Annotated in this window: 100 protein-coding genes, 2 tRNA genes and 5 pseudogenes (2 of these 107 only partly in view); 45 read left to right on the forward strand and 62 right to left on the reverse strand. The window is 73.0% G+C overall.

Going from position 1 to position 113,901, the window contains the following annotated elements; genetic code table 11:
* A protein-coding gene (locus IE94_RS0108415) for a DEAD/DEAH box helicase (RefSeq protein WP_030180509.1) crosses the window boundary here: on the forward strand, positions 1–1,172 show its 3' portion. The gene continues 409 nt to the left of window position 1, outside the view; 1,172 of the gene's 1,581 nt are visible here — the last part of the coding sequence; the start codon falls outside the window, past its left edge; its stop codon occupies positions 1,170–1,172.
* Positions 1,173–1,327: 155 nt separating this feature from the next.
* Complete coding sequence (locus IE94_RS0108425) at positions 1,328–1,657, forward strand: SCO5918 family protein (RefSeq protein ID WP_030180512.1); 330 nt, start codon at positions 1,328–1,330, stop codon at positions 1,655–1,657.
* 3 nt (positions 1,658–1,660) lie between these two features.
* Here the strand turns inward: IE94_RS0108425 and IE94_RS0108430 are convergent, their stop codons facing one another.
* From IE94_RS0108430 to IE94_RS0108465, 8 genes and pseudogenes are all read right to left on the reverse strand, one after another.
* Complete coding sequence (locus IE94_RS0108430; protein ID WP_030180515.1) at positions 1,661–2,014, reverse strand: DUF952 domain-containing protein; 354 nt, start codon at positions 2,012–2,014, stop codon at positions 1,661–1,663.
* Positions 2,011–2,562, reverse strand: coding sequence for a hypothetical protein (locus tag IE94_RS0108435; RefSeq protein WP_030180516.1), 552 nt, complete (start codon positions 2,560–2,562; stop codon positions 2,011–2,013). Before IE94_RS0108435 ends, IE94_RS0108430 begins: the two co-directional genes overlap by 4 nt.
* Entirely contained in the window at positions 2,546–3,037 is a 492-nt protein-coding gene (locus IE94_RS0108440; protein WP_030180518.1) for an RNA polymerase sigma factor, read from the reverse strand. Before IE94_RS0108440 ends, IE94_RS0108435 begins: the two co-directional genes overlap by 17 nt.
* Before the next feature lie 67 nt (positions 3,038–3,104).
* Positions 3,105–3,740 carry a class F sortase gene (locus IE94_RS0108445; RefSeq protein ID WP_030180521.1) on the reverse strand — a complete coding sequence of 212 codons (636 nt, stop codon included), beginning with the start codon at positions 3,738–3,740 and terminating at the stop codon, positions 3,105–3,107.
* Positions 3,737–4,114: an LPXTG cell wall anchor domain-containing protein gene (locus IE94_RS39035; protein ID WP_030180523.1), complete on the reverse strand. Its 378-nt coding sequence runs from the start codon at positions 4,112–4,114 to the stop codon at positions 3,737–3,739. Before IE94_RS39035 ends, IE94_RS0108445 begins: the two co-directional genes overlap by 4 nt.
* A gap of 248 nt (positions 4,115–4,362) precedes the next feature.
* Positions 4,363–4,566, reverse strand: a complete 204-nt coding sequence (locus IE94_RS0108455; RefSeq protein WP_030180525.1) for a cold-shock protein — start codon at positions 4,564–4,566, stop codon at positions 4,363–4,365.
* A gap of 257 nt (positions 4,567–4,823) precedes the next feature.
* Positions 4,824–5,468 (reverse strand): hypothetical protein, encoded by a 645-nt coding sequence (locus tag IE94_RS0108460; RefSeq protein WP_245235200.1) that lies wholly within the window; start codon positions 5,466–5,468, stop codon positions 4,824–4,826.
* Between the two features lie 166 nt (positions 5,469–5,634).
* Positions 5,635–6,156 (reverse strand): annotated as a pseudogene (locus IE94_RS0108465) (sensor histidine kinase); the annotation flags it as partial.
* Here IE94_RS0108465 and IE94_RS0108470 point away from each other — a divergent pair.
* Positions 6,150–6,758: pseudogene (locus IE94_RS0108470) on the forward strand (FtsX-like permease family protein); the annotation flags it as partial. The pseudogenes IE94_RS0108465 and IE94_RS0108470 sit on opposite strands and share 7 nt — an antisense overlap.
* Positions 6,759–7,288: 530 nt before the next feature.
* Here the strand turns inward: IE94_RS0108470 and IE94_RS0108475 are convergent.
* From IE94_RS0108475 to IE94_RS0108500, 6 genes and pseudogenes are all read right to left on the reverse strand, one after another.
* The gene (locus IE94_RS0108475; RefSeq protein WP_030180531.1) at positions 7,289–9,820 is read right to left on the reverse strand and encodes an ABC transporter permease; all 2,532 of its coding nucleotides are present in this window, start codon (positions 9,818–9,820) and stop codon (positions 7,289–7,291) included.
* A pseudogene (locus IE94_RS35305) lies at positions 9,817–10,686 on the reverse strand (ABC transporter ATP-binding protein). Before IE94_RS35305 ends, IE94_RS0108475 begins: the two are co-directional and overlap by 4 nt.
* A 154-nt stretch (positions 10,687–10,840) precedes the next feature.
* Positions 10,841–11,518 (reverse strand): response regulator, encoded by a 678-nt coding sequence (locus tag IE94_RS0108485; protein ID WP_030180532.1) that lies wholly within the window; start codon positions 11,516–11,518, stop codon positions 10,841–10,843.
* Positions 11,515–12,813 (reverse strand): sensor histidine kinase, encoded by a 1,299-nt coding sequence (locus IE94_RS0108490; protein ID WP_030180534.1) that lies wholly within the window; start codon positions 12,811–12,813, stop codon positions 11,515–11,517. Before IE94_RS0108490 ends, IE94_RS0108485 begins: the two co-directional genes overlap by 4 nt.
* Positions 12,814–12,989: 176 nt before the next feature.
* The gene (locus IE94_RS0108495) at positions 12,990–14,015 is read right to left on the reverse strand and encodes a hemolysin family protein (RefSeq protein WP_030180536.1); all 1,026 of its coding nucleotides are present in this window, start codon (positions 14,013–14,015) and stop codon (positions 12,990–12,992) included.
* Positions 14,012–15,463 carry a hemolysin family protein gene (locus IE94_RS0108500; RefSeq protein WP_030180538.1) on the reverse strand — a complete coding sequence of 484 codons (1,452 nt, stop codon included), beginning with the start codon at positions 15,461–15,463 and terminating at the stop codon, positions 14,012–14,014. Before IE94_RS0108500 ends, IE94_RS0108495 begins: the two co-directional genes overlap by 4 nt.
* 270 nt (positions 15,464–15,733) lie before the next feature.
* On the opposite strand from IE94_RS0108500, the gene IE94_RS0108505 reads away from it, so the two are divergent.
* The 3 genes from IE94_RS0108505 (at position 15,734) to IE94_RS0108515 (ending at position 17,615) form a co-directional block, all read left to right on the forward strand.
* A complete protein-coding gene (locus IE94_RS0108505) occupies positions 15,734–16,729 on the forward strand; it encodes a sporulation protein (RefSeq protein ID WP_030180540.1) in 996 nt (331 codons plus the stop codon).
* A 108-nt stretch (positions 16,730–16,837) separates the two neighbouring features.
* On the forward strand, positions 16,838–17,293 hold the full coding sequence (locus IE94_RS0108510) for a tellurite resistance TerB family protein (protein WP_030180542.1): 456 nt from the start codon (positions 16,838–16,840) through the stop codon (positions 17,291–17,293).
* A 103-nt stretch (positions 17,294–17,396) separates the two neighbouring features.
* The gene (locus IE94_RS0108515; protein ID WP_030180545.1) at positions 17,397–17,615 is read left to right on the forward strand and encodes a Sec-independent protein translocase subunit TatA/TatB; all 219 of its coding nucleotides are present in this window, start codon (positions 17,397–17,399) and stop codon (positions 17,613–17,615) included.
* A gap of 145 nt (positions 17,616–17,760) precedes the next feature.
* On the opposite strand, the gene IE94_RS0108520 is transcribed toward IE94_RS0108515, so the two are convergent.
* Together IE94_RS0108520 and IE94_RS0108525 are read right to left on the reverse strand one after the other, a co-directional pair.
* Positions 17,761–19,431 (reverse strand): penicillin-binding transpeptidase domain-containing protein, encoded by a 1,671-nt coding sequence (locus IE94_RS0108520; RefSeq protein ID WP_030180547.1) that lies wholly within the window; start codon positions 19,429–19,431, stop codon positions 17,761–17,763.
* A 20-nt stretch (positions 19,432–19,451) separates the two neighbouring features.
* Complete coding sequence (locus tag IE94_RS0108525) at positions 19,452–20,444, reverse strand: CE1 family esterase (protein WP_051777382.1); 993 nt, start codon at positions 20,442–20,444, stop codon at positions 19,452–19,454.
* Positions 20,445–20,703: 259 nt separating this feature from the next.
* On the opposite strand from IE94_RS0108525, the gene IE94_RS0108530 reads away from it, so the two are divergent.
* Complete coding sequence (locus tag IE94_RS0108530; RefSeq protein WP_245235201.1) at positions 20,704–21,636, forward strand: LysR family transcriptional regulator; 933 nt, start codon at positions 20,704–20,706, stop codon at positions 21,634–21,636.
* A gap of 142 nt (positions 21,637–21,778) precedes the next feature.
* Positions 21,779–22,657 carry a serine hydrolase gene (locus IE94_RS0108535; protein ID WP_030180555.1) on the forward strand — a complete coding sequence of 293 codons (879 nt, stop codon included), beginning with the start codon at positions 21,779–21,781 and terminating at the stop codon, positions 22,655–22,657.
* 25 nt (positions 22,658–22,682) lie between these two features.
* Here the strand turns inward: IE94_RS0108535 and IE94_RS35310 are convergent, their stop codons facing one another.
* Positions 22,683–24,527: a right-handed parallel beta-helix repeat-containing protein gene (locus IE94_RS35310; RefSeq protein WP_037922173.1), complete on the reverse strand. Its 1,845-nt coding sequence runs from the start codon at positions 24,525–24,527 to the stop codon at positions 22,683–22,685.
* 89 nt (positions 24,528–24,616) lie between these two features.
* On the opposite strand from IE94_RS35310, the gene IE94_RS0108545 reads away from it, so the two are divergent.
* From IE94_RS0108545 to IE94_RS0108560, 4 genes are all read left to right on the forward strand, one after another.
* The gene (locus IE94_RS0108545; protein ID WP_030180560.1) at positions 24,617–24,988 is read left to right on the forward strand and encodes a DUF6479 family protein; all 372 of its coding nucleotides are present in this window, start codon (positions 24,617–24,619) and stop codon (positions 24,986–24,988) included.
* A gap of 4 nt (positions 24,989–24,992) precedes the next feature.
* Complete coding sequence (locus tag IE94_RS0108550) at positions 24,993–26,120, forward strand: M24 family metallopeptidase (protein ID WP_030180563.1); 1,128 nt, start codon at positions 24,993–24,995, stop codon at positions 26,118–26,120.
* A 528-nt stretch (positions 26,121–26,648) separates the two neighbouring features.
* Positions 26,649–27,629 carry a nucleoside hydrolase gene (locus IE94_RS0108555; RefSeq protein ID WP_030180566.1) on the forward strand — a complete coding sequence of 327 codons (981 nt, stop codon included), beginning with the start codon at positions 26,649–26,651 and terminating at the stop codon, positions 27,627–27,629.
* 111 nt (positions 27,630–27,740) lie between these two features.
* Entirely contained in the window at positions 27,741–29,411 is a 1,671-nt protein-coding gene (locus tag IE94_RS0108560; RefSeq protein WP_030180569.1) for a glycoside hydrolase family 13 protein, read from the forward strand.
* Between the two features lie 272 nt (positions 29,412–29,683).
* Here IE94_RS0108560 and IE94_RS0108565 read toward each other — a convergent pair whose 3' ends face one another.
* Positions 29,684–31,033, reverse strand: a complete 1,350-nt coding sequence (locus IE94_RS0108565) for a helix-turn-helix domain-containing protein (protein ID WP_030180572.1) — start codon at positions 31,031–31,033, stop codon at positions 29,684–29,686.
* 112 nt (positions 31,034–31,145) lie between these two features.
* On the opposite strand from IE94_RS0108565, the gene IE94_RS39040 reads away from it, so the two are divergent.
* Positions 31,146–31,322, forward strand: coding sequence for a hypothetical protein (locus tag IE94_RS39040; protein WP_037922175.1), 177 nt, complete (start codon positions 31,146–31,148; stop codon positions 31,320–31,322).
* 191 nt (positions 31,323–31,513) lie between these two features.
* Here IE94_RS39040 and IE94_RS0108575 read toward each other — a convergent pair whose 3' ends face one another.
* The gene (locus IE94_RS0108575) at positions 31,514–32,593 is read right to left on the reverse strand and encodes a hypothetical protein (RefSeq protein WP_030180575.1); all 1,080 of its coding nucleotides are present in this window, start codon (positions 32,591–32,593) and stop codon (positions 31,514–31,516) included.
* Positions 32,594–32,657: 64 nt separating this feature from the next.
* The gene (locus IE94_RS0108580) at positions 32,658–33,926 is read right to left on the reverse strand and encodes a PP2C family protein-serine/threonine phosphatase (protein WP_078606431.1); all 1,269 of its coding nucleotides are present in this window, start codon (positions 33,924–33,926) and stop codon (positions 32,658–32,660) included.
* Between the two features lie 77 nt (positions 33,927–34,003).
* On the opposite strand from IE94_RS0108580, the gene IE94_RS0108585 reads away from it, so the two are divergent.
* Positions 34,004–34,507 carry a hypothetical protein gene (locus IE94_RS0108585; protein ID WP_030180585.1) on the forward strand — a complete coding sequence of 168 codons (504 nt, stop codon included), beginning with the start codon at positions 34,004–34,006 and terminating at the stop codon, positions 34,505–34,507.
* A gap of 72 nt (positions 34,508–34,579) precedes the next feature.
* Complete coding sequence (locus tag IE94_RS0108590; RefSeq protein ID WP_037922179.1) at positions 34,580–35,500, forward strand: hypothetical protein; 921 nt, start codon at positions 34,580–34,582, stop codon at positions 35,498–35,500.
* Between the two features lie 48 nt (positions 35,501–35,548).
* Here the strand turns inward: IE94_RS0108590 and IE94_RS0108595 are convergent, their stop codons facing one another.
* Positions 35,549–37,627, reverse strand: coding sequence for a PhoX family protein (locus IE94_RS0108595; RefSeq protein WP_030180589.1), 2,079 nt, complete (start codon positions 37,625–37,627; stop codon positions 35,549–35,551).
* Positions 37,628–37,890: 263 nt separating this feature from the next.
* Here IE94_RS0108595 and IE94_RS0108600 point away from each other — a divergent pair, with 263 nt between their 5' ends.
* From IE94_RS0108600 to IE94_RS0108610, 3 genes are all read left to right on the forward strand, one after another.
* Positions 37,891–39,717 (forward strand): VWA domain-containing protein, encoded by a 1,827-nt coding sequence (locus IE94_RS0108600; RefSeq protein WP_030180592.1) that lies wholly within the window; start codon positions 37,891–37,893, stop codon positions 39,715–39,717.
* A gap of 115 nt (positions 39,718–39,832) precedes the next feature.
* The gene (gene metG / locus IE94_RS0108605; protein ID WP_030180595.1) at positions 39,833–41,449 is read left to right on the forward strand and encodes a methionine--tRNA ligase; all 1,617 of its coding nucleotides are present in this window, start codon (positions 39,833–39,835) and stop codon (positions 41,447–41,449) included.
* A gap of 102 nt (positions 41,450–41,551) precedes the next feature.
* A complete protein-coding gene (locus IE94_RS0108610; protein ID WP_030180598.1) occupies positions 41,552–41,917 on the forward strand; it encodes a PH domain-containing protein in 366 nt (121 codons plus the stop codon).
* Positions 41,918–41,932: 15 nt separating this feature from the next.
* Here the strand turns inward: IE94_RS0108610 and IE94_RS0108615 are convergent, their stop codons facing one another.
* Both IE94_RS0108615 and IE94_RS0108620 read right to left on the reverse strand, forming a co-directional pair.
* The gene (locus IE94_RS0108615; RefSeq protein WP_030180600.1) at positions 41,933–42,145 is read right to left on the reverse strand and encodes a DUF397 domain-containing protein; all 213 of its coding nucleotides are present in this window, start codon (positions 42,143–42,145) and stop codon (positions 41,933–41,935) included.
* Positions 42,142–43,017 (reverse strand): helix-turn-helix domain-containing protein, encoded by an 876-nt coding sequence (locus tag IE94_RS0108620; RefSeq protein ID WP_030180602.1) that lies wholly within the window; start codon positions 43,015–43,017, stop codon positions 42,142–42,144. The genes IE94_RS0108615 and IE94_RS0108620 overlap by 4 nt, the downstream gene beginning before the upstream one ends.
* 399 nt (positions 43,018–43,416) lie before the next feature.
* Here IE94_RS0108620 and IE94_RS40915 point away from each other — a divergent pair.
* Positions 43,417–43,745: pseudogene (locus tag IE94_RS40915) on the forward strand (helix-turn-helix domain-containing protein); the annotation flags it as partial.
* Between the two features lie 77 nt (positions 43,746–43,822).
* On the forward strand, positions 43,823–44,434 hold the full coding sequence (locus tag IE94_RS0108625; RefSeq protein ID WP_030180605.1) for a Uma2 family endonuclease: 612 nt from the start codon (positions 43,823–43,825) through the stop codon (positions 44,432–44,434).
* Positions 44,435–44,500: 66 nt separating this feature from the next.
* Here IE94_RS0108625 and aspS read toward each other — a convergent pair whose 3' ends face one another.
* A complete protein-coding gene (gene aspS, locus IE94_RS0108630) occupies positions 44,501–46,264 on the reverse strand; it encodes an aspartate--tRNA ligase (RefSeq protein WP_030180606.1) in 1,764 nt (587 codons plus the stop codon).
* Positions 46,265–46,437: 173 nt separating this feature from the next.
* On the opposite strand from aspS, the gene IE94_RS0108635 reads away from it, so the two are divergent.
* A complete protein-coding gene (locus IE94_RS0108635) occupies positions 46,438–48,615 on the forward strand; it encodes an ATP-binding SpoIIE family protein phosphatase (protein ID WP_030180608.1) in 2,178 nt (725 codons plus the stop codon).
* On the opposite strand, the gene IE94_RS0108640 is transcribed toward IE94_RS0108635, so the two are convergent.
* The 3 genes from IE94_RS0108640 to IE94_RS0108650 form a co-directional block, all read right to left on the reverse strand.
* The gene (locus IE94_RS0108640; RefSeq protein ID WP_030180610.1) at positions 48,534–49,631 is read right to left on the reverse strand and encodes an AI-2E family transporter; all 1,098 of its coding nucleotides are present in this window, start codon (positions 49,629–49,631) and stop codon (positions 48,534–48,536) included. The genes IE94_RS0108635 and IE94_RS0108640 overlap by 82 nt on opposite strands.
* 65 nt (positions 49,632–49,696) lie before the next feature.
* Positions 49,697–50,674, reverse strand: a complete 978-nt coding sequence (locus IE94_RS0108645; protein ID WP_030180612.1) for a pirin family protein — start codon at positions 50,672–50,674, stop codon at positions 49,697–49,699.
* A 115-nt stretch (positions 50,675–50,789) separates the two neighbouring features.
* Complete coding sequence (locus IE94_RS0108650; protein ID WP_030180614.1) at positions 50,790–51,257, reverse strand: SseB family protein; 468 nt, start codon at positions 51,255–51,257, stop codon at positions 50,790–50,792.
* 149 nt (positions 51,258–51,406) lie between these two features.
* Between IE94_RS0108650 and IE94_RS0108655 the strand changes: the two genes are divergently transcribed.
* The 4 genes from IE94_RS0108655 (at position 51,407) to IE94_RS0108670 (ending at position 55,570) form a co-directional block, all read left to right on the forward strand.
* Positions 51,407–53,233, forward strand: coding sequence for an acyl-CoA dehydrogenase (locus tag IE94_RS0108655; RefSeq protein WP_030180619.1), 1,827 nt, complete (start codon positions 51,407–51,409; stop codon positions 53,231–53,233).
* A gap of 98 nt (positions 53,234–53,331) precedes the next feature.
* A complete protein-coding gene (locus tag IE94_RS0108660; RefSeq protein ID WP_030180621.1) occupies positions 53,332–54,630 on the forward strand; it encodes a M18 family aminopeptidase in 1,299 nt (432 codons plus the stop codon).
* A gap of 114 nt (positions 54,631–54,744) precedes the next feature.
* On the forward strand, positions 54,745–54,993 hold the full coding sequence (locus IE94_RS0108665; protein ID WP_030180623.1) for a DUF6458 family protein: 249 nt from the start codon (positions 54,745–54,747) through the stop codon (positions 54,991–54,993).
* A gap of 82 nt (positions 54,994–55,075) precedes the next feature.
* Positions 55,076–55,570 (forward strand): LURP-one-related/scramblase family protein, encoded by a 495-nt coding sequence (locus IE94_RS0108670; RefSeq protein ID WP_030180626.1) that lies wholly within the window; start codon positions 55,076–55,078, stop codon positions 55,568–55,570.
* Between the two features lie 22 nt (positions 55,571–55,592).
* On the opposite strand, the gene IE94_RS0108675 is transcribed toward IE94_RS0108670, so the two are convergent.
* Both IE94_RS0108675 and IE94_RS0108680 read right to left on the reverse strand, forming a co-directional pair.
* Positions 55,593–56,051: a DUF2867 domain-containing protein gene (locus IE94_RS0108675; RefSeq protein WP_030180628.1), complete on the reverse strand. Its 459-nt coding sequence runs from the start codon at positions 56,049–56,051 to the stop codon at positions 55,593–55,595.
* Between the two features lie 113 nt (positions 56,052–56,164).
* Entirely contained in the window at positions 56,165–56,959 is a 795-nt protein-coding gene (locus IE94_RS0108680; RefSeq protein ID WP_030180631.1) for a carbon-nitrogen family hydrolase, read from the reverse strand.
* 181 nt (positions 56,960–57,140) lie between these two features.
* Between IE94_RS0108680 and IE94_RS0108685 the strand changes: the two genes are divergently transcribed.
* Positions 57,141–57,965, forward strand: coding sequence for a maleylpyruvate isomerase family mycothiol-dependent enzyme (locus IE94_RS0108685; protein WP_030180633.1), 825 nt, complete (start codon positions 57,141–57,143; stop codon positions 57,963–57,965).
* Positions 57,966–58,083: 118 nt separating this feature from the next.
* Here the strand turns inward: IE94_RS0108685 and IE94_RS0108690 are convergent, their stop codons facing one another.
* The gene (locus IE94_RS0108690) at positions 58,084–59,394 is read right to left on the reverse strand and encodes an MFS transporter (RefSeq protein WP_030180634.1); all 1,311 of its coding nucleotides are present in this window, start codon (positions 59,392–59,394) and stop codon (positions 58,084–58,086) included.
* Entirely contained in the window at positions 59,391–60,041 is a 651-nt protein-coding gene (locus IE94_RS0108695) for a GntR family transcriptional regulator (RefSeq protein WP_030180636.1), read from the reverse strand. The genes IE94_RS0108690 and IE94_RS0108695 overlap by 4 nt, the downstream gene beginning before the upstream one ends.
* 210 nt (positions 60,042–60,251) lie before the next feature.
* Between IE94_RS0108695 and IE94_RS0108700 the strand changes: the two genes are divergently transcribed.
* Together IE94_RS0108700 and IE94_RS35320 are read left to right on the forward strand one after the other, a co-directional pair.
* On the forward strand, positions 60,252–61,184 hold the full coding sequence (locus IE94_RS0108700) for a D-alanyl-D-alanine carboxypeptidase family protein (protein ID WP_030180638.1): 933 nt from the start codon (positions 60,252–60,254) through the stop codon (positions 61,182–61,184).
* A 262-nt stretch (positions 61,185–61,446) separates the two neighbouring features.
* Positions 61,447–62,421, forward strand: a pseudogene (locus IE94_RS35320) (BRO-N domain-containing protein); the annotation flags it as partial.
* An 81-nt stretch (positions 62,422–62,502) separates the two neighbouring features.
* Here IE94_RS35320 and IE94_RS0108710 read toward each other — a convergent pair.
* The 3 genes from IE94_RS0108710 to pdhA (IE94_RS0108720) are packed head-to-tail and all read right to left on the reverse strand — an operon-like array spanning position 62,503 to position 66,258.
* On the reverse strand, positions 62,503–63,948 hold the full coding sequence (locus tag IE94_RS0108710) for a dihydrolipoamide acetyltransferase family protein (protein ID WP_030180640.1): 1,446 nt from the start codon (positions 63,946–63,948) through the stop codon (positions 62,503–62,505).
* 11 nt (positions 63,949–63,959) lie between these two features.
* Positions 63,960–64,940 carry an alpha-ketoacid dehydrogenase subunit beta gene (locus IE94_RS0108715; protein ID WP_037922182.1) on the reverse strand — a complete coding sequence of 327 codons (981 nt, stop codon included), beginning with the start codon at positions 64,938–64,940 and terminating at the stop codon, positions 63,960–63,962.
* Between the two features lies 1 nt (position 64,941).
* Positions 64,942–66,258, reverse strand: a complete 1,317-nt coding sequence (gene pdhA / locus IE94_RS0108720; RefSeq protein WP_030180642.1) for a pyruvate dehydrogenase (acetyl-transferring) E1 component subunit alpha — start codon at positions 66,256–66,258, stop codon at positions 64,942–64,944.
* Between the two features lie 323 nt (positions 66,259–66,581).
* On the opposite strand from pdhA (IE94_RS0108720), the gene IE94_RS0108725 reads away from it, so the two are divergent.
* Positions 66,582–67,238 (forward strand): response regulator, encoded by a 657-nt coding sequence (locus IE94_RS0108725; protein ID WP_030180643.1) that lies wholly within the window; start codon positions 66,582–66,584, stop codon positions 67,236–67,238.
* Positions 67,239–67,344: 106 nt separating this feature from the next.
* A complete protein-coding gene (locus IE94_RS0108730) occupies positions 67,345–67,752 on the forward strand; it encodes a hypothetical protein (protein WP_030180644.1) in 408 nt (135 codons plus the stop codon).
* A gap of 15 nt (positions 67,753–67,767) precedes the next feature.
* Here IE94_RS0108730 and IE94_RS0108735 read toward each other — a convergent pair whose 3' ends face one another.
* Complete coding sequence (locus tag IE94_RS0108735; RefSeq protein WP_030180645.1) at positions 67,768–69,378, reverse strand: protein kinase domain-containing protein; 1,611 nt, start codon at positions 69,376–69,378, stop codon at positions 67,768–67,770.
* Positions 69,379–69,724: 346 nt separating this feature from the next.
* Here IE94_RS0108735 and IE94_RS0108740 point away from each other — a divergent pair, with 346 nt between their 5' ends.
* Complete coding sequence (locus IE94_RS0108740) at positions 69,725–71,395, forward strand: protein kinase domain-containing protein (protein WP_030180646.1); 1,671 nt, start codon at positions 69,725–69,727, stop codon at positions 71,393–71,395.
* A gap of 86 nt (positions 71,396–71,481) precedes the next feature.
* Here the strand turns inward: IE94_RS0108740 and IE94_RS0108745 are convergent, their stop codons facing one another.
* Positions 71,482–72,021, reverse strand: coding sequence for a bacterial proteasome activator family protein (locus tag IE94_RS0108745; protein WP_030180647.1), 540 nt, complete (start codon positions 72,019–72,021; stop codon positions 71,482–71,484).
* 172 nt (positions 72,022–72,193) lie between these two features.
* On the opposite strand from IE94_RS0108745, the gene IE94_RS40920 reads away from it, so the two are divergent.
* A complete protein-coding gene (locus tag IE94_RS40920; protein ID WP_245235203.1) occupies positions 72,194–72,916 on the forward strand; it encodes a hypothetical protein in 723 nt (240 codons plus the stop codon).
* A 49-nt stretch (positions 72,917–72,965) separates the two neighbouring features.
* On the opposite strand, the gene IE94_RS0108755 is transcribed toward IE94_RS40920, so the two are convergent.
* The 7 genes from IE94_RS0108755 to pdhA (IE94_RS0108785) all read right to left on the reverse strand — a co-directional run bounded on the left by IE94_RS0108755 (position 72,966) and on the right by pdhA (IE94_RS0108785) (position 81,496).
* Positions 72,966–73,946: an NAD(P)H-quinone oxidoreductase gene (locus IE94_RS0108755; protein ID WP_030180651.1), complete on the reverse strand. Its 981-nt coding sequence runs from the start codon at positions 73,944–73,946 to the stop codon at positions 72,966–72,968.
* A gap of 249 nt (positions 73,947–74,195) precedes the next feature.
* The gene (locus tag IE94_RS0108760) at positions 74,196–75,293 is read right to left on the reverse strand and encodes a potassium channel family protein (protein ID WP_030180654.1); all 1,098 of its coding nucleotides are present in this window, start codon (positions 75,291–75,293) and stop codon (positions 74,196–74,198) included.
* Positions 75,290–76,666 carry a molybdopterin molybdotransferase MoeA gene (locus tag IE94_RS0108765; protein ID WP_030180657.1) on the reverse strand — a complete coding sequence of 459 codons (1,377 nt, stop codon included), beginning with the start codon at positions 76,664–76,666 and terminating at the stop codon, positions 75,290–75,292. The genes IE94_RS0108760 and IE94_RS0108765 overlap by 4 nt, the downstream gene beginning before the upstream one ends.
* On the reverse strand, positions 76,666–77,652 hold the full coding sequence (locus IE94_RS0108770; RefSeq protein WP_030180660.1) for an NTP transferase domain-containing protein: 987 nt from the start codon (positions 77,650–77,652) through the stop codon (positions 76,666–76,668). The genes IE94_RS0108765 and IE94_RS0108770 overlap by 1 nt, the downstream gene beginning before the upstream one ends.
* 102 nt (positions 77,653–77,754) lie before the next feature.
* Positions 77,755–79,311, reverse strand: coding sequence for a dihydrolipoamide acetyltransferase family protein (locus tag IE94_RS0108775; RefSeq protein ID WP_030180663.1), 1,557 nt, complete (start codon positions 79,309–79,311; stop codon positions 77,755–77,757).
* Complete coding sequence (locus IE94_RS0108780; RefSeq protein WP_030180664.1) at positions 79,311–80,315, reverse strand: alpha-ketoacid dehydrogenase subunit beta; 1,005 nt, start codon at positions 80,313–80,315, stop codon at positions 79,311–79,313. Before IE94_RS0108780 ends, IE94_RS0108775 begins: the two co-directional genes overlap by 1 nt.
* Positions 80,312–81,496: a pyruvate dehydrogenase (acetyl-transferring) E1 component subunit alpha gene (gene pdhA / locus IE94_RS0108785; RefSeq protein ID WP_051777371.1), complete on the reverse strand. Its 1,185-nt coding sequence runs from the start codon at positions 81,494–81,496 to the stop codon at positions 80,312–80,314. The genes IE94_RS0108780 and pdhA (IE94_RS0108785) overlap by 4 nt, the downstream gene beginning before the upstream one ends.
* A gap of 189 nt (positions 81,497–81,685) precedes the next feature.
* On the opposite strand from pdhA (IE94_RS0108785), the gene IE94_RS0108790 reads away from it, so the two are divergent.
* Entirely contained in the window at positions 81,686–82,186 is a 501-nt protein-coding gene (locus tag IE94_RS0108790; protein ID WP_030180670.1) for an Lrp/AsnC family transcriptional regulator, read from the forward strand.
* Between the two features lie 16 nt (positions 82,187–82,202).
* Here the strand turns inward: IE94_RS0108790 and IE94_RS0108795 are convergent, their stop codons facing one another.
* Positions 82,203–82,814, reverse strand: a complete 612-nt coding sequence (locus tag IE94_RS0108795) for a TetR/AcrR family transcriptional regulator (RefSeq protein ID WP_030180672.1) — start codon at positions 82,812–82,814, stop codon at positions 82,203–82,205.
* On the reverse strand, positions 82,811–84,325 hold the full coding sequence (locus IE94_RS0108800; RefSeq protein WP_030180675.1) for a 3-hydroxyacyl-CoA dehydrogenase: 1,515 nt from the start codon (positions 84,323–84,325) through the stop codon (positions 82,811–82,813). Before IE94_RS0108800 ends, IE94_RS0108795 begins: the two co-directional genes overlap by 4 nt.
* Positions 84,326–84,473: 148 nt before the next feature.
* On the opposite strand from IE94_RS0108800, the gene paaN reads away from it, so the two are divergent.
* Positions 84,474–86,165 (forward strand): phenylacetic acid degradation protein PaaN, encoded by a 1,692-nt coding sequence (gene paaN, locus IE94_RS0108805; RefSeq protein WP_030180676.1) that lies wholly within the window; start codon positions 84,474–84,476, stop codon positions 86,163–86,165.
* A 10-nt stretch (positions 86,166–86,175) separates the two neighbouring features.
* Here paaN and IE94_RS0108810 read toward each other — a convergent pair whose 3' ends face one another.
* From IE94_RS0108810 to IE94_RS0108835, 6 genes are all read right to left on the reverse strand, one after another.
* The gene (locus IE94_RS0108810; RefSeq protein ID WP_030180678.1) at positions 86,176–86,964 is read right to left on the reverse strand and encodes a TrmH family RNA methyltransferase; all 789 of its coding nucleotides are present in this window, start codon (positions 86,962–86,964) and stop codon (positions 86,176–86,178) included.
* On the reverse strand, positions 86,961–88,256 hold the full coding sequence (locus IE94_RS0108815; protein WP_030180680.1) for an HTTM domain-containing protein: 1,296 nt from the start codon (positions 88,254–88,256) through the stop codon (positions 86,961–86,963). The genes IE94_RS0108810 and IE94_RS0108815 overlap by 4 nt, the downstream gene beginning before the upstream one ends.
* On the reverse strand, positions 88,253–89,284 hold the full coding sequence (locus tag IE94_RS0108820) for a DUF5819 family protein (RefSeq protein ID WP_030180682.1): 1,032 nt from the start codon (positions 89,282–89,284) through the stop codon (positions 88,253–88,255). Before IE94_RS0108820 ends, IE94_RS0108815 begins: the two co-directional genes overlap by 4 nt.
* A 176-nt stretch (positions 89,285–89,460) precedes the next feature.
* Positions 89,461–89,790, reverse strand: a complete 330-nt coding sequence (locus IE94_RS0108825; RefSeq protein ID WP_030180685.1) for a rhodanese-like domain-containing protein — start codon at positions 89,788–89,790, stop codon at positions 89,461–89,463.
* Positions 89,791–89,842: 52 nt separating this feature from the next.
* Positions 89,843–90,658, reverse strand: coding sequence for a hypothetical protein (locus tag IE94_RS0108830; protein WP_030180688.1), 816 nt, complete (start codon positions 90,656–90,658; stop codon positions 89,843–89,845).
* Between the two features lie 69 nt (positions 90,659–90,727).
* Entirely contained in the window at positions 90,728–92,191 is a 1,464-nt protein-coding gene (locus tag IE94_RS0108835) for a DUF2252 domain-containing protein (protein ID WP_425337958.1), read from the reverse strand.
* A 434-nt stretch (positions 92,192–92,625) separates the two neighbouring features.
* Here IE94_RS0108835 and IE94_RS0108845 point away from each other — a divergent pair, with 434 nt between their 5' ends.
* Entirely contained in the window at positions 92,626–93,522 is an 897-nt protein-coding gene (locus tag IE94_RS0108845) for a dioxygenase family protein (RefSeq protein ID WP_030180693.1), read from the forward strand.
* Positions 93,523–93,606: 84 nt separating this feature from the next.
* Here IE94_RS0108845 and IE94_RS0108850 read toward each other — a convergent pair.
* A tRNA-Leu gene (locus IE94_RS0108850) sits at positions 93,607–93,693 on the reverse strand.
* Between the two features lie 540 nt (positions 93,694–94,233).
* On the opposite strand from IE94_RS0108850, the gene fhaA reads away from it, so the two are divergent.
* The 6 genes from fhaA to pknB all read left to right on the forward strand — a co-directional run bounded on the left by fhaA (position 94,234) and on the right by pknB (position 102,451).
* Positions 94,234–95,097: an antibiotic biosynthesis regulator FhaA gene (gene fhaA, locus IE94_RS0108855; RefSeq protein WP_030180696.1), complete on the forward strand. Its 864-nt coding sequence runs from the start codon at positions 94,234–94,236 to the stop codon at positions 95,095–95,097.
* A gap of 10 nt (positions 95,098–95,107) precedes the next feature.
* Positions 95,108–95,626 carry an antibiotic biosynthesis regulator FhaB gene (gene fhaB, locus IE94_RS0108860; RefSeq protein ID WP_003975090.1) on the forward strand — a complete coding sequence of 173 codons (519 nt, stop codon included), beginning with the start codon at positions 95,108–95,110 and terminating at the stop codon, positions 95,624–95,626.
* 141 nt (positions 95,627–95,767) lie between these two features.
* Positions 95,768–97,315 (forward strand): Stp1/IreP family PP2C-type Ser/Thr phosphatase, encoded by a 1,548-nt coding sequence (locus IE94_RS0108865; RefSeq protein WP_030180700.1) that lies wholly within the window; start codon positions 95,768–95,770, stop codon positions 97,313–97,315.
* Positions 97,316–97,342: 27 nt separating this feature from the next.
* The gene (locus tag IE94_RS0108870) at positions 97,343–98,779 is read left to right on the forward strand and encodes an FtsW/RodA/SpoVE family cell cycle protein (RefSeq protein WP_030180703.1); all 1,437 of its coding nucleotides are present in this window, start codon (positions 97,343–97,345) and stop codon (positions 98,777–98,779) included.
* On the forward strand, positions 98,776–100,248 hold the full coding sequence (locus IE94_RS0108875; RefSeq protein ID WP_030180706.1) for a peptidoglycan D,D-transpeptidase FtsI family protein: 1,473 nt from the start codon (positions 98,776–98,778) through the stop codon (positions 100,246–100,248). The genes IE94_RS0108870 and IE94_RS0108875 overlap by 4 nt, the downstream gene beginning before the upstream one ends.
* A 190-nt stretch (positions 100,249–100,438) precedes the next feature.
* On the forward strand, positions 100,439–102,451 hold the full coding sequence (gene pknB / locus IE94_RS0108880) for a Stk1 family PASTA domain-containing Ser/Thr kinase (protein ID WP_030180708.1): 2,013 nt from the start codon (positions 100,439–100,441) through the stop codon (positions 102,449–102,451).
* Positions 102,452–102,553: 102 nt separating this feature from the next.
* Here the strand turns inward: pknB and IE94_RS0108885 are convergent, their stop codons facing one another.
* The 5 genes from IE94_RS0108885 to IE94_RS0108905 are packed head-to-tail and all read right to left on the reverse strand — an operon-like array spanning position 102,554 to position 106,035.
* A complete protein-coding gene (locus tag IE94_RS0108885; protein WP_030180710.1) occupies positions 102,554–103,327 on the reverse strand; it encodes a class E sortase in 774 nt (257 codons plus the stop codon).
* A gap of 13 nt (positions 103,328–103,340) precedes the next feature.
* Complete coding sequence (locus IE94_RS0108890) at positions 103,341–104,381, reverse strand: class E sortase (protein WP_030180713.1); 1,041 nt, start codon at positions 104,379–104,381, stop codon at positions 103,341–103,343.
* A complete protein-coding gene (locus IE94_RS0108895; RefSeq protein ID WP_030180715.1) occupies positions 104,378–105,016 on the reverse strand; it encodes an aminodeoxychorismate/anthranilate synthase component II in 639 nt (212 codons plus the stop codon). Before IE94_RS0108895 ends, IE94_RS0108890 begins: the two co-directional genes overlap by 4 nt.
* Positions 105,013–105,210 carry a hypothetical protein gene (locus IE94_RS0108900; protein ID WP_174256084.1) on the reverse strand — a complete coding sequence of 66 codons (198 nt, stop codon included), beginning with the start codon at positions 105,208–105,210 and terminating at the stop codon, positions 105,013–105,015. The genes IE94_RS0108895 and IE94_RS0108900 overlap by 4 nt, the downstream gene beginning before the upstream one ends.
* A gap of 45 nt (positions 105,211–105,255) precedes the next feature.
* Entirely contained in the window at positions 105,256–106,035 is a 780-nt protein-coding gene (locus IE94_RS0108905; RefSeq protein ID WP_030180721.1) for a DUF881 domain-containing protein, read from the reverse strand.
* 152 nt (positions 106,036–106,187) lie between these two features.
* Here IE94_RS0108905 and crgA point away from each other — a divergent pair, with 152 nt between their 5' ends.
* Positions 106,188–106,442 carry a cell division protein CrgA gene (gene crgA / locus IE94_RS0108910; RefSeq protein WP_030180724.1) on the forward strand — a complete coding sequence of 85 codons (255 nt, stop codon included), beginning with the start codon at positions 106,188–106,190 and terminating at the stop codon, positions 106,440–106,442.
* A 269-nt stretch (positions 106,443–106,711) separates the two neighbouring features.
* Here the strand turns inward: crgA and IE94_RS0108915 are convergent, their stop codons facing one another.
* The gene (locus IE94_RS0108915; protein ID WP_030180726.1) at positions 106,712–107,602 is read right to left on the reverse strand and encodes a rhomboid family intramembrane serine protease; all 891 of its coding nucleotides are present in this window, start codon (positions 107,600–107,602) and stop codon (positions 106,712–106,714) included.
* A 103-nt stretch (positions 107,603–107,705) separates the two neighbouring features.
* Positions 107,706–108,239 carry a peptidylprolyl isomerase gene (locus IE94_RS0108920; RefSeq protein WP_030180730.1) on the reverse strand — a complete coding sequence of 178 codons (534 nt, stop codon included), beginning with the start codon at positions 108,237–108,239 and terminating at the stop codon, positions 107,706–107,708.
* 320 nt (positions 108,240–108,559) lie between these two features.
* Between IE94_RS0108920 and IE94_RS0108925 the strand changes: the two genes are divergently transcribed.
* Entirely contained in the window at positions 108,560–109,261 is a 702-nt protein-coding gene (locus IE94_RS0108925) for a DUF5324 family protein (protein WP_030180733.1), read from the forward strand.
* Between the two features lie 118 nt (positions 109,262–109,379).
* Here IE94_RS0108925 and IE94_RS0108930 read toward each other — a convergent pair whose 3' ends face one another.
* Together IE94_RS0108930 and IE94_RS0108935 are read right to left on the reverse strand one after the other, a co-directional pair.
* Entirely contained in the window at positions 109,380–110,156 is a 777-nt protein-coding gene (locus IE94_RS0108930) for an isoprenyl transferase (RefSeq protein ID WP_030180735.1), read from the reverse strand.
* A gap of 409 nt (positions 110,157–110,565) precedes the next feature.
* Positions 110,566–110,638: transfer RNA gene (locus IE94_RS0108935), tRNA-Ala, on the reverse strand.
* A 180-nt stretch (positions 110,639–110,818) separates the two neighbouring features.
* Between IE94_RS0108935 and IE94_RS0108940 the strand changes: the two genes are divergently transcribed.
* Complete coding sequence (locus IE94_RS0108940) at positions 110,819–111,367, forward strand: helix-turn-helix domain-containing protein (RefSeq protein ID WP_030180738.1); 549 nt, start codon at positions 110,819–110,821, stop codon at positions 111,365–111,367.
* A gap of 86 nt (positions 111,368–111,453) precedes the next feature.
* A complete protein-coding gene (locus IE94_RS0108945; RefSeq protein ID WP_030180741.1) occupies positions 111,454–113,202 on the forward strand; it encodes a serine/threonine-protein kinase in 1,749 nt (582 codons plus the stop codon).
* A gap of 1 nt (position 113,203) precedes the next feature.
* On the opposite strand, the gene IE94_RS0108950 is transcribed toward IE94_RS0108945, so the two are convergent.
* On the reverse strand, positions 113,204–113,901 hold the 3' portion of the coding sequence (locus IE94_RS0108950) for a hypothetical protein (protein ID WP_078606434.1). 661 nt of this gene lie beyond the right edge of the window; the window shows 698 of its 1,359 coding nt (coding positions 662–1,359); its start codon lies off the right edge, out of view; the stop codon is at positions 113,204–113,206.

Consider the following 113,901-nt stretch of genomic DNA (forward strand, 5'->3'; position numbering starts at 1 on the left):
AGCTGGCCCAGCAGGTCACCGACGCGCTCGCCCCGTACGCCCGCGCCGTGGGCCTCAGGTCGGCCACCGTGGTCGGCGGCATGTCCATCGGCCGGCAGGCCGGGGCGCTGCGTTCCGGCGCGGAGGTCGTCGTCGCGACACCCGGACGGCTCAAGGACCTCATCGACCGCGGCGACTGCGCCCTCGGCGACGTCACGATCACGGTGCTGGACGAGGCCGATCAGATGACCGACATGGGCTTCATGCCGCAGGTCACCGCGCTGCTCGACCAGGTGCGGCCGGACGGGCAGCGGATGCTGTTCTCGGCCACCCTCGACCGCAACGTCGACCGGCTGGTGCGCGGCTACCTGACGGACCCGGTGGTCCACTCCGTCGACCCGTCGGCCGGTGCCGTCACCACGATGGAGCACCACGTGCTGCACGTGCACGACGAGGACAAGCAGCGCGCGACCGTCGAGATCGCGGCGCGCGACGGCCGGGTCATCATGTTCCTGGACACCAAGCACCGGGTGGACCGGCTGGTGAAGCAGCTGCTGAAGAGCGGGGTGCGCGCCGCCGGACTGCACGGCGGCAAGTCCCAGCCGCAGCGCACCCGGACCCTCGCCCAGTTCAAGGACGGGCAGGTGACGGCGCTGGTGGCGACCAACGTCGCGGCCCGCGGCATCCACGTCGACAACCTCGACCTGGTCGTCAACGTGGACCCGCCCGGCGACCACAAGGACTACCTGCACCGGGGCGGCCGTACGGCCCGCGCCGGCGAGTCCGGCAGCGTCGTCACCCTGGTGACGCCGGACCAGCGGCGCGAGATGACCCGGCTGATGTCCTTGGCCGGCATCACCCCGCAGGTCACCCCGGTCCGCTCGGGCGAGGCGGAACTGGCCCGCATCACCGGTGCGCAGGCCCCTTCCGGTGTCCCCGTCGTCATCGCCGCACCGGTCGTGGAGCGCCCCCGGCGCGCCGCCTCCGGCGCGGGTTCCTCCTCCCGCGGTCGTCGCGGCCGTTCCTCGCAGGGGCGCGGTGGTGGCGGACAGGGTGCCGGCAGCCAGCCCAACCGCAGCGGCGGCACGCAGCCCCGCAGCGGTCAGGGGCGGTCCGCCGGTGAGGCCCCGCGCCGCAGGCCGCGCCGCCAGTCCGCGGGCGGCTCGACCGGTTCGACCGGCTCGGCGGCCTAGGACCGCCGGGGCGCCCTCGGGGCGCCCCGGGCCCGCACGGAACACCCGCACCTGGAACACCCGCACCTGGAACGTCTGGACCATCTGGAACCCTGGGACTCCCCGCCCCGGGACCGCACGGACCCATCCGCCCCATCCCCGCTTGTGGAGGCATCATGCGCTGTGTCATCGCCCGGTACCCGTTCGACCTCACCAAGGGCGGGGTGCTGGACTCCATGAAGGGCATCACGCCCGAAGCCGTCACCGGTGAGTCGGTCACGATCGGCCGTCGCCGCTACCCCGTCAAGCAGGTGGGCGAGGTCGTCACCCGGCAGGACCGGCGCGACTTCAGCGGCGCCGAGGTGACCCGCGCCATGGCCCGCCTCGGCTTCACCTGCCACCCCGCCCCCGGTGCCGAACCCGCGCCGGCCGCGCCCGCTCCCACGCCGGTCGAGGCGGCGTCCGCGCTGCTCGGCGGCGCCACCGTCCTCCCCCAGGAGCACTGAGGCTCAGGACAGTCCCGTGGCCCGGCCCCCGTCGTCCCAGCGGACCTCCAGCACGCGCTGGACGGCCGCGCGGTCGAGGGGGCCGTACACGTGCGGGAAGAGCGTGCCCTCGGGGACACCCGGTGGCGGCGCGGGTTCGGCGGCCTCCCACCGGCAGCTCGCGGTGAGCCGGTCCTCGTCGACCAGCAGCGCCACCAGCGGCCGGGGCGCGCCGCGGTAGAAGGCGTTGACGACGGCGAGCGCGGTCTCCTCGTCGGGCGCGCAGTGGACGAACCCGTCCTCCGCGAGGGAGACGGGCGCGTAGGGCCGGTCCGGGTCGGCGTCCCACTCGGCGAGCGGCACCAGGTGATAGATCATCGCCCCGTTGTAGCAGCCGTGCGGTCCGCGGCGCCCGTGCCGTACCGCTCTCGGGGGTCGGGCGCCGAGGGGGTGGGGGCCACTGTGCGGGGGGCCCTCGACGGTGCCTGCCGCACGGACGGGTCGCGCGGCTCGACCGGCGGCTCGGAGGTCGAGGGCGTGGCGGCGCTCGTGGTGCGCTCCTGCGTCGGCCGTGCGGGACCGGGGCGCCGCGTGGAGTCGTTCGGCGGGGCCGGGCTCGGCGAGGCCTCCGGCGTGGGGACGGCCGGGGCCGGGGCCATGGGTGGCACGGGCCGCGTGGGCGGGGCGGGGGCCGCCCAGTGCAGCGGCAGCGCGATCAGGGCGGCGGCGGCAGCGGTCGCCGCGGCACCGGCGGCGGCGCGCAGCAGACGCCGCCGGGACGCCGCCCGGCGGATCTCCTCGTAGCGGCCCGGCGGCGGGCCCAGGAATTCGGTGCCGGGACGCAGGACGACCAGCAGCGGATCGTCGCGGTCGCCGTCGCGGTCGGACCCGGGCTCGTCCATCTCGTCCTCAAGGCGTGTGGTCAAGGCTTCTCCTCAGATGGACGCGGAGCAGTTCGCGGGCCGCGTGCAGGTCGGCCTTGACGGTTCCCTCCTTGCGTCCGGTCAGCACGGACACCTCCCGGATCGGCATGTCGGCGTAGTAGTGGAGCAGGATCGGCACCCTCAGTCTCTCCGGCAGCGACTGTACGAGCAGCCGCACCGAGGGGTCGGTCTGTTCGGGGTGCGGGCGCACGGCGACCTCCGCGGTGACCCGGCGCACCGCCCGGCGCTCGCGCTCCAGCTTGCGCCAGTGGTCGCGGACGAGGTTGGCGGCGGTGACGTAGAGGAACCCGCGGGGCTCCTCCACGGACGTCCAGCGGGCCCAGAGCCGGGTGAACGCCTCGGAGGCGATCTCGTGGGCCGTCCCGTCGTCGTCGACGAGCCGGCGGCACCAGCCGGCGAGGCGCGGATACAGGGCGGCGAACAGCTCGGACGCCGCCCTGTCACGGGACCGTTTCAACGCTCTCCATGGTCGTGAGGGTATGCGGTGCGCACCAGGGCCTGCCCCGGGGCCGGTCTGGCAGGCCCTAGGCGCCCTTGGTGGCGCTCAGTTCGGCGAAGACGACGACGTTGTCCCGGTACTCCGTGCCGTCGCGCGGACCGCCGCAGGTGATGAGCCGCAGCTCCGGTCCCGCCACGTCCCCGTAGACGTCGTCCGTGGGGAAGTCGGCCTTCTCGACCGTGCGTACGGAGGTGACCGTGAACTCCGCGGCCGTGCCGTTCCGCAGCCGGGTCTCGATCCGGTCGCCGCGGTGCAGCCGCGCGAGGTGCCGGAAGACGCCGTCGCCGTACCGGCCCACCGTGACGTGGCCGAGGAGGACCGACGGCCCCGCCTGGCCCGGGGTCGGCGAGTGCCGGTACCAGCCGGCGCGGTCGTCGTCCGTGACGGGCGGGACCTCCACCGTGCCGTCCGCGGCCAGCCCGAGGTCCATCACCGGGGTGTCGACCCCGATGGCGGGGATCCGCAGTCCCACCGGCACCGAACGCGCCAGGGGGCGCACGGACTTCGCCGGGGCCTGCTCGGGCGGTGCCGCCGTGGCCGTGGCCGTCGCGGGCGCCGCGCGGCCGGGGGCGGCGTCGCCGTCCCCCTGGCCGCCGCCGCAGCCCACGAGCAGTACGGCCAGCGCGGCGGTCGCGAGGGCCCGGCCGGGGCGCGGGATCATGCGCCGGTCGCCGCCGTCCGTCGACGGCGCACGACGAGGAGGACCGCGCCGCCCGCGAGGAGCACACCGGCACCCGCGCCGATCAGGCCCTCGTCGGTGCCCGTGGCGTCGGACGGCGTCGCCACTCCGGTGTCGGCCGCGCCCCTGGGCACGACGGAGACCTGGCCGTCGGCGGGTGCCCGGGTCGGCCGCTCGGCCGGGACGCTGACGGAGGGCTCGGGGGTCGCCTCGGTCCGTCCGGTGTCCCGGCTCGGGGCGCTCTCGGCGGGCGCGGCGGGGGCCGGGGTGCGGCCGCCGTCGGCGAACGCGGGCGCGGTACCCGCCAGGACGGCGGTGCAGGCCAGGGCCACTGCGGTGAGGATGGTTCGGCGCATCGGATCGCTCTCTCTCGTCGTCGGCATGTCCACGCGTGGGCGCGTCGGCACGCCGCGTGGGGGTGTTGCGGATCGGACGGAGAGACGAGGCGGGGGCGGAGCGGGTTGTAAAGGGCTGGCAAAGTCGGCTTCGGCGGCCACCAGGACGACGGGGACGGGGCGGACCGCAGACGCGCCGAGACGCGCCGAGACGCGCCGAGGGCCCGCACCGTCCGGTGCGGGCCCTCGATACGTGTACTGCGCGCGGGTTACGCGGGAACGATGTTCTCCGCCTGCGGGCCCTTCTGGCCCTGCGTGACGTCGAAGTTCACCCGCTGGCCCTCCTGGAGCTCACGGAAGCCCTGCGCGTTGATGTTCGAGTAGTGGGCGAAGACGTCGGCGCCGCCGCCGTCCTGCGCGATGAAACCGAAGCCCTTTTCGGCGTTGAACCACTTCACGATACCGGAAGCCATGCTTTTTTCTCCTAGGCAGTGCTGAAGGCCCACACTGTGCGGACCCTCCCATCGCCGCGATGATCACCTGCCCGGAAACCCGGTAACACAAATGGCAACCACAACTGCAACTGATGTCCAGCCTAGCACGCAATACTTCGACGGCACGGTAAGAAATCACCCGCAAAGATCTGCCCTTTTTCCCGTCGGACAATTATTCCCGCGCCCGGCGAATAATTGTTTCAGCGGGACGAGATTTCCGTTCACCGCGGTGTCGCTCAGCGTCCGAGGACCAGGACGCCGTACCGGCCGAGCACGGAGGACTGGAGGGTCTCGCCCTCGGCGTAGCGCCAGCCCCAGGAGCGCAGCGCCTGCACGGTCCCGCCGTCGGTGCGGTCCACCAGCGTGATGCCGAGGGCGGCGTCGTGCTCGGCGAGCAGCCGGGCCTGCATGCGCCGGGCGAGGTTCCAGGAACGGTCCTGGTGCTGTCTGCGCACACGGGCCGGGACGACGATCCCGCAGACCAGGAAGAGCCTGCCGGACGCGGCGACGGGCAGCACGGTCCTGGGCAGGTACGGCTCCAATCCCCGCACACCGCGCGGGTCGCCGCCGGGCACGGGATAGCCGTAGGCGCAGCCGGTCAGCACGGTGGTCTCCGCTATCAGCAGGCAGAAGCCCGGACGCCGTACGTCGGCGCCCAGTCGGCGCAGGAAGGCACCGCGCGCCGCGTTCCACGCGCGGGGGCCGCCGCCGGAGGTCTGCGCGTACAGGTCGCCCAACTCGGCCAGCCGGTCCTCTATCTGACACTGGGTCAGCGGCCGCAGCCGCTCACCGGCCAACGGCGAGGAACCGCGCACCGGCCCCGGGCGCCGCGGGTCCGGCCGGGGGGTTCCGGCGGACCGCTCGTGAGGTTCCGTGGTCACCGGCCGCACCGGCACGTGCACCGTCATGAGGCGAGTCCCGCCCCGGGCTCGGGCGAACCGGCCCGGTGTCGTCGATCGCCGGGAGCGGCACCGGTGTCGGGGCCGGTGCACGGCAGGCCCCCGGTTTCTCCACCGTAACTCCGGGCCCCTCCCGCGTCCCGGTGAGTCAGCGGCCGCAGGGCAGGTCGACCTCCAGGGTGGTGGGGCCGCCGGGCGGGCTGGTCAGTCGGAGGGTGCCGTCCAGCGCCGCGACCCGGCGGCGGATGCCGGTCAGGCCCGAGCCGCCATCCTCGTCGGCGCCGCCCCGGCCGTCGTCCTCGACCAGCAGGCGCAGCCGGCCCCCGCGGGCCCGGACCGTGACCGAGGACCGTGCGGCACCGCTGTGCTTCGCGACGTTCGTGAGCGCCTCGGCCGCCACGAAGTACGCCGTCGCCTCGACCGACGCCGCGCACCGCTCGGGTACGTCGGCCTCGACACGGCACGGCACCCCGCAGTCCGCCGCCAGTCCCGACAGCGCGCCCGCCAGGCCCCGGTCGGCCAGGACCGGCGGCAGGATGCCCCGCGCCACCGAACGCAGCTCCGCCAGCGCCTGCTCCGCGGCGGACTGCGCCCGTTCCAGCAGCTCGTCCGCCCCGGCCGGGTCACGCGCCGCCATCCGCCGGGCCGCGCCCAGCAGCACCGTCACCCGCCGTGTACGAGCGGGGGCTGGGCTTCGGCCCGGTCGTCCTCTCCCGCGAACTGGCCGCCGGGCACACCACGACCGGCCTCGACCGGCGGGCCCTGGTCCGCACCGACGGCACGCGGGAGGCGGGGCGGGCGCTCGCCGCGCTGGCCGCCGACCGTCCCGGCCTCGCGGTCGCGAGCACCGCCCCGGACGCCACCGGCGCGGACACCCCGCCCGAGGTGTGGATCAACCTGGCGGTGGTCGTGGTGCTGCTCGGGTACCTGCTGCTGAGCATCGCCAACAAGCTGGTCGCCGCCACCGCCCAGCGCCGGACGGAGATCGCCGCGCTGCGTCTGGTCGGCACGACCCCGCGGCAGATCCGCGCGATGATGCGCCGCGAGGCCGCGGTGATCGCCGCCGCGGCCCTCGTCTCCGGCCTCCTGCTGTCCGCCGTCCCCCTGGCCCTCCTCGGCCAGGGTTTCCTCGGCCGCCCCTGGCCGGCGGGGCCCGCCTGGCTCCTCCCGGCGGTGGCCGCGACGGTGGTGCTGACGTCGTACCTCACCATCGAACTCCCCACCCGCCACGCCCTGCGCACCCCTCCGGCCGACGCGCTGCGAACGCCCTGACGCCGACACGGGGGCCGCCGCCCACCCCGCCGACACGGGGGCCGCCGCCCACCCCGCCGGCCGAGGGCTGCGACCGGCGGTTCGGCGACCGGACGCCCTCGCGACGGGCGGTCCCTCCAGGCCGGACAGACACCCTGTACGACCTGGGCGCTACGGCGGGGCCGGACGCCCTTCACCCCCCGGATGCGACGGCCGGACCGGACGCCCTCCACGACCGGGGCGCTACGGACCGGCCCCGCGACGGGCGCGGGAACACAGCCGGACACGCTCCACGACCCCCGCGCCCCTCCCGGCCCCGCCGACGGCAGGGTCGGAGCCCCACCTCACCGGCCGAAACCGGCGAGCCTTCGCGGTCGGCAGGCCCGTCGGCCCGACTCCTGCACGGCCCGCGCACCACGGCCGCGCGGGGGCCCCGCGGCGGGGCGGGGGGCACAGCCGGACACGCCCCACGACCCGGCGGTTCGGGGACCGGGCCCCCGGCGGCCCGGGAGGTCGGCGGGCGGGCCGGGTGGGGCTGGGCCGGGTGGGGCTCACCCGTGCCGGGTACGGAGGGCCGTACGGGCCGGGAGGGTGACCGCGGCGAGGGTGAGGGCCGCCGCGGTGGTGGCGAAGGCGGCGTGGAGCAGCGGGGGCACGTGCGGGAACTCGCCGGTCAGGCCCCGCATCATCGGGGTCAGCGTGATGACGGCGATGGCGGTGCCCAGGGCCACGCCCGCCGCCGACACCAGCAGGCTCTCCCAGCCCAGCATGCGCAGCACCTGGCGCCGGGTGGAGCCGACGAGGCGGAGCGTGTGCAGTTCGCGGCGGCGGTCCAGGACCGTCATCACCAGGGTGTTGGCCGCGGCGACGGCGGCGAAGCCGCCCAGCACGGCGGCCATCGTGTAGTTCGCCCAGGCGCCGAACTCGCGGTCCACGTTCTGCGCGAGCGCGTACCCGGAGGCGTCCGTGACCTCGCCGAGCACGGTGAGCGGTGCCGCCTCGCCGCCGCTGACCAGCAGCGTGTCGGCGAAGGCCGACGTGACGTGCCCGTCCAGGGACGCGCGGTCCATGGTCACCGCCGGCAGGCCCAGGCCACGGCCGTAGACCGCGACGACCTCGGGGGCGGCCTTCGTGCCGTCGGGGAGGTGGAGCGGCAGCTTGTCGCCGAGCCCGGTGTCCGTGGCGGTGGCGAGGGTCTTGTCGATGGCGATCCGGCCCGGGCCCAGGCGCTCCAGGCCGCCCTCGCGCACGTCCAGGTCCTGGACCTCGGCGAGCTGCGCACCGGGACCCGAGACGCCCTGCGTCGCCGTCCCCTGCAACGAGGTCTCGCCGCCGCCGCGTACGGGCACCAGCACCTGCGTGTCCAGCAGGCTCACGGCCGCGTCGACGCCGGGCAGACGGGCGGCCCGGTCGGCGGCGTCGGCGGGCAGGCCCGCCGGGGCGGTGACGACGTGGTCCGCCGTGACCCCCGCACGGAGCTGCTCCGAGGCGACGTGGCTCTCGCTGGTGTGCATGAAGACCAGCGTCGACGCGAAGGCCATCGCCAGCACGATCGGAGTGATCGCGGAGGCCAGTCGGCGGGCGTTGGTGCGCGAGTTGGCCGCGGCCAGCGACGCGGAGGCACCGCCGCCGCGCAGCAGCAGCCCGAAGAGCGCCGCGCACAGCCGCGCCAGGAGCGGCCCGAGCAGGGCGACGGCCAGCATGAAGAGCATGACGACACCCAGGGAGGCGTTGGCCGCGTCGGACCCGGCGGCGGAGGCCGCCACCCCGGCCAGCACCGAACCGCCGCCGACCGCGGCCAGCCCGAGGACCGTACGGACGACGCCCGGCCGCAGCCGCTCCACCGAGGCCTCGGCGAGCGCCTGCCCCGGCCTGATCCTCGCGGGCCTGCGCCCGGCCGCCCAGCCGGCACCGAGCGCCGTGAGCAGCCCCACCCCGACGGCGGCCAGCAGCGGGAACCCCGACACGTGCACCTCGACCGCCTCCGGGACGGCCCCGCGGTCCCGCATCTGACCGAACCACCAGTGCGCGAGCCCGATGCCCGGCAGGCAGCCGAGCAGCCCGGCGAGCGGGGCGACGAGCAGCGCCTCGGCGGCCACCGCGCGGCGGATCTGGCGCGGGGTGGCGCCGACGGCGCGCAGCAGCGCGAACTCGCGGGTGCGCTGACCGACGGAGAGCGCGACCGTACCGGTCGCGGTGAAGACCGCGACCAGGGTGGCGATCCCGCCGAAGGAACCGCCGACCGCGAAGAGCGTCTCCTTGGCGTACGCCAGCCCGTGGTCCTCGACCTCGCCGCGGTCGTCACCGGTGAGCACCTGCGCGCCCGTGCCCGCGAGGGCCTTTCCGACGGCGTCGGCGAGGGCGTCCGGGTCGACGCCGTCCTCGGCCACGACGGCGACGGCGTCGGCCTTGCCGGGATGCCCGGCCAGCACGGACGCCTCGGCGTCGGCGAACCAGGCCGTGCCCCCGGCACCGCCCGTCCCCTCGCCCGCGGCCTCACCCGCGAGGTCCCCCGCACCGGCTTCGGCCAGCCCGGACACCCGGAAGCCGGCGGGCCCGTCGGCCGTCTCCAGGGCGACGGTGTCGCCGACGCCGACCCGCGCGGTGCGGGCCGCGTCCGCGTCGAGGACCACCTCGCCCGGGTGCGGCGCGGCGCCCTTGGACAGCGCGGTGCCGGTGAAGGCGTGCGAGCCCCAGCCGTGGCCGGTGAGCCCACCGGCGGCGGAGGTGCCCCCGTGCACCGGGAAGGTGAGGTCCGGTACGGAGGTCGCCGCGCCCGGCACCTCGGCGGCCTTCGCCGCCAGCCCCGCGTCCACGCGGGCGGTGTCCGGCAGCGGGTACGCGGTCTCCTCGGGACCGTCGACGGTGTCGGCGACGACACGCGCCGACTGGTCGGCCGCCGCGACGACCTGCGCGTCGGCGTACCGCTCCGCCGGCACCGAGGCACGGATGCCGGTCTCCAGCAGGACGCCGCAGGCCGCGACGATCAGCGCCGACATCATCAGCGCGACGAAGGTGCCCGCGAACGAGGCGGGCTTGAAGCCCACGGCGGCGCGGGCGAGGCCGTTGGGCTTAAAGCTCATGCCGTCACCCCCGTACCGACCCCGGCCCCGACCCCGACCCCGGCCGTCGCCCGCGTTCGGCCGGTGAGCGCGGTCATCCGTGCCGCGATCTCCTCCGCCGAACCCCGTTCGAGGTGGTCGGCGAAGGACCCGTCGGCGAGGAACAGCACACGGTCGGCCCAGGCGGCCGCGGCCGGGTCGTGGGTGACCATGACGACGGTGGCGCCGAGGGTGTCCACCGCGTGCCTCAGCAGCCCGAGGACCTCGGCGGCGGTACCGGTGTCGAGGGCGCCGGTGGGCTCGTCGGCGAAGATCACGTCGGGGGTGGTGACCAGGGCGCGGGCGACGGCCACGCGCTGCTGCTGGCCGCCGGACAGCTCGCCGGGCCGGCGCCGCGCCTTGTCGGCGAGCCCGACCTGCGCGAGCACCGCCGCCGCCCGGCCGCGGTCCTGACGCTGCCCGGCCAGGCGCAGGGGCAGCAGGACGTTCTGTTCCACGGTCAGCGACGGCAGCAGGTTGAACGCCTGGAAGACGAAGCCGAGGCGGCTGCGGCGCAGCTCGGTCAGCTCGTTCTCCTTCATGCCGGTGATCTCCGTGCCGCCGAGGCGCACCGACCCCGCCGACGGCCGGTCGAGCCCGGCGGCGCACTGGAGGAAGGTCGACTTGCCGGACCCGGACGGGCCCATGACGGCGGTGAAGGTGCCACGGGGGAGGCCGAGATCGACGCCCGCGAGCGCGTGCACCGTGCCCGCGCCGCGGCCGTACTACCGCCGGACCCCGCGCAGTTCGACGGCGAGCCCCGGCGTGGCGGCCGGGGCCCGCGGACGGTCGTCCGCCAGTCCCGGCCGGTGCTCGGCCTTCTGCCGCTTGCCCTTGCGTAGCCTCATGGTCCCGTCTCCCTCATCCGTCTCGCCCCGTCCATCAGGTGCGTCTGTGTGACGGAGGGAAGAGTGCGGGGACGGTTCGGCGCCGGGCGTCATACCCGGGAGCCAATGTCGGACTGATACCGCGGTAGGGGTGGTGGGAGGCGTGGAGGCGGGACTACTCCCCCGGCGCCACCAGCCCCGACTCGTAGGCGAAGACCACCGCCTGGGCGCGGTCGCGCAGGTCGAGCTTGGTCAGGACGCGGCTGACGTGCGTCTTCACCGTCTGCTCGGCCAGTACCAGGGTCTGGGCGATCTCCGCGTTGGAGTGCCCTCGGGCGACCAGGGTGAGGACTTCGGTCTCGCGTTCCGTCAGGCCCTTGAGGCGCAGCGCGGGCTTGCCCCGGGACGTAGGGGGGCGCTGCTTGGCGAAGTCGGCGATGAGGCGGCGCGTGACGGAGGGGGCGAGCAGGGCGTCGCCGGAGGCCACCACGCGGACCGCCGCGATGAGGTCGGCCGGCGGCGCGTCCTTCAGCAGGAAGCCGCTGGCGCCCGCGCGCAGCGCCTCGTACACGTAGTCGTCGACGTCGAACGTGGTGAGCATCAGCACCCTCGGCCGGTGGGTGACCCCCGGCGGCGGCGACAGCAGACGGCGCGCGGCCTCCAGCCCGTCCATCTCCGGCATCCGCACGTCCATCAGGACCACGTCCGGATGCGTACGGCGGCTCAGCTCGACGCCCTGGGCGCCGTCGGGGGCCTCGCCCACCACGTCGATGTCGCTCTGGGCGGCCAGCAGCGCGGCGAAGCCCGCCCGCACCATGGCCTGGTCGTCGACGATGATGACGCGCGTCGTCACGTGAAATCCTCTTCCGTCAGGGGGAGTTGTGCGGCGACCCGGAAGCCGCCGTCCGGCAGCGGGCCCGCGTCGAGGGTGCCGCCGACGAGCCGCACCCGCTCGCGCAGGCCGACCAGGCCGTGCCCGGTGCCGCCCACTTCGAGCGGCCCGGCGGTCGGCTCGGGCGGCGGGTCGTTGACCACCAGGACGGTGAGCCGCTCCCCGCCCCGGCCGTCGTCGGGCTGCTCCCCGCCCCGGCCGTCGTCGGGCTGCTCCCCGCCCTGCCCGTCGTCGGGCCGCGCCACCGACAGCGACACGTGCGTCGCGGCACCCGGCGCGTGCCGTACGACGTTCGCGAGGGCCTCCTGCACGATCCGGTACGCCGACAGGCCCACCGCCTCGGGCACCTCGGCCTCGCAGGGAGTGAACTCCACCGGCCCGCCCGTGCGCGCCGTCGCCTCCACCAGCTGCCCGATCTGCGCGAGGCCCGGCTGGGGCACCAGTTCGCCGTGCGACTCCTCGTTGCGCAGCACGCCGAGGAGGCGTCGCATCTCGCCGAGCGACTCCCGCGCGGTCGCCGCGATGGAGGTGAACTCCCGCCGCACGTCCGGCGGCAGCGTGTCGTCGAGGCGGTACTCCGCGGTGTCCGCCTGCACCGTGATGACGGACATGTGGTGCGCCACCACGTCGTGCAACTCGCGCGCGATGCGGGCGCGTTCCTCCAGCAGCGTCCGCCGACCCCGCTCGGCCTCGCTGATGGTCTCCTGCTCGGCCAGCCTGCGCCGCACCTCGGACCGCTCGCGCAGCACACCGCCCAGCAGGAGCGCGACGCCGCCGAGGATGGTGAGCAGCAGCTCCTTGGCGCCGGAGCCGTGCGGGGCGACGAATCCCAGACCGACGTTCGCCCCCGCCGTCGCCAGCCACACCAGCACCAGCGTCCGGGGCCGCTCGCGCAGGCCGAGGGCGAGGCAGAGGGCGACGTACCCGACGAGTTCCATGGGCGGGAACGGCCACAGCAGCCGCTCCTGGAAGTCGACGGAGAGCAGGGCGAGGGCCCCGGCCACATCCCCGGCGAAGACCACGCACCAGGCATGCAGCGGCCGTACGACGGCGAGCAGCAGCGGCGCGGCCTGCGCGACCGCCAGCGCGCTCGCGACACCGCCGTTCAGGCCGTAGTCGGCGGTGAGGACCACGATGGTGGTGGGCAGCAGGACGACGCACAGCACGAACGCCACGGCCCACGGCAGCAGCCGCACCCACCGCCGCGAGGCCCCCGCGAGCAGCGCACGAGGGCGCTCCTCCTCCACTGAGGTCATGGCCACCACCCTAGGTGCCGGGCGAAGCCACGCCGTCACCCTGGAGAGCCAAGCCGGAGTGCTACCCCGGTAGGGGGTCGGCCCGCCCCGAGCGGTCCCTCAGCCTCTGGCCGCCGTGCCTGGAAGGGGCGGACGGGGTGCGCGGCCGGCCGGAGGGTCCGGGCGGCCGCGCGGTGCTACGACGCCACCGGGGTCGTCGGGCCCACGAGTTCCGTCAGGACGTCCTCCATCGTCACGAAGCCCAGGACCGAGCCCGTCTCGCCGGTGACGGCGGCCAGGTGGCTGTCCTCGGCGCGCAGGGCGGTGAGGGTGTCGTCCAGGGGGGTGTCGATGCGGACGCGGGTGACGCGGTGCAGGGCCGTGCGCGGGAAGGGGCTCTCGCGGTCGGTCAGGCCCAGGGTGTCCTTGATGTGCAGGTAGCCGAGGACGGTGCCGCCGGGGCCGGTGACCGGGAAGCGGGAGTAGCCCGCGTCGGCGGCCATGCGTTCCAGCTCGGCCGGGGTGACCGTGTGCGGGACCGTGCGCATCTTCTGCACCGGGACCAGGATCTCGCCGACCGGGCGGGTGCCCAGCTCCAGCGCGTCGCGCAGGCGCTCGCCGTCGGCCGGGGTGAGCAGTCCGGCCTCGCTGGCGTCGACCACCATGCGGGCCAGCTGGTCGTCGGTGAAGACGGCCTCCACCTCGTCCTTCGGCTCCACCCGCAGCAGCTTGAGGAGCGTGTTGGCGAAGGCGTTGATGCCGAAGACGACCGGCTTCAGGGCCCGGGTGAGGGCCACCAGCGGCGGGCCGAGGATCAGCGCGGTGCTCGCCGGGGCGGCCAGCGCGATGTTCTTCGGGATCATCTCGCCGATCAGCATGTGGAGGTACGTCGCCAGGGTCAGGGCGATCGCGAAGGCGACCGGGTGGACCAGCGCGTGCGGCATGTGGACCGCCTCGAACACCGGCTCCATCAGGTGCGCGATGGCCGGTTCCGCGACCGCGCCGAGCACCAGGGAGGAGACGGTGATGCCGAGCTGGGCCGTGGCCAGCATCTGGGAGATGTGCTGGAGGCCCCACAGGGTCATCCGGGCGCGCTTGTCGCCCGCCTTCGCGCGCGGCTCGATCTGGCTGCGGCGCACCGAGATCATGGCGAACTCGGCACCCACGAAGAAGGCGTTGGTCAGCAGCGTCAGCGCGCCGACGAAGAGCTGTACGACGGTCATCGGGCCAGCTCCCGCTCAGGGTGGGCCGACCGCTCACGCACCGACCGCTCACGCGCCGACCGCTCACGCGCCGACCGCTCACGCGCCGACCGCTCACGCGCCGACTGCTCGCGCGGCGCCGCTTCGTGCGCCGGGGCGTCGGCGTCCGGCGCGGGGGCCGTGACCCGGAGGCGGTCGGCACGGTGGTGGTCGACGTCGAGGACGTCGATGCGCCAGCCGTCCAGGGCGACCACGTCGCCCTTGGCGGGGATGCGTGCCAGGTGGGTGGCGACCAGGCCGGCCAGGGTCTCGTAGGGACCCTCCGGCGCGGTCAGGCCGATGCGCTCCAGGTGGTCCAGGCGCAGCGACCCGTCGGCCTCCCAGGCCGCGCGGCCGTCCGGGTCGGCAGGGGCGGGCAGCAGGTCCGGTACCTCGACCGGGTCGTGCTCGTCGCGCACCTCGCCGACGACCTCCTCGACGATGTCCTCGACCGTCGCCACGCCCGCCGTACCGCCGTACTCGTCGATGACGACGGCCATGGTGCGGCCGGCGCGCATGCGCTCCAGGAGGCGGTCTGCGGGCAGGCTGTCCGGCACCAGGAGGGGCGCGGCGGCCAGCTCGGTGACGAGGGTGGCCCGGCGCCTGTCCGGCTCCAGGGCCAGCACGTCGCGGATGTGGACCGTGCCGATGACCTCGTCCAGGCTGTCCCGGTAGACCGGGAAGCGGGACAGGCCGGTGGCGTGCGAGAGGTTCGCGGCGTCGGCGGCGGTGGCGTGGGCCTCCAGGGCCTTGACGTCCACGCGCGGGGTCATGACGTTCTCCGCGGTCAGCTCGCTCAGGTGGAGCGTACGGACGAAGAGCTCGGCCGAGTCGGCCTCCAGGGCGCCCTCCGCGGCCGAGTGCTGGGCGAGGGCGACCAGCTCCTCGGCGCTGCGGGCGGAGGCGAGCTCCTCGGCCGGTTCCAGGCCGAAGCGGCGCACGACTCGGTTCGCCGTGTTGTTCAGGTGCCGGATGAAGGGGCCGAAGGCGGTGGTGAAGCCGCGCTGCGGGCCCGCGACGACCTTCGCGACGGCCAGCGGGCGGGAGATCGCCCAGTTCTTGGGGACCAGCTCGCCGACGACCATCAGGACGACGGTGGACAGCACCACGCCGAGCAGGGTCGCCACCGTGGAGGCGGCGCCGCCCAGACCGATCGCCGTCAGCGGGCCGCGCAGCAGCACCGCGATCGACGGCTCGGCCAGCATGCCGATGACCAGCGAGGTCACCGTGATGCCGAGCTGGGCGCCGGACAGCTGGAGGGTCAGCGAGCGTACGGCCTTCAGGGCGCCGTCGGCGCCGCGCTCACCGGACTCGGCGGCACGCTCCAGGTCGGAGCGCTCGACGGTGGTGAGGGAGAACTCGGCCGCGACGAAGACGGCGCAGGCCAGGGTGAGGAGGAGGGCCAGCAGGAGCAGCAGGACCTCGGTCACCGTGCCACCCCGCTTCCCTCACGCACATACGGGGGCACTGGCGGGCCGGCCGTGGCACGGCCGGTACTGGGAGGCTCCATTACGGAACGGGACTCCTTAACGGGGTCGGTGGACGCCGGTACCAGCCGGGCGCCCGAGGGTTCCCCCTCATGGTAAAGGACGAGCAAAGAGAGCGGGAGTCCAGAGACCCTATGCTTCTACTCGCCTGTAGAGAACGGCCGGACGGCTCCGGTTGTTCCCCGGACGAAAGCGAAGGAGTGAACCGCCTCGATGGTGTTCAAGCGGCTGCTCGGTTCCCTCGGCGTGGGCGGACCCACGGTGGACACGGTCCTCGACCCGGGCGCCGCCCGGCCGGGGGGCACGCTGTCGGGCCGGGTCCGCCTCGTCGGCGGCGCCGCCGACCACGACGTCGAGCAGGTCGCGCTGGAACTGGCTGCCCGCGTGGAGACCGAGACCGAGCACCGGAAGACCGCCCCGGAGGGAGACGGCGAGGGCGTCGTCGTCTTCGACCGGCACACCGTCGGCGGGTCCTTCCGGCTCGCGGCGGGCGAGGAGACGAGCATCCCCTTCGCGGTGACGCTGCCCTGGGAGACCCCGGTGACCGAGCTGCACGGGCGGCCCCTGGGGATCGCGCTCGGCGTGCGCACCGAGCTGGCGGTCGCCGGCGCCCGGGACCGGGGCGGCCTGGACCCGCTCGCCGTGGCGCCGCTCCCGGCCCAGGAAGCCGTCCTGGAGGCCCTCGACGGGCTGGGCTTCGGCTTCCGCTCCGCCGACCTGGAGTACGGCCGCATCGGCGGCACCGGGCAGCAGCTGCCCTTCCGCCAGGAGATCGAGCTGACCCCGCCCTCGCGCTACGCCCACCAGGCCAACGAGATCGAGCTGACCTTCCTGGCCGTGCCCGGCGCCCTCGAAGTGGTGCTGGAGGCGGACAAGCGCGGCGGCCCGTTCTGCGACGACGGGCACGACGCGCTCAGCCGCTTCACCGTCCCGCACGAGGGCCCCGCCGGACCGCGGGACTGGACCGCCCTCGTCGACGGCTGGATCCAGGAGCTGCTCGAGCACCGCGCGTCGTACGGCTCCCACGCGGTGTACGGACACGACTCCGGGTACGCCGGTCACGGGCCGGGGGCGTCCCACGGCGGGCCCGGGGCCGGTGCCGCCCTCGCGGCCGGCGCGGCGGGGATCGCCGGGGGGCTGGTGGCGGCCGAGGTCGTCGACGCGGTGGGGGACTTCTTCGGGGGAGACTCCGAGGACGAGGAAGGCTGATAACTTCTACAGTGCTGTAGAGGGTTCGGGCCGCTCCGCTCCCGGTTCGGCCCCGGACCACCCCCGATCACCCTTTTCCGGCCGACCGGCACGGAGTACGGAGTTCTCATGGCCCTGTGGGACCGCTTCAAGGAGTCCGCGTCGCAGATGCAGACGCAGCTCGTGGCGAAGAAGAACGACCTCAAGAGCGGCGCCTTCCGCGACGCGAGCATGGCGATGTGCGCGCTGGTCGCCGCGGCCGACGGCAGCGTCGACCCCTCGGAGCGGCAGCGGGTCGCCCAGCTGATCTCGACCAACGAGGTGCTGCAGAACTTCCCCGCCGACGACCTGCGCCGCCGCTTCGAGAGCAACCTGGACAAGCTGACCGCCGACTTCGCCTTCGGCAAGGTGAGCATCCTCCAGGAGATCGCCAAGGCGAAGAAGAAGCCCGCCGAGGCACGGGCCGTGATCCAGATCGGCATCGTGATCGGCGGCGCCGACGGGGACTTCGACAAGGACGAGCGCGCCGTGGTCCGCGAGGCGTGCTACGCCCTCGACCTGCCCCCGCACGAGTTCGACCTCTGAGCACTCCCGAGCCCCGCGGGCACCGGGCCCGCCGGCCTTGCCGTAGATTCCGGGTGCGGGCCCGTGCCGCGGGCCCGCACCGTACGACCACCAGGGGAGCGCCGTGTTCGGACTCAGCGAGCTCGCGATCATTCTCATCGTCGTCGCGGCCGTCATCGCCGCCAAGAAGCTCCCCGAGCTGACCCGCTCGGCGGGCAAGTCGGCCCGCATCCTCAAGGCCGAGGCCCGCGCCGCGAGGGACGCGGACGAACCGGGTACGCCGCGCGTCATCCAGGGGGAGACGGTCAAGCGCGAGGACCCCGGAACCGGCCCCCGGGACTGAGCCCGGCGGCAACGGACACGGTCGCGTCGCCGTCCTGTCCGGGACAGCCCGGGACCGCCCGGGACCGCCCGGGACCGCCCGGGACCGCCCGGGACCGCCCGGGACCGCCCGGGGCCGCCCGGGGCCGCCCGGGACCAGGACGGGATCAAAACGGGTCCTCCGGTACGGCCGACAGCAGGCTGTGCACGACGGGGCCCGCCGAACCGCCGCCGGTGACGCCCTCCTCGACGACGACGGCGACGGCGACGTTGCCCCGGTGGGCGACGAGCCAGCCGTTGTTGTCCTGGTCGTCGGAGACCTCGGCGGTGCCGGTCTTGGCCCCGATCTCCCCCGGCAGGTCGGCCAGGACGTGCGCGGTGCCGTCGGTGACGGTGGCCCGCATCAGCCCGCGCAGCTGGGTGACGACCTCGTCGGGGAGCGGCTCGGTGCGGGTCCCGTTCTCGTTGCCCGCGGTGACGGACGGCTGGTGGAACCGGCCGGACACCGCGGTGGCCGTCACCGACGCCATGATCAGGGGGTTGGCCTGGACGCGGCCCTGCCCGATCATCGACGCGGCCTTCTCCGTCTCGTCCTTGGGCACCGGCACCGAGCCGTCGTACGTCGGGATGCCGACGTGCCACTCCTGGCCGACCCCGAAGTAGGTGCGCGCGACCTTCCCCAGCTCCCCGTCGTCGAGCTTGCCCCGCAGCCCGATGAAGGCGGTGTTGCAGGACTCGGTGAAGTCCTTGCGGAAGGTGGCTCCGGGGTGCTCGGAGGTCTCCACGTTGTGGAACTCCTTGCCCACGGTCAGGTACTTGGGGCAGTCCACGACGTCGTCGGGCGCGACCGCGTCCTTGAGCAGCAGGGCACTGCTGGTGACGATCTTCCAGGTGGAGCCGGGCGCGTAGGTGCCGGAGGCGGCGCGGTTGAAGCCGGAGGAGGGCGAGTTGGCGAGGGCGAGGACCTCGCCGTTGTCGACGCGCAGGGCGACCAGGGAGGCGTTCTTGCCGTCGGCCCGGCCGAGGGCCCGCTCGGCGGCGGACTGCCAGTCGGCGTCCAGGGTGGTGCGCACGGGCCGGTCCGCGGTGGCCGGGTCGGGCTTCTTGCCAAAGGACGCCTCGGTGCGCACGGTCTCGCCGCTGGCCCGGTCGACCAGCTCGACCGCGCCGCGCGGACCGCCGCCGCCCGCGTCGCCGGCCAGCCGCCCCAGGAGCGGGGCCAGGGACGGGTAGGCGTCGCCCACGAGGGAGACCCCCTGGCGGTCGGTGACCTTCGTCGGGGCGGTCTCCTCGCGTTGAAGGCGGAACTTCTCCGTCTCGCTCAGCCGCGGGTGCACCAGCGACAGCCGCCAGTCCACCTTCCAGCCGCCGTCGCCCTGCTCGCGCAGCGGCAGCCGCGACGCGTACGTCCAGGTGCCCAGGCCGCTGACCGGCATCCGGGCGGTGAAGGGGACGCCGAGGGTGCCGTCCTCTTCCTCCTTCACGCCGTCCTCCGCCGCCGTCAGCTTCGGTTTCTCGATGTCGAGCCCCGCGGTGAAGCTCTGCAGCACCTCCCGCGCCTTGGCGGGATCGGTGGTGCGTCCGGCGGCGTCCGGCAGCCGACCGGCGGCCCAGTCGGCGAGGAACGCGCGCGCCTGCCTCATCGCGGCGGGGTCGGGCCCGTCGTCGCCGCGCGCGAAGGGGCCGAACCCGGCGGCGTACGAGCCGCCCGCGGCGATCGCGAGGACGACGCCCACGGCGGCCACGGCCCGGACACCCTTGCGGGGCCCGCGGCGGCGGGGAGCGGGGGCGGGCGGAGAGGTGGAGTAGGGGGAGGCGGGGTGGGGAGCGTGGGGCATGGGAGGTCCTTGTCGGTCGGTCAGCGGCCGGGGCCGGTGAGGAAGTCGAGGATCGTGTCGGTGGCGTCGAGGGCCTTGCTGACGGGGCCGAACCCCTCGGGCGGCGCGACGGTCGAGCCCGGCCAGGTGTGACCGGCGTCGTCGACGACGAGGAGTTGCACGGTGCCGCCGGGCCGCCGCTCGCCGCCGGGCGCACCGCCCTTGAGCCGCCACACCGTCCGGTCGTAGCCCTTCTCCTCCCGAGTGACCGGCGCGCCCGCGCCCCCGGCCGCCGCGAAGGCGGCCGCGCTGTCCCGGGCGGACCGGGTCGGCAGGATCGGCTCCCCGGGGTCCGGCGGCGGGGAGGGCAGGCCCGCGAGTGGCCGTACGGGGTCGTCGGCGCCGTAGACGACCACGACCGGGACCGGCCCCGTGGGCTGCACCGCGGCCGCCCCCGTGGGAAGTTGGCCGGACACCGAGGCCGCGCCCGCCAGCAGGGTGGGACGCTCGGCGGCCATGCGCAGGGCCATCGAGCCGCCGTTGGAGAACCCGGCGACGTAGACCTGGTCGGGGTCGGCCCGTTCAGTGCGGACCAGGTGCTCGATCAGCGCCTCGGTGAACCGGACGTCCAGGTCCGGGTCCGGGCGCTGCTTCGTCGCCCGGGTGCCCGCGCCCCAGCCGTGGCCGAGGCCCTCGGGAAAGGCGACGAGCATGCCGCGCGCGGTGGCCGCCCGCTCCAACCGGGTCTTGGCACGCAGTTCGGCGGCGTCGGCGCCCCGGCCGTGGAAGGCGATGAGGAGGGGCCTCGGGGCGTCGTCGGTGGCGGCGGAGGCGGGGGCGGGCCGGTGCAGGAGGTACTGGCGGATGTCCCCGTCCACCCGGAGCCGCGCGGAGACCTCCGGCGCCGGGGTGCCCGTACCGCCGGCGGACGGGCCGCTCGCCGCCGGCCCCGCGGTCGGACGGCCGGAGTCGGCGCCGGCGTGCGGACCGGTGGCGCAACCGGCCAGGGGGAGGACGAGGGCGAGGGCGAGCACGCCGGGCCACCGGAGGGCGCGGCGCGCGAGGCGACGGTCACCGCCGGGGTCACTGTCACGGCCGCGGTCACTGTCACAGTCACGGTCACGGCCGCGGTCACTGTCACGGCCGGGGTCACGGTCACGGTCACGGAAGGAACGCATGGCCCGAGGAGAGCAACCGCTCCGAGTCCCTGTCCAAGACCGATATGAATGTCGGATCGATCAATCACCAATATGATTACTGGTCGTGGACCTGGTGCGGCACCTGGAGTGCTTCGTGGCTGTTGCAGAAGAGTCACACTTCGGGCGTGCCGCCGCCCGGCTCGGCATGGCCCAGCCGCCCCTGTCGCAGCGCATCCAACGGCTGGAGAAGGAGCTGGGCGTCCGGCTCTTCGAGCGCTCCAGCCGCCACGTGACGATCACCGAGGCGGGCACGCTGCTGCTCGCCGAGGCCCGTGAGCTGCTGGCCCGCGCCGAGGCGCTGCGGACCGCCGCGCGCCGCATCCGGGACGGCGAGAGCGGCCTGCTGCGCGCCGCCCTGTCCCCCGACATCTCCGGCGAGACGGTCGCCGCCCTGCTGGCCGACTTCCGCCACCGGCACGCGGGGCTGGAACTGGAGCTGCACGAGCTGACCACCGCCCAGCAGCTCGCCGGGTTCGCCGCCCACGAACTGGACGTCGGCCTCATCCACCACCCCTGCGACGTCACGGGACTGGAGCTGGGCCCGGTGCTCCGCCGCGACCTCGGCGTCCTGCTGCCGCGCGGCGCGCCCCAGACGCGGCTGGACGAGGTGCCGCTCGCCGCCCTCACCGGCTACGACCTGGTCCTCTTCCCGCGCGCCGACGCCCCCGCCGTCTACGACGACCTGCTCACCGCCTGCGCCCGGGGCGGCTACACGCCCGCCGCGGTACGGCACGGCCAGGGGGCCAGCTTCGTCCGCGGCCTGGTCCTGTCGTCCGGGGCCGTCGCGCTCGGCCCCCGCGACACCCGGCTCGTGGCCCCCGGCGACCAGGACCTGGTCTGGCGTCCGCTGGCCGGGGCGCCGCCCGCCTGGCGGCACTCCGCGGCCTGGCCCAAGGGGCGCGGCGACGCCGCCGTCGGCGCCTTCGCGGACGCGGCCACCCACGCGCTGCGCACCACGGCGGGCGCCCACTCCGAGACGCCCGCCCGGCCCCTGCACCTGCGCCCGGCATCGGAGTACTGGCTATGACCGGCCCCACCACCCCCCGCCACCGCCCGGCACCGGACGGCGCCCTCCGGACGACCTCCACGCGCGCCGGAGCGCGCGCCGGAGCTCGCGACGCGGCGGACGCCCGGCCCACGGGTTCCCACTCGGCACCGGAGGCCCGGTCATGACCGAGAACGCCACCGCCGCACGGCTGGACGCGGCCTTCGCCGAGGCCGGGGTGACCGGGTGGCTGCACGCCGTGGACATCGACTCGGGGGCGCAGGTCGGGGCCGGGGCGGACCAGCCGGTCTGCACGGCCAGCGTCCACAAGGTGTGCGTACTGGTGGCGCTGCACGAACTGGCGGCGGCCGGGGAGCTTGAACTCACCGAGCAGGTCGAGTGCCCGCCCACCGGACGCACCCCGGGGCCCACCGGGCTCGCGGCCATGCTCGACCCGGCCCGGCTGTCGCTGCGCGACGCCGCCTACCTGATGATGTCCGTCAGCGACAACACCGCCGCCGACCTGCTGCTGCGCCGGGTCGGCCTGGACGCCGTCAACCGCGCCACGGCCCGGCTCGGCCTCACCCGGACGCGCGCGGTGTACGGCTTCGGCGAGATGCTGGGCACCATGCGCGAGGACGCCGGGCCCGACGGTGCCCGGGCGCTGACCGACCCGCACGTCATCACCCGGCTGCGCGCCCTGGACCCGGCCCGCACCAACCGCAGCACCCCCCGCGACATGACCCGCCTGCTCGGCGCCCTGTGGCGGGACGAGACCTGCCCGCCCGAGTACGGTGCCGCGATGCGCCGGATCATGGGTCTCCAGGTGTGGCCGCACCGCCTGGCCTCGGGCTTCCCCTTCGACGACGTGCACGTGGCCGGCAAGACCGGCAGCCTGCCGACCCTGCGCAACGAGGTCGGCGTCGTCGAATACCCCGACGGGGGCCGCTACGCCGTGGCCGTCTTCACGCGCACCGCCCACACGGCGGCCGTGCTCCCGGCGGCGGACGCGGTGATCGGCACCGCGGCCCGGATCGCGGTGGAGGCCCTGCGCGCACCCTGACGGCCGGGGCCCGCGTCATCCCGCGTCATCCCGCGTTGTCGCGCCAGCGCCCGCCGCTGGGCGCCGAGTCGAAACGGGTCGACGCCGAGCCGTTGCCGCTGAAGTCGTTACCGGAGACCCGGCCGCCCGTCCAGGTGGCCTCGGGCGCGATCCACACGGCGTGGACCTGGGTGCGGGGGTGCCCGTCGTCCCGGACGCGGTTGCCGTGCACGTACGGGTGGGTCACGGCCGCGGCGGCGGTGAGACCGGCGCGCGGGGCCGGGGAGTCCGGGAGGCGGTAGGCGGTGCCGGGCGCGGGGGTGCCGTCGGGCCAGGCGGTGTCCGTGCCGGGGCGCACGGGGGCGAGGGTGAGGCGGGTGGCGGTGTTGTCGGTGACCACGGCGGTGACCGGGACGGTGGCCTGGACGGCGACCGGGACGGTGGCCTCGGCGGTGACCGGGGCGGTGGCCTGGACGGTGACCTCGGCGGTGGTTCCGGTCGTGGCGTCGGTCGTGGCGACGGTCGTGGCGTCGGTCGGGGCCTCTGTCCCCTCCGGGCCGCCGCCGACCGTCAGTTCCTTGCCGCGGTGGCCGCCCGGGAGCCAGTCGGCCCGCTCGTCGGTCAGCGAGAGCGGCCCGCAGCGCACGCCCTCCCCGCCCCCTCGCGTCGGTGGCGCGGCCCGGCGGCCGTTGCCGCGGATCCGGTTGCCGAAGATCGCGGGCTCGTGCAGCGGGGCGTCGAGGCGGATGCCGTCCAGCGCGTTGTCGTGGATGTCGTTCGACTCCAGGACGATGTCCGTGGCGGGCTCCTGGTCGCCGCCGGTCAGGTTGTGCTGCCAGTAGCCGTACCGCCCGTTGTTGCTCACCCGGTTGCCGTGGAAGCCGTACGGCCCCGGGGTGTTGCCCAGTGCGATCCCGTCCCCCGCGTTGCCGTCGATCACGCACCCGGTGACGAGGCCGCCGCGCCCGCCGACGCTCGTCGTGCCCTGCGCCGACACGTCGAACCCGGCGACGTGGTTGCCGAGCATCGTGCAGCCGGTGACCAGGAGGCCGTCGGCGCCCCAGTCGGAGATGCCGTAGCGGTTGTCCTCGGTGTGGCAGGCGGTGACGCGGATGCCGCGCGGCGGGACCCACTCCTCCTGCTGGAGTTCGAGGAAGATGCCGTTGGTGCCGTTGCCGCGCGCGGTGCAGCCGGTCACCGCCAGCCGTTCGACCGGCCCCCACCCGCCGACCCCGATCCCGATGCCCGCGCCGCCCATCTTCCCGCCGGGGTCCTGGCGCCCGCACCGCTCGGTCAGCACCCCCTCCACCACCGTGTCCTGGAGGAAGTCGCACCCGAAGCCGGTGGCGGCGGTGTCGTGGATGTACAGGTCGCTGAAGCGCCCGCGCAGCACGTACTGGAGCCCCAGCCCCTTGGCCAGTACCTCGTACTCCTCGGTCACCACCCCCCGTCCGTCGATCTCGAAGTGGGCGAAGGTGACGTCCGCGATGTGGTGGTCCCGCCCCGCGCCGTGCTGCGCGGTGGTGAACCAGGCCAGGGGCACCGGCCGGGCGGGGGCGCCCGGGTTGGCGAGGGCGAAGCACGTGGCGCCGCGTCCGGCACCGACCAGCGAGACGCCGCTGCGCCAGAGGACCGGCTCGTCGCGGATCACGTACCGCCCGGCCGGCACGCGGACCGTGCGCGGCCGGCCGTCCTCGGCGGTGGCGTCGCCCAGCGCGTCCACCAGCCTCTGCAGGGCCGGCCGGTCGTCGGCGGTGCCGTCCCCGACCAGGCCGTACTCATGCGCGTGGGCCGTCAACGGCGCGCTCATGGGCTGCTCCTTCCACCGGTGACGCGGAAGGGACGGCGGCCCGAGGCGGGCACCGCCCCGTGCCGCCCGGGTACCAGCCACCGGCCCTTCCCAACCGCGCGTTCGATCAGTCGAACAAATGTGGGGACATATCAGGCGCTTTATCCCATTTGGGGGTGCATAATCAGAACATGAGTACGGGAACGTATGTAGTGCTGGCCGCGCCTTCGGGCGGGCTCAAGGTGACGGTGGTCTTCATCATCGGGCTGGTGATCGCCGGCGGGTTGATCTGGGCCGTACGCACGGGCATGCGGGTCATGGACCGGGAGCCCGACCGCCCCCGCGCCGACGAACAGCCGCACCTCCCGGCCACCGGGGCCGTCCGCGAGGAGCGGGAGATGCGCGAACCCGACGAGATCCCGCTGAACAACGACGGGAGCCCGCGGCTCATGCCCTACGAACTGCACCACTCGGGCAGCCGCCGCGGCGACGACCAGAAGCGGCGCCGCTGGCTGCCGGGGTCGAGCGGAGCCTTCGGCAGCGGTGGGCCGGGACACGTCTGAGACCGTGGACGACGCCGTCGCCGGTGCCTTCACGGACGAGGTCTACGCGGCCCGCATGGACCGCACCGCGTACGCGGCCGCCACCCTCGGGCTCGCCGGTGTGCTGGTCACCCCCGGGGCCGACCTGGTGTGGCTGTGCGGCTACCGGCCCACCGCCCCAGCCGAACGCCTCACCCTCCTCGTCCTGACCGCCACCTCCCAGCCCAGGCTGCTGGTGCCCGCGGTCGACCGCCCCACCGCCGAGGCGGCCCCCGGCGCGGGCGCGATACGGGTGTCCGACTGGTGGGAGGGCCAGGACGCCTACGCCGCCGCGGCCGGGCTGCTGCGCCCGCACGGACGGTACGCCGTCTCCGACGCGACCTGGGCGCTGCACCTGCTCTGCCTCCAGGCGTCCCTGCCGCTGGCCACCTACCAGCCGCTGTCCGTCGTGCTGCCGATGCGGCGCGCGGTGAAGGACGAGCACGAGGTGGCCCGGTTGACGGCCGCCGCGGCGGCGGCGGACGCCGCCTATGAGGAGGTCCTCGGGCTGCGCTTCGGCGGGCGCAGCGAGCGCGAGGTGGCCGCCGACCTGACCGGGCTGCTGCGCGCGCACGGCCGCAGCCGGGTCGACTTCACGGTCGTCGGCGCCGGACCGCACGCCGCCGACCCGCACCACCGGCCCGGGGACCGGGTCATCGGCGACGGCGACATGGTCGTCCTGGACTTCGGCGGCCTGCGGGACGGCTACGGCTTCGACATCGCCCGCACCGTCCACGTCGGGGCGCCGACGGACGAGGAGCGCCGGGTCCACGAGACCGTCCGGGCGGCCCAGCGGGCGGCCTTCGCGGCGGTGCGGCCCGGGGTGTCCTGCCAGGACGTCGACCGGGCGGCCCGCGCGGTGATCGAGGAGGCCGGTCACGCCGGGCACGTCGCGCCCCGCACCGGCCACGGCGTCGGCGTGACCACCCACGAGCCGCCCTATCTGGGCGAGGGCGAGGAACAGCCCCTCGAACCGGGGATGTGCTTCTCCATCGAGCCCGGCATCCACCTCCCGGACCGCTTCGGCGTCCGCATCGAGGACGTCGTGACCTGCACGGAGGACGGGGGCCGACGCCTCAACACCACCTCGCACGAGCTGGCGATCGTGCACTGAGCGCACCATCCCCGGCCCCCGGCCCCCTGGCCCTGCGTTCCGCGCCCCGCACACCCGGGGCCACCACACTCACTGGCCCCGCACCGGGTGCCCCGCACGCCGGACCCGCGCTCCGCACCCCGCACCCCGCGCCCCGCACCCTCATGCTCTGCAACCCCGGACCCCGCGCACCGCGCAACCCCGCACCGCCCCTCCGCCATCCCCTTCGCGCGCCATCCCTTTCGCGCAAGCGCTCCCACCGACCTCGGTCGCGACGCCGGACTGTCCCGGCGCGCTGACCGCCGACCGCTGACCGCCGACCGCCGACCGGAAGGCCGAGGTCCCGGCGCGGGCGCCCCGCGCTTCGGCGCGCTGGGCTCGGCCACCGGACGCGAAAGCCCCGCCGAAGACGCACGCCCCCGGGCACGCCCCGGCGCGCCGCGCCCGACGCCGTGGGCGTACGCGCCCGGCGCCGGGGCGTGGGGATTCGAGCGCCCCCGCGTAGGGTCACCGCGTCGGCGTCCCCGCGAAGGACAAGGAGCCCCCGCCGTGAGCACCGCACCCGAGCAGCAGCAGCCCATTCCGGTGATCATCGACTGCGACACCGGCATCGACGACGCCCTGGCCCTGCTGCTGGCGGTCCGCCACCCGCGGCTGGACCTGCGCGCGGTCACCTGCGTGGCCGGGAACACCGATGTGGCCGGGGTCGTACGGAACACGCTGACCGTGCTGGAACGGGCCGGGGCCCCGCACGTCCCCGTCGCCCGGGGTGCCGAGCGGCCGCTGATCGAGGGCGTGCGCACCGCGCGGCACGTGCACGGGGCCGACGGCATGGGCGACCTCGGGCTGCCCGCGCCCACCCGCACCCCCGCCGACGTGGACGCGGTGACACTGCTGCGCCGGGAGATCCTCGCCTCCCCGCGCCCGGTCACCCTGATCCCCACCGCGCCGCTGACCAACATCGCGCTGCTGCTGCGCACCCACCCCGAGGTCACCCGCAACATCGAGCGGATCGTGTTCATGGGCGGCGCGGTGGCCACCGGGAACGCGACGCCGGTCGCCGAGTTCAACGTGTGGCACGACCCGGAGGCCGCCGCGATCCTGCTCACCGCGGGGGTGCCGATCACGATGTACGGGCTGGACGTGTTCGAGCGGGTGATCGTGCCGGGACCGGACGTCCGGCGGCTGCGCGCGAGCGCCGAGCCCGGCACCCGGCTCGCCGGGGAACTGCTCGCCCACCGCGGCCCGGCCACCGACGCCACCGACCCCGGCGGTGGGCTGGGCGACGCGGGCGCGGTCTGCGCGGTGATCGACCCGGCGGGCCTGACCACGCACCGGCTGCCCGTCGAGGTGTCGCTGGCCCCCGGCCCGTCCCGCGGCCAGACCCTCGTCGACCGCCGGCTGCGCGTCGGCGAGTCCGAACTGCACGACGGCATGCGCCAACAGCCCCTCGTCGACGTGGCCCTGGACGTGGACGTGGCCCGGTACGTGGAGCTGTACCTGGGCACGGTCGAGCGCACGGAAGCGTAGTCACCGGCGCGTCGCGGGCGCAGGCGTTCGCTTTTCGGGTGATCTGGACAGACGTACCAGATCAGTTCGTGTCGCCCGCACGTACCGACTCGGCATCTCGAAGGAGGCCGCGTGACCGTACGCAGCACCGCCAGCACCCCCGATCTGTCGTCCAAGGACCCCGACTGGTGGCGGCAGGCCGTCATCTACCAGGTCTACCCCCGCAGTTTCGCCGACGCCGACGGCGACGGGCTCGGGGACCTGCGCGGCGTCACCCAGCGGCTGACCCACCTGGCCGCCCTGGGCGTCGACGCCCTGTGGCTCAGCCCCTTCTACCCCTCCGAACTCGCCGACGGCGGCTACGACGTCGACGACTACCGCGACGTCGACCCGCGCCTGGGCACGCTGGACGACTTCGACGCGATGGCCGCGGAGGCCCACCGGCTGGGCCTGAAGGTGATCGTCGACCTGGTTCCCAACCACACCTCGCACCGCCACGCCTGGTTCCGGGAGGCGCTGGAGGCCGGTCCCGGTTCCGCCGCCCGCGACCGCTACGTCTTCCGGGACGGCCGCGGCGCGCACGGCGAACTCCCGCCCACCGACTGGCAGTCCGTCTTCGGCGGCAGCGCCTGGCAGCGGGTGCCCGACGGACAGTGGTACCTGCACCTCTTCGCACCCCAGCAGCCCGACCTGAACTGGGAGAACGAACAGGTCCGCGCCGACTTCCGCACCACGCTGAGGTTCTGGTGCGACCGGGGCGTCGACGGCTTCCGCGTCGACGTCGCGCACGCGCTGGTCAAGGACCTCACCGAGCCGCTGCGCGACCTCGGCTCCCCCGAGCTGAGCGGCGAGGCGGCCCTGACCCGATTCGCGCCGGGCACCCACCCCTTCTACGACCGCGACGAGGTCCACGAGGTCTACCGCGACTGGCGCAAGATCCTCGACGCCTACACCCCGCCCCGCACGGCCGTCGCCGAGGCCTGGGTCCCGGGCCCCCGGCGTGTGCTGTACGCCCGCCCGGACGAACTCGGCCAGGCCTTCAACTTCGAGTACCTCCAGACCGGCTGGGACGCCGCCGAGCTGCGCGAGGTCATCACCGGCTCGCTGGCCGACGCGCGGGCCGCCGGCGCCTCGGCGACCTGGGTGCTGTCCAACCACGACGTCGTCCGGCACGCCACCCGCCTGGTCCTGCCGCCGGACACGGACACCGACGCCTGGCTGCTGTCCGGCGGCCACGCACCCCCCGTCGACGCGGCGGCCGGACTGCGCCGGGCCCGCGCGGCGACGCTGCTGATGCTGGCGCTGCCCGGCTCGGCGTACCTCTACCAGGGCGAGGAGCTGGGGCTGCCCGAGGTGGCCGACCTGCCCACCGAGGTCCTCCAGGACCCGATCTGGGAGCAGACCGGCCACGTCCGCAAGGGCCGCGACGGCTGCCGGGTGCCGCTGCCCTGGACGACGGAGGGACCCTCGTACGGCTTCGGCGCGGGCGCGGCGTGGCTGCCGCAGCCACCGGGCTTCGCGGCGTACGCCGTCCAGGCCCAGGACGGGGTGGCGGGCTCGACCCTGGAGCTGTACCGCACGGCCCTGCGCCTGCGCCGCAAGCTGCTCGACGGCGAGGCGCTGACCTGGTCGGACGACGTCCCGGCGGGCGTGCTGCGGTTCGACCGCTCGGAGGGCTGGCGCTGTGTCACCAACCTCTCCGGCCGGACGGTGGACCTCCCGGCCGGAGAGGTGCTGCTGAGCAGCGCGCCGCTGGAGGACGGCCGGCTGGGCCCGGACACGACGGTGTGGCTCGGCCTGTAGCGGGTCCGCGCGGCCGTCGGGTGCTCTCACCCGGACGGCCGCGCTCGCTGGTGGCGCGGCGGGGACGGTGGTGCGGTGGAGGGGTGACCGATCCTGAACGGCGCCGGTCGCACCGGCCCTCCAGGAGGCACCGATGCAGCACGCCCCCGCCGTCCTCCCGTCGCCCGCCCCCGCCGTCCTCCCGTCGCCCGCCCCCGCCGCCCGCCCGCTGCTCGGCGCCGCGCTCGCGGTGGTGCTGGCGCTGACGGCGACCGCCCTGTGCCGCCGGCGGGCTACAGCGGCGGCTGGGCGGGCGCAGGTCCCAGGGTGGTCGTGCCGGGCGCGGTGCGGTGGCCGAGGCCGGTGCGGTACGCGTCCAGGGCCGCCTCCACGCGGCCGGTGCGGCGCAGCAGGTCGCCCAGGAGCCGGCACAGGTCGGCCAGGTCACCGGCGGCCCCGGCCCGCTCCAGCAGGCTCAGCGCCCGGACGTAGTGCTCCTCGGCGGCCTCGGTGTCCCGGGCGTCCTCGGCGATGATGCCGAGCAGCCGGTGCGCGCCCGCGGAGTGCACGGCGCCGCGCTCCGAGGAGAGGTCGTCGAGGACGCCGTGCAGCAGTTCGGCGGCCTCCTCGGACTTGCCGCGCCGGTGCAGCACGTCGGCCAGTTCGACGGCGACCTGGCTGCTGTAGAGGGCGGCGCGGGTGGCCGACAGCATGCCGAGCGCCTCGCGCATCTCCGCCTCCGCGCGCGGGAGTTCGCCGTTCTGCGCGCAGACGTAGCCGCGCATCCAGTGGCAGTTGGCCAGCTCGGTGCGCAGTTGCAGCGTGCGGTACAGCTCGGCCGCCTTGGCGAGCGAGGCGTCGGCGTCGGCGAGGCGGCCCTCGGCGAGCAGGGTGCGGGCGACGGAGCGGTGCATACGGGCCACCAGAGCGGGGTCCCCGGCGCTGGGGGCGAGGGAGAGGGCCAGTTCGGCGGCCTGGGCGGCGCGCGCGTGGGCGCCCATGTCCATGTACGGGCCGATCGCGCTGGCGTAGAGCAGCAGCAGCGCGTCGGGGTCGTGCAGGCCGCCGCGGTTCAACTCGTCGAGGGTGGACTCCAGCAGGTAGACGGCGTAGCGGAGTTCACCGGCGAGGTAGTGGGAGAGCGCCCGTCCGCGCAGCGCGGGGACCCGGGCGGGCAGCGGGGCGCCGGCGTCCACGAGGCACTGCTCGGCCCGCTCGAAGTACTGCCGTCCGGCGGCCAGTTCGCCGGTCTCCACGGCGCACTCCCCGAGTCCGAGCAGCGCGGCGGCCCGCTCCTCGGCCAGCTCGTACGCCTCGGCCTCGGCGAGCAGTCCCGCGTACTGGTCGGCCGCCTGTTCGGCGCCCTCGGTGGCGAGGGTGCGCTGCGCCTCGGTGAGCCGGAGCCGCAGGTCGGTGGCGAGGTGGGCGGGGCGTCCGGTGGCCAGCTCCTCGTAGCCGACGCCGAGCCGGTCGGCGAGGTGGCGCAGCGCCTCGTCGGAGGGGCGGACGCGACCGGCCTCCAGGGTGGAGATGTAGGCCGGTGTGTACGCCGGTTCCGCCAACTGGCGCTGGGTCATCCCGCGTTCGGCCCGCAGCCGTTGCACCCGGCGTCCGATGGCGTTTCGGTCGTCACGGTCGCCCACTGCCAACTCCCCATGAGGCTCTTGCCGTTCGGCTCGGACGGCTCTAGGTTAAACCGCGTATTAAGCGCGCTTAACCGTGCTTGACACAATCCCTGATTCCGCAGAGGACACCGTGCCCCCACGCTCCCGCACCGCCGAACGTTACGCCAGAGCCCTCGCCGCCGCCCTCGCCGCCGTGGCCTGCCTGCTGCTGGCCGCGAACGCGGGCCCCTCGGACACGCCACCGACCCCCGCCCCGGCCCCCGACGCCGCCCGGCAGGCGGACGAACTGGCCTCCGCGGGCGGCTAGACCCGACGGCCCGACGGCGGAGACCCCACGACTGAGTCCCCCTCACGGCCGAGTCCCCACGACCGAGCCCCCCTCACGACCCAGCGCCCACGACCGAGCCCCCACGACCCAGCGTCCACGACCGAGCCCCCTCACGGCCGAGAGCCCCGACAGCGTGCCCCTCCCCGGGGCACCCACCGGAGGGCGTGCGCTCAGCCCTGGGTCTGGAGGCGGCTCAGTTCGCGCTGGACGTGGTCCAGGGCACCCTCTCGGCGGCCGGGTACGCGACCGCGCAGCAGGGCGAGGGACGCGCCCAGTTCGCGGGCCCGGCCGGTGTCGCGGATCAGCCCCCACTGGTGGTGGGCCCGGTCGACGGCCGCCTCCACGGCGGGCGCCTGCGCGGGCTGCCCGGCGCCGAGCCGGGCCTCGGCCACCGTCAGCCAGGTCCGGCAGCTGCGCACCGGGTCCCCCGCGAACATCGCCAGGTCGGCCCGGACCTCGGTCCAGTGCAGCGCGTCCTCGGAGGCGGGCCCGCGCGCCTGGGCCGCGGCCCGCTCGTGCCGGGCGGCGAGCGCGTCGGCGTCACCGTGCCGCCCGGACCGCACGGCCGCGGCGATGACGGCGTGCGGGTCGCCCGCCACCGGCCCCGGGGCCGTCAGCACCAGGTCCGCGCCGGCCACCGCGCCGCTGTCCGCGGCGTCGGCCGCGGCCCGGGCCAGCGCCTGCTGGTGCAGTTCCTCCGGCGCCGGCCGGTGCCCGCTGCGCAGGATCGTCGCCACGCCCCGCATGTACGAGGGGACGGCCACCGTCCGCCGTGCGGGCGGCGGCGCGACGCGGCCGTACACCGCGTTGTTGCGCCCGGAGTCCAACGGGCTGGTCCGCAGCCACTCCCAGGTCTCCCGGTCGGCGTGCAGGTCGAGCAGCAGCGTCGTCGCGCCGCTCGGCCGCAGCCGCAGCTCCTCGCGGATCCAGTGCCAGGGCAGCGCGGTGTACCGGACGGTCGACGGCGTCGTGCGGGCCAGCGCCAGGTGCGGCAGACGCTGGCGCCGGTCCAGTTGCAGCTGCCCGGCGACGTACACCGTGAGGGGTCCGGGGGCCGCCGCCGCGGCCCGCAGCCGGGTGAGGACCGCCTGCGGCTCCAGCGGGTCGGCGAGTTCGACGACGTTGGCCGTGTCCGTGCCGGAGAGCACGGCGGGCGGCACCGCCGCGAGCACGGGGAGCACGGAGGCGGCGTCCACCAGGCACCCACGGCCCACGGGCGACGCCGCGAGCAGCAGCACGGTTCCGGGCATGTCCCCTCCCCCTGTCGATCAGGTACGGCAGCACCGTAACCGCTGCGACTGCGAAGCGGGGCACTCAGCCGTCGGCGGCGGGATCCTGACCGGCCGGTGTCCGCCGTACCGCGAAGACCGTGGTGTCGTCGGCCACCCGCCCCCGGCAGTGCCGCAGCGTGCCGTCCCGTACGAGGGCCACCAGCCGCGCGGGGTCGGCGCTGCGCGCGTCGGCGGCGACGGCCCGGGCGAGGTCGTCGGCCGGCCGGTAGAAGACCCCGGCCGGATCGCGGGCCTCGGTCACCCCGTCGGTGACCAGCAGCAGTGTCTCGTCCGCGGCCAGCCGCAGCCGGTGCACCGGGGGCACGGGCGGCGCCCCGGACCGGCCGCCGGACACCAGTTCGGCCATGCCCAGCGGCAGCCCGCCCACCACCGGCAGCACGCGCACGCCGCGGGGGCCGATCGCCATCGGGGGATCGTGGCCGAAGACGACGGCCTCCATCGCGTCCGGCAGACCGGGCGGGAAGCCGATCAGCACCGCGGTGGCGAACCGGTCGCCGTCGGACCGGCCGAGCGCCGCGGTGTGCCCGCGGTGGCGCACCATCCGGACCTCCAGGCGCTCGGCAACCGTCGCGAGGTCCGCCTCGTGGTAGGCGGCCTCGCGGAAGGTGCCGAGCAGCGCCGCGGCCGTCTCCACCGCGCCCAGCCCCTTGCCCTGCACGTCGCCGACGAGGACCCGGGTGCCGTGCGGTCCGGGCTGGATGTCGTAGAAGTCGCCGCCGACGCGGGCCTCGCTGTCCGCGGCGAGGTAGACGGCGGCGTGGTCGAGGCCGCCGAAGCCGACCGGGAGCGGACGCAGCACGGTGCGGCGGGTGGTGTCGGCGATGTCCCGCATGTGCAGCATCCGCCGCTCGCCGTCCACCCGGAACCCGGCCGCCGCCACGGCGATGGCACCGCCGAGGACGACCAGGACCAGTCCGGGCAGCCCGGTCTCCTCACGGTGCTGCCAGACGGTGTCGGCACAGACGTAGACGAGGAGCGCGAGCAGGGCGAAGACGGCCGTGCCCGCCACCCCGCACATCGCGGCGGCGACGCCCGGGACCAGCACGGTCCAGGAGATGATCTCGAAGGCGCCGGTGGTGACGTCGCCCGCGGCGATGCCGATGAGCAGCAGCAGCGGGAACACCCAGGCCACCGTGCGACCGCGCACACTGAGCAGTTCGTGCCGGGACACGGCGTCGCCCCGGCCGACGGCGCGCACGAGCCGTCCGAGCGGCCGCCATCGGGCGCGCACCGGGCTGCGGACACGACCCCTCACGGGCCCCAGCGAAGCACGCGGCCGACCGGCCCGCATCCCGAGTTGCCGGCCGGCGGACCCAGGTGTGCCCTGGTAGACGGGGGCAGACGGGGCGAGGCGAGAGGAGTGCTCCCATGGCTCACGCGATACCCGCACGCGAAACGTCCACCGGCGCCGGGACCCGCACCGGAACGGGCGCGTCCGGTCCCACGACGCCCAACGTCTTCGGCAGGCGGACGCACCTGCTGGCGAAGTGGGCGATGCCCCTCGCGATCGGCCTGGTCTACGGCTACTGGGCCGCGTCCATCCGCCGCCACGGCGGCCCCATCACCGGCTGGAACCTGCTGTTCGGCTTCATGACGGTGCTCGCCTTCGCGCTCCTGTGGTACGCGGTCCGGGCGGTGGCCGACCGGCTGCCCCGCGAGGGCCACGCGGTGCTGTGGGGGGCCTTCGCGGGCAGCGCGCTGGGCTTCCTGTACTCGGGCAGCGGCGTGGCCATGTTCACCAGCATCCTGGTGTCCCTGCTGCTCGCGGCGGCGGTGACGGCCGGGCTGTACTACCACTACGCCACCCACCAGGACGCCGAGGAGGCGCGGGCGGCCCGGCACCGCACCCGCGCCCTCACCCGCACCACCTGACCGGCTCGTCCCCGGGGGCCATATGCAGTCACACCGGTCGCCCGGCGGGGGCACGGGGGTTTGCCTGGAAGGGTGTTCCCCCGCCTTCGGAGCGCCCTGTCGGCCGTCCTGATCGTCCTCGCCAGCCTGCTCGCACCGTGCGCCACGCTGGCGGGCTGGGCGATGCACGGGCCGGCCGACACGGACCGGTACGTGGCGGCCATGGCCCCGCTCGCCGACGACCCGGCCGTACGGGACGCCGCCGCCGACAGACTGGGCGCCGGGTTCGCGGGATACGTCGACGGGGCCGCGGCCGGGCCCGTGAACGGCACCGTGCGGCTCTTCGTGCGGGACGCGGCCCGGTCGTTCACCCGCACCGAGGCCTTCCACGAGGGCTGGGACGCGGCCAACCGCACCGTCCACGCCGCCGTGCTGCGCGCCCTGCGCGACGACGACGCGGCCGGACGCGCGGTCACCGCCGACCTGGCCCCCGTCACCGAACGCGTGAGGGACCGGCTCGCCGAGGACCACGTGCCCTTCGCCCGGCGCATCCCGGTCCGGCACATCGCGGTCACCGTGCTCCCGGCCCACGAGGCGGACCGGCTCAGGAAGGGCTACCACGTGCTCGACGTCGCCGCCCTCTGGCTGCCGCTGGCGGCCGTCGTCTTCGCGGTCACCGGCATCACCGTCGCCGCCTGCCGCCGCCGCGCCGTCACGGCCGCCGGGATCGGCACCGCCCTCGGCGGGGCGCTGCTCGCCCTCTCCGTGCTGGTCGGCCGCCGGCTCACGGTCGCGGAGCTCCCCGGCCCGGTGAACGGCCCCGCCGCGGGCGCCGTGTACGACGCCCTCACCCGGACCCTGCGCACCGCCTCCTGGCTCCTCGTCGCCCTCGGCCTCACCGTCGCGCTGGCCTCCTGGCTCGTGGGCCGCCACCGTCGGGCGCCGCGCCGCCGGTCCCCCGACCGGCCCGCCGCCGAACCGGGCCCCGCCCGGCCGACGCGCACCCGGCTCTGACACCGCCCGGCGGCGGGGCCCCTCCCACGGTCTCTGCGTTGCGCCCGCTCAGACGCCGATGTCGCGGCCGTCCGCGCGCCACACCGCCACGACCGCCGGGCGCACGATCTTCCCGGGTCCGTCGGGCCAGGTGCTGGCCGGCCGCTCCACGGAGGCGCCGTCGACCTCGCCCGGGTGCTGCACCGCGACCAGCACCCGCCGGTCCTGCACGAGCGGACCGCAGGTCTCGGCGCCGGTCGGCACGGTCAGGAACTGCTTCAGCTCACCGCGCCGGTCGCCCTTGGTCGCCACGCCGAACAGCCCGTCATGGCTGCCGAGCGCGTTGCCGTCGGTGGAGATCCACAGGTTGCCGTGGTCGTCAAAGGCGACGTTGTCGGGGCAGGAGATCGGGCTGACCCGGTCCTTGGGGAAGCCCGCGAAGTAGGTCGCCGGGTCCTCCGGGTCACCCGCGACGAGGAACAGCGACCAGCCGAACGCGGTGGCGTCGGCCCGGTTGCGGCGCTCGGTCAGCTCCAGGACGTGACCGTGCTTGTTGGCGTTGCGCGGGTTGGCCTCGTCGGGACCCGCGTAGCCGCTCTTGCCCCGGTTGGAGTTGTTGGTGAGGGCGACGTACACCTTGCCGGTGCTCGGCGAGGGCTCGATGTCCTCGGGCCGGTCCATCTTGGTGGCGCCGACCTTGTCCCCGGCGAGCCGCGTGAAGACGCACACCTCCTCGGCGCTCATCCCCTCGACGTGCGAGACGGCACCGTCCTCGGTGGCGGTCACCAGCGGAATCCACTCGCCGGCGCCGTCGAACTCACCGTCGCGCGGCAGCGTGCCCGTGCCGTCGATCTCGATCGCCGGGGAGTCGCCGCTGAGCCTGGCGACGTACAGGGTGCCCTCGTCCAGCAGCGAGAGGTTGTGCTCACGGGCCCAGCGGGAGTTCCCCTGCCGCATCCGCTTGCTGCCGACGAACTTGTAGAAGTAGTCGAACCGCTCGTCGTCGCCGGTGTAGACGACCGGCCGCCCGTCGTCCGTCAGCCGCACGGTCGCGGCCTCGTGCTTGAACCGGCCGAGCAGCGTGTGCTTGCGCGGGGTCGAGTCGGGGTCGTACGGGTCGAGTTCGACGACGTACCCGAACCGGTGCACCTCGTTCGGCTCCCGCGCCACGTCGAACCGCTTGTCGAACCGCTCCCACTTCCGCTCGGTGGCGCCGGTCCCGATCCCGTACCGCTTGTCGGTGGCGCGGGAGGCGTTGGCGAAGTACTGGTTGAAGTTCTCCTCGCCGTGCAGGGTCGTGCCCCACGGGGTGGTGCCGCCGGAGCAGTTGTTGAGGGTGCCGAGCACCTTGCGGCCGGTGCGGTCGGCGGAGGTCTTCACCAGGTCGGACCCGGCGGCCGGGCCGGTCAGCCGGAACTCGCTGGTGGCGGTGACGCGCCGGTTCAGCCGGTGCCGCGGGACGGGCGTGAGCCGCCCGCTCCTCTTCTCCTCCGCCACGGCGACGACGGACAGCCCGTGCGCGGCCCAGGCGATCTCGACCTGCTCGCGGGTGGGGTTCTCGGGGTCGTAGCCGCGGAACATGAGCACCTCGTCGGTGTACTCGTGGTTCGCGACGAGCAGTTGCCGGTCGTGCTCGCCCCGCAGCGGCAGCAGGGCGAGGAAGTCGTTGTTGTACCCGAACTGCCCGGCCTGCGCCTTGGCGGTCTGCTTCTCGGCGTCGAAGGCGGGCGCCCCGCGCAGGATGGGTTCACCCCAACGGATGACGACCTCCTGCCGGTACCCCTCCGGGACGGTCACCGCGTCGTCGGTGTTGGGCGCGACGGGCGTGAAGCGCAGCCCCCGCGCGCCCTGCGCCCCGGACGGCTTGCCGTGCCCCTTTCCGGCCGCGGGCGCGGCCTCGGCCGACGGCGCCCCCGCCAGGCCGACGGCCCCGGCGCCCGCGGCGGCGACGGTCACGACGGCGGCGGCACGCATCATGGAACGGCGGCTGAGCGCCCCGGCGATGACATCGCCGACGTACTCGTTGGAGCTGGTGTTCGGCACCTCGTGGAAGCAGGCGTCACCACACCGGAAACGGCAGGTCATCGCGGACCGGCCGCCAGGATGCGAACCGGACGGCGTCCCGATCAACGGCAGGAGCTTGCGCACTGTGTTCTCCCCTTGAGAATCCCTGTATGCCCTGGTGTCAGCGCGACCGTAGGTGCACATACGTGCGGGGACCGGGCGTCGCGGTGAACGAAGGGTGAACCCGCGGAAGCCGTGGGGGAATGGCGGCTTCGTCTCGATCCCGCCTTGACGCGTCGCCGCCCGCGTGCCAGACCCTGCACAAGATCACAAGCCGGGCCCGCTAACCTTACGTGTCCGTCCTGGCCAGGGATTGACGGCACCAACTCACTCGAAGGGTTGCGCACATGGGCATTCTCACTCTCCTGCGGAACGCGTTCGGCCGGTCACGCAAGGAACGGACCGCACAGGCGGAGGGTGCGACGCAGGAGACGGCACCGCCGGCCATCGAGCCGGAGCCGACGCTCCCGTCCCAGCCCACCGCACCCCCGGAGCCGGCCGAGACCCCGGCCCAGCCGGAGTCCTCCCGGATCCCCGAGCCCCGCTCGGAACCCACCCCCGACGAGCACGACCTCGTCAAGGCCGCCTTCACCAACGTCACGGTCCCCAAGCCGACGAACCGCCCCACGGACCCCACTCCGCCCCCGACCCCCGAGCCCGAGGCCAAGGCCGAGCCGGAAGCCAAGGCCGAGCCGGAGCTGCGGTCCGAGGCGGAACCCGAGCCGGAGCAGCAAGCCCAGGCGGAACCCGAAGCCAAGCCTGCATCCGAGACCAAGCCGGAGCCGAAGCCGGAGGCCGAGGCTAAGCCGGAGCCGGAGGCCGAGGCTAAGCCGGAGCCGGAGGCCGAGGCTAAGCCGGAGCCGGAGGCCGAGGCTAAGCCGGAGCCGAAAGCGGAGGCCGAGGCTAAGCCGGAGCCGAAAGCGGAGGCCGAGGCTAAGCCGGAGACCAAGACAAAGCCCGAAACCGAGCCCGTGCCCGCGGCTGAGCCGAAGCCGGAGGCCAAGGCCCAGGCGGAACCCGAAGCGGAAGCGGAGCCGGAGGCCCAGACGGACCCCGAAGCCGAGGATGAGCCGGAGACCGGGACAAAGCCCGAAACCGAGCCCGCGTCCAAGGCCGAGGCTGAGCCGGAGGCAGAGGCAGAGGCAGAGGCAGAGGCGGAAGCGGAGCCGGCGACCAAGGCGGAGCTTGAGCCGAAGGCCGAGCCGGAGCCGAAGGCCGAGCCGGAGGCCGAGCCGGAGCCGAAGGCCGAGCCGGAGCCGGAGGCCAAGGTGGAGCCGAAGCCGGAACAGCAGGCCGAGGCGGAGCCGAAGGCTCAGGCGGAGCAGCAGGCGGACCCGGAGGCGGACCCGGAGGCGGACCCGGAGGCCGAGGCGGAGCCGAAGGCCACCCCCGCACCCTCGGCCGCCGACGGCGAGGACGCCCCACAGGGGCCACCCGCACCCGACAACGAAACCGGCACGGGCGGTGCGGGTGGGAACACGGACGCCGAAGGCGCAGCCGAGGCGTCACACCCCGCAACAACCGCCGCCCACCTCCGCACCCAGGCCCCCACCCTCACCGCCGCCTACAAGGCCGCCGCCACCACCCTCAAGAAGCACGACCTCACCGGCGCCCGCGCCAAGGTCCACCTCGTCCTCGACCGCTCCGCCTCCATGCGCCCGTACTACAAGGACGGCTCCGCCCAGGCCCTCGCCGAGCAGACCCTCGCGCTCGCCGCGCACCTCGACCCCGAGGCCACGGTCCACGTCACGTTCTTCTCCACGGAAGTGGACGGCACCGGCGACCTGACCCTCACCGACCACGAGAACAAGATCGACGAGCTGCACGCAGCGCTCGGCCGCATGGGCCGCACCAGCTACCACGCCGCCGTCGAGGCAGTCCTCGCCCACCACACCGAGCACGCACCCCCCGGTACCCCCGCCCTCGTGGTCTTCCAGACGGACGGCGCCCCCGACGCCAAGACCCCGGCCACCCAGGCCCTCACGGACGCCGCCGCGAGCCACCCGAACGTCCACTTCTCCTTCGTCGCCTTCGGTGACCCGGAGAACAAGGCCTTCGACTACCTCCGCAAGCTCAAGACGGGCAACGCCTCCCACTTCCTGGCCGGCGAGACCCCGAAGGAGCTGACCGACAAGGAGCTGTACGAGGGCGTACTGGCCACCTGGCGCCCGTAGCCGGACACGGCAGCCGAGCTGTCGGCCCCTCGGGGGGTGGACGAAGGGGAAGCCCTCCGTCCACCCCCCGAAACGCGTGTGAGTCGATCTCCACGAGCCCAGTAGGATTTCGCCCATGGCGGCCACTGGAACCGAGAAGCAGGGGGCGAAGGCGTACTACGTCTCGACCCCCATCTACTACGTCAACGACGCTCCTCACCTGGGCCACGCCTATACGACCGTCGCAGGCGACGTGCTCACCCGCTGGCACCGCCAGCGCGGCGAGAAGGTGTGGTACCTCACCGGCACGGACGAGCACGGTCAGAAGATCATGCGCACGGCCGAGGCCAACGGGGTCACCCCGCAGGCCTGGGCCGACAAGCTCGTCACCGAGGCCTGGAAGCCCCTGTGGGAGCACCTGGAGATCGCGAACGACGACTTCATCCGCACCACGCAGAAGCGGCACACCGACCGCGTCCAGGAGTTCGTGCAGGACCTGTACGACAAGGGCGAGATCTACAAGGGCGGCTACGAGGGCCCGTACTGCGTGGGCTGCGAGGAGTACAAGCTCCCCGGCGAGCTGCTCGACGGCGAGGGCGAGTACGCGGGCCAGAAGCTGTGCCCGATCCACAAGAAGCCGGTGGAGATCCTCAGCGAGGAGAACTACTTCTTCAAGCTGAGCGAGTACAGCGAGAAGCTGCTCGCCCACTACGAGGCCAACCCGGGCTTCATCCAGCCCGAGTCCGCGCGCAACGAGGTCGTGAATTTCGTCCGCCAGGGCCTCCAGGACCTCTCCATCTCCCGCTCGACCTTCGACTGGGGCGTGCCGGTCCCGTGGGACGACAAGCACGTCATCTACGTGTGGGTCGACGCCCTGCTGAACTACGCCACCGCGGTCGGGTACAACGAGAACCCCGAGAAGTTCGAGTCGACGTTCCCCGCCGACGTGCACCTGGTCGGCAAGGACATCCTCCGCTTCCACGCGATCATCTGGCCCGCGATGCTGATGGCTCAGGGCCTGCCCCTGCCCGGGAAGATCGCCGCGAACGGCTGGCTGATGGTCGGCGGCGAGAAGATGTCGAAGTCCAACCTGACCGGCATCAAGCCGCAGGACCTGACCACGCACTTCGGTGTGGACGCCTACCGCTGGTACTTCCTGCGCGCGATCGCCTTCGGCCAGGACGGCAGCTTCTCCTGGGAGGACTTCTCCGCCCGCTACACCAGCGAGCTGGCCAACGACTACGGCAACCTCGCCTCCCGTGTGGCGGCCATGGTCACCAAGTACTTCGGGGGCGAGCTGCCGGCCGCGACGGCCGACGGGGACGCGGAGAAGGCGATCCACGACGGTCTGACCAAGGCCGTCACGGAGGCCGACCGGAAGATCGGCGAGGAGCTGGACTTCCAGGGCGGGATCCTGGCGGTCTTCGACTTCGTCAAGCAGGTCAACGGCTACATCACCGAGCAGGAGCCCTGGAAGGTCGCGAAGGACGACTCCCCGGAGGGCAAGGCCCGCCTGGCGACGATCCTCTACACGGCCGCGGAAGCGCTCCGCGCCGTGGCGGTCCTCCTGAACCCGATCATGCCGGACACCTCCCAGAAGCTCTGGGACTCCCTCGGCGCCGAGCCCTCCCTCGGCCCCCTCGCGGACCAGCGGGTCCAGGACGCCGCAGACTGGGGCCGGCTGCCCGCCGGTGCGACCGTCACCAAGGGCGCGGTGCTCTTCCCGCGTCTCGAGGAGAAGCCGACCGCGTAACGCGCTCGCTACAGCGGGGGCCCGGGAGAGGCGAAGGCTTCTCCCGGGCCCTGCGTGTTTGCGAAGATCGAACGAAGAACCGGCTCACGTGGGGGGACATCCATGGCACTCTTCGGCAACGCGCACAGCATCGACCCGGGCCAGGCGCAGCAGGAGTACGCGCGCCTGCTCGGTCACGGCGAGCAGGTGCACGCCGCCTACCTGCTGATCCGCGACACCATCCTGTTCACCGACCGGCGGCTGATCCTGGTCGACAAGCAGGGCATCACCGGCAAGAAGACCGAGTACCACTCGATCCCGTACCGCAGCATCACGCACTTCGCGGTGGAGACGGCCGGTCACTTCGACCTCGACGCCGAACTGAAGATCTGGCTGTCCGGCTCCCAGGCCCCCATCCAGAAGACCTTCACCAAGGGCGTCGACATCTACGAGGTCCAGGCGATCCTGACCCAGTTCGTGGCGCGCTAGACCCGCGCCCGGCCGTCAGCTGTCGGCCGCGTACGCCACGAAGCCTGCCCACGCCTGCGTCGCCAACGCGAGGCGTGGGCTCGCGTCGCGGTACTTGGAATCACGGACGTGCACGGTGCCGGGGCCGGCGGCCACCTCGACGCAGTCGTTTCCGTCGCCGCTGCTGCTGTAGCTGCTCCTGAGCCACACCAGCGCGGAGTCGTCCCTGGTGGACGGTGTGCCGCTCATGTTTCTCCAAGCATCTGCTCGATGAACGCCCGCGACTCCCGGGGCGTGAGCGCCTGGGCCCGGACCATGCTATAGCGCAGGTCAAGGATGCGAATCTGCTTCGGATCGGTTACCGGTCGCCCGCTGAACGCCCCTTCGGAGCGACCGACCGCCGTGCCGTCCGGAAACTTCAACACCTCGATCAGCCCGCCCGTGCCGAAGTGATCCTCGACCTCCGTCGGCATCACTTGGACCGACACGTTCCGCAACTCACCCAGCTCCAGCAACCGTTCAAGCTGCCGACGCCACACCATTCTGCCCCCGACCGGGCGTCGAAGCGTCACCTCTTCCTGGACGAAGCTGATCGTCGGCGCGGGTGACCTCTCGAAGATGGAACGGCGAGCCATGCGGGCGGCCACCATGCGCTCCGTCTCCTCGTCCGAGTAGGCAGGCAACCACGCGTCGAAGAGCGCCCGCATGTGCTCCTCGGTCTGCAACAGGCCGTGGACGTTGTGATTGCTGTACAGCCCCGCCTCAACCGCCTGCGACTCCAACTTGGCGATCTCCCGCACCCTCTTCGGATACCGGACCTTCGCCACGTCCTCCTTCATCGCGGCGAGCAGCCCACCCGCGCCCAACACCTCGTCGGCCATGTCCAGATACTCCGGCCGGGGAATCCGCTTCCCACCCTCGATCTTGTAGACGAGATCCTCGCCGTACCCCACGGCCTGGCCGAACTCACCGGCCCGCATCCCCACGGCCTCCCGGCGCAGCTTCAACTGCCGCCCCACGGTGGCGACCACCGCCACACCCCACTCGTCGTCCGGGTCCACCTCCCACCCCGGCTCGTCAGCCTCGGTCCTGAGCTGCCGAACCTCACCGTCGACCGACAGGCGCACCCCTCCGTCGTACCGCGTCGTACCAGCCACGCCCTACCCCTACGCACCCCTCGGAGAGCCGGACACCACCGGACAACGACCCGCAACCCGAGGGGGCGGGTTCCGGTCGCACCTGCGCCCCCTATGAACCACTCACCGGAGAGAAAAGCACCCCGCCAAGCCCCACCCCTCCCTCCCGCCGGGTGCGGTCACTCCCGCGGGTGAATATGCCAACTTGGCGGGATTCGGGCCCGGTTGCGTGCCCTACGCTCAGCGGCGACACGACCACCACCAGACATGCGACGGCCCCCGCCGGGAGTGGCTTCCCAATGCGAGGGCCTGACCACCAAGGAAGGCTGCTGTTCCCGATGGCTGCCCAGCACCCTAACGCCCACACGCCCGCCACGTCCCGAACCCCGGGCGAAGACCACCCCCACGAGCCGCCGCTCGCGGGCGTCGTCCACCAAGCGCCTCCCCGCCGTGCCGCAGCCGTCGTGTCCCGCCCCCGCACTCCTCCAGGCGGCCGTCGACGTCCTCACCGGCCTGCGCCGCCGCGATCCCGCCTGCTCCTGTCCGCCACCGACGCCGAACACCTCGCCCCGGGTGTCGCCGCCTGGCTGGAGCGCGAGGTCGCCCCCACCGCCGTACGGCACGCGCTGACCGAGAACCTGCCCAACGAGCCCTTGGTCCGGCCCGCCGCTTTCCTCGCCCACCGCCTGACCGCCCAGCTGCCGCGACTGCCGATCCGATCTTCCGGAGGACGCCTAGCATGAACGTGACGATCCTTGCCCCTGGGCACAGAAGACGAGGAGCGAGCGCCATGACCATCGCCCCAGACAACCCGCAGCAGGGCGCCTCCCACCTCTACCGGGCCATGCGGGACTTCGTTCAGACCATGGACGACACCCTGCCCGGGAAGTTCGAGATCACCAAGGAAGGAATCGTCCACGACATGATGTCGCCCGGAGGGCCGCACGAGGTCACAGCCGCGCACATCAGCCGCCGTCTCGAAAAGATGCTGCCGGACGCGTTGCTGGCCCATACCGGCACACCTGATGTGGAGGATGAGCCCGAGGGCATCATGCGCCATCCCGACGTCATGGTGATCGCATGGGCGGATCTGGACGTCCAGGGCTCGATCAACCCTCGCGCGCTCATCGCCGCCATCGAAGTGGTCTCCCGCTCCAACCCGGACAACGACTGGGTAACCAAGACGCGCGACTACCCCCTCATGGGTGTGCCCACCTACGCGATCTTCGATCCGCGCACGGGCGAGGGCGCCGTCCTCACCGACATCCACACCACCCCCGACGGCCCCCGCTACGCCACCCGCAAGGACTTCGTCTACGGCGAGGACGTCACCATCGCCGACTGGACCATCTCGACCCGGAACCTGCCGCTCTACCAGGAGGAAGGCCAGGGCCAGGGGTGAAGGCGGCGAAGGGCCCGGCGCCGGAGAGCGATCCGGTGCCGGGCCCCTGTGCGTGCCGTCGGCGGACTACTTCGGCTGCGGCTTGCGCACCGTCAGGTGCAGCTCCCTCAGCCGGGACTCGTCCAGCTCGGTCGGGGCGCCCATCATCAGGTCCTGGGCGTTGCCGTTGAGCGGGAAGGCGATGGTCTCGCGGATGTTGGGCTCGTCGGCCAGCAGCATGACGATGCGGTCGACGCCGGGGGCGATGCCGCCGTGCGGCGGGGCGCCGAAGCGGAAGGCACGCAGCATGCCGGCGAACTCGCGCTCCACGGTCTCCGCGTCGTAGCCCGCGATCTCGAAGGCCTTGAGCATGATCTCCGGCTCGTGGTTCCGGATCGCGCCGGAGGACAGCTCGACGCCGTTGCAGACGATGTCGTACTGCCAGGCCAGGATGTCCAGCGGGTCCTGGGACTGGAGGGCCTCCATGCCGCCCTGGGGCATCGAGAAGGGGTTGTGGGAGAAGTCGATCTTCCCCGTCTCCTCGTCCTTCTCGTACATCGGGAAGTCGACGATCCAGCAGAAGCGGAAGACGTTCTCCTCGAAGTGGCCGGCACGCTTGGCGGCCTCGACGCGGACCGCGCCCATGATCTTGGAGACCTCGTCGAACTCGCCCGCGCCGAAGAACACCGCGTGGCCGGGGGCGAGCGAGAGCCGCTTGGTCAGCTCCGCGACGTTCTCCTCGGTGAGGAACTTCGCGATCGGGCCGGACAGCTTGCCGTCCTCGCCGACGCGGACCCAGGCCAGGCCCTTGGCGCCCTGCGAGACGGCGTAGTCGCCGAGCTGGTCGAAGAACTTGCGCGGCTGCGCGGAGACGTCCGGGACGGGCAGCGCGCGCACGTGCTTTCCGGCGAAGGCCTTGAACTCCGAGCCCTCGAAGACGTCGGTGAGGTCGACCAGCTCCAGCTGGGCGCGCAGGTCGGGCTTGTCGGAGCCGTACTTCAGCATCGCCTCGCGGAACGGGATCCGCGGGAACGGCGAGGTCACGTGGCGGCCGTTGCCGAACTCCTCGAACAGCTCGGTCATGAGCTGCTCGATCGGGCGGAAGACGTCCTCCTGCTCGACGAAGCTCATCTCGACGTCGAGCTGGTAGAACTCGCCCGGCGAACGGTCGGCGCGGGCGTCCTCGTCGCGGAAGCAGGGCGCGATCTGGAAGTACCGGTCGAAGCCCGAGATCATCAGCAGCTGCTTGAACTGCTGCGGCGCCTGGGGCAGGGCGTAGAAGCGGCCCGCGTGCAGGCGGGAGGGGACCACGAAGTCCCGCGCGCCCTCGGGGGAGGTGGCGGTGAGGATGGGCGTCGCCATCTCGTTGAAGCCGAGGGCGACCATCTTGCTGCGGATCGAGGCGATGACCGAGGTGCGCAGCAAGATGTTGCGGTGCATGCGCTCACGGCGCAGGTCCAGGAAGCGGTACTCCAGCCGCCGCTCCTCGTTGACCCCGTCCTCGGTGTTGATGGTGAAGGGCAGCGGCTGGGCGGCGCCGAGCAGCTCGACCTCGCCCACCTCGACCTCGACCTCACCGGTGGGCAGGTCGGGGTTGATGTTCTCGGCGCCGCGGGAGACGACCCGGCCGTCGACCCGAACGGTCGATTCCTTGGTCAGCTTGTCCAGCGCCTCGTACGCCTCGGTGCCCGGACGGGCGACGAGCTGCGTGATGCCGTAGTGATCGCGCAGATCGATGAAGAGGATGCCGCCCAGGTCGCGCCGATTGTGCAGCCAGCCACTCAGCCGGACGTCGGTGCCGACGTCAGAGGAGCGGAGCTCGCCGCAGGTGTGGGACCTGTACCGATGCATCGTCGTTCATCCAGCCTTCGCGGATCGGGGATGGCGTTTCGCGTTTCACGTGAAACAACCCCAGCGTACCGGGCAGCAACGGCTGCCTTCCTCCCCCTGGACCCGCGAAGGGCCCGCTCCGACGGCCCGGCGAGCGGTGGCAGCGTCCGCTCACCTCTTCTTAAAGTGGGGCAATGCGCACTGGTGAGCCCCTGCCCGAGGTGGGGGACGTCCTCGCCTCCCTCGCGACCGGACTGTGGCACTGGGACACCGCCACGGGTCAGGTCGAGGTGGACGCGGAGGCCGCCCGCCTGCTCGGGCTGCCCCCGGAACGGGCGTGCCTCAGGGAGGCGCAGGTGAGGGCCCGGCTGCACCCGGTGGACTGGAACGAGATCACCGGCGTGGTCCAGCTCGCCGTCGCCGAGGGCACCCTCGCCGAGGTCCGCATCCGGATCATGGACGAGCACGGCCATGTCGTCCGGGTCGTACGCAGCCGCTCCAGGCCCTCCTTCGACCCCGAACGCAAGGCGTACGACCTGATCGGCACCCTCCAGGAGGTCGCCGAACCGCGGCCGGGCACCCCCGCCGGGCGCAGTGCGGTCACCGGCGAGTGGCGCCGCTCGCGGGAGGCCTTCCTGCTGGACGCGGGCCGGGCGCTGGCCGAGGCACGCTCCACCGAGGAGGTGCTGCGGGTGGCGGCCGGACTGTCGATGCCGGGCTTCTCCCCGGACGGCCTCGCGGTCTTCGGGGTCTCCGGCGACCGCCTCACCGTCATCGGCCACCACGGACAGCCGGCGAACGAGGCCAACCCGTTCGTGGACATGTCCCTGGAGACGGCCTACCCGGCGGCGGAGGTGGTCCGCACCGGCCGCGCGGTCTACCTCTCCTCACCGCAGCAGTACCGGTCGCGCTATCCCATGACGTGGTCGCTGGCCGAGCGTTTCGGCCGGCGTTCCTGGGCCTATCTGCCGCTGACCGTCGCGGGCCGGACGATGGGCGCCTGGATGGCCGCCTTCGCGTACCCGGTGGCCTTCACGCCGGACGAGCGCTCCGTGCTGACCACGGTGGCGCGGATGCTCGCCCAGGCCCTGTCCCGGGCCGGTGCCGCGGAGAACCAGCGCGAGCTGGCCGAGGGGCTGCAACGCTCGATGCTGCCCATGCTCGGCCCGGAGATCCCCGGCATGGCCCTCGCCGCCCGCTACGTCCCCACCGGCGGCGGCCTCCAGGTCGGCGGCGACTGGTACGACATGATCCCGCTGCCCGGGGGCCGCTTCGCCCTGGTGATCGGCGACGTCCAGGGACACGACGTGCGCGCGGCCGGACTGATGGGCCAGCTGCGCATCGCCCTGCGCGCCTACGCCTCCGAGGGCCACCGTCCCGACGCGGTGCTCGCCCGCGCCTCCCACTTCTTCCACGGTCTCGCCGCGGCCGAGGACGACCCGGGCGACCTGCGCTTCGCGACCTGCTACTACGCCGAGGTCGACCCCGCCACCGGCACCGTGGACAGCGCCCGCGCGGGCCATCTGGACCCGGTGGTGCGCATGGCGGACGGGACGGCGCTGATCCTCGCCACCGCGGGCGGGCTGCCGCTGGGGATCGACCCGGACTCCGACTACCCGATCACCCGGCTGGCCCTGGAGCCCGGGGACACCCTGATGCTGTGCACGGACGGCCTGGTCGAGACCGGCGGCCACGACCTCCAGAGCGGCTGGCACCGGCTGCGCGTGATCCTGGAGGAGCACACCGGTGGCCTGGAGGAACTGGCCGACTCACTGGTCCAGGCCGTGCACGGCCCCTCCTCGCACCACACCACCGGCCCCCTCGCCGACCGCCGGGAGGACGACATCGCGCTGGTGCTGCTGTGCCGGCAGGGCGCGGGCTGCGGCTGCGGCGAATCCACCGCGACCCGGGCGCCGGTGCGCCGCACGATGCTGTCCATCGCCCAGTCCGAGCCCGCCAGGATCGCCACCGCCCGGCAGCACCTGCGCGACCTGCTGCACGACTGGCCGGTCGAGGACCAGCGGGACGCGGCGGTCCTGCTGCTCTCCGAGATGCTGACGAACGTCCTGGTCCACACCGACACCGACGCCCTGCTCGTCGCCGAGGTCGCGGGGGAGCCGGGCGAGCGGCGGATCCGGGTGGAGGTCACCGACAACGGCGACGACCTCCCGCACAAGCGCAGGCCCGGGGAGATGGCGTCCTCCGGACGCGGGCTGATGCTGGTCGAACTGCTCGCGGACGCCTGGGGCGTCGCCCCGCGCGGCGAGGGCAAGAGCATCTGGTACGAGCTCTACGAGTCCCCCGGCCCGGACGACGCCCCCGGCCCCGCGGCCGGTCCGGAGTCCGGCCCCGAGGTGGTCGAAGCCCCGTAGCGTCCCTGGAACTCGTGCACGACTCCGAACGCCGCTGCGGTCAGCGGCACGGCGAGGAGCAGCCCCAGGATGCCCGCCACCGACGCCCCCGCGGTGAGCGCCAGCAGCACGACCGCCGGGTGCATCTGCACCGTCCGGCTCTGGATCACCGGCTGGAGCACATGCCCCTCCAGCACCTGCACGGCCAGCACCACGCCCAGGGTCCACAGCGCGATGACGAACCCCCGGTCGGCCAGCGCCACCAGCACCGCCACGGCACCGGAGATGAACGCGCCGAGATACGGGATGTAGGCGCCGACGAAGACCAGCGCCCCGAGCCCGACCGCGCCGGGGACGCGCAGGACGAGCAGTCCGACGGTGATGCAGAGCGCGTCGATCAGCGCGATCAGGGTCGTGCCCCGCATGAAGCCCTCGACGGCCTCGAAGGCCCGCCGCGCCATGGCCTCGACCGTGTCGGCGGAGCCGGGCGGGGCGAGGGCGCGCACCGTGGCGACGGCCCGGTCAGAGTCGCGCAGGAAGAAGAAGACGAGCAGCAGGGCGAGCACGGCCATGGCCAGCATCTCGCCGACCACGCTGATCCCGGTCACCACGCCCGAGGCGGCCGTACCGCCGAACTTGCCCAGCAGCTCACGCGCGTTGGAGGCGATGTCGTCCAGCGAGGTCCCGGCGGCGCCGAAGTGGTCGGCGACGCCCTTGGCCGCGTGCCGCAACGAGGCGACGATCTGGTCGCCGGTCTCCACGAGGGCGGAGACCACGATGTACACGGCCCCGCCGACCACGGCCAGCACGGCCGCACAGGTCAGCCCGGCGGCCAGCGAACGCTGCACATGCGCCTTCACCAGCCGCGCGTGCAGCGGTCGGAGCAGCGCGGTGCCGAGCAGCGCGAGCAGCGCCGGCGCCACCGCGGTGCGGAACTCGACGCAGAGCCGGATCGCGACGTAGACGACACCGCTGGCGAGCAGGACGACGGCGCACCAGGCGGCGAACCGGCGGACCGGACCGGGGAGCAGCTGCACGCCTCCACCCGATCACGCGGCGGGCGGGCTGTCCTGCGCGGACGGCCCGCCCGGGTGACGCGCTGTCAGGCTCCGGGGCCCTCGCCCGACATGCCGTGCACCGCCGGGACGGTGCCGAGACGGCCCTTCTGGAAGTCCTCGAAGGCCTGCATCAGCTCGTCCTTGGTGTTCATCACGAACGGGCCGTAGTGGGCCATCGGCTCCCGGATCGGCCGGCCGCCGAGCAGCACGACCTCCAGGTCGGGGGTGTGCGAGTCCTGCTTCTCGTCCGCGCGGACGGTCAACGAACCGCCGGCGCCGAAGACCGCAGTCTGGCCCAGCTGGATCGGACGGCGCTCGGCACCGACCGAGCCCTTGCCCGCCAGCACGTACGCCAGCCCGTTGAAGTCCTCCCGCCACGGCAGCGTGACCTCCGCACCCGGCGCCACCGTCGCGTGGATCATCGTGATCGGCGTGTGCGTGATGCCGGGACCAGCGTGCCCGTCCAGCTCACCGGCGATCACGCGCAGCAGCGCGCCGCCGTCGGGCGTGGTCAGCAGCTGGACGTTGCCGCCGCGGATGTCCTGGTAGCGCGGAGGCATCATCTTGTCCTTGGCCGGCAGGTTCACCCACAGCTGGAGGCCGTGGAAGAGACCGCCGGACATCACGAGGTGCTCCGGCGGGGCCTCGATGTGCAGCAGGCCCGCGCCCGCCGTCATCCACTGGGTGTCGCCGTTTGTGATGGTGCCGCCACCACCCTGCGAGTCCTGGTGGTCGAAGATCCCGTCAATGATGTACGTGACGGTCTCGAAGCCGCGGTGCGGGTGCCACGGGGTGCCTTTCGGCTCCCCAGGCTGATAGTCCACCTCACCCATCTGATCCATCATGATGAACGGATCCAGGTGGCGGTAGTTGATCCCGGCGAACGCGCGGCGCACCGGGAAGCCCTCACCCTCGAAACCGCTGGGCGCGGTCGTGACGGTGAGCACGGGACGTGCGACGGCGTCGGCGGACGCGGATACGCGGGGCAGCGTCAGCGGGTTCTCGACGGTCACGGCAGGCATGTCGACCTCCTCGGGCGATGTGCGTCCCACTTTAGTTGAGCGTTGAACTTCTTGCCACCCCCAACCGAGAAAGCCCGGAGGGCATTCCCTCCGGGCTCGCGGCAGCGGCGACCGATCAGCCGTACATGCGGCGCATGGCGAAATCGACCATCTGTTCGACGGCCTTCGCGTCGAACACCATCCGGTGCTCGCCCTCCATGTCCAGGACGAAGCCGTAGCCGGTCGGCAGCAGATCGATCACCTCCGCGCCGGTGATCACGAAGTACTTCGACTCCTTGCCCGCGTACCGGCGCAGCTCCTTCAGACCGGTGAACATCGGGATGACCGGCTGCTGGGTGTTGTGCAGCGCGAGGAAGCCGGGGTTGTCGCCGCGGGGGCAGTAGACCTTCGAGGTCGCGAAGATCTGCTGGAAGTCCTCGGCGGACATCTGGCCGGTGGTGAAGGCGCGCACCGCGTCCGCGAGCGAGGGCGGGGACGGCTCGGGGTACAGCGGCGGCTGCTGCCCGTACCCGCCGCCCATCGGCTGCTGCGGCGGGGCGTACTGCTGCTGCTGTTGGCCCGCGGTCTGGTCGTAGCCGTACATGCAGCACAGAGTAACGAGTAACGAGTCACAGATGGGCGGCCCGGGGTTGCTTCTTATTACCGACGGGTAGCATCATCGGAGCTACTAGTTGGTACGTGTACGGATGCGAGGAGCGAGTGCCTCGCCGATCTCTCAACGGAGCCGTCGCCATGGGGCACTACAAGCCGAATCTCCGGGACATCGAGTTCAACCTCTTCGAGGTGCTCGGCCGCGACAAGGTCTACGGCAGCGGCCCGTTCGCGGAGATGGACACCGACACCGCCAAGAGCGTGCTGGAGGAGCTGACCCGCCTCTCCGAGAACGAGCTGGCCGAGTCCTTCGCCGACGCCGACCGCAACCCGCCGGTGTTCGACCCCGAGACCAACACCGCGCCGGTCCCGGCGTCCTTCAGGAAGAGCTACCAGGCCTTCATGGACTCCGAGTACTGGCGGCTCGGCCTGCCCGAGGAGATCGGCGGCACCACCTCGCCCCGCTCCCTGATCTGGGCCTACGCGGAGCTGATCCTCGGTGCCAACCCGGCCGTGTGGATGTACTCCTCCGGCCCGGCGTTCGCCGGCATCCTCTTCGAGGAGGGCAACGAGGTCCAGAAGCACATCGCCTCGATCGCCGTCGAGAAGCAGTGGGGCTCCACCATGGTCCTCACCGAGCCGGACGCCGGTTCGGACGTGGGCGCCGGCCGCACCAAGGCCGTCGAGCAGGAGGACGGCTCCTGGCACATCGAGGGCGTCAAGCGCTTCATCACGTCCGGCGAGCACGACATGTCGGAGAACATCCTCCACTACGTCCTCGCCCGCCCCGAGGGCGCCGGCCCCGGCACCAAGGGCCTGTCGCTCTTCCTCGTCCCGAAGTACGAGTTCGACTTCGAGACCGGCGAGCTGGGCGAGCGCAACGGCGTCTACGCCACCAACGTCGAGCACAAGATGGGCCTGAAGGCCTCCAACACCTGCGAGATGACCTTCGGCGACCGCCACCCCGCCAAGGGCTGGCTGATCGGCGACAAGCACGACGGCATCCGCCAGATGTTCCGGATCATCGAGTTCGCCCGCATGATGGTCGGCACGAAGGCGATCTCCACCCTCTCCACGGGCTACCTCAACGCCCTGGAGTACGCCAAGGAGCGCGTCCAGGGCCCGGACCTGGCCAACTTCATGGACAAGTCGGCCCCCAAGGTCACCATCACGCACCACCCGGACGTGCGCCGCTCCCTGATGACGCAGAAGGCGTACGCCGAGGGCATGCGCGCCCTCGTCATGTACACCGCCTCCGTCCAGGACGAGATCCAGGTCAAGGAGGCGAACGGCGAGGACGCCTCGGCCGAGCACGCCCTCAACGACCTGCTGCTGCCGATCGTCAAGGGCTACGGCTCGGAGAAGGCCTACGAGCAGCTCGCCCAGTCCCTGCAGACCTTCGGCGGCTCCGGGTTCCTCCAGGAGTACCCGATCGAGCAGTACATCCGGGACGCCAAGATCGACACCCTGTACGAGGGCACCACGGCGATCCAGGGCCAGGACTACTTCTTCCGGAAGATCGTCCGCAACCAGGGCGCCGCGCTGAACTCGGTCGCCGAGGACATCAAGAAGTTCCTCGCCCTCGGCACCGGCGGCGAGGAGCTGTCCGGCGCCCGCGAGCACCTGGCCAAGGCCGCCGTCGAGCTGGAGGCCATCGTCGGCCTGATGCTCACCGACCTCGCGGCCACCGAGCAGGACGTCAAGAACATCTACAAGGTGGGCCTCAACACCACCCGCCTGCTGCTGGCCTCCGGCGACGTGATCGTCGGCTACCTGCTCCTCAAGGGCGCCGCCGTCGCCGCCGAGAAGCTGCCCACCGCGTCCGCCAAGGACCAGGCCTTCTACACCGGCAAGATCGCCGCGGCGAAGTTCTTCGCGGCCAACGTCCTGCCCGGCCTCACCCTGGCCCGCAAGGTCGCCCAGGGCGTCGAGCTGGACCTGATGGAGCTGGACGAGGCCGCGTTCTAGGACGGGTCCGGCACCCCGGTCCCGTTCCGCACAACCCCACGAGGGCCCGCTCCCGCCGGACGGGAGGCGGGCCCTCGCACGTCGTTAAGGTGAACCCCATGAGCGCACCCTCCCGCTTCGACCGCGGCCACACCGACGACCTGATGACCTTCCTGTCGGCGAGCCCGACGCCGTACCACGCCGTGGCGAGTGCCGCCGAGCGGCTGGAGAAGGCCGGTTTCCGCCAGGTCGCGGAGACCGACGCCTGGGAGGGGACCAGCGGCGGCAAGTACGTGCTGCGCGGCGGCGCGATCGTCGCCTGGTACGTGCCGGAGGGCGCCGCGGCGCACACCCCCTTCCGCGTCGTCGGCGCCCACACCGACTCCCCCAACCTGCGCGTCAAGCCCCGCCCGGACACCGGGGCGCACGGCTGGCGCCAGGTCGCCGTGGAGATCTACGGCGGCCCGCTGATGAACTCCTGGCTGGACCGCGACCTGGGCCTGGCCGGCCGCCTCTCGCTGCGCGACGGCTCGACGCGCCTGGTCGACGTCGCCCGCCCGCTGCTGCGCGTCCCGCAGCTCGCCATCCACATGGACCGCGCCGTCTCCACGGACGGACTCAAGCTCGACAAGCAGCGCCACCTCCAGCCCGTGTGGGGCCTGGGCGACACCGTCCGCGACGGCGACCTGATCGCCTTCCTGGAGGACGAGGCGGGGCTCGCCCGCGGCGAGGTCACCGGCTGGGACCTGATGACGCACTCGGTGGAGCCCCCGGCCTACCTGGGCCGCGACAAGGAGCTGGTGGCGGGTCCGCGGATGGACAACCTGCTGTCCGTGCACGCCGGGACGGCCGCCCTGGCCGCGGTCGCCACCTCGGGCGGCGACCTGCCGTACATCCCCGTGCTGGCCGCCTTCGACCACGAGGAGACCGGCTCCCAGTCGGACACCGGCGCCGACGGACCGCTGCTCGGCAGCGTGCTGGAACGCTCGGTGTTCGCGCGCGGCGGCTCCTACGAGGACCGGGCGCGCGCCTTCGCCGGCACCGTCTGCCTGTCCTCCGACACGGGCCACGCCGTCCACCCCAACTACGCGGAACGGCACGACCCGACGCACCACCCGCGCGTCAACGGCGGCCCGATCCTCAAGGTCAACGTCAACAACCGCTACGCCACCGACGGTTCGGGCCGCGCGGTGTTCGCCGCCGCGTGCGAGAAGGCGGACGTCCCCTTCCAGACCTTCGTCTCCAACAACTCCATGCCGTGCGGCACGACCATCGGCCCGATCACGGCGGCCCGGCACGGCATCAGCACCGTCGACATCGGCGTGGCCATCCTGTCGATGCACAGCGCCCGGGAGTTGTGCGGCGCCGACGACCCGCACCTGCTGGCCAACGCGCTGGTGGCGTTCCTCCAGCCGTAGACCGGAGCGCGGAACACCGCCCCACGGCATGAGGGTTGGGGCCCGGGGTACCCGAACGGAACCGGATCGACCGGAATCCCGGAACCGACCGGCTCTGACAGGGAGGCAACACTCATGGGCCTCGGCGGGTGCATCATCCTCATCGCCGTGGGAGCCATCCTCACGTTCGCGACCGACTGGGACATGCAGGGCGTCAACCTGGACCTGGTCGGCGTGATCTTCATGGTCGTCGGCCTGATCGGCGTCGCCACGTTCAGCAGCATCGCCCGGCGCCGCCGTGTCGTGGTGCCGCCGTCGACCCCGGTCGTCGAGGACCGGCCCCACCCCACGCAGGACGGCTACCACAACGGTTACGGCGCCTGAGCCGGCCGCGCGTACTCCCGGCAGTCAGCCTGTCGGCCTACCGGCCGCGTCCCGGGGCGGCCGGCGGGGAAGCGGTGGGAGCATGAGATTCCTCGTGTACGACCGGCTCCTCGGCATCGGCGACGACTACTGGATCGAGGACGACCACGGCAACAAGGTCTTCCTCGTCGACGGCAAGGCCATGCGGCTGCGGGACACCTGGGAGCTGAAGGACGCCCAGGGGCGCGTGCTCATCGACATCCACCAGAAGATGTTCGCCCTGCGCGACACGATGGTGATCGAACGGGCCGGCGAGCCCCTGGCACGCATCCGGCGCAAACGGCTGTCCCTGCTCCGCAACCACTACCGGGTCGCCCTGGCCGACGGCACCGAACTGGACGTCAGCGGCAAGATCCTCGACCGAGAGTTCGCCATCGAGTACGACGGCGAACTGCTGGCCGTCGCCTCCCGGCGCTGGCTCACCCTCCGGGACACCTACGGCGTCGACGTCGTCCGGGACGACGCGGACCCGGCGCTGCTGATCGCCCTGACGGTGTGCGTGATCCACCTCGCGGAGAAGGAGCGGGAGGACGACTGAGGACGGGCGGCCCGGCGGCGCCTCACGCCGTGCGGCGGACGGCACGGCCGAGGAGCAGGGGGACGACCAGGTGGTGCACCGGCGCGGCCAGCGACCAGCGCACCCGGCCGGTCGGCCCCTCGAAGTTCACGTACGTCGCCCAGACCAGCCGCGCGTCGTCGACGGTCACGACGTTGCGGGCGGTCAGCGACGGGGCGCGGGCCTCCACGGCGATCCGGTCCGGCCCGGACTCCACCGTGCGCCAGCCGATCACGTGCCGTCGAGAGGCCCTCGGACCCAGGCGCAGCCCCAGCACGACCGACCAGCCCGCCCGGAGCAGGGTGCGCAGCGGCGCCGGAGTGTCCTCGAAGGTGACCCGGGCCCACTCCTCGGCCGTCCGGCGGGGCAGGCCGGCGAGCGGAAGCACGAACGCCGACGCGAAGTGGGCACCGGCGGGCTCCACCCGGACGCGGCGGATCGCGGAGTTGGTGGTGCGTGCCATACCCGTCATTGTGGGCGACACGGCAGGGCGTCAAACACGCCGTGTCACTCCCTCTTCACCCACTGCGCCCGGCCCGCACGGCTCGCCCGGCCCGCACGGCTCGCCCGGCGCGGTCAGCCGCGCGGGGGGTCCAGACCCAGCACCCGGTCCTTCAGGGCCGGGAACTGCTCCCGGGTCCGCGCCACCCGCTCCGGGGCGAACTCCACCGTGAGGACCTCCTCGTCCGCGCCGGCCTCCGCGAGCACCTCGCCCCAGGGATCCACCACGATCGAGTGACCGGCCTGCGGAACTCCGGCGTGCGTACCCGCCGTCCCGCAGGCGAGGACGAACGCCTGGTTCTCCACGGCCCGCGCCTGCGCCAGGAGCGTCCAGTGGGACCGGCGGCGCTCCGGCCAGCCGGCCGGGACGACGAGGATCTCGGCCCCGGCGTCGACGAGGGAGCGGAAGAGCTCGGGGAAGCGCAGGTCGTAGCAGGTCGCCACGCCGAGGGTGGTCTCCGGCAGCCGGACCGTCACCGGCTCGCGTCCCGCGCCCATCAGCACGGCCTCGCCCTTGTCGAAGCCGAAGCGGTGGATCTTCCGGTAGGAGGCGGCCAGGTCTCCGGCGGGGGAGAAGAGGAGAGAGGTGTTGTAGATCCGTCCGTCGGGGTCGCGCTCGGGGACCGACCCCGCGTGCAGCCACACGCCCGCGTCACCCGCCGCCTTCGCCATCGCCTCGTACGTCGGTCCGCGCAGCGGCTCGGCCGCCGCGTCGAACTCCTCGTAGGCGAACGCGCCCGTGGTCCACAGCTCCGGCAGCACGACGAGATCGGCGCCCGCCTGCTCCCGTACCAGAGCCGCCGCCCTCACGCGACGCGCTTCGACCGTTTCGTCCTCGTTCACGGCGATTTGGATCAAAGAGGCGCGCACACTACCACCGTCCTGGCATTCGAGCCGTCCACACGGGCCTACGATCGTCACACGAAAGCACTGCCGGGGTGTCGCACAGCAGCGTAACTTAGCCTCCCAAGACGCCCGCCGACTGCCGCCGCCGCCACTGGCACCGCTGCCGCCAACCGCCCGTGTACCGACCGCCGAGGGGTCCCGTTCCGTGAGTCTGCATCCCACCCTCCAGCCCTACGCCGACGCCTGGACTCACTCCATCGAGGCGATATCCGAGCTGGTCCAGCCGCTTGTGGAGGCAGAGTGGAACCGCCGGACCCCCTGCCCGGGCTGGTCGGTGCGCGACGTCGTCTCGCACGTCATGGGCCTGGACTCCGAGATGCTCGGCGACCCCCGCCCCATCCACACCCTGCCGCGCGACCTCTACCACGTCACCAACGACCACCAGCGCTACATGGAGATGCAGGTCGACGTCCGCCGCCACCACACGGCGCCGGAGATGACCTCCGAGCTGGAGTACATGGTCATCCGGCGCAACCGCCAGCTGCGCAACGAGTCGCGGGACCCCGGCACCAAGGTGCGCGGCCCGCTCGGCACCGAGCTGACCCTGGAGGAGGCGATGCGCCGGCACGCCTTCGACGTGTGGGCGCACGAGCAGGACCTGCGCACGGCCCTCGGCCGCCCCGGCAACCTCGACTCCCCCGGCGCGCACGTCGCGCGGGACGTGCTGCTCGGCGAGCTGCCCGCCGTCGTCGCCGAGCGGGCGGACGCGCCGCGCAGCTCGGCCGTCGTCTTCGACGTGCACGGACCGGTCGAGTTCCTGCGCACCATCCGCGTCGACATCCAGGGCCGCGGCACCCTCGAGTCGTCCCCGGCCCTCGGCCCGGCCGCCACCCTCACCCTCGACTGGGAGACATACGTCCGCCTGGCCTGCGGCCGGGTGACTCCCCAGGCGGCGCAGGACCGCATCAAGACGGAGGGCGACCCGGACCTGGCGGCGGCGATCCTGCGCCACTTCGCCGTCACGCAGTGAGTCCTCCGGCCCGTCGGGGGTGCCCTTCTGCGGGGGAGACCGAGGACGAGGCCGATCGGACCGACGCGGGAGTCCGGGGGCGGCAGCCCCCGGACCGGCCCGCACCCACGCCGGGTGCCTACACCGGCACGTGCACCGTCTCGACCCGGCTGGCGACCAACCGCTCCCGCTCCCGCAGCACGGCCCGCTTGCGCAACCTGAGAATCTGCGTGACCCCGACCGCCTGCAACACGAACACGGACGAGAACGCGACCCCGTAGTCGTCCCCCGTCGCGTCCAGCAGCACCCCCACCGCGAACAGCGTGGTCATCGACGCCATGAAGCCCCCCATGTTCGTGATCCCGGACGCCGTCCCCTGCCGCTCGGGCGGATTCGCCGGCCGCGCGAAGTCGAAGCCGATCATCGACGCCGGTCCGCACGCACCCAGCACCGCGCACAGCACCACGAGCAGCCACATCGGCGCGTGCTCGGCCGGGTAGGCCAGCGTCACCGCCCACAAGGTGGCCGTCGCGCCCACCGTGCCGAGCGCCAGCGGCAGCCGCGCCGCGTGGTGCCGGGCGATGACCTGGCCGTAGACCAGACCGACGGCCATGTTGGACAGGACCACGAGGGTGAGCAGCGTGCCGGCCGTGGCCCGGGACAGCCCCTGCGCCTCGACCAGGAACGGCAACCCCCACAGCAGCAGGAACACCATCGCCGGGAACTGGGTGGTGAAGTGCACCCACAGCCCGAGCCGCGTCCCCGGCTCCCGCCAGGACAGCGCGATCTGCCGCCGCACGTACGCGGCCCCCTGGTGCGGCAGCGGCTCCGGCTCGTGGCCCTCGGGGTGGTCCTTGAGGAAGAGCAGCAACAGGACGAAGACGACGACACCGGCCAGCGCACTGCCCGCGAACGCCGCGGTCCAGCCGATGCCGTGCAGCAGCCGGGCCAGCACCAGGGTGGACACCAGGTTGCCCGCCATGCCGGCCAGGCCGGCCAGCTGGGCGACCATGGGCCCGCGCCGGGCGGGGAACCAGCGGGTGCCCAGCCGCAGCACGCTGATGAACGTCATCGCGTCCCCGCATCCCAGCAGCGCCCGCGAGGCCAGCGCCATGCCGTACGACGGGGAGAAGGCGAAGCCCAGCTGCCCGGCCGTGAACAGCACGACGCCGATGCCCAGCACCTTCTTGGTGCCGAGCCGGTCCACCAGCAGGCCGACGGGTATCTGCATGCCGGCGTAGACCAGCAGCTGGAGGATCGAGAAGGTGGACAGCGCGGAGGCGTTGACGTGGAAGCGGTCGGCGGCGTCCAGGCCGGCGACCCCGAGGGAGGTCCGGAAGATGACGGCGACGAAGTAGACGGAGACGCCGATGCCCCACACGGCGATCGCACGGCGGCCGCCCGGGGGATCACCGGGCAGGACCTTGCCGGCCGAGGTGGCCGTACTCATCGGACCTCCCCCCGCGCCAGGTGCGAGAACCACCCCACGTGCCGGCCCACCACGGCGACGGCCGCCTCCGCGTCGCCGGAGCGCAGCGCGTCGAGGAGTTCCGCGTGCTCGGCGAGGGTCTTGGCGATCCGGTCGGGGTGGGAGTGCATGACGGCGACGCCCATGCGCAACTGGCGGTCGCGGAGCTGGTCGTAGAGGCGGGAGAGGATCTCGTTGCCGCCGCTGCGGACGATCTCGGCGTGGAAGCAGCGGTCGGTGACGGAGGCGGCGGCGAAGTCACCGGCGGCGGCCTGCTCCCGCTGCCGGGCGAGCAGTTCCTCCAGCCGCTCCACGAGCCCCGGCGGGGCGGGTACGGCCTTCCTGGCGGCGTGCTCCTCGACCAGCAGCCGGGTCTCGACCACGTCCGCGATCTCCTGGGCGGAGACGGGCAGGACCAGTGCGCCCTTCTTGGGGTAGAGCCGGATCAGCCCTTCGGACTCCAGCCGCAGCAGCGCCTCGCGCACCGGGGTGCGGGAGACGCCCACGGCCTCGGCCAGCTCGCCCTCGGTGAGCAGTGTCCCGCCCTCGTAACGACGCTCCAGGACGCCCTGCTTGACGTGGGTGTAGACGCGGTCCGCCGCGGGGGGTTGCTTCACTGCCGTGGTCATGCCGACAGGATAGATACAACAGGGGCGCAAGAGGGATCCGTTCCAGCATCCGGACGGCCGCCCACCCCCGGAGGGAACGGGGCGATTTCCCCCACCCCACCGCGCAACCTTTCACCCCCGTCGGGTGTCGCACTGACGCGGCCACCTCTGCGTCGAGCACAACTCGGCCGCGACCATGGGGAATTAACCACAATCGGGGTAATCAACTCAATGAACACCATTTCGGGCGTCCGCCTGCGTCGAGCCCTCGCCGTCGCCCTGACCGGCGGCGCGGTCCTCGCCACCGGAGCCCTCGCCGCCGCACCCGCCCAGGCCGCCGCACCCGAGCGCGCCCTCGCGGCACCCGTGCAGGCCGCCGCCGCGCCCTCGATCGTCGCCAAGGGCGGCTTCGTGATGAACAACGCGACCGGCAGGACCCTCTACACCAAGGCCGCCGACACCAAGCGCTCCACCGGCTCCACGACCAAGATCATGACCGCCAAGGTCGTGCTCTCCCAGCCGAAGCTGAACCTGGACGCCAAGGTCACGATCCAGATGGCGTACAGCGACTACATCGTGTCGAAGAACGCCTCCTCCGCCCGCCTGATCGTCGGCGACAAGGTGACGGTCCGCCAGCTGCTGTACGGGCTGATGCTGCCGTCCGGCTGCGACGCCGCGTACGCGCTGGCCGACAAGTTCGGCTCGGGCAAGACGCGGGCGGCCCGGGTGAAGTCGTTCATCGGCAAGATGAACGCGACCGCCAAGAGCCTCGGCCTGAAGAACACGCACTTCGACTCGTTCGACGGCATCGGCAACGGCAAGAACTACTCCACCCCGCGCGACCTCACGAAACTCGCGAGCAACGCGATGAAGAACTCCACCTTCCGCACCGTCGTGAAGACCAAGAAGTACACGGCGAAGACGACGACCAAGAAGGGCGGCACCCGCACGATGGCGCCCTGGACCAACACCAACACGCTGCTGGGAAGTTACAGCGGCGCGATCGGCGTGAAGACCGGGTCGGGCCCGGAGGCCAAGTACTGCCTGGTCTTCGCCGCGACCCGGAAGGGCAAGACCGTCATCGGCACGGTGCTGGCGTCCTCGTCGACCACGCAGCGCGCCAAGGACGCCACGAAGCTCATGAACTACGCCTTCGCGAAGTAGACCTGCCGCCCGCACACCGGACACCTCACCACCGAGAAGGGCCCGTCGCCGACGCGACGGGCCCTTCGACCCACTGGGGCCCGCGCCGCCGGGCGCGCCCGCATCAGCGGGACGGTGTCCGCGGCCTCGCCCGGTCTCGTACACGCACTCGTCGGCCTCCGCCAGGGCTTTCGATCATCTTCGCTCGCAGTCGTGAACATTCGCGGGCCCGCTGGCATATGCCCATACCTCCGCCCTACGTTCCGCGACGGAGGTGGTTCCCATGAACGAACCCAGCAAGCGGCAGAACCCCGGCACGCGCCACGAGGCGATCGACGCCGGCGACTTCGTCTACGCGGCCACCGGCGCCCGGGTGCGCCGACTGACCATGCCGGACGGAAGCCACTGGTTTCCGGCGGTGGACGTGTGCAAGGAACTCGGACACAGCAACTCTCGAAAGGCCCTCACAGATCACGTTCCCGATGAGCACCGAGAATTGCTCGAGACTGTAACTGGACGTTACGGTCTCGGCGTTCCCGCAGGCAGGGGGTGGCGTCGAGACTTGCACGTGATCTCTCTGCAAGGTCTCATCCTCCTCGTCAACGCCTGCACCAAACCGGCCTGCGCCCCCTTCAAGCAGTGGGTCGCCGAAGTCATCGAGACCGTGCAGCGCGAGGGGTCGTACTCGCTGGACGAGGCCGAGGTGCAGCCCCTCGAACCGGGCGCCCCCGTCGCCTACGCCATGCCGGACCAGGTCGCCGAGGCGATCGTCCGGCTGGAGGCGCACAACCTCAAACTGGACGAGGCGCTGGCCGAAGGCCAACGTACGTCCATCGCGTTGCAAAGGGAGATGCTCTCCACCCAGCAGGCCACCCTCGCCACCCAGCAGGCGACCCTCGCCGTGCAGCAGGCGATGGTGCACGCACTGGAACGCATCGCGGACCGGTTCGACACCCTCGTCCTCCACCAGCGGGCGCCCCTCGGCCGTCTCGCGCCGGTACGCACCACGGAGTCCGTGCTGGCCGACTGGCGGCAGCGGTTGTCCGTGACCGAGGACGTGTGGACGGTCGCCCAGGTGATCGCACCCGTGCTCGTCGAGCAGGGCGAGCTGCGGGAGCCCCTGGAGTCCATCGCCGCCCGTACGGGGCTCTCCGTGCGCAGGGTCAACGAATGTCTCCGGCTGCTGCGCACCCACGCCTGCATCCGCTCGCGGGGCGGGGCCGAGGACGGGGCCCCGGTGTACGTGCTGCACCAGGGCTCAGGCCAGAACAGCAGGAGGGGCGTCGCAACACCAACTTGCGGCGCCCCTCCCGTCATGAACCTAGTCGGTTCTCGGCTCTCATGCCCAGCTGATCAACCGCTTCGGCTGCTCCAGGACCGCCGCCACGTCGGCGAGGACCTTGGAGCCCAGCTCGCCGTCGACCAGGCGGTGGTCGAAGCTCAGGGCCAGGGTGGTCACCTGACGCGGCTTCACCTTGCCCTTGTGGACCCAGGGCTGGAGCTTGATCGCGCCGACGGCGAGGATCGCGGACTCGCCCGGGTTGAGGATCGGTGTGCCGGTGTCGACGCCGAAGACGCCGACGTTGGTGATGGTCACCGTGCCGCCCTGCATGGCGGCCGGGGAGGTCTTGCCCTCCCTGGCCGTCGACACCAGCTCGCCCAGCGCCCCCGCCAGCTGCGGCAGCGTCTGGGCGTGGGCGTCCTTGATGTTCGGGACGATCAGGCCGCGCGGGGTGGCGGCGGCGATGCCCAGGTTGACGTAGTGCTTGACCACGATCTCCTGGGCCGCCTCGTCCCAGGACGCGTTGATGTCCGGGTTGCGCCTGATCGCGACGAGGAGGGCCTTGGCGATCAGGAGGAGCGGGTTCACCCGCAGGCCCGCGTACTCCTTGTCCTGCTTCAGCTCCTCGACCAGCTTCATCGTGCGCGTCACGTCGACCGTCACGAACTCGGTCACGTGCGGCGCCGTGAACGCCGAACCGACCATCGCCGCCGCCGTCGCCTTGCGCACGCCCTTGACCGGGACACGCGTCTCCCGCGTCCCGTCGTACGACGCCGGGGCCGCCGTCGGGGACGGGGCGGGCGCGACGGCCGCGGGAGCCGCCTCCGGCTGCGCGGCCGGGGTGGTCGCCGACACCGCCGCGTGCACGTCCTCGCGGGTGATGATGCCGTCCGGGCCGGAGGGGACCACGGTCGCCAGGTCGACGCCGAGGTCCTTGGCGAGTTTGCGCACGGGGGGCTTGGCCAGCGGCCGGTCGCCGGTGACCGGCGCGGCCGGTGCCGCGGGCGCCGGTGCCGCGGACGCCGGTGCCGCGTGTCCGTGGCCGTTCAGCTCGGCCTGGATCGCCGCCGACGGCGTCTGAGCGGCGGCCGGGGCTTCCGCCCCCTTGCGGGGGCGGCGCCTGGTCGCGGAGGTGGAGACCCCGTAGCCGACCAGGACCGGCTGGCGGCCCTCCGGCTTGGGCTCCTCCGCCACGGTCTCCGCCACGGCCTCCTGCACCGGCTCCGCGACCGCCGCCGCGCCGTCCCCGACGGCCACCGCGATGATCGACGTCCCCACGTCGACCGTGGTGCCCTCGGGGAAGTGCAGCTCGCGGACCACACCGTCGTAGGGGATGGGCAGTTCGACCGCGGCCTTGGCCGTCTCGACCTCGCACACCACCTGGCCGTCGGTGACCGTGTCACCGGGCTGCACGTACCACTTGAGGATCTCTGCCTCGGTGAGTCCCTCGCCCACGTCGGGCATCTTGAACTCACGTACGGAGCTGTCCGTCATCGTCGTCACGCTCCCCTCCCTCAGTACGCCAGCGAGCGGTCGACGGCATCCAGCACCCGGTCCAGGTCGGGCAGGTACTCCTCCTCCAGGCGGGCCGGCGGGTACGGGGCGTGGTAGCCGCCGACCCTGAGCACCGGGGCCTCCAGGTGGTAGAAGCAGCGCTCCGTGATCCGGGCCGCGATCTCCGCGCCCGAGCCGAGGAACACCGGCGCCTCGTGGACCACGATCAGGCGGCGGGTCTTCTCCACCGAGGCCTGGACCGTGTCGAAGTCGACCGGCGAGATCGAGCGCAGGTCGACGACCTCCAGGGAGCGGCCCTCCTCGGCCGCCGCGTCGGCGACCTCCTGGCAGAGCTTCACCATCGGGCCGTAGGCGGCCAGCGTGAGGTCGGTGCCCTCGCGCACCACCCGCGCGGTGTGCAGCGGGCCGGGGATGGCCTCCCTGTCGACCTCGGCCTTGTCCCAGTAGCGGCGCTTGGGCTCGAAGTAGATCACCGGGTCGTCGCTCTGGATGGCCTGCTGCATCATCCAGTACGCGTCCGCCGCGTTGGAGGGGCTGACCACCTTCAGGCCCGCCACATGCGCGAACAGGGCCTCGGGGGACTCGGAGTGGTGCTCGACCGCGCCGATGCCGCCGCCGTAGGGGATGCGGATGACGACCGGCATCTTGACCTTGCCCAGCGAGCGCGCGTGCATCTTCGCGAGCTGGGTGACGATCTGGTCGTAGGCCGGGAACACGAAACCGTCGAACTGGATCTCCACCACCGGGCGGTACCCGCGCAGGGCCAGGCCGATGGCGGTGCCGACGATGCCGGACTCGGCCAGCGGGGTGTCGATGACCCGGTCCTCGCCGAAGTCCTTCTGCAGGCCGTCGGTGACCCGGAAGACACCGCCGAGCTTGCCGACGTCCTCGCCCATGATCAGGACCTTGGGGTCCGACTCCAGTGCGCGGCGCAGCGACTCGTTGATCGCCTTCGCCAGCGCCATCTTCTCCGCTGCCATGTCAGACCCCCTCTGCGTCTGCGAACGATGCCTGGTAGGCGGCGAACTGGGCCCGCTCCTCGTCCACGAGCGCGTGTCCGTCCGCGTACACGTTCTCGAAGATGGCGAACCGGTCCGGGTCCGGCATGGCACGGACCACTTCGCGCACTCGTTTGCCCAACGTCTCGCTCTCGGCCTCCAGTTCCGCGAAGAACCCCTCGTCCGCGTGGTGTGCGGACTCCAGGTAGCGGCGAAGCCGCAGGATCGGGTCCTTGGCCTCCCAGGCGACGCGCTCGTCGTCGTGCCGGTAGCGGGAGGGGTCGTCCGAGGTGGTGTGGGCGCCCATGCGGTACGTGTACGCCTCGATCAGGGCCGGTCCCTCGCCGCGCCGGGCGCGGTCCAGGGCCCAGCGGGTGACCGCGAGGGAGGCCAGCACGTCGTTGCCGTCGACGCGGACGCCGGGGAAGCCGAAGCCCTGGGCGCGCTGGTACAGCGGCACCCGGGTCTGCTTCTCGTTGGACTCGGAGATCGCCCACTGGTTGTTCTGGCAGAAGAACACCACGGGGGCGTTGTAGACGGCGGCGAAGTTGAACGCCTCGCTGACGTCGCCCTGGCTGGAGGCGCCGTCGCCGAAGTACGCGATCACGCCCGAGTCCGCGCCGTCCTTGGCCACGCCCATCGCGTAGCCCGTGGCGTGCAGCGCCTGCGAGCCGATGACGATGGTGTAGAGGTGGAAGTTGTTGCCGTTGGGGTCCCAGCCGCCGTTGTTCACGCCGCGGAACATGCCGAGCAGGTTGGTCGGGTCCACCCCGCGGCACCAGGCGACGCCGTGCTCGCGGTAGGTCGGGAAGACGTAGTCGTCCTCGCGGGTGGCCCGGCCGGAGCCGATCTGGGCCGCCTCCTGGCCGAGGAGGGAGGCCCACAGGCCCAGCTCGCCCTGGCGCTGCAGGGCGGTGGCCTCGGCGTCGAAGCGCCGGGTGAGCACCATGTCGCGGTACAGACCGCGCAGCTCGTCGGGGGTGATGTCGGCGACGTACGAGGCGTACTCGGCGTAGGCCGAGTCCTTGGCGGTCTCGACGCGCTCGCCCTCGGGTGTCAGCAGCTGCACCAGCTCCGTTTCGGAGCCCTTCGCGGCAGCGGTACGGGTGCTGCTGCTGGTGGTGCTGGTGGTGCGCTTGCCACCGGTGCCGGCCTTGGTGCCGGCGGTCCCGGCCGCCTTGGTGCCGGCGGTCCCGGCCGCCTTGGTGCCGGCGGTCCCGGCCGCCTTGGTGCCGGCGGTCCCGGCCGCCTTGCTTCCGGCGCTGCGTCGCGGCTTGCGCGCGGCAGTGCTCTCGGTCACGTGTGCTCCTCCGTCGGTCCGGCCCCCGGGTTCGCCGGAAGCCAGTGCGGCTCACCTGCGGCCCGGCGGACGCACGAGGGTGGGTGCGGCCCGATCGGGAACAGGCGTGACAGGTGCCCCGGCGAGCGCCCTGCGAACAGCACGTTACCCAGTGCTCCACATTTCTGTGAAACCCTTCCTGACCTGCGTTTTTACTCGGATTTCCAAGTAAATCGACCCAGGAGGGAGGTTTTACTGGTCACAGCCTTGCAGGGGGCCGGAACAACGGCACGTTATCCCGGCCACCCCGGGCACGGGAAGAGCCGGTGTGTGAGACTGACCGCGTGCGCGAAGACGGAAAAATCCGGGTATTCCTCCTCGACGACCACGAGGTGGTCCGGCGCGGGGTGCACGATCTGCTCGCCGGCGAGGCCGACATCGAGGTGGTGGGCGAGGCCGGCACCGCCGCCGAGGCGCAGGCCCGGGTCACGGCCACCCGTCCGGACGTCGCCGTCCTGGACGTACGGCTGCCGGACGGCAGCGGCGTCGAGGTCTGCCGGGACATCCGCTCCCGGGACGAGTCCGTCCGCTGCCTGATGCTGACCTCCTTCGCCGACGACGAGGCCCTCTTCGACGCGATCATGGCGGGCGCCTCCGGCTACGTCCTCAAGGACATCCGCGGCGCCGAGCTGCTCGGTGCCGTACGGGAGGTGGCGGCCGGGAAGTCGCTGCTCGACCCGGCGGCCACCGCGCGCGTGCTGGAGCGGCTGCGCGACGGCGGGACGAAGCCCGACGACCGGCTGGCCCGGCTCACCGAGCAGGAGCGCCGCATCCTGCGACTGATCGGCGAGGGACTGACCAACCGCGCGATCGGCGAGCGGCTGAACCTGGCGGAGAAGACGATCAAGAACTACGTGTCCAGCCTGCTGGGCAAGCTCGGCATGCAGCGGCGCTCGCAGGCCGCCGCCTTCGTGGCCCGACTGGAGGCCGAGAACCGCTGACCGGCGCACGCTCCCGGGGTGGTACGGATTTACTCGGGACTTACGTCCCCTCCTGCCGGGGCGGGCGACCCTGTTCCCGTGCCCCGCGTTCCCGCACAGTGGGGCCATGCCCTCCGACGAACAGCTCGCCGTCGGCCTGCTCGGCCGCACCGCCTACGGCCGGGCGGCCACCACGCTGCGCGCCCTGCCCTTCCTCGCCCACGCGCGGCACATCGTGGCCGACGGGCGGGTCCTGCTGCGGATGCCGAGGAGCTGGGGGTACCACCGGATGTGCGCCGGGAGCGTCGTCGCGTACGGAGCGGACAACCTGACCTCCGCGCGGCCCGGCGAGAGCCTGTGGACCGTGCAGGTCCTGGGCCGGTGCGAGGAGCACGAGCCGAGCACGGCCGAGCTGGAGCGGTTCGGCCCGGCGCCGGACCGGGTGGACGGCGGGCCGTTCGAGGCCGCCTACCTGCGCCTGGACCCGCAGTTCGGCACGGTGCACTTCACGGACGGGGCGACCGGCCCCCTGTGACGGGGGCCGGGGCGGTCATTCGCCCGCCGGGTCCTCGCCGCCCGGGTCGCCGGTGGCGCCCGCGTCGGTGCCGCCCGTCGGGTCTCCGGTCGGGCCCCCCGTCGGCGGCGTCGCCGGGTCGGTCGTCGGGTCGTCGGTCGGCGTCGTCGGGTCACCCGTCGGATCGCGGGTCGGGTCACCCGTCGGATCGTCCGTCGCGGTGTGCGACGGGCTCCAGGACGGTGTGTACGGCCGGTCCCAGTCCCCGTCGCCGCTGCCGCCCCCGCCCGAGCCCTGCTCGGTGCCCGGGTCGGTGGTCTCCTGCGTCGCCTCGTCGCTGGGCGAGGAGCTGGGCGACTCCTCGCCGGTGCTCTGGGAGGTGGTCGCCGAGGGGCTCTTGTCCGTCTCGGTGCCGCCCTTGCCGTCGTCGCCGTTGTTCAGGGCGAGCGCGACGCCCGCCGCGATGGCGATCACCGCGAGGACGGCCAGTATCCACAGCTTGCCGCGGCCGCTGCCCTTGTTGCCGCCGCCCTCGAAGCCGCCGTCGTCCCCGTCGTAGCGGCCCGGCAGGATCGGCTGGGGGATCTGCTGGGTGCCCGACGCCCCGTGGTCGGCGGGGTGCGGCATCACCGTCGTACCCGCGAGACCGGCCGACGGGGTGTGCCGGCCGTCGTGCGCGGCGACCGGGCCGGTGTTCCAGGTGCCGGTGTGGCCGCCCTGCTCGTACAGCATCTGCAAGCCGTACTGGACCAGGCCGCGCATCTCCTCGGCGGTCTGGAAGCGGTCGTCGGGCTCCTTGGCCAGCGAGCGCATCACCAGGCCGTCCAGCTCCGGCGGGGTGGCGTCGGAGACCTCGGACGGGGGCGTCGGGATGTCCTGCACGTGCTGGTAGACCACCGACAGCGGGGTCTCCCCGGTGAACGGGGGCCGCAGCGCGAGGAGTTCGTAGAGCAGGCAGCCCGTCGCGTACAGGTCGGAGCGGTGGTCGACGGCCTTGCCGAGCGCCTGCTCGGGGGAGAGGTACTGCGGGGTGCCCATGACCATGCCGGTCTGCGTCATCGTCGACTGGGCGCCGTGCAGGGCGCGCGCGATGCCGAAGTCCATCACCTTCACCGCGCCGTTGTTGGTGATGATGACGTTGGCGGGCTTGATGTCGCGGTGCACGATGCCGTGCTGGTGCGAGTAGGCCAGCGCCTCCAGGACGCCGGAGACGATGATCAGCGCCTGCTCGGGGCCGGGCGCCTCCGCGTTGAGGAGGAGGTCGCGGATGGTGCGCCCCTCGACGATCTCCATCACGATGTACGGCACGGACTGGCCGCCGGCGACGTCCTCGCCCGAGTCGTACACGGCCACGATGGCGTGGTGGTTGAGTCCGGCCACGGACTGCGCCTCGCGCGTGAACCGCGCCTTGGAGACCGGGTCCTCGGCGAGGTCCGGGCGCAGCAGCTTGACCGCCACGGTGCGTCCCAGGCGGACGTCCTCCGCGGCGAACACCTCGGCCATGCCGCCCCGCCCGAGCCTGCGGGTCAGCCGGTACCGGCCGTCGCCGACCAGGCCGCCGTTGCCCCAGTTCTCCGGCGCGTCAGACATACCGCCGCCAGATGCCTCGGGTTCGGACGGGCCCTGGGCGCGCTGCTGCTGTGCCATCAGTCCTCGCCGTCGTTTCTGCCCGCGGTACGCGCGGTGTTGTCACGGTCTCCGTCGGCCACGCTACAGCCTTCGCGGGGGCCTCCGGTCCGGGATGGGCGCCGGGACCGGACATGAGACGGACCGGTCATGAAACCCTGGTTCCGTACTCTCGTGCAAATTCCGTGCAGCGGCAGTACGCCGGCTGTAACGCTTCCGCGACGCTTCTTTCGCGTACGGTCACGGAACGGGCACCGCGCTTGACGTGTCGGTGCCCTGGGGCAGACTTGGCCGGGAATAGCACTTTCGATCACGAGCGCGCGTGCCGCCGCCACCGGCGCCCGCCGTCTATGGGGGACGCAGAGACATGAGCCAGGACGCCGCCGGACAAGGACGGTACGCGGGGCGGGCACTCGCCGGCGGCCGTTACCAGCTGCGCGACCTGCTCGGCGAGGGCGGCATGGCCTCCGTGCACCTGGCGTACGACTCCGTCCTCGACCGGCAGGTCGCGATCAAGACACTGCACACCGAGCTGGGTCGCGAACAGGCCTTCCGCGAGCGCTTCCGCCGCGAGGCGCAGGCCGTGGCCAAGCTCACGCACACCAACATCGTCTCGGTCTTCGACACCGGCGAGGACGTCCTCGACTCCATGACGACGCCGTACATCGTCATGGAGTACGTCGAGGGCCGCCCGCTGGGCTCGGTGCTCGACGAGGACGTGCGGCAGCACGGCGCGATGCCCGCCGACAAGGCTCTGAAGATCACCGCGGACGTGCTGGCCGCGCTGGAGATCAGCCACGAGATGGGCCTGGTCCACCGCGACATCAAGCCGGGCAACGTGATGATGACCAAGCGCGGCGTGGTCAAGGTGATGGACTTCGGCATCGCCCGCGCCATGCAGTCCGGCGTGACCTCGATGACGCAGACCGGCATGGTCGTCGGCACCCCGCAGTACCTCTCTCCGGAGCAGGCCCTCGGCCGCGGGGTCGACGCCCGCTCCGACCTGTACTCGGTCGGCATCATGCTGTTCCAGCTGGTCACCGGGCGCCTGCCGTTCGACGCCGACTCGCCGCTCGCGATCGCGTACGCGCACGTGCAGGAGGAGCCGGTCGCCCCGTCCGCCGTGAACCGGGCGCTGCCCCCGGCTGTGGACGCGCTGGTGGCCCGCGCGCTGAAGAAGAACCCCAACGAACGCTTCCCCAACGCCGAGGCGATGCGCGACGAATGCCTGCGGGTGGCGGCCTCCTTCCAGGCGGCGCCGCCCAGCATCGTGCCCGGCGCCCCGACGTCGAGCGGCGCGGGCGTCGGCTCCGCGGTGTTCCCGCCGGTCGACCAGGGCGCCCCGGCGCCCACGGGCCCCGTCCAGACGCCCTACCGGCCGACGCCGGCCCCCGGCCCGAACCCGTACGGCGCCCCGGCCCCGGCGGCGGCGCACTCGTCGGCGTACGGCTATCCGCAGCAGGCCGGCTACCCGACGCCGGCCCCGACGCCGTACGCGCAGCAGCAGGGCGCGTCCACGCCGCCGCCGTACAACCTGACGCCGACCGCCCACGGTGCCGGTTCCCCGGGCGGCGGCCGGAGCAACAAGCCGGTGATCATCGGCTCGATCGTGGTCGCCGCCGTGGCCGTGGGCGGGCTGATCGCCGCGCTGCTGATGAACAGCGGCGGGGACGAGGACCCGCAGGCCGGGGGCGGCTCGTCCACCGCGTCGGTCTCCGCGTCGCCGTCGAGGGCGGCGGGCTACCGCGGGCCGGACAAGGAGAAGACGATCGAGAAGGACGAGTGCACCGAGCCGGAGGAGTCGTACAACGACCCCGACAAGATCAGGGTGCCGGACTTCACGTTCAAGTACATCGGCTCGGTCAAGGAGTGCTTCAACGCCGCGGGCTGGCGGATGAAGGTCGTCGAGGTCGACGAGAACACCTACGGCGAGGGCTCGGTCCGGGACCAGTTCCCCACCGCCGGCACGGACGTCGACCCGGAGAACATGCCGGAGATCCAGCTCAAGGTCTCGACGGGCAACCCGCCGACCGAATGACCCGTGGCATGACCGACGGCTGACGTCCAAGGGCCCGGCAGCACACGCTGCCGGGCCCTTCGCGCAGTCCTACAGGCGCGCAGTCCTTACAGGTAGGGGCCGCCGGAACGGCCGCCCGGCTGCGGGGGCTCCTCGCCCTCCGGCAGGGTGCCCGGCGGAAGCGCGCGGCGCATCTGCTCCAGCTGGGCCCGCGCGGCCATCTGCTGGGCGAACAGCGTGGTCTGGATCCCGTGGAAGAGTCCCTCCAGCCAGCCGACCAGCTGTGCCTGCGCGATCCGCAGTTCGGCGTCGGTCGGGGTGCCGTCGTCCGTGAAGGGCAGGGAGAGCCGCTCCAGCTCCTCCACCAGCTCCGGGGCCAGACCGTCCTCCAGCTCCTTCACCGAGCTGGCGTGGATCTCCTTGAGCCGGACCCGGCTCGCCTCGTCCAGGGGAGCGACCCGCACCTCTTCGAGCAGCTGCTTGATCATGCTGCCGATCCGCATGACCTTGGCGGGCTGTTCCACCTGCTCGGTCACCGGAATCTCGCGGGAGTCGTCGTCCCCGCCGCCGCTGAGCGCCATTCCGTCCTGGCCGACGACCAGGATCTGGGGGTTGTCCGGCGACCTGTCGTTCCTCGGCATCTCCATGCCGCCATTGTCTCGCACCCCCGGGCCCCGGACGGGCGGTGCCCCCGCCGAAACCGTCCCGACGCGTTCGGCGGCGCCCAAAATGCCGGTCACCTCGGTGGATGTGAGGCTTGTTCCGTCGCTTTTCGCGACGCTTTCCACGACCGCACCTCACCGGGAGGGGGTCACGGACGTGACTCCATGGCTGCGCGCACTGCGGGCGACGGGGCTGGTAGGGGCCCTGGGGGCCGGCGCGGTGGTGGCACCGTACGGGGCGGAGCAGGCCCACGGCACCGGGTGGCCGGTGGCACCGTTCACGGTGGCGGCGACGCCGACACCGGGGCCGTCCGCGCCGGGGGCGGCCGGCGTCCCGGACGGTTCCGGCACCCATGACGGGCGCGGCGGTCACGAACGTCCCCGGCACCCCGACGGCCACGACCGCCCGGACCGCCCGGACGCCCGGCCCTCCGCGGAATCCGGCCCGGGCCATGGTTCGCCCACGCCCTCGCCCGCCTCCCCCAAGCCGTCGGCGTCGGCGTCGGCGTCCGGCGGTCCGCCCGATGCCGAACCCTCCCGGGGCGGGCACCTGCCGGGTGAGGGAAGACATCGGCCCGGTCACGGCGAGGAGCGTGAGCCGGAGCACGACGGCGGGGACGAGAACGGCGGTCGGTACCGGGACGAGGACGGCGACGGCGACGTCGCCCCCGAGGCCCCGGCCACCGCCCTGCCGCCCGGTCCCACCGAGGCCGCCGAGGTGTCCCCGGCCGCCCCGTCCCGGTCCCCGTCGCACAGCGGCGCGCCCACCCGGGCCGCCGCCGAGCCCGTACTGCGGGTCCTCCCGCTGGGCAGCGGGCTGGTGCTCATCGGACTCGGCCTGGCCCTGGGCCTCGTGGGACTGCGCCTGCGCCGGGGGTAGGGCCTGCCTCGCGGCCCGGGCCCGCCGCCGCGTACCGGCCGCGCCTCGTCTACGGGGCGATCAGCAGCACCTTGCCGATGTGCCCGCTCTCCTCCACCACCCGGTGGCCCTCCGCGGCCTCGCTCATCGGCATCTCGCGGTCGACGACCGGACGGACGTGCCCCCCGGCGAACAGCGGCCAGACGTGCTCGCGCACGGCCGCCACGATCGCCGCCTTCTCCTCCAGCGGCCGGGCCCTGAGCGAGGTGGCGCTGACGGCGGCGCGCTTGGCGAGCAGCGTGCCGATGTTCAGCTCGCCCTTGCGGCCGCCCTGCATGCCGATGATCGCGAGCCGGCCGTTCACGGCGAGGGCCTGGACGTTGCGGTCCAGGTACTTCGCGCCCATGTTGTCGAGGATGACGTCGGCGCCCGCGCCGCCCGTGGCCTCCTTCACCTCGGCGACGAAGTCCTGCTCCCGGTAGTTGATCAGGACGTCCGCGCCCAGCTCGGCGCAGCGCTCCAGCTTCTCCCCGGTGCCGGCCGTCACCGCGACCCTCGCGCCCACCGCCTTGGCCAGCTGGATCGCCATGGTGCCGATCCCGCTGGAGCCGCCGTGCACCAGCAGCGTCTCGCCGGGGCGCAGGTGGGCGACCATGAAGACGTTGGACCAGACGGTGCAGACCACCTCGGGCAGCGCCGCCGCCGCCTTCACGTCGACGCCCTGCGGCACCGGCAGCAGCTGTCCGGCCGGGACGACGACCTTCTCGGCGTAGCCGCCGCCCGCGAGCAGCGCGCACACCTCCTCGCCGACGGCCCAGCCGGACACGCCGGGGCCGACGGCCGCCACGCGCCCGGAGCACTCCAGGCCCGGGTACGGGGAGGCACCGGGCGGGGGGTCGTAGAAGCCCTGGCGCTGCATGATGTCGGCGCGGTTGACGGCGCTGGCCGCCACCTCGACCAGGACCTCGCCCTCGCCGGGCTGCGGGTCGGGGACCTCGGCCCACACCAGCGCCTCGGGGCCTCCGGGTTCGGGAATCGTGATCGCATGCATGGGGCCGACGCTACTCCTGTGTCCCCCGTCCTCCCCGTACGCCGGTGTCTCGGTGGACATCGGCATCGTCAAGGGCGTCTTCGACCGCATCCGCCCGCGGCCGATCCGGCGGCCCTCGGCGAGGGTCGGCCATCTCCTCGGCGACGTGCTGCGCCGCGCCATCGCCTCCCTCGTGATGCTCTCCGTCGGACGGCCCGCAAGCCGCCGCTCACGGCGGGCGGGCGCCGGGGCCGGGCCGCGAGGGGCGGCTCAGTCGCGGGGGAACGGGCGGGCGTCGGGCGTCACATGGGTGGCCGGTGTCGCCCGCACGATCGTGATCAGGCGGTCCGTCAGCTCCAGTTCGCCGACCGCGGGATCGTCGTAGCCCAGCACCCGGTGTCCGCGCAGCACACTCACCACCAGGTCGTCCGTCTGACGCGGTTTCTTGCCCACCTCGGCCTTTATGACGGGCCGTTCGACGAGGTCGAGTCCGCTGCCCTGGCTGATCAGGTCCTCCATCACCATGCCGGCGGCGGGGCTGAGCACCGAGAGCCCGAGCAACCGCCCCGCGGCGCTGGCGCTGGTGATCACGGCGTCGGCGCCGGACTGCTTCAGCAGCGGCGCGTTCTCCTCCTCGCGGACCGCGACCACGATCTTCGCGCCGCGGTTGAGCTGCCGGGCCGTCAGCGTGACCAGCACGGCCGTGTCGTCGCGCTGCGTGGCGATGATGATCTGCTTCGCCCGGTACGCCTCGGCCCGGTTGAGCACGTCGCTGCGGGTCGCGTCGCCGACCACGCCCGCGTAGCCGTGGGCCGTCGCCGCCTCGATGGCCTTGCCGCTGGGGTCGACCACGACCACCTGGTCCTTGCGCAGCCCGGTCGCGCAGACGGTCTGGATCGCCGACCGCCCCTTGGTTCCGAAGCCGACGACGACGGTGTGATCGCGCAAGGCAGACCTCCAGCGGTTCAGGCGCCACTCCTCCCGAGTGCGCTCGGTGAGGGCTTCCAGCGTGGTGCCGACCAGGATGATCAGGAAGAGCACGCGCAGGGGCGTGATGACGAAGATGTTGGTCAGCCGGGCGGCGTCGCTGACGGGCGTGATGTCACCGTAGCCGGTGGTGGAGAGGGTGACGGTGGCGTAGTAGAAGGAGTCGAGGAGGTCGACGGAGCCGTCGGAGTTGTCGGTGTAGCCGTCGTGGTCCGCGTACACGATGAAGGCCGTCACCACGAGCACCACCAGGGCGATGGACAGCCGCTTGGCGACCTGGCGGAACGGATGCTCCACCAGCTTCCTGGGGAGTTTCACCTTGTGGGTCACGAAGTGCTCGTCCGCCTGGCGCGCGATCGCGTCCTGGCCCGGAAGTTTCACGTGAAACACACCCCGATCCCGCCGGTCGCCCAGGGCAGGTCGAGCAGTTCGGCCTCCTGCCCCGACCGCGCGCCGCCCGGCGGTACGACGGCCAGGGCGTCGGCGGCCGCGATGCCGCGCAGCATCGCCGGACCGTTGTAGCGCAGCGGCACGGCACCCTCGTCGCGCAGTACGACGGGCACCAGCCGGGTGTCGTGCGGGTGCCCGTGCACCGCGTCCCGCAGCGGCAGCGTGTACGGCTCGGGCGCCGGGCGGGCGGCAAGGGTGCGCAGCAGCGGCTCGGCGAGGGTGAGCAGGCCGGAGACGGCGGCGAGGGGGTTGCCGGGCAGCCCGACGAGGTGCTGGTCGTCCTTGAGCCGGGCCAGCAGCATGGGGTGGCCGGGGCGTACCTCGACGCCGTCGACGAGGAGCTCGGCGCCGATCCGGCGCAGGGTCGGGTGGACGTGGTCGACGGGTCCCGCGGCGGTGCCGCCGGTCGTGACGATCAGGTCGGCGTCGCAGGACGTGACGGCCCGGTGCAGCGCCTCGGCGTCGTCGCCGATCCGGGTCACGGAGCGGACCTCGGCGCCCAGCGCGCGCAGCCAGGGCGGCAGCATCGGGCCGAGCGCGTCCCGGATGAGGCCGTCGTGCGGGAGACCCCCGGTGAGAAGTTCGTCGCCGAGGACCAGGACGTCGACCCGGGGGCGGGGGACCGCGGTGAGCGTGTCGTATCCGGCGGCGGCGGCCAGCCCCAGTACCGCCGGGGTCGCGAGGGTGCCGACGGGCAGCAGCTGGTCGCCGCTGCGGCACTCCTGACCCCGGGGGCGGATGTCCTGACCGTGCACGACGTCGCGGGTGGGGTGCAGGCGCCCGCGTTCGTCGGTGCGGCCGTGCTCGGAGCGCAGTACGGCGGTGGTGTCCGGGGGGACGCGTGCGCCGGTGGCGATACGGACGGCCTCACCGTCGACGAGGGGCGCGGGCTCCACGTGTCCGGCCAGGACGTCCTCGTCGCGCACCGTCCAGGGGCCCGGCCCGGCCAGGGCCCAGCCGTCCATCGCGGAGGTGTCGAAGGAGGGCAGGTCGGTGAGGGCGGCCAGGGGCGCGGCCAGGGTGAGGCCGAGGGCCGCGTCGAGGGGCACGGCGAGCGGGGTGCGGCGGGCGGCACGGGCCGCGGCGCGGGCGGCGCGCTCGGCGGTCGTCCGCGCCACGGGCCAGGGGGTCGCACGGTGGCGGGAGTTGGCCGGGTGGTGCGGGGCGGTCGATCCGTGTCCGCCGGGGCCGGGACGGGTGGGGCCGCGGTGTGCGGGGCCGGGATTCTCCCTCACCAGGGCGAGCGCCTCCTCGACGTCGAGATCCTCGGCCTGCGCGTCGGACCACGTGCCGGGGGAGGTCATCACGCGTCCGGGCGGGTGTCGGGGGTGGCGTCGGGGGCCGCGTCGGGCCTGCCCTTCGCGGGGGCGGCCCCGGCGTCGGCGGCCTCCTCGGCCCAGCGCAGGGCGAGGGCCGCGGCCTTGCGGGCGGCCTCGGCGACGGCCTCGGGGCCTCCCTGGGCCCGCCCGGCCGCGTAACCGACGAGGAAGGTGGTCAGCGGGGCGGCCGGCCTGGCCACCCCGTGGGCGGCGTCGCGCGCGAGATCGAGCAGGATCCCGGTGTCGACGTCCAGGTCGATGCCCAACTCGTCCTTGGCTGCGGAAATCCATTCATCCAACACGTGACCATGCTCCCTGATGCGTGCCCTTGCGGTGGCGATGTCGTCCCAGGTGTCGCAGTCGAAGGAGGCGACGGCGTCCGGGACGCGGGTGAGGCGCAGAGCGCCGGTCAGGCGGCGCAGCGGCAGCCCGGTGAGGTCCGGCCGGCCCTCGCGTTCCTCCCGGTCGCGGGCGAGCGCGGCCAGTTCGCGGCGCAGCGCGGCTGTGCGGTAGGCGGCGACGAGGGGCTGGTCGCGGCCGTCGGCGTCGGTGAGCAGCGCCCCGTCGGCGTCGCCCGCGACGAGGGCCGCCAGCAGCCGCCCGACGGTCGGCCCGGCGAGGAACGGCAGGTCGGCGGAGAGCACCACGACGTGCTCGGCGGCGGTGTGCCGCAGCCCGGCGGCGAGGGCGGCGAGCGGTCCACCGCCGGGCGGGTCCTCGCGCGCCCAGGTCACCGGGCGCCCGGTGGGCCGGGGGTCGGCGACGACGACGGTGGTCCGCGCCCCGGCGCAGGCGGCGAGCACCCGGTCGAGGAGCGCGCGTCCGCCCACCCGCAGTCCGGGCTTGTCCGCGCCCCCGAGCCGCCGGGCGGCCCCGCCGGCGAGCACGACGGCGTCATACCCGGCGCGGCCGTCACCCGTCGCGGGGTCGGTGCCGACGCCCGGGTCGCCGGGGGGCTCGTACGCGGTCACCCCCCGAGTATGGGGCCCGGGGCGATCACAGGGAACGCAGGGGAGCACACGTGATCGGAGGGGGTGCGGACACACCGTCACCTTGTGGGCGCATCCCCCAGGTCACAGGGTGCGCAGCAGCACCGCCGGCTGTTCCACGCAGTCCGCCACGTACCGCAGGAAACCGCCCGCCGTGCCGCCGTCGCACACCCGGTGGTCGAAGGTGAGCGACAGCTGCACGACCTGTCGCGCCGCCAACTCGCCCTCGTGCACCCAGGGCTTGGGGACGATGCGGCCGACGCCGAGCATGGCCGCCTCGGGGTGGTTGATGATCGGCGTGGAGCCGTCGACGCCGAACACGCCGTAGTTGTTCAGCGTGAAGGTGCCGCCGGTCAGCTCGCCCGGCGTCAGCCTGCCCGCGCGGGCCGCCTCGGTCAGCCGGGCGAACTCCGCGCTCAGCCCCTCGGCGTCGCGCGCGTGCGCGTCCCGGACGACCGGCACGACCAGCCCCCGGTCCGTCTGCGCGGCGAAGCCGAGGTGGACCCGGTCCAGCCGGACGATCTCCCGGGCCTCCGTGTCGACCGTCGCGTTCAGCTCGGGGAAGCGGGCCAGGGCGGCCGTGCAGATCCGGGCCAGCAGGGCGAGCAGGGAGATCCGGGGCCCGCCGGACGCGTTCATCGCGGTGCGCGCCCGCATCAGCTCGGTCGCGTCGGCGTCCACCCAGCAGGTCGCGTCCGGGATCTCGCGCCGGCTGCGGGAGAGCTTGTCGGCGACGGCGCCGCGCACGCCCTTGAGGGGGACGCGGGTGCCGTCGGAGCCCGGGGCGGGAGAAGGGGAGGAGAACCCGGAGGAGGCGGAGGTGGCGGAGGAGGCGACGGACGCGGCATCCGGCTCCCGGTCCGTCCCGGGCCCCTGGTCCGCCGCGCGGCCGCCCTGCGCCGCGGCGGCACGCAGCGCGTACTCCACGTCCGCCCGCAGGATCAGCCCGTCCGGTCCTGAACCGGTGAGCTCGCGCAGGTCCAGGTCGTGCTGCCGGGCCAGCCTGCGCACCAGCGGGGAGATGACCGGGACCGGCCCGTCCACCGGCTCGGCGGCACGGACCGGGGCGTCCACCGGCTCGGAGGCACGGACCGGGGCGTCCGTCTCCTTCTCGGCGGCGCGGGCCCAGCCGTTCGCCCGCCCGGAGGCGCCGGTGACGGCCGGCCGACCGGCGCGCACCCTGCGGCGCCGCGCGGGTGCCTCGGAGGTGCCGTAGCCCACCAGGACGTTGCCGGAGCCCTCCGCCTTCTTCTCGGCGGCGGGCGTCCCCGCCTCCTGTGCCCCGGCGCCACCCGTACCGGCGCCCCCCGTACCGGCGCCCCCCGTACCGGCGCCCCCCGTACCGGCACCGCGCACCGGGCCCTCGGCCGCCGCGTCGCCCTCGCCCACCGCCACGGTCACCAGCGGCGCCCCGACGGGCAGCTCCGTGCCCTCCTCGCCGAAGCGCGCGGTGACCACACCCCCGTAGGGACAGGGCACCTCGACCATCGCCTTGGCCGTCTCGACCTCGACGACCGGCTGGTCCACGGCGACCACGTCACCGACCTCGACCAGCCAGCGGACGATCTCCGCCTCGGTGAGCCCCTCGCCGAGGTCGGGCAGCTTGAACTCCAGGCTGCGCCCGTCAGAAGCGTGTGCCATCAGCTTTCGGCCTCCCACTGCAGGCGCCCCACGGCGTCCAGGATCCGGTCCACACCAGGCAGGTGGTGACGCTCCAGCATCGGCGGAGGATACGGGATGTCGAACCCGGCCACACGCAGCACCGGTGCCTCCAGGTGGTGGAAGCAGCGCTCCGTGACCCGGGCCGCGATCTCCCCGCCCGGGCCCCCGAAGGAACCCGACTCGTGGACGACGACCGCGCGTCCCGTCCGCCGCACCGAAGCGCACACCGTTTCGTCGTCGAACGGCACCAGGGAGCGCAGATCGACGACTTCGAGGTCCCAGCCCTCGGCCCGGGCCGCCTCGGCCGCCTCCATGCAGACGGCCAGCGACGGTCCGTACGTGATGAGCGTGGCGCTCCGGCCGAAGCGCCGCACCACCGCGCGGCCCACCGGTTCAACGGACGCCGGCTCCTCGGGGTTCCACGTGTCCTTCGACCAGTACAGCCGCTTCGGTTCGAGGAAGACCACCGGGTCGTCGGAGGCGATGGAGGCGCGCAGCAGCCCGTAGGCGTCGGCGACCGTCGCGGGCGTGACGACATGGAGCCCCGGAGTCGCCATGTAGTACGCCTCGGACGAGTCGCTGTGGTGCTCGACGCCGCCGATGCCGCCGCCGTAGGGGACCCGGATGGTCAGCGGCAGGGGCATCGTCCCGCGCGTGCGGTTGCGCATCTTGGTGACATGGCTGACGACCTGCTCGAACGCCGGGTAGGCGAAGGCGTCGAACTGCATCTCGACGACCGGGCGCAGCCCGTACATCGCCATGCCAACGGCGGTGCCGAGGATGCCGGCCTCGGCGAGCGGGGTGTCCGTGCAGCGGTCGTCGCCGAACTCCGCGGCGAGCCCGTCGGTGATCCGGAAGACCCCGCCGAGGGTGCCCACGTCCTCGCCGAGGACGTGCACGGCCGGGTCGGCGGCCATGGCGTCGCGCAGCGCGCGCGTGAGGGCCTGCGCCATGGTGGCCGGCTTGGCGGCGACAGTCGTCATCGGTGTCCCCCCTGCGGTGCGGACGCGGAATCCGCCGGGGCCTGGGCCTGGGCCTCGGCCTCGGCCTCCGCCTCCAGCTCCGCGCGCAGCTGGGCCTGCTGCTCGCGCAGTTGCGGCGTCGGCTCGGCGTAGACGTGGGCGAACAGGTCCAGCGGGTCGAGCTGTGGGTCCTGGTTCATGCGGGCGCGCAGGTCGGCGGCCATGGTCTCGGCGTCCTCGCGGGCGGCGCGGATGCCGTCCTCGTCGAGCAGGCCCCGCTCGGTCAGCTCCCGCTCCAGCAGCTCGACCGGGTCGTGCCGGCGCCAGGTCTCCACCTCGGCGTCGCCCCGGTAGCGCGTGGCGTCGTCGGCGTTGGTGTGCGCCTCGACGCGATAGGTCACCGCCTCCACCAGGGTGGGGCCGCCGCCCTCGCGCGCGTGCCGCACGGCCTCGGACAGGACCTCGTGCACCGCGGCGGCGTCGTTGCCGTCGACCAGGCGGCCGGGCATCCCGTAGCCGACGGCCTTGTGGGCCAGCGAGGGGGCGGCGGTCTGCTTGTCGAGCGGGACGGAGATCGCGAAGCCGTTGTTCTGCACGAGGAAGACGACCGGGGCCCGCCAGACGGCGGCGAAGTTCAGCGCCTCGTGGAAGTCGCCCTCGCTGGTGCCGCCGTCGCCGACCATGGCCAGCGCGACCACGTCGTCGCCCTTGAGGCGCGCGGCGTGGGCCAGACCCACGGCGTGCGGCAGCTGGGTGGCCAGCGGCGTGGACAGCGGGGCCACCCGGTGCTCGTAGGGGTCGTAGCCGGTGTGCCAGTCGCCGCGCAGCAGGGTCAGGGCCTCGACGGGGTCGACGCCGCGCGAGACGACCGCGAGGGTGTCGCGGTAGCTGGGGAAGAGCCAGTCCTGCTCCTGGAGGACCAGCGCGGCGGCGACCTCGCACGCCTCCTGGCCGGCGCTGGAGGGGTAGACGGCCAGCCGGCCCTGCTTGGTCAGCGCCGTGGCCTGCGCGTTGTAACGGCGGCCGCGCACCAGCCGGGCGTACAGGGTGCGCAGCAGCTCGGTGTCGGCGCGGTCCGCGGCCTTGGTGCCGAGGACGCGGTAGGGCTCCGTGTCGGGCAGCAGCGGCGCGGGGTCGGTTCGGGGCTGCCAGGCGGGCGGCGGTGTGGGCCGGTACGCGCCCCGCTGCTCCATGACCGTCATGACGGCACCTCCTCGTGGGAGCGGCTCTGGGCTCGCCACGGGTGTGACGGGCCTCACCTACCGATTGTTCGGTCGTCGGCACATTTTGGCTACACGCACCCCCAGGCTGTGGACAAACGGTTCTCCACAGCCTGAGATGGACGCAGGACGTCCATGAGGGGAAGGCGGGGGCACGTGGCATCTGAACAAATGGCCGATCGCCCTGGGGAGGGCGGCGGCACGGACGAGGCGGGCGCCCCGCCCCCGCGCCCGCTGGACGCCATCGACCAGGACATCCTGCGCATGCTCCAGGCGGACGGCCGGGCCTCGATACGGTCGGTGGCGGAGCGGGTGCACGTCTCCCGCGCCAACGCCTACGCACGCATCAACCGGCTCGTCGAGGACGGCGTCATCCGCGGTTTCGGCGCCCGCGTCGACCACGAACGCGCCGGGCACGGCACCTCGGCCTACATCACCCTGAAGATCGTCCAGAACTCCTGGCGGACGGTCCGCGCCCAACTGCGGCAGTTGCCCGGGGCCTCGCACATCGCCCTGGTGGGCGGCGACTTCGACGTCCTGCTGCTGGTGCACACCCCGGACAACCGCGCCCTGCGCGAACTGGTGCTCAGCCGCCTCCAGGCCATCCCCGAGGTGCTCAGCACCCGCACCCTGCTGGTCTTCGAGACCGAGGACCTCGAACCGCAGAGCTGACCGCGCCCCGGAGCATTCAGGACGCCTTGCGCAACCCTCCGAACACCAGCCGCGCCACCGCGTCGACCACCTCGCGCTCGCCCGTGCCGCCCGTAGCGCCCCGGCCGTCGGGACCGTCCGGGCGGTACCACTCGACGATCGAGTTGATCATGCCGAAGACGAGGCGGGTCGCGAGCCGGACCTCCACGTCCGCGCGCACGTCCCCCTCGGCCGCCGCGTCCTTCAGCAGGGCGGCGACCCGGTGGTCGAACTCGCGCCGCCGCTCCAGCGCCCACCGCTCGGTACCCGTGTTGCCGCGCACCCGCAGCAGCAGCGTCACGTAGGGCAGCTCGGCCATGAGCACCTCGACCATGCGCCGCACGACGTACTCGAGGCGCTCGGCGGCGGTCCCCACGCGCGCGTGCTCCTCGTCGAGGATCCCGAAGAGCTCGTCCAGGGCCCGGCTGACGGCCCGGCGCAGCAGCTCCTCCTTGCCCGTGACGTGGTGGTATATCGACGACTTGGAGATCCCCGCCGCCTTGGACAGGTGCTCCATGGAGGTGCCGTCGTAGCCGCGCTCGATGAAGACCTGCACGGCGACGGACAGCAGCGTCTCGGGCGTGTACGTGTCGCGCTTGGCGGTGGTCATGAGGGAGTGCCCTCCTGCTTGTCGGCGGCGTACGCGTGGCGGTGGAGCGCCAGGGAGGGCGCGTACCGGCCCGAGGGCGCGCACTTGTGCAGGTTGTCGAGGAGCCCGCGGGCCCAGTCGCCGCCCAGCCGGCGGCTCCACTCCAGGGGGCCCAGCGGGTAGTTGACGCCCAGGCGCATCGCGGTGTCGACGTCCTCCTCGGTGGCCACGCCCTGGGCGACCGCCTCGACGGCCAGGTCGATGATCCGCGCCACCGTGCGGGCGACGATCATCCCGGGGACGTCACCGATGACGCTGACCTTCTTGCCGAGCGCCTGGAACAGACCGGTGGCCCGGGCGAGGGTCCGCGGCGGGGTGGACCGTGACGCGGACAGGGCGACGCGGGTGGCCCGCCGGTAGTCGAGCGCGAGGTCGAAGTGGACGACGTCCCGGGACTCCCCGCAGGACCGCCCGTCGGCCAGCACGAGCCGCCCCCCGCCGGGCAGCACCAGCCCGGTGCCGTGGTCCTCGCCCGCGCGGACCTCGATGCCCGCCTCGCGGATCAGCGCGACCAGCTCGGCCGCCGGGCCCAGGTCCCCCTCGACGACGACGTACGCGGGCGCCTCGGCCGGTTCGGCGGTGTGCGGCTCGGGACGTTCGGCGCCGTCCCCGTAGTCGTACCAGCCCTGCCCGCTCTTGCGGCCGAGCCGGCCGGACTCGACCAGGCGGCGCTGGGCCAGGGACGGGGTGAAGCGCACGTCCTGGAAGAACGCCTGCCACACCGAGTGCGTGACGGACTCGTTGACGTCCTGCCCGATGAGGTCGGTCAGCTCGAAGGCGCCCATCTTGAAACCGCCCGACTCGCGCAGCACGGCGTCGACGGTGGCCGGGTCGGCGCCCCGGTCCTCGTGGACGGCGAGGGCCTCGGCGTAGAAGGGCCGGGCGATGCGGTTGACGATGAAGCCGGGGGTGTCGGCACAGGCCACCGGGGTCTTGCCCCAGGCACGGGCCGTCTCGTACGCGCGCGTGGCCGACGCGGGGTCGGTGGCGAACCCGGAGACCACCTCCACCAGCGGGAGCAGCGGCGCGGGGTTGAAGAAGTGCAGGCCCACGAAGCGGCCGGGCACGCGCAGCGCGCCGCCGACGGCGGTGACGGACAGGGAGGAGGTGTTGGTGGCGAGCAGGCAGTCGTCGCCGACGACGTCCTCCAGCGCCCGGAACAGCTCCTGCTTGACGTCCAGCCGCTCCACGACCGCCTCGACGACGAGCGCGCAGCCGGCGAGCCCGGCGAGGGACTGGGCGGGCGTGAGCCGGGCGCGGGCGGCGTCCCGTTCGGCGCCGGTGAGGCGGTCCTTCTCGACGAGCCGGTCCAGCCGGGCGCCGATCGCGGCGGCCGCTTCCCGGGCCCGGCCCGGGGCGGCGTCGTACAGCCGCACGGGATGGCCCGCGACCAGCGCCACCTGGGCGATGCCCTGGCCCATGGTGCCGGTGCCGACGACGGCCACGGGGCTGCTGAGGTCGAGTGCTGTCATGTGCGCGATCCTCCCGCACGGGGTTTTCCACAGATGCGGCGGTCCCCCTTGTCCCGACCGATCGTTCGGTTACTCTAGCCGTGTCCGCCTGTTCCTGCCCAGGTTTCCCTCCAGGTCCACACACTCGACGACGAGGAGTTGGTCCCGCATGGCCGCCGAACTCACCGCCCACCAGCTGATCGCCCGGCACCGGCCGACCCTGGACCTGGCGCTGGAGACGATCCGCACGCGCGCGTACTGGTCCCCCCACCCCGAGCACCCCAAGGCCTACGGGGAGGACGGCAGCCTGGACACCGCCGCGGGCAAGGCCGCCTTCGACGCCCTGGCCGGCACCCGCCTCGACCTCGGCCAGCCCGGCACCGACGGCTGGGTGGGCGGCGAGATCTCCCCGTACGGGATCGAGCTGGGCGTGGAGTACCCGCACGCGGACCTCGACGTGCTGCTGCCCGCCATGCGGACCGGCCAGAAGGCGTGGCGGGACGCGGGCGCGGAGCTGCGCGCGATGGTCTGCCTGGAGATCCTCGGGCGGATCGCCGACCGGACCATGGAGTTCGCCCAGGCGGTCATGCACACCTCCGGGCAGGCCTTCATGATGGCGTTCCAGGCGGGCGGCCCGCACGCCCAGGACCGCGGCATGGAGGCCGTCGCCTACGCGTACGTGGAGCAGTCCCGCACGCCGGAGACGGCGGAGTGGACCAAGCCGCAGGGCAAGCGCGACCCGCTCGCGCTCACCAAGCGCTTCACCCCGGTCCCGCGCGGCATCGGCCTGGTCATCGGCTGCAACACCTTCCCGACGTGGAACGGCTACCCCGGCCTGTTCGCCTCCCTCGCCACCGGCAACGCGGTGCTGGTCAAGCCGCACCCCCGCGCGGTGCTGCCGCTCGCGCTCACCGTCCAGGTCGCCCGCGACGTCCTCACCGAGGCCGGTTTCGACCCGAACCTGGTCGCGCTGGCCGCCGAGCGCCCCGGCGAGGGCATCGCCAAGACCCTCGCGACCCGCCCCGAGATCCGGATCATCGACTACACCGGCTCCACCGCCTTCGGCGACTGGCTGGAGGCCAACGCCCGCCAGGCCCAGGTGTACACGGAGAAGGCCGGCGTCAACACGGTGATCGTGGAGTCGACCGACGACTACCAGGGCATGCTCGCCAACCTGGCCTTCTCGCTCTCCCTCTACAGCGGCCAGATGTGCACCACCCCGCAGAACCTGCTCATCCCCCGCGACGGCATCCGCACCGACCAGGGCGCCAAGACCTACGACGAGGTCACCGCCGACCTGGCCCGCGCCGTCGACGGCCTCCTCGGCGACGACGCCCGCGCCAACGCCCTGCTCGGCGCCATCGTCAACCCGGACGTCAAGGCCCGCCTGGAGGCCGCCGCCGGTCTCGGCGAGGTGGCCCTCGCCTCCCGCGAGGTGACCAACCCGGAGTTCCCGGACGCGGTCGTGCGCACCCCGGTGATCGTCAAGCTGGACGGCGCCAAGCCCGAGGACGAGGCCGCCCACACCAGCGAGTGCTTCGGCCCGGTCTCCTTCGCCGTCGCCGTCGACTCCGCCGGCCACGCCCTGGAGCTGCTGCGCCGCAGCGTCCGCGAGAAGGGCGCGATGACGGTGGGCGCGTACACGACCGACCCGGAGGTCGAGGAGGCCGTGCAGGAGGTCTGCCTGGAGGAGGCGGCCCAGCTCTCCCTGAACCTCACCGGCGGCGTGTACGTGAACCAGACGGCCGCCTTCTCCGACTTCCACGGCTCCGGCGGCAACCCGGCGGCCAACGCGGCCCTGTGCGACGGCGCGTTCGTCGCGAACCGCTTCCGGGTGGTGGAGGTCCGCCGCCCGGCCTGAGACCGATGCTCTAGGGCGCGCCGTGCGGCGCGCCGCCTCCGGCGCTCCAGTGGTACAGCGTCATGGCCACACTGGTGGCGAGGTTGTAGCTGGAGACCTGGGGGCGCATCGGCAGCGCCACCAGGTGGTCGGCCCGGGCGCGCAGCTCGCGGGAGAGCCCGCTGCGCTCGGAGCCGAAGGCGAGCAGCGCCTCGTCCGGCAGCCTCAGCCCCCGGATGTCCTCGCCCTCCGGGTCCAGCGCGAACACCGGCCCCGGCGGCAGATCGGCCACCTCCAGCCGCTCCACGACGGTCGCGAAGTGCAGCCCCGCCCCCCCGCGCACCACGGTGGGGTGCCAGGGGTCGAGGGTGCCCGTGGTGACCACGCCGGTCGCCCCGAAACCGGCGGCCAGCCGGATCACCGCCCCCGCGTTGCCGAGATTGCGCGGCTGGTCGAGGACCACGACGGGGGCTCGGCGGGGCATGCGGGCCAGCGCCTCCAGCCCCGCCGCCCGGGAGGGCCGTACGGCCAGGGCGGCCACCGCGGTGGGGTGCGGCCGCGCGACGAGCGACGCGTACGTCTCGTGCGGCACCTCGGTCAGCAGCCCCGTCAACGCCTCGCGCACATCCGGCGCCAGCTCGTCGGCGAGGGCCAGGGCGCCCGCGCGGTCACTGGTGACCGCCACCGGCACCGCAGCGCCGAAGCGCAGCGCGTGCTTGAGGGCGTGGAAGCCGTCCAGCAGCACGCACCGGTCGGCGTGCCGGTGCCAGGCGGCCGAGGGGCCGGAAACGGGGCCTGGGCCTGGGCCGGATGAGGTCATGCCCGGAAGCCTACGTGCGTGTGCTCGGGGCCCTTCCCGTCCGCCGCGCCCGCTCCCGCAGGTCCCCCGTCCTCCTCGCCCCTGGGGCCCGGCACCGTCGCCGGCCGGCCCGCCCCGGACCCGGCGGGCGCACCCGCGGGGGCCGCCGCGGGCCCCCGGCCGGACAGCCGGCCGCGCACGCGCGCCGCCCAGCCGCCCAGCCGGCGCAGGAACGAGGTCGGCAGGAAGACCGCGTCGGCGGCGATCATCGCCAGCGAGAAGAACGGCAGCCCGAGCGTCACGGCGATCACCGCGTGCTCGGTCATCATCACGGCGAGGAGCACGTTCTTGACCCGCCGGTTGAACAGCGTGAACGGGAAGGCGACCTGCACCGCGACCGTGCCGTACGTGATGAGCATGACCATCGTGCCGCTGGCGGCCAGCAGGTCGGAGAGCGCGGGCCACGGCGAGAAGTAGTCCAACTGCAGCGGGTAGTAGACGGCCGTACCGTCCTGCCAGCGCGAACCCTGGATCTTGTACCAGCCGGCCGTCGCGTAGATCAGACACGCCTCGGCCATGATCACGACCAGCGCGCCGTTGTGCACGATGTTGGTGACCACGTCCAGCAGGATCCGCGGCTGGCCGCCCTCCGCGCCCCGCTCCACGACCCACCACAGCCCCAGCGCGACCCACACCGCCCACAGCAGCGCCGGGACGAACCAGTCGCCGTCGAGGCCGCCCGCCAGCACCACCGTGAGCAGCAGGAACCCACCGGCGCACCACAGCACCGGGCCGACCCGGTCCGTCACCCGCTCGCCCCGCGCGCGTGCCTCCGCCGCCCGCCGGGCGCGGCGCGCGTCCAGCGACCACACCTGGGAGCACCGGGTGAGGACCAGGTAGATGCTCATCAGGTGGATGACGTTGTCGCCGCCGTCCCCCATGAAGACGCTGCGGTTCTGCAGCGAGAGCACCCCGACCATGAACAGCACGGACATCGTCCGGGTGCGCCAGCCCAGCAGCAGCAGCACGCTGCTCAGGACGGCCAGCGCGTAGACGATCTCGAACCAGGCCCGCCCGTCCGACCACATCAGCGCCGTGAAGGCGCCGTTGTCCGCGGTCAACTGCTCGGCGAGTTCGTGGCTCCAGGGCCCGTCCGGCCCGTACAGCTCGTCGCGGTGGGGCAGTTCGCGCAGCAGAAAGAGCAGCCAGGTGGCACTGAAGCCGATACGGATCACGGCGGTCTGGTACGGACCGAGCGCGGCACCGGTGACGCGGGCGATGCCGCGGGAGACCGAGAGGACGGCGGCGTTCACGCGGCGCCCCCTTCCCGTCCGGCACGACCGGCGTCCGCGCCCCCGGTTTCCGCGGCCACGGACCACCAGGGCAGTTCGCGCAGCGTCGGCCGGTCGGAGACCTTCTCACCGCTCCACGGGGGCGGCTTCACGTTCGTGGTCCGGGAACGGTACTGCACGCGCTCGACGACACCGCCGGGTCCGGCGGCATCGTGGCGGTCCAGGCGCAGGAGGGCGATGCGCCGCAGATACGTCTCGGACAGGGCACCCCGCAGGCCCACCGGGCGGTCCTCGGAGTCGTGGCTGGCGACGAAGAAGTCCCAGGCCCGGCGCAGTTCGTTCTGCTGGGTGTGGCTCGGCAGCGGATTGCCGTCGATGGCCCGGCCGTCCTCCGCGGACAGGTCGTACCAGCCGGTCGTCCGTATCTCGCCGCCCGCCGTACTGACCTCCGCGCGGACCTGGACGGAGACGTTCTGCTGGAGGGGGTTGGGCGCGAAGAGCTTCCAGTTCTGCTCGAACTCCGGGAAGACCCACTCGTCCACCACGGAACCGTGCTGCTTGGTGAGGGTGTTGGACGGGGCCACGTGCAGGAACACCAGGCCTATGTGGGCACAGACGGCGACCGCGACCACCGCGAGCGCGACCACGGCACCGACCTGGTAGCGCGGGGAGAGCGCGGCGACGCCGGTACGGGGGGCGGGGGGCTGCGCGGCAGCGCCCTCCACGGCGGGACCGGCTTCCTCCGGAGCGGTGGCCACGGCGCCCTCGGCCGCCCCGTCGGCTCCGTCCGCTCCGTCCGCTCCGTCCGCTCCGTCCGCTCCGTCCGCTCCGTCCGCTCCCGATGCTTGTGCCGGCCCCTCGGCAGCGACGGAACTCCCGGCGGACCCGGTGACCTCGGCGGACCCGGTGACCTCGGCGGACCCGATGGCCTCGGCGATACCGGCCGACCCACCGGTTTCCGTCGAATCCACCGCGCCGTCCGGCCCGTCCGGCCCAGCCGGTCCGTCCTGCCCCCGCCGAGCGCCCGAGCCCTTGTCGTACGCGTCCATTCCGCCCCGTTCGGTCCCGATCCGTCCATCCGCCCGCCCCGCCCCGGGAAGCCCCCGCGCCACCCGTGCGGCTGCTCGGCGACGTTCGAACGGGAACGGTACTCAGGACCGGCCGCCCGCACAGCCCCCGGCGGACCGGACGCACCGTGGCCGTCGCCACATCCGGCGGGGACAGCCTAGAGAACGTGCCCCGGCTCGCCCTTGTCGTCCACCACGGGACGCCCGGCCGCGGCCCACTCCTGCATGCCTCCGTCGACGTTCACCGCGTCGACGCCCTGCTGGACCAGGTACATCGTGACCTGCGCCGAACGCCCCCCGACGCGGCAGAGCACGTGCACCCGGCCGTCCTGCGGCGCGGCCTCGGCGAACTCACCGTACCGGGCCACGAACTCGCTGAGGGGAATGTGCAGCGCCCCGGCGGCATGCCCCGCCTCCCACTCGTCGTCCTCGCGGACGTCCAGCAGGAACGCACCGTCCTCGAGGTCCTCGATCCCGACCGTGGGCACACCAGCTCCGAAACTCATGCCCCAGACGCTACCCGAGCCGCCACCCGACGGCTCAGTCCTGCGCGAGCACCCCGGCCAGCTCCGCCTCCCGCTCGCGCACCTGGGTCGCCAGCTGCTCGGCGATCTCGTCGAGCAGCCGGTCGGGGTCGTCCGGGGCCAGCCTGAGCATGGCGCCGATCGCACTCTCCTCCAGCTCCTTGGCGAGCAGGGTGAGCAGTTCCTTGCGCCGGTCGAGCCATTCGAGGCGGGCGTACAGCTCCTCGCCGCGGCTCGGGCGACGCTCGGGCACCGGTCCGGCGGCCCATTCCTCGGCCAGCTCGCGCAGTTCCGCCTCGTCGCCGCGGGCGTAGGCGGCGTTGACACGGGTGATGAACTCCTCGCGCCGGATCCGCTCGGCCTCCTCCTGCGCCAGGTCGGGGTGGGCCTTGCGGGCCAGCTCCCGGTAGAGCCTGCGGGCCTCCTCGCCGGGCCTGACCCGCTGCGGGGGCCGTACCTCCTGGCCGGTGAGCATCGCCGTGGCCTCCGGGAACAGCCCGTCCCCGTCCATCCAGCCGTTCAGCAGCTCCTCGACGCCCGGGATCGGCATCAGCCGGGCCCGTGCCTCGTCGGCCCGGCGCCGGTCCTCGGCCTCGCCCGTACGGGCCGCCCTGGCCTCGAGGATCTGCGCCTCCAGCTCCTCGAGCCGGGCGTACACCGGGCCGAGCCGCTGCTCGTGCAGCCGCGAGAAGTTCTCGACCTCCACACGGAAGGTCTCCAGGGCGATCTCGTACTCGATGAGTGCCTGCTCGGCGGCCCGTACGGCCTGTTCCAGCCGTTCCTCGGGACGCGGCGCACCGCCCTGCTCGGGCTCAGCTTCCGGCGTCGTCACCCGACCAGCCTAGGGCCTGTCCGGCGCACCGTGCCCCGGACGCGGACCGGGGACCGCCCGCACGCCCCCTCACACCCCCAGCTCCGCCGCGACCCGCCCCGCGCGCACCGCGGCCACCAGCTCCCCGTGGTCCGCCTCGGTGCGGTCGGCGTAGGCGACGGCGAAGGCGGCCACCGCCTCGTCCAGCTCGCCGTTCTTGCCGCAGTAGCCCGCGACCAGCCGCGGGTCGGCGCTGTGCGCGTGGGCCCGGGCCAGCAGGGCGCCGGTCATCCGGCCGTAGTCGTCCAGCTGGTCGGCGGCCAGGGCCGCGGGGTCGACGCTGCCCTTGCGGTTGCGGAACTGCCGTACCTGGAAGGGCCGTCCGTCCACCGAGGTCCAGCCGAGCAGGATGTCGCTGACCACCTGCATCCGCTTCTGCCCCATGACCACCCGGCGGCCCTCGTGCCCGGCCTCGGGAGCCTCGAAGCCGGCGGTGGCGAGATGGGGCAGCAGCGCGGAGGGCCGGGCCTCCTTGACCTGCAGCACGAGCGGTTCGCCCCGGTGGTCCAGGAGCAGCACCACGTACGAGCGCGTGCCCACGCTGCCGGTGCCGACGACCCGGAAGGCCACGTCGTGCACCGCGTACCGGGCGAGCAGCGGCAGCCGGTCCTCGGAGAGGGTGGCCAGGTACCCCTCCAGGGCGCCCGCGACCGCCGCCGCCTCGGCGTCCGTCACCCGGCGCAGCACCGGCACCGCGTCCACGAAGCGCCGCCCGCCGTCCTCGGTGGACTCGGTGGACTTCGCGGCGAAGCGCCCGCTGGTGTTGGCCCGCGCCTTCTCGGAGACCCGTTCCAGCGTGCCGAGCAGGTCGTGCGCGTCGGTGTGGGAGACCAGTTCCTCGTCCGCGATGGCGTTCCAGGCGTCCAGCGCCGGGAGCCTCGCCAGCAGCCGCATGGTGCGCCGGTAGGCGCCGGCCGTGTCGTGGGCGGCCTCGCGGCAGGTGTCCTCGTCGGCCCCGGCCTCCCGGCCCGCGAGGACGAGCGAGGCGGCGAGCCGCTTGAGGTCCCACTCCCAGGGTCCGTGGACCGTCTCGTCGAAGTCGTTCAGGTCGATGACCAGGCCGCCGCGGGCGTCGCCGTAGAGACCGAAGTTGGCGGCGTGCGCGTCCCCGCAGATCTGTGCGCCGATCCCGGTCACCGGCGTACGCGCCAGGTCGTACGCCATCAGGCCCGCCGACCCGCGCAGGAAGGCGAACGGCGTGGCCGCCATGCGCCCGGCGCGGATCGGGGTGAGCCCCGGTATCCGGCCGCGGTGGGACTCCTCGACCGCGCTCACCGCGTCCGGCCGCGCGGCGTCCGGGTCGAGCACGGCGTGCGCGGAGCGCGGGACGCGGGTGCGCAGCGCCTTGCCCTCCGCCTTCGGCGAACCGGCCACGGGCCACCGCGCGAATCCGGGGACGACCGGCAGCCGCCCGCCCCGCGCCGCCCCTCCCGCCCCACGCGCCGTCCCCCGCGTCCCCTCCGCGCCCGCGCCCGTCCGCACCGTCGGCACCATCACGGCCGCCTCTCCCGCCGTCTCTCCCGCCGCCCCTCCGGTCGCCGCCTCCGTGCCCGCCCCCGCCGTCGCCCCGGTCATCCCGGCCGCCCTCCCCGTACTCGTCGTACCCGTCCGGACCCGTGCGCCGGACCGCGCCGCGCCGGCGCGCCACGACCGTACCCCCGGCCGCACCGCCCGTACACGGGACCTGCACGGGGCCCGTCCGCCGCCCTCATAACGCCGCGCAGGGGGCGGAACAGGAGGTGCCCGCGCCCCCTGCGGCGCGCCTACGGTGGCCAGCGATCACCACGGAGCGCGCCCGCCGGAGCGACCGCAGCGGCCTGCCCCGCCCCGGCGGGCGCGCTCCCTGTCCCCGTCCCCGACGTCCCGGATGCCGCACGTCCCGCACACCTTCCCCAGGGACCACCCACCGAGGAGACCGAGGAACCGCCATGACCTCCGACACCCCCACCACCCCCCAAGAGCCCGCACCCGGGCCCCGGCCCGGCCCCGGCCCGGATTCCGGCGCCGACCGCGGGGTCAGCCGCAAGACGCTGCTCAGGGCGGCCGTCGCCGCCGGCGCCACTGTCCCGCTGCTCGCCACCGGCGGTATCGCGCTGGCCCGCGACGCCGCCCGCTCCTCCACCGGCCGGACCCTCACGCCGACCCCGTACTGCGACGACGGGGACGACCTGACGCCCGACCAGATGGAGGGCCCGTACTTCAAGCCCAACTCGCCGCTGCGCACCAACCTGGTCACGTCCGGCACCCCGGGCACCCCGCTGACCGTCGGCGGCTACGTCTTCGGCCGGAACTGCGTCCCGCTGTCCGGCGTCCTGCTCGACTTCTGGCAGGCCGACGCCGCCGGCGCCTACGACATGGCCGGGTACACCTTCCGCGGCCACCAGTTCAGCGACTCCACCGGCGCCTTCTCCCTGCGGACGATCGTGCCCGGCCTCTACCCCGGCCGCACCCGGCACATCCACGTCAAGGTGCAGGCCCCCGGCGAGCCCGTGCTGACCACCCAGCTCTACTTCCCCGGCGAGCCCCGCAACAGCACGGACATGATCTTCGACCCGGCCCTGCTGATGAACGTCCGCGGCGCCGGCGGCGGCAAGGAGGCCACCTTCGACTTCGTCCTGAACGTGGACGGCGACACCGGCCCCACGAACCCGCCGACCGACCCGCCCACCGACCCGCCGGGCGGCACCTGGACGAGCGGCCGCGCCTACACCGCCGGCGACCGGGTGACGTACGGCGGCCGCTCCTACCGGTGCCTTCAGGCGCACACCTCGATGAGCGGCTGGGAACCGCCGAACGTGCCGGCCCTGTGGCGGCCGGAGCCCTGAGACCTTCCTCACAGCGCACCCGTCACGGGCCCGCGCACGGACACGCGAAAGCCCCCCAGGTCCGAGACCTGGGGGGCTTTCGACTGGTGCGCGAGGGGGGAGTTGAACCCCCACGCCCTTGCGGGCACTGGAACCTGAATCCAGCGCGTCTGCCTATTCCGCCACCCGCGCATTGGGTGTGTCTTCCGGGCTTTTCCTTGCGGTCCGGCGCCTTCCGACACGAGAACATTAGCACGCTGGAAGGGGTCGACTCACATCCCTTTCCCCCGGCGGACCGGGGCGCCCGCCCTCCTTCGGGCACTCGTCCCGGTCCGTGGCCGTTCACGTATCAACCTCGTACCGGTCCGGCCCGTCTCCCCAGGAGCCGGGGGATGACCGCGGTCAGGTGCGGGACACTGGTTTGCGGCCGCCTCTACGATCCTGGGCATGAATACCTGCGGGAGCACATCCCAAGGGCCCGCGGGAGTTCGAAGGGGAACTCCGGCGGGAACTCCGAGAGGCGTCGACACCCGTCGACCGGGCCGACAGGGGGAACCAGCCGATCGACCGGCGCGTGGATACGATCAGTAAGCAGTACCAGGTGGGCAGTGCGCGACCGCAGGGCACTGCCCCGGGCGGCACGAAGCGACACAGCACGGCGCAGGGCGGCAGTACGCAGGGCAGCAGTACGCAGGGCAGTGGACAGGACGGCAGCGACGGAGGAGGTGCCCCATGGGAGTCCTGAAGAAGTTCGAGCAGCGTCTCGAAGGTCTGGTCAACGGCACCTTCGCGAAGGTGTTCAAGTCCGAGGTGCAACCCGTGGAGATCGCGGGAGCGCTCCAGCGCGAATGCGACAACAACGCGACCATCTGGAACCGCGACCGCACCGTCGTACCCAACGACTTCATCGTGGAGCTGAGCACGCCCGACTTCGAGCGCCTCAGCCCCTACTCCGGGCAGCTCGGCGACGAGCTGGCCGGCATGGTCCGCGACTACGCAAAGCAGCAGCGCTACACCTTCATGGGACCGATCAAGGTCCACCTGGAGAAGGCGGACGACCTCGACACCGGCCTGTACCGGGTGCGCAGCCGTACGCTCGCCTCCTCCACCAGCCACCAGGGCGGCCCGGGCGCCGCCGCGCCCCCGGCCCCGCCCGCGCGGCCCGCCGCACCGGGCGGCGGGTACGGCTATCCGCCGGCCGCCCCCGCGGGCGCCCCGCCCATGCCGTCCGCGCCGCCACCCGGCCGCCCCGGCGGCTACGGCTACCCGCAGCCCGCCGGCGGCCAGCAGCCCCCGGCCGCACCCGCACCCGGCCGCACCCGCCACTGGATCGAGATCAACGGCACCCGCCATCAGATCTCCCGCGCGACGCTCGTACTCGGACGCAGCACCGAGGCCGACGTGCGGATCGACGACCCCGGCGTCTCCCGCCGGCACTGCGAGATCCGGACCGGAACGCCCTCGACGATCCAGGATCTCGGGTCCACCAACGGCATCGTGGTGGACGGGCAGCACACCACCCGCGCTACGCTCCGCGACGGCTCGCGGATCGTCGTGGGCAGCACCACCGTTATCTACAGGCAAGCCGAAGGGTGATCCGGGGGCAATGTCAGAGCTGACCCTCACGGTCATGCGGCTGGGTTTTCTCGCCGTACTGTGGCTGTTCGTGATCGTGGCCGTGCAGGTCATCCGCAGCGACCTCTTCGGTACGCGGGTCACCCAGCGCGGCGCGCGGCGCGACGCCGCCCGACCGCAGCAGACCGCCACGCGCCAGGGCCAGGCGCCTCCACCGCAGCGCCAGCAGTCCGGCGGGGGCCGCGGCCGCCGGGGCGCGCCCACCAAGCTGGTCGTGACGGAGGGCACCCTCACCGGCACCACCGTTGCCCTCCAGGGCCAGACCATCACGCTCGGCCGGGCACACGACTCGACGATCGTGCTGGACGACGACTACGCCTCCAGCCGCCATGCCAGGATCTACCCGGACCAGAACGGCCAGTGGATCGTCGAGGACCTGGGCTCCACCAACGGCACCTACCTGGACCGGGCCCGGCTGACGACTCCCACGCCGATCGGCCCCGGGGCGCCGATCCGCATCGGCAAGACCGTCATCGAGCTGCGGAAGTAGTGCTACACCAATGAATCAGCGCGAGCGGAGCGAGCACGCAGCGGCGGCCGGCACCCCGGGCCCCGGCGCGCTCCCGACCGGAGGGTGGGCAGTGTGGCTCGACACGACCGGCTGCAGTCGGAGCCGACGGGCGAGGTGCGCATGAGTCTGTCACTGCGCTTCGCCGCCGGTTCCCACAAGGGCATGATCCGGGAGGGCAACGAGGACTCCGGCTACGCCGGCCCGCGCCTGCTCGCCATCGCCGACGGCATGGGCGGCCAGGCCGCCGGCGAGGTCGCCTCCTCCGAGGTGATCTCCACCATCGTCGCCCTCGACGACGACGTGCCCGGCTCCGACGTCCTGACCTCCCTCGGCGCCGCCGTCCAGCGCGCCAACGACCAGCTGCGCCAGATGGTCGAGGAGGACCCCGCCCTGGAGGGCATGGGCACCACGCTCACCGCCCTGCTGTGGACCGGCCAGCGCCTGGGCATGGTCCACGTCGGCGACTCCCGCGCCTACCTGCTGCGCGACGGCGTCCTCACCCAGATCACCCAGGACCACACCTGGGTGCAGCGCCTCGTGGACGAGGGCCGGATCACCGAGGAGGAGGCGGGCACCCACCCGCAGCGCTCCCTGCTGATGCGCGCCCTCGGCAGCGGCGACCACGTCGAGCCCGACCTGTCCATCCGCGAGGTGCGGGCCGGCGACCGCTACCTGATCTGCTCCGACGGGCTCTCCGGCGTCGTCTCCCACCAGACGATGGAGGACACCCTCGCCAGCTACCAGGGCCCCCAGGAGACCGTCCAGGAGCTGATCCAGCTCGCCCTGCGCGGCGGCGGCCCCGACAACATCACCGTCATCGTCGCCGACGTCCTCGACCTCGACACCGGTGACACCCTCGCCGGACAGCTCTCCGACACCCCCGTGGTCGTCGGCGCCGTCGCCGAGAACCAGGCCCAGATGGGCGACAACGGCATCATGCAGACCCCGGCCGGCCGCGCCGCGGGCCTCGGCCGGCAGGGCGGACAGCGCGGCGGGAGCGGCGAGTTCGGCCCGCCCGGCAGCGGCGACGTCACCGGCTTCATCCCGACCGGCGGCTTCGACGACTACGGCCCCGACGACTTCGTCAAACCCCGCAAGAACCGCAGGTGGCTCAAGCGGTCCCTCTACACCGTCCTCGCCCTCGCCGTCATCGGCGGCGGCACCTACGGCGGCTGGCGCTGGACCCAGACCCAGTACTACGTCGGCACCAACGACGACCACCTCGCGCTCTACCGGGGCATCAGCCAGGACCTCGCCTGGGTCTCGCTCTCGAAGGTCCAGAAGGACCACCCCGAGATCGAACTCAAGTACCTGCCGCCCTACCAGCAGAAACTGGTCGAGGCCACCATCCCCGAGGGCGACCTCAACGACGCCCGGGCCAAGATCGAGGAACTGGCCGTCCAGGCCTCCGCCTGCAAGAAGCAGGCCGACCGGCGCACCGCGGAGACCGAGAAGAACGCGAAGACGGGCGAGGGCGAGGCCGGCGGCACCACGGGAACCACTCCCGCCTCCTTCACGTCCAAGGCGTCACCCAGCCCGAACCCGTCGGGCTCGCCCGAGGCACCCGAATCGTCCGAGTCCCCGTCCACGACCGCACCCACTCCAGGCTCAGGACCGACCCTCTCGGAGGAAGAGCAGAAGGTCGTCTCGCTGTGCGGTAAGCAGTAGGCAAGCCGTGAGAGGCCCTGTCACACGATGAGCAGTACTACCAACCCGTCGACGCACCACACGTCCACGATCGGCGCCATCGGCGCCCCGAGCCGGCGCAACACCGAGCTGGCTCTGCTCGTGTTCGCCGTCCTCATCCCGGTCTTCGCCTACGCCAACGTGGGACTGGCCATCAACGACGAGGTGCCCGCGGGCCTGTTGAGCTACGGCTTCGGCCTCGGCCTGCTGGCCGGCGTCGGCCACCTCGTCGTGCGCAAGTTCGCGCCGTACGCGGACCCGCTGCTGCTGCCGCTGGCCACCCTGCTCAACGGCCTGGGACTCGTCGCCATCTGGCGCCTGGACCAGTCCGAGCTGCTCCAGAGCATCGACCAGGCCGGCACCGCGGCACCCCGCCAGCTGATCTACACCGCGATGGGCATCGCCCTGTTCGTCGCCGTGCTCGTCTTCCTCAAGGACCACCGCGTCCTGCAGCGCTACACCTACATCTCCATGGTCGGCGCCCTGTTCCTGCTGCTGCTCCCGCTCGTACCGGGGCTCGGCAAGAACATCTACGGCGCCAAGATCTGGATCCAGGTCGGCTCCTTCTCCATCCAGCCCGGTGAGTTCGCCAAGATCGTCCTCGCGATCTTCTTCGCCGGCTACCTGATGGTGAAGCGCGACGCGCTCGCGCTGGCCAGCCGCCGCTTCATGGGCCTCTACCTGCCGCGCGGCCGGGACCTCGGGCCCATCCTGGTGGTCTGGATCGTCTCGATCCTCATCCTGGTCTTCGAGACCGACCTCGGCACCTCGCTGCTGTTCTTCGGCATGTTCGTGATCATGCTGTACGTCGCCACCGAGCGGACCAGCTGGATCGTCTTCGGCCTGATGATGTCCGCCGTCGGCGCCGTCGGCGTGGCCAGCTTCGAACCGCACATCCAGCAGCGCGTCGACGCCTGGCTCGACCCGATGAAGGAGTACGCGCTCTCCCGCGCGGGCGTCGGCGGCCACTCCGAGCAGGCCCAGCAGGCCCTGTGGGCCTTCGGCTCCGGCGGCACCCTCGGCACCGGCTGGGGCCAGGGCCACTCCGAGCTGATCCGCTTCGCCGCCAACTCCGACTTCATCCTCGCCACCTTCGGCGAGGAACTGGGCCTGGCCGGCCTGATGGCCCTGCTCCTGCTCTACGCCTTGATCGTGGAACGCGGCGTGCGCACCGCCCTCGCCGCCCGCGACCCCTTCGGCAAGCTCCTCGCCATCGGCCTCTCCGGCGCCTTCGCCCTCCAGGTCTTCGTCGTCGCCGGCGGTGTCATGGGCCTCATCCCGCTGACCGGTATGACCATGCCCTTCCTGGCGTACGGCGGTTCCTCCGTCATCGCCAACTGGGCGTTGATCGGGATCCTGCTGCGCATCAGCGACACCGCGCGCAGACCGGCACCCGCCGCGCCCGCCAACCCCGACGCCGAGATGACCCAGGTGGTCCGACCGTGAACAAGCCACTGCGCCGAATCGCGATCTTCTGCGGCCTCCTCGTCCTCACCCTGCTCATCCGGGACAACTGGCTCCAGTACGTCCAGGCCGACGAGCTCAAGGAGGACGAGCACAACCGCCGGGTCGCCATCGAGCGGTACGCCACCCCGCGCGGCGACATCATCGTCGACGGCAAGGCCATCACCGGACACGCCACCACCGAGGGCGACTTCAAGTACAAGCGCACCTACAAGGACGGCGCCATGTGGGCGCCCGTCACCGGGTACGTCTCCCAGGCCTTCGGCGCCACCCAGCTCGAGTCCATCGACGACGGCATCCTCACCGGCAACGACGACCGGCTGTTCTTCCGCAACACCCTCGACATGATCACGGGGAAGAAGCGCGAGGGCGGCAACGTCGTCACCACCCTCAACAGCGCCGCCCAGAAGGCCGCCTACGACGGTCTGAAGAAGCAGGGCGCCAAGGGCGCCGTCGTCGCGATCGAGCCGTCCACCGGCAAGATCCTCTCGATGGCCTCGTACCCCTCGTACGACCCCACCGCCTTCGCGGGCAGCAACACCGCGGCCGGTGAGGCCTGGAACCGGCTGCAGAAGAAGAACAACCCCGACGACCCGATGCTCAACCGCGCCCTGCGCGAGGTCTACCCGCCCGGCTCCACCTTCAAGGTGGTCACCGCGGCGGCGGCCCTGGAGCACGGGAAGTACGACTCGGCGGACGAGAAGACCGACTCCCCGCTGCCCTGGACGATGCCCGGCACCACCACCGAGCTGAAGAACGAGGGCAACATCCCCTGCGAGAACGCCACCCTCCGCGAGGCCCTGCGCGTCTCCTGCAACACCGTCTTCGGCAAGCTCGGCGCCGACCTCGGCAACGACGAGATGCTGGAGACGGCCAAGAAGTTCGGCTTCACCGAGGAGCAGTTCGTCCCGGTCCGCTCCAGCGCCTCCGTCTTCTCCGACAACATGAACGACTCGCAGGTCGCGCTCTCCTCCATCGGCCAGTACAACACCGCGGCCACCCCGCTGCAGATGGCCATGGTGTCCTCCGCCATCGCCAACAACGGCACCCTGATGAAGCCGTACATGGTCGACGAGCTCCAGGCCCCCAACCTCGACACGATCGAGAAGACGGACCCGGAGGAGATGAGCAAGCCGCTGTCCGCGGACAACGCGCAGATCCTCCAGTCCATGATGGAGACCGTCGTCGAGGACGGCACGGGAACCAACGCCAAGATCGACGGCGTCAAGGTGGGCGGCAAGACCGGTACCGCACAGCACGGCGAGAACAACAGCGCGAACCCGTACGCCTGGTTCATCTCGTACGCCAAGGCGGACGACGGCAGCTCGCCCGTCGCCGTGGCCGTGGTGATCGAGGACGAGAACGCCGTCCGTGACGACATCTCCGGCGGCGGCCTCGCGGCACCGATCGCGAAGAACGTCATGGAGGCCGTCATCGACAGCAAGAAGTGACCGCGCCATGAACGGGACGTGACTCCGGTCACGTCTTCTTCACATCGGCGCACGTTGCGATACCGGTCCTGTATCGGCTGCCCGGCTCGGCCAAGGGGCCACGAGCGAGCCGGGTACGGTAGGCCGGACGGCAGCCTCCGACCGTACAAGCATGCCGGTCGGGACCGACGGAGAGGTCTGGTAGGTAACCATGGAAGAGCCGCGTCGCCTCGGCGGCCGGTACGAGCTGGGCCCTGTGCTCGGCCGTGGTGGCATGGCGGAGGTTTACCACGCGCATGACACCCGGCTCGGGCGCCAGGTGGCGGTGAAGACGCTGCGCGCGGACATGGCGCGCGACCCGTCCTTCCAGGCCCGCTTCCGCCGGGAGGCCCAGTCGGCCGCCTCGCTCAACCATCCCGCGATCGTGGCGGTCTACGACACGGGCGAGGACTACATCGACAACGTGTCGATCCCGTACATCGTCATGGAGTACGTCGACGGCTCCACGCTCCGGGAACTGCTCCACTCCGGCCGCAAGCTGCTGCCGGAGCGGACGCTGGAGATGACCATCGGCATCCTCCAGGCGCTGGAGTACTCGCACCGGGCGGGCATCGTCCACCGCGACATCAAGCCGGCCAACGTCATGCTGACGCGCAACGGCCAGGTCAAGGTCATGGACTTCGGCATCGCCCGCGCCATGGGCGACTCCGGCATGACGATGACCCAGACTTCCGCCGTGATCGGCACCGCCCAGTACCTCTCCCCGGAGCAGGCCAAGGGCGAGCAGGTCGACGCCCGCTCCGACCTGTACTCCACGGGCTGCCTGCTCTACGAGCTGCTGACCGTGCGCCCGCCCTTCGTCGGCGACTCCCCGGTCGCGGTCGCCTACCAGCACGTGCGCGAGGAACCGCAGGCGCCGAGCGTCTTCGATCCCGAGATCACGCCCGAGATGGACGCGATCGTGCTGAAGGCCCTGGTCAAGGACCCGGACTACCGCTACCAGTCGGCCGACGAGATGCGCGCCGACATCGAGGCCTGCCTCGACGGCCAGCCCGTCGGAGCCACCGCCGCGATGGGCGCCATGGCGGCCGGCGGCTACGGCGCCTACCCCGACGACCAGCCGACCACCGCCCTGCGCTCCGACGCGGGCGCCGGCGCCACGACCATGCTGCCGCCCACGAACCCGGACGACGGCGGCTACGGCTACGACGACCGCCCCGACCGGCGCCGCCAGCAGCCCCGCAAGAAGAACACCGCCACGATCTTCCTGGTCCTGGCCGGCATCCTCGTCCTCGTCGGCGCGATCCTGATCGGCAAGTACGCCTTCAGCGGGGACGGCGGGCCGGGCAACGGCACGGTCGACGTGCCCGCCCTGATCGGTCAGACGCAGAACGACGCGGAGAAACTGCTCACCAACTCCGACCTCAAGCTGGGGACGGTCGAGCAGAAGCCCTGCGAGGACCAGAAGAAGGGCAGCATCTGCGACCAGGACCCCGAGCAGGGCACCAGCGTCGACAAGGGGTCCACGGTCAATCTGGTGGTCTCCACGGGAGCGCCGAAGGTCGCCGTCCCGAACGTGATCGACAAGAACGTCGACGAGGCCACCAAGCAGCTCGAGGACAAGGGCTTCGAGGTCGAGACCAAGCAGACCGAGTCCTCCCAGGACGAGGGCACGGTCCTCGACCAGAACCCCGAACCGGGCAAGGAGCTGGAGAAGGGCTCGACGGTGACCCTGGAGGTCGCCAAGGCCGAGGAGAAGGCCACGGTGCCGGACGTCGTCGGCCGTAGCTGCGACGAGGCCAAGGCCCAGATGGAGAGCAGCGGCCTCGACGCCACCTGCACGGACCAGCCCACCAACGACCCGAACCAGGTGGACAAGGTCATCTCCACCACGCCCCAGGCGAACCAGCAGGTCGACCCGGGCTCCAAGGTCACGATCGTCGTCGGCAAGGCCGTGGAGAAGACGAAGGTCCCCGAGATCAAGCTCGGCACGCCCCTGGGCCAGGCTCAGCAGACGCTTCAGCAGGCCGGCTTCACCAACATCCAGGTCAACGGTCCGAATGACGGCAACGCCGTCGTCATAGGACAGAACCCGCCGGCCAACAGCGAGGTCGACGACCCGGCTGCCACGCCGATCACCCTCACCACGGTGGGCGGCAACGGCGGCAACGGCGGTGGTGACAACGGCGGCGTCATCGCCGGCCTCACCGGCGGCCGGGACTGACCCGACGGCCTGAACGACCGGAGCCCCGGTCCCTCCGCTCGACGGGGGGACCGGGGCTCCGTCGCAGGCGCCCGCGCGGTGGGCCTCAGCGCCTCAACGCCATCAGCGCAGCTCCTTCGGCGGGGTCCGTTCCCCGTCCACCTTCTCCGTGCGGACCAGCTCGCCCCAGACCACGTACCGGTAGCGGCTCGTGTAGACCGGGGTGCAGGTCGTCAGGGTGATGTAGTGGCCGGCCTTCTTCTTGCCGGACTCGCCGGGGACCGCGTCCAGGACGTCGACGTTGAACTTCGAGGTCTCCGGGAGGACGGCGTACGCCTTGTAGACGTACCAGGTGTCCTTCGTCTCGAAGACGATCGGGTCACCCTTCTCGATCTTGTCGATGTTGTGGAACTTCGCGCCGTGCCCGTCCCGGTGGGCGGCGAGCGCGAAGTTGCCCTTCTTGCCCGAGGTGGGCAGCGTCGCCTCGACCGGGTCGGTGTAGTAGCCGGCCACGCCGTCGTTGAGGACCTTCATCGACGTGCCCTTCTCCACCAGGACGTCGCCCTCGCCCATCGCCGGGACGTGCAGGAAGCCGATGCCCGCCTTGGTGTCCAGGGCCCCGGGGCCGTCCGCGCCGACGCGGTCCTGGGCCCAGTGGTCACGGACCTTCTCGGCCTGCTTGTCCGCCGCGCGGTCGGCGACCACGTTCGTCCACCACAGCGAGTAGACGACGAACAGGCCCAGCACCAGGCCCGCGGTGATGAGCAGCTCGCCGAAGACGCTCACCGCCTGCGCGACGATCCGCCGGGGACCGCGCCCGCGGGGGCCCGCCCCGGGCTCCGGTGGGCCGTCCTCGCCGGCGTGCTCGTGCTGCTCCGTGTCGGTGGTCGCTGCCACTGGTCATCCGCCCTTAACTGACGAGCGCATCCGGCTTGCCCTTGCTGCGCGGCCGTTCCTCGACCATCTTGCCCCAGACGATCATGCGGTACTTGCTGGTGAACTCCGGCGTGCACGTGGTGAGGGTGATGTAGCGGCCGGGGCCCTTGAAGCCCGACTGCTTGGGGACCGGGTCCAGCACACTGACGTTGCTCGGCGACGTCACCGGCAGGATCGACGCCATCTTGTACACGAAGTACTTGTCCTGCGTCTCCACCACGATCGGGTCGCCAGGCGCCAGCTTGTTGATGTACCGGAAGGGCTCGCCGTGCGTGTTGCGGTGCCCCGCGAGGCCGAAGTTGCCGGTCCTGGCGTCCGGCATCGCCGTCTTCAGACCGTCCTCCCCGTAGTGCCCGACCATGCCCCGGTCCAGCACCTTCTTGTTGCTGGTGCCCTCCGCGATCGGCACCACCACGTCCAGCTTGGGAATGTGCAGCAGCGCGAAGCCCTGCCCCGGCTCGAACGTCCCCGGGTTGCGCGTGCCGTTCGCCCAGTCGTCCTGGAGGTTGCTCGCGGCCTGGTTCGCCTGCGCGTGCGCCCGCACGTTCGTCCACCACAGCTGGTAGGTGACGAACAGCAGCATCAGCACACCGGTCGTGATGAAGATCTCACCGATCGCCCGGCTGGCGATCACCGCGGCGCCGGGCTTGCGCGCACGGGCCTGCCGACGGGCCTCCACGCGCGACAGAGGCGCTTGGGGGGCCTCCTCGGCCTCCTGCTCCGGAGACTGGCCCCTGGGCGCCCCACGGCGCCCGTGACGCCGTTTCGCGGCCTTCCGGCGGGCCGCCCGCCCCCCGCCCGCGGGTCCGTCCCCGGGCCCGCCCCCGGCGGATTCCGTCTCGGTGGCCGTCCCGCGCGCGGGAGGCTCCGGGACCCGCAGCGCCACCGTCTCGTCGTCGAGGAGCGGCGACCGGTACTGCTCCCCGAACGCACCGGAATCCCCGTACGGCTGCCCGTACGGGGATCCCTGGTCACCGGCCGTGCCGGACTCGCGCTCGGGGCGCAGCGCGGTCACGCCGTGGCCCTGCCCACCACCGGGGCGAGCCCCGCCGACCTCGCCACCGCGTCCCGGTCGCCGCACTCCACCAGCCAGTTGGCCAGCATCCGGTGCCCGTGCTCGGTCAGCACCGACTCCGGGTGGAACTGCACGCCCTCGACGAGCAGTTCCCGGTGGCGCAGGCCCATCACGATCCCGTCGGGCGTGCGGGCCGTCACCTCCAGCTCCGCCGGCACCGTGGCCGGCTCCGCGGCCAGCGAGTGGTACCGCGTCGCCGTGAACGGCGAGGGCAGCCCGGCGAAGACGCCCCGGCCGGTGTGCTCCACTGGCGAGGTCTTGCCGTGCAGCAACTCGGGCGCCCGGTCGACGACACCGCCGTAGGCCACCTGCATGGACTGCATGCCCAGGCACACGCCGAAGACCGGCACCCCGGTCGCCGCGCAGTGCCGCACCATCTCGACGCACACCCCGGCCTGCTCCGGCGTGCCCGGGCCGGGCGAGAGCAGGACGCCGTCGAAGCCGTCCTGGGCGTGGGCCGTCGACACCTCGTCGTTGCGCAGCACCTCGCACTCGGCGCCGAGTTGGTACAGGTACTGGACCAGGTTGAAGACGAAGCTGTCGTAGTTGTCGACGACGAGGATGCGCGCGCTCACTGGTTGTCCACCGTCACATCGTTGAAGGGGAGCAGCGGTTCGGCCCACGGGAAGACGTACTGGAAGAGGACGTAGACCACGATCATCGCCAGCATGAGCGAGAGCAGCGCCTTCACCCACGCGTTCCCCGGCAGATGCCGCCAGATCCAGCCGTACATGCCGTCCCTTCCGTCGCACCACGGCGCCAGACTCACGCCGTACCGCACCAGACTAGCGGCGCGGGACCCCGGGGAACGGCCCTACTCCACAGGCTGGGCATAGTGCAGGTCGGCCGCGCCCGAGTAGCCCGGCAGCGTCACCCGGCCGTCGTTCTCGACCTTCCAGCCGAGCCCGTAGACGTTGACGTACACCATGTAGTTCTGGATCGCGGGCGACTTCGCCAGCGCGTCCTTCAGGTCCTCCGGGTCGCCGACCGCCTGGATCTTGTACGGCGGTGAGTAGACGCGGCCCTGGAGGATCAGGGTGTTGCCCACGCAGCGCACCGCGCTGGTGGAGATCAGCCGCTGGTCCATGACCTTGATGCCCTTCGCGCCGCCCTGCCACAGCGCGTTCACCACGGCTTGCAGGTCCTGCTGGTGGATCACCAGGTAGTCGGGCTGCGGTTCCGGATAGCCGGGGAGCTTCGCGGTGGCGTCCGGCGGGGCGTCGTCGAGCGTGACGGTGACCGCCTCGCCCTTCAGCTTCTGCGTGCCCGCCTTCCTCTCCAGCGCCGCGAGCTTGTCGTCCTCCGACTTCGTACGGCCGTCGTCGCGTTCGGCGAGTGATTCGACGTCCTCGCGCAGGGTGCCGTTGGACTCCTCCAGATCTCCGTTCGCCCGGCTGCGCTCGTGGATGAGATCGGACAACTTGAGCAAAGAGGCGTCCGTACGGATATTGGTGCCCTTCGCGGTATTGAAGCTGGTGAAGAAAATAAGTCCCGCGAGTGCGAAGACGGCCGCGGTGAGGACCCGCACGGGCCGGAAACGGCGCCGGCGGTCGGGGCTGGATCCCGTCCCGGGGGAGTCGGCAGAATTGCTCAACGTACCCTTATCTCCTTCGGCGCCACGGAAGGACTACGCTAACGGACGCCCGGGGGAGCGCTCAGAGTCCCCTTGTCCCCACGTACGCCGCACCCCGAGACCGAACCCCGTTCCCTGCGCGGCCACGCAGCGCATCGACAGGAGAGACCCTCGTGCCGAAGTCACGTATCCGCAAGAAGGCCGATTACACGCCGCCGCCCTCCAAGGAGGCGACCAGCATCAAGCTGACCAGCCGCGGCTGGGTGGCACCGGTGATGCTGGCCATGTTCGTCATCGGTCTGGCCTGGATCGTCGTCTTCTACGTCACCGACGGTTCCCTGCCCATCGACTCGCTGGGCAACTGGAACATCGTGGTGGGCTTCGGTTTCATCGCCGCGGGGTTCGGCGTCTCCACGCAGTGGAAGTAGCCCCGGCGGCGACTCCCCGGTAGCTCTGCCCAGGGGTATTCACGGAGTTATCCACAGGCGCTGTCCACACGGTGGGGAAAAAGAAAGACGATCTGTGGATAACCCGCCGGGCATTGACACCGGTGTGACGGAAGTACCGGCTGAATCCAGGTTCCGAAAACGTGTTCGCCCCCTGTCTGACCTGCGAGAACACTGGTCAGCGACAGGGGGCACACCTGTTCCCGCACGCTGTGCACAAGATCCGCCACCTACTGTGGACAACGGCGCGCTCAGGTGAGCTGGGCCGTCCTCACCAGGGTCAGTCCCACGACGATCAGTAGGACCAGCGCGCAGGTGCCGTACTGGACGAGGGTGCGCCGCTCCCGCGGGGCGTGGAGCATGGCGTAGCCGATCGCGGCGCCCGCGACGAGGCCGCCGACGTGGGCCTGCCAAGCGATGTTGGCCCAGGTGAACGTGAAGACCAGGTTGATCGCCAGCAGGATGACGACCGGCCGCATGTCCGCGTTGAGGCGCCGGACCAGGGCGGCGGTGGCGCCGAAGAGACCGAAGATCGCCCCTGAGGCGCCGAGCGAGGGCTGGTTCGGCGCGGCGATCAGGTACGTGAGGGCGCTGCCCGCCAGCCCGGAGCAGAAGTAGAGGGCGAGGTAGCGTGCTCGCCCCAGGGCCCCTTCCAGCGGTCCGCCGAGCCACCAGAGGCTGAGCATGTTGAACAGGATGTGCATGTAGCTGCTGTGCAGGAACATCGCGGTCAGCAGCCGGTACCACTGGCCCTCGGCCACGCCCTCCACCGGGCCGGGGAAGGTGAGGTACGCCTGGCCGAGCAGCTCGAACCGATGGGTGAAGCGGTCCCCGACGGAGAGCTGGACCAGGAAGAGGGCCAGGTTGACCCCGATCAGAACCTTGGTGACCAGCCGCGGGTCGGCGGCGACGGTGCCGCCGGCGAGAGTGCGGGGCATGGAGGCGGTGGGCGCCGGACCGCTCCCGCCGGTGCGACCGCTCGCACAGTCGGGGCAGTGGAAGCCGACGGAGGCGTTGACCATGCAGTCCGGGCAGATGGGGCGCTCGCAGCGGGTGCAGCGGATACCGGTCTCGCGGTCGGGGTGGCGATAGCAACCGGGCAGGCTCTGGGCATCCGGTCGGCCGGCGGCCGCGTGGTCCATGGCATCCCCTCGGTCGTCCCTGCGGGCGGTGTGTGCAGATGCACCGCCCCGCCCTTTTCTACGGACGGGCGGCGCATTTGGTTCCTGCCCGCTCGGCGGGGCGTCAGGCGTTCCGCGTTTCGACGACGACCGACTCGATGACGATGTCGGTGAGGGGCCGCTCGGTGCGCGGGTTGGTCCGGGCGGCGGCGATGGTGTCGACGACCTTCTGGCTGGCCGGGTCGGTCACTTCGCCGAAGATCGTGTGCTTGCGGTTCAGCCAGGTCGTCGGGGAGACGGTGATGAAGAACTGCGAGCCGTTGGTGCCGGGACCGGCGTTGGCCATGGCCATCAGGTAGGGCTTGTCGAAGGCGAGGTCGGGGTGGAACTCGTCGGGGAACTGGTAGCCGGGGTCGCCGGTGCCGTTGCCCAGCGGGTCGCCGCCCTGGATCATGAAGCCGCTCAGGACCCGGTGGAAGACGGTGCCGTCGTAGAGCCGGGCCATGGACTTCTCGCCGGTGGCGGGGTGGGTCCACTCCCGCTCGCCGCGGGCCAGCTCGACGAAGTTCTTGACGGTCCTGGGGGCGTGGTTCGGCAGCAGCCGGACCACGATGTCACCTTGGCTGGTCTTCAGGGTGGCGTAGAGCTGCTCGGCCACGATGTGCCTTCCCTCGTCCTGCTGTGCGCATCGATCCTCGCACGGTCGGGGGCGCGCTCGTCGCTCATCCCGCTGGGTCACGAGCGTGGGGAGCCGATCCGTGACATGGTCGTGGGCAGGCTCGTGTTGCCCGGTATTCATCCGTTATTGGTGTAGATCATGTCTTGCTCGCAACTTCATCACCACTTGTCCCAGAGGGCGCGGCGGCATCGTCCGTGACCCGGATGCCCGCCCTCACATGCCTGGCGGTGCGTCCGCAGGCATGATCCGTAAAAGGGTGGAAAGTCGAATTACCGTACGCCACCGAGGAGGAGGAACCCGTGACCCGCATCGACAGCGTGCGCGCCGCGACCGGTTCGGCGAAGGACAGCGTGCTGCACGCCGCGGAAGTGGTGGCGCCCTACGCCGACACGGCCAAGGACAGGGCCGCTCACTACGCACAGGAGGCGCGCGTACGGCTGGCGCCCAAGGTGTCGCAGGCCGCAGACCAGGCCCGGCTTCAGTACGGTGCGCGGGTCGCGCCGCGACTGGAGCAGGCCCGTACGCATGTGCCGCCGAAGATGGACGCGGCCGCGCAGGAGGCCGCGATCCGCGCCCGCCTGGCCGCTCGGCAGGCGGCCGACTACTCACGACCGAGGATCGAGCAGGCGGTGGCCGCCGCCGGCCCCGTGCGCGACGAGGCCACGGCGCGTGGTGCGGCCGCGCTGGCCGCGCTGCGCGGTCAGGTCACGGCCAAGGAGATCCAGCGGCTGACGCGCAGGCACCAGCGGCGGGCCAGGGCCGGCCGGGTCGCCAAGGCCCTCGCGGTGATCGGCATCGTCGCGGGCGGCGCCTTCGCCGCGTGGAAGTGGTGGGACAAGCAGGCCAACCCGGACTGGCTGGTCGAGCCGCCGGAGGCGACCGAGGTCCCCGAGTCGGGCCGACTGTCGTCGGTGGACGGTACGGGCGAGGCGATCCTCGATCCCGAGGTGCAGGCCAAGCAGGCCCAGGAGGAGGCGGCGGAGGGCGACGAGCCCCGCTGACCCTCCTCGCTCGCCGTACGGTGTCGGCCGCGTTCTGTCGTTTCCTTACCGCCGCGGGGCGGGAGACCCAAGGTCTCCCGCCCCGCGGCGGCGATGTTTCACGTGAAACGAACGGTGCTCAGCGACCGTAGCGGCGTTCCCGCAGGGAGTAGGAGCGCAGGGCCCGCAGGAAGTCGATCTCGCGGAAGTCCGGCCAGTAGGTCTCGCAGAAGTGGACCTCCGCGTAGGCGGACTGCCAGAGCAGGAACCCGGAGAGCCGCTGCTCGCCGGAGGTGCGGATGATGAGGTCGGACTCGGACCGCGTCTTGGAGTACAGGTGCTTGGAGATGTGCTCCATGGTGAAGGTCTCGATGAACTCGTCGATGTCACCACCCTGGGAGCTGTGCTCCATCAGGGCCGAGCGCACCGCGTCGACGATCTCGCGCCTGCCCCCGTAGCCCACGGCGACGTCGACCTTGGTGCCGCCCTTGCGGCCCTCGGTGGCGGCGGTGGCGGTCTTGAGGCGGCTCGCGGACTCCGCCGGCAGCAGGTCCAGGGCCCCGACGGCTTCGACGGGCCAGGGGTTGCCCGGCGCGGCCAACTGCTCGACGACCTCGGCGATGATGTCGATGAGGGGGTTCAGCTGCTCTTCGGGCCGGTGCAGGTTGTCGTCGGAGAGCATGAACAGGGTGACGTGCTCGATCTGCGCGGAGTCGCACCAGCGCAGGAAGTCCAGCACCTTCGCGCCGCCGGCCCGGTAACCCTCGCGGGGGTCGTCGATGCCCGACATCTTGGCCCACCGGCGGTTGCCGTCGAGCATGATGCCGATGTGCTGGGGGCGTGGGCGTCCTTCCAACTCCCTGACCAGCCGCTTCATGTAGAGCGCGTCGAGAGCGGCTCGTACCTTCGCCCGCATGGTCTACCCCTTCCACCTCGTCGGTAGCGAACGGACGGCTCCGACGGCGATGAGCCACGTGGCACCGCCCCGCGGGGGTGTGGCGCTGATGCCCTGTGGGGTGACGATATCAAGAGCAGACAGCGCCGCCCGGGTGCCGAGAGGGACCCGTCCATGGGCCCGTTCCGTCGCCCGGGCGGGCGCCGGAGCCTTCTTCCACGTGCTCAACTGGCCCTTTCCCTCCGGTTGTTGTTGATCACCAGGCCGGTGCGGGCGGTGTCGGGCACGGCGTGAGGGGGACGACGGTGAGGAACGTCTCCGTCCGCCGGGGCCCGGACGGCGGGCCCGGACGGCGGGGCCGCTGCGGCCCGTCTGGGGGAAAAGAGCGCCTCCGACCCATGTTCCCGCAGGTCGGAGGCGTTCTTGACGGTGGAGCCTAGGGGAGTCGAACCCCTGACATCTGCCATGCAAAGACAGCGCTCTACCAACTGAGCTAAGGCCCCTCGGGTGGCGCCGCCGGTCCTGGTCTCGCGGACCGTCGGGTGCCGCGGACAAGAGTACCGGGTCGCCCCCCGTATCTCACAAATGATTGGGGGTCCCGGGGAACGACCACGCTCCGTAAGATGCTCGGCGTGGTTCGCTGGAGCGAACTGCGGTTTTTGGGGAAGCGATGGGGAGACGCAATGGACGCCGCACAGCAGGAAGCCACCGCAAGAGCGCGGGAACTGCAGCGGAACTGGTACGGGGAGCCGCTGGGGGCGCTCTTCCGCAAGCTTATCGACGATCTCGGTCTCAACCAGGCTCGTCTCGCGGGAGTGCTGGGGCTGTCCGCGCCGATGCTGTCGCAGCTGATGAGCGGCCAGCGGGCGAAGATCGGAAATCCCGCGGTGGTCCAGCGGGTGCAGCTGCTGCAGGACCTGGCGGGGCAGGTCGCCGACGGCAGTGTGAGCGCGGCCGAGGCCACGGAGCGCATGGACGAGATCAAGAAGTCGCAAGGGGGCTCGGTGCTCAGCAACACCACGACGACCACCAGTAGTTCGGGTGCGCCCACGGTCAAGCGGGTGGTCCGGGAGATCCAGTCGCTGCTGCGCTCGGTGGCGGCGGCCGGGGACATCATCGACGCTGCGGACTCCCTCTCCTCCTCGCACCCGGAGCTGGCCGAGTTCCTGCGGGTGTACGGCGCGGGACGCACCTCGGACGCGGTCGCGCACTACCAGTCCCACCAGAACTGACCCCGCGGTCCGGTCGCCGAGGGGGGTCGGCGGCCGGGTCGGCGGGAGTGGCGCGACAGGTCCCAGGGGAGGAGCGGCGCACAGCCATGGGTGAGGTCTTCGCGGGCCGGTACGAGCTGGTCGACCCGATCGGCCGGGGCGGGGTGGGTGCCGTCTGGCGTGCCTGGGACCACCGCCGCAGGCGTTATGTGGCCGCGAAGGTGCTGCAGCAGCGGGACGCGCACGCGCTGCTGCGGTTCGTGCGTGAGCAGGCGCTGCGCATCGATCACCCCCATGTGCTGGCGCCCGCGAGCTGGGCCGCCGACGACGACCAGGTCCTGTTCACGATGGACCTGGTCACGGGTGGTTCGCTGGTCCATCTGGTCGGGGACTACGGGCCCCTGCCGCCCGAGTTCGTGTGCACGCTGCTCGACCAGCTCCTGTCGGGCCTGGCCGCGGTGCACGCGGAGGGTGTGGTGCACCGTGACATCAAGCCCGCCAACCTGCTCCTCGAAGCGACGGGGACGGGCCGTCCGCGCCTCAGGCTGTCCGACTTCGGCATCGCGATGCGGCTGGGTGAGCCCCGGCTGACGGAGACCAACCTCGTGGTGGGGACGCCGGGTTACCTGGCGCCGGAGCAGATGATGGGCGCGGAGCCGGACTTCCCGGCGGACCTGTTCGCGGTGGGTCTGGTCGCCCTGTACCTGCTGGAGGGGGCGAAGCCTGACGCCAAGGCGCTCGTGCAGCACTTCGCCGAGCACGGCACGCCGCTCGCGCCGCGGGGGATTCCCGAGCCGTTGTGGCAGGTCGTGGCGACGCTGTTGCAGCCGGATCCGTCGGCGAGGTTCCGTACCGCGACGGGGGCGCGCAAGGCGCTGGCCGCGGCGGTGGAGCTGTTGCCGGAGCCCGGGCCCGACGACGAGCTGATCGAGATCTTCGACCAAGTGGGCCCGCTGCCCACGGGATTCGGCCCCGAGGGCCCGCTCCAGAGGGCCTCGGGCGTGGACGACGTACCGACGGACCCTCGACACCCCGCGAGCCCGTCCCCGTCCCCGTCCCCGTCCCCGCACACCACACCACCGACGCCCGCCCGGCCGGCCCCGCCGACGCCACCGGTCGGCCCGCCGTCCGACCAGGGCCGTCCGCCGTCCGCCGTCCCGGGCAGGGACACGACACCGGCGTCCGCCCCGCCCGGCGCACCACCCGCTCCCGACGGCACGCCGTCCGACCCCACCGGCACCACCTCCGGCCACGGTTGGCCCCCACCGGGCACGGACCGGACGCCGCCCACCCCGCCGACGCCACCGGTCGGCCCGCCGTCCCATCCCGCCGGACACCCCTCCGCCCCGACCGGCACCCCGCCCGGCCAGGGCTGGACGTCCTCCGTCCCCGGCGGGCCGCCGTCGGCGCCCGGCCCGGCGAACCCGGCTCCGGGTGGAACGGCGCGAGCGGGTGCCCTGTCGGAGACCGGCGGTTTCCACCTGCCGCCGCCGCGGCCGACCGACACCCCGGCGTCGGCTTCGACGGCCGACGCGCAGCAACCGCCCGCACAGCAACCGGCGTTCACCGGATCGCCGCAGCACCTGCCGCATCACCCGCCGCCGGACCGGACGCCGTACCGGACGCCGCAAGGGCCGCCGTCGCCCGCGCAGGCCCTCGCGCCCTCCCCGCCGCAGCGCGCCGACGTTCCCACCGCCGCCTACACCGTCCGGAACCCGCGGTCCTCCCCTCCCGCCCAGCACCGTGGTGCGCGGCGGCGGCGCCGTCCCGGTCCCCCGGCCCGGGTAGCCCTACCGCTGCTGCTGCTCGCGCTGGCCTGCTACGCCGTGGGGTTCTGGGCGCTGGCCCGTATCTGAGTCAAGCGCGCCGGGACGGGTCCCCGGCCCTGCGCCGGGCCACCACCGTCCACACGGCGAGGGCGAGGAGCAGCAGGCTGCCGGTGCCGATCCCGCCGACGGCGACCGCCTTCATGGCGAGGTCGTCGTGAGCGGCGGCGGTCACGGGCGCGGCGGCCCGGTCCCGCGCGGAGACCTCGAACAGGCCCTTCGGCCGCGACTCCCCCGCGTAGTCGGGTCCCGACCCTGCCGTGCCCCCGAGCCGCAGGCGCAGCGTCAGTCCGAACGGGCCCTGGCCGAAGTCGTCGGCCACCTGGGCCGCGAGGTGGACCACGACGTAGTACTCACCGGCGAACCGCAGCGCGCCGACCTGTCCGGCGGTGGCGTACCGGTTGGGGTACGCCACCGGCGCCAGGGGGGCGAGGCCGACGGTGGTCCGGCGCCCGGTGTAGCCCTTGGCGGCGTCGTCGACCTTGCCGCGCACGGGGTTGTGCAGGGCCAGGCGCAGGGCTCCGGTGGCATAGCCGGAGGCGTCCGCGGAACCGGCGAGTTCGGCGGTGGCGTACACCTGGCGGCCCCAGTCGACCGGCACCTTGTAGTAAAGGGTCTCCCCGGGCCGGATCTCGTCCCGCCAGACGCCCTGCCCGACGAGGGTCGCGTGGGCGAAGCCGTTGCCGCCCGCCCGGCGCTGCGGCGCGCCGGAGAGCGGTTCGGGCGAGG

This window comes from Streptomyces violaceorubidus, from assembly GCF_000717995.1.
In the GTDB taxonomy this organism is placed as follows: domain Bacteria; phylum Actinomycetota; class Actinomycetes; order Streptomycetales; family Streptomycetaceae; genus Streptomyces; species Streptomyces violaceorubidus.

Bases quoted from the DNA above. Each gene is read 5' to 3' on its own strand.
- IE94_RS0108820 (WP_030180682.1), bottom strand. From the start codon at position 89,284: ATGGACGCGTACGACAAGGGCTCGGGCGCTCGGCGGGGGCAGGACGGA.
- IE94_RS0108615 (WP_030180600.1), bottom strand. From the start codon at position 42,145: ATGAGCGGCACACCGTCCACCAGGGACGACTCCGCGCTGGTGTGGCTC.
- IE94_RS0108730 (WP_030180644.1), top strand. From the start codon at position 67,345: ATGCCCTCCGACGAACAGCTCGCCGTCGGCCTGCTCGGCCGCACCGCC.
- IE94_RS0108455 (WP_030180525.1), bottom strand. From the start codon at position 4,566: ATGGCTTCCGGTATCGTGAAGTGGTTCAACGCCGAAAAGGGCTTCGGT.
- IE94_RS0108670 (WP_030180626.1), top strand. From the start codon at position 55,076: ATGAGATTCCTCGTGTACGACCGGCTCCTCGGCATCGGCGACGACTAC.
- IE94_RS0108700 (WP_030180638.1), top strand. From the start codon at position 60,252: ATGAACACCATTTCGGGCGTCCGCCTGCGTCGAGCCCTCGCCGTCGCC.
- IE94_RS0108915 (WP_030180726.1), bottom strand. From the start codon at position 107,602: ATGGACCACGCGGCCGCCGGCCGACCGGATGCCCAGAGCCTGCCCGGT.
- IE94_RS0108425 (WP_030180512.1), top strand. From the start codon at position 1,328: ATGCGCTGTGTCATCGCCCGGTACCCGTTCGACCTCACCAAGGGCGGG.
- IE94_RS0108475 (WP_030180531.1), bottom strand. From the start codon at position 9,820: ATGAGCTTTAAGCCCAACGGCCTCGCCCGCGCCGCCGTGGGCTTCAAG.
- IE94_RS39035 (WP_030180523.1), bottom strand. From the start codon at position 4,114: ATGCGCCGAACCATCCTCACCGCAGTGGCCCTGGCCTGCACCGCCGTC.
- IE94_RS0108665 (WP_030180623.1), top strand. From the start codon at position 54,745: ATGGGCCTCGGCGGGTGCATCATCCTCATCGCCGTGGGAGCCATCCTC.
- IE94_RS0108430 (WP_030180515.1), bottom strand. From the start codon at position 2,014: ATGATCTATCACCTGGTGCCGCTCGCCGAGTGGGACGCCGACCCGGAC.
- IE94_RS0108690 (WP_030180634.1), bottom strand. From the start codon at position 59,394: ATGAGTACGGCCACCTCGGCCGGCAAGGTCCTGCCCGGTGATCCCCCG.
- IE94_RS0108765 (WP_030180657.1), bottom strand. From the start codon at position 76,666: ATGACCTCCCCCGGCACGTGGTCCGACGCGCAGGCCGAGGATCTCGAC.
- IE94_RS0108635 (WP_030180608.1), top strand. From the start codon at position 46,438: ATGCGCACTGGTGAGCCCCTGCCCGAGGTGGGGGACGTCCTCGCCTCC.
- IE94_RS0108600 (WP_030180592.1), top strand. From the start codon at position 37,891: ATGGGCATTCTCACTCTCCTGCGGAACGCGTTCGGCCGGTCACGCAAG.
- pknB (WP_030180708.1), top strand. From the start codon at position 100,439: ATGGAAGAGCCGCGTCGCCTCGGCGGCCGGTACGAGCTGGGCCCTGTG.
- IE94_RS0108510 (WP_030180542.1), top strand. From the start codon at position 16,838: ATGGCCCTGTGGGACCGCTTCAAGGAGTCCGCGTCGCAGATGCAGACG.
- IE94_RS0108445 (WP_030180521.1), bottom strand. From the start codon at position 3,740: ATGATCCCGCGCCCCGGCCGGGCCCTCGCGACCGCCGCGCTGGCCGTA.
- IE94_RS0108790 (WP_030180670.1), top strand. From the start codon at position 81,686: ATGGCCGATCGCCCTGGGGAGGGCGGCGGCACGGACGAGGCGGGCGCC.
- metG (WP_030180595.1), top strand. From the start codon at position 39,833: ATGGCGGCCACTGGAACCGAGAAGCAGGGGGCGAAGGCGTACTACGTC.
- aspS (WP_030180606.1), bottom strand. From the start codon at position 46,264: ATGCATCGGTACAGGTCCCACACCTGCGGCGAGCTCCGCTCCTCTGAC.
- IE94_RS0108755 (WP_030180651.1), bottom strand. From the start codon at position 73,946: ATGCATGCGATCACGATTCCCGAACCCGGAGGCCCCGAGGCGCTGGTG.
- IE94_RS0108505 (WP_030180540.1), top strand. From the start codon at position 15,734: ATGGTGTTCAAGCGGCTGCTCGGTTCCCTCGGCGTGGGCGGACCCACG.
- IE94_RS0108800 (WP_030180675.1), bottom strand. From the start codon at position 84,325: ATGACAGCACTCGACCTCAGCAGCCCCGTGGCCGTCGTCGGCACCGGC.
- IE94_RS0108810 (WP_030180678.1), bottom strand. From the start codon at position 86,964: ATGACCTCATCCGGCCCAGGCCCAGGCCCCGTTTCCGGCCCCTCGGCC.
- IE94_RS0108695 (WP_030180636.1), bottom strand. From the start codon at position 60,041: ATGACCACGGCAGTGAAGCAACCCCCCGCGGCGGACCGCGTCTACACC.
- IE94_RS0108845 (WP_030180693.1), top strand. From the start codon at position 92,626: ATGACCTCCGACACCCCCACCACCCCCCAAGAGCCCGCACCCGGGCCC.
- IE94_RS0108575 (WP_030180575.1), bottom strand. From the start codon at position 32,593: ATGCCCGGAACCGTGCTGCTGCTCGCGGCGTCGCCCGTGGGCCGTGGG.
- IE94_RS0108495 (WP_030180536.1), bottom strand. From the start codon at position 14,015: ATGACCGTCGTACAGCTCTTCGTCGGCGCGCTGACGCTGCTGACCAAC.
- IE94_RS0108940 (WP_030180738.1), top strand. From the start codon at position 110,819: ATGGACGCCGCACAGCAGGAAGCCACCGCAAGAGCGCGGGAACTGCAG.
- IE94_RS0108930 (WP_030180735.1), bottom strand. From the start codon at position 110,156: ATGCGGGCGAAGGTACGAGCCGCTCTCGACGCGCTCTACATGAAGCGG.
- fhaB (WP_003975090.1), top strand. From the start codon at position 95,108: ATGTCAGAGCTGACCCTCACGGTCATGCGGCTGGGTTTTCTCGCCGTA.
- IE94_RS0108780 (WP_030180664.1), bottom strand. From the start codon at position 80,315: ATGACGACTGTCGCCGCCAAGCCGGCCACCATGGCGCAGGCCCTCACG.
- IE94_RS0108945 (WP_030180741.1), top strand. From the start codon at position 111,454: ATGGGTGAGGTCTTCGCGGGCCGGTACGAGCTGGTCGACCCGATCGGC.
- IE94_RS0108715 (WP_037922182.1), bottom strand. From the start codon at position 64,940: ATGGCAGCGGAGAAGATGGCGCTGGCGAAGGCGATCAACGAGTCGCTG.
- IE94_RS0108775 (WP_030180663.1), bottom strand. From the start codon at position 79,311: ATGGCACACGCTTCTGACGGGCGCAGCCTGGAGTTCAAGCTGCCCGAC.
- IE94_RS0108610 (WP_030180598.1), top strand. From the start codon at position 41,552: ATGGCACTCTTCGGCAACGCGCACAGCATCGACCCGGGCCAGGCGCAG.
- IE94_RS0108535 (WP_030180555.1), top strand. From the start codon at position 21,779: ATGACCGAGAACGCCACCGCCGCACGGCTGGACGCGGCCTTCGCCGAG.
- IE94_RS0108585 (WP_030180585.1), top strand. From the start codon at position 34,004: ATGGCTCACGCGATACCCGCACGCGAAACGTCCACCGGCGCCGGGACC.
- IE94_RS0108645 (WP_030180612.1), bottom strand. From the start codon at position 50,674: ATGCCTGCCGTGACCGTCGAGAACCCGCTGACGCTGCCCCGCGTATCC.
- pdhA (WP_051777371.1), bottom strand. From the start codon at position 81,496: ATGACGGTCATGGAGCAGCGGGGCGCGTACCGGCCCACACCGCCGCCC.
- IE94_RS0108580 (WP_078606431.1), bottom strand. From the start codon at position 33,926: ATGCGGGCCGGTCGGCCGCGTGCTTCGCTGGGGCCCGTGAGGGGTCGT.
- paaN (WP_030180676.1), top strand. From the start codon at position 84,474: ATGGCCGCCGAACTCACCGCCCACCAGCTGATCGCCCGGCACCGGCCG.
- IE94_RS0108835 (WP_425337958.1), bottom strand. From the start codon at position 92,191: ATGGTGCCGACGGTGCGGACGGGCGCGGGCGCGGAGGGGACGCGGGGG.
- IE94_RS0108490 (WP_030180534.1), bottom strand. From the start codon at position 12,813: ATGACCTCAGTGGAGGAGGAGCGCCCTCGTGCGCTGCTCGCGGGGGCC.
- IE94_RS0108745 (WP_030180647.1), bottom strand. From the start codon at position 72,021: ATGGAGATGCCGAGGAACGACAGGTCGCCGGACAACCCCCAGATCCTG.
- fhaA (WP_030180696.1), top strand. From the start codon at position 94,234: ATGGGAGTCCTGAAGAAGTTCGAGCAGCGTCTCGAAGGTCTGGTCAAC.
- IE94_RS0108735 (WP_030180645.1), bottom strand. From the start codon at position 69,378: ATGGCACAGCAGCAGCGCGCCCAGGGCCCGTCCGAACCCGAGGCATCT.
- IE94_RS0108870 (WP_030180703.1), top strand. From the start codon at position 97,343: ATGAGCAGTACTACCAACCCGTCGACGCACCACACGTCCACGATCGGC.
- IE94_RS0108660 (WP_030180621.1), top strand. From the start codon at position 53,332: ATGAGCGCACCCTCCCGCTTCGACCGCGGCCACACCGACGACCTGATG.
- IE94_RS0108740 (WP_030180646.1), top strand. From the start codon at position 69,725: ATGAGCCAGGACGCCGCCGGACAAGGACGGTACGCGGGGCGGGCACTC.
- IE94_RS0108675 (WP_030180628.1), bottom strand. From the start codon at position 56,051: ATGGCACGCACCACCAACTCCGCGATCCGCCGCGTCCGGGTGGAGCCC.
- IE94_RS0108545 (WP_030180560.1), top strand. From the start codon at position 24,617: ATGAGTACGGGAACGTATGTAGTGCTGGCCGCGCCTTCGGGCGGGCTC.
- IE94_RS0108650 (WP_030180614.1), bottom strand. From the start codon at position 51,257: ATGTACGGCTACGACCAGACCGCGGGCCAACAGCAGCAGCAGTACGCC.
- IE94_RS0108795 (WP_030180672.1), bottom strand. From the start codon at position 82,814: ATGACCACCGCCAAGCGCGACACGTACACGCCCGAGACGCTGCTGTCC.
- IE94_RS0108655 (WP_030180619.1), top strand. From the start codon at position 51,407: ATGGGGCACTACAAGCCGAATCTCCGGGACATCGAGTTCAACCTCTTC.
- IE94_RS0108520 (WP_030180547.1), bottom strand. From the start codon at position 19,431: ATGCCCCACGCTCCCCACCCCGCCTCCCCCTACTCCACCTCTCCGCCC.
- IE94_RS0108865 (WP_030180700.1), top strand. From the start codon at position 95,768: ATGAGTCTGTCACTGCGCTTCGCCGCCGGTTCCCACAAGGGCATGATC.
- IE94_RS0108625 (WP_030180605.1), top strand. From the start codon at position 43,823: ATGACCATCGCCCCAGACAACCCGCAGCAGGGCGCCTCCCACCTCTAC.